The sequence below is a fragment of the Phytobacter sp. SCO41 genome (assembly GCF_003073275.1).
Lineage (GTDB): Bacteria > Pseudomonadota > Gammaproteobacteria > Enterobacterales > Enterobacteriaceae > Phytobacter > Phytobacter diazotrophicus.
The window spans coordinates 2645895-2761237 of sequence record NZ_CP027225.1 but is presented as its reverse complement, the minus strand read 5'-3'; the positions used below and the strand labels follow the sequence as shown (position 1 = coordinate 2761237).

Genomic DNA, 115343 nt, shown 5'->3' with positions numbered 1-115343 from the left:
CTATACCCCCGTGGCCGCAACGGTAAACTTCGGCCCGGCCTTTTCACAGATAATCCGCCAGGAGAAGAGCTGGCAGGACTCGGATGCCTGGCCGCTGCTTGCCGGTTTCAGAGGGAAGATACTGATTGTCGCCGCAGAGCGCGATGAAGTCATACCACAAGAAATCCCTGCGAAATTGCATAATGCCGCAATGGAGGCGCTATGGAAAACGCTCTTTATTGTCCCGAATGCCGGGCATAACAGCGTATGGAAAAATATTACCCAATCGGCGGCATTGAAGGAAAAAGCACATGCGTTTTTCCGTACCTGCTTAGCGCCTGTCGATAAAGCCTGAAACGTTACTGCGTGGCGCTTTTGCCAGGGCTGACAATCATCCAGACCGCAAGACAGACGATCAGTGCCCCGATGCCAAAACCCTCACTCAGGGTTTCCCCCAGTACGAGGTAGCCCCACAACACGGCAAAAGGGGGGATTAAAAAAGTGACAGTTAATGAGCGCAGCGGGCCAATATCGGCAATCAGCCGGAAATAGAGAATGTAGGCCACCGCGGTGCAAATGAGTCCAAGCGCGATAACGCTTGCCCAGACATTGCCCTGTAGCCAGCCAATGGCAGGGCCGCGACCGACTGACCAGGCAAAGAAGGGCAAGAGAAACAGCGTGGCGCCGAGCTGGCTGCCGAAGGCGACCATTTTCGGATCCAGCCCGCCGCGCTGGCTTATCCAGCGGCGCGTCAGAAAACCGGCCAGTCCGTAACAGGCTGTGGCGACAAGGCAGGCGATAACGCCTGTGACAACGCTGGCGGTCACGTCTGTTTTACCTGTCGTCGTGATGATCATAATGCCGACAATGCCTGAAACCACGCCTCCCCATTTACGTAGTGTCAGCGTCTCGCCAAAAAAGAAGCAGCCGATCAACGCCCCCATCAAGGGGGTGGTGGCATTGAGGATCGCAGAATAGCCCGCCGGTAAGCGCGTTGCCGCCAGGCAATACATCAGAAAAGGCAGGCCAGAATTCATCACCCCGAGCAGCAGTGCCACGCCAAATTTTTGCTCAAAACGAAAGGGGGATTTCATCATGACCAGGATGGCGGCAAGACCGATAACGCCCAACAATACGCGAAGAAAAGCGGTCGTGACGGCGCCGAATTCGGGTGCGGCAATGCGCATAAACAGGAAACTGGCCCCCCAAATGGCAGCCAGCAGGAAGAGTCTTGCGTAATCAGAAGGGCGCATGTGATACCTGTTTGTTTCATCAGAAGGTGGCAGAAAAACTAAAACGTTAGCCAGAGGCATGACAAGCAAGGATTTCTTCTATAATTAAGTTTTCCTAAATCATGGAATTGAGGCGACGATGAAATTGCCACCTTTACATGCGCTTATGTGCTTTGAATCTGCGGCAAGACACATGAGTGTTAAGCGGGCCGCCGAAGAGTTATGCGTTACCCCCAGTGCCGTGAGCCAACAAGTGTCCAAACTCGAAGAGATGCTGCATTCACGCTTGTTCATTCGAGGCGCGCGGGCGCTGGAATTGACAACAGAAGGGCGCATTTATTTACGCGCTATCCGTCCGGCCTTTGACCAGATATCCGAAGCGACGCAGCGTCTGCTGGACGAAGAGAAGCAAAATAGCATTACCGTCAGTTGTACCAGCGGCTTTGCTATTCAGTGGCTGCTGCCGCGCCTGCCAGCGTTTGAGAAGCAGAATCCAGGCGTTGAGGTGCAAATCAGTACCACGAATCGTCAGGTGGATTTGTTAACCGAAGGGATTGATTTTGCTATCAGACACGGTTCCGGGCACTATCCGGGCCTGGAGGCGGAGTGCCTGATTAACGATCGTCTTCTTCCGGTATGCAGTCCAGGGCTTATTCCCGATGGGCAAACACTTACCTCGCTGCTGGACCTGACCCAATTCACATTGCTGCATGATGAGCATCGCATGGACTGGGCCGTCTGGTTTAAGGCGGCCGGTATCGCGCATGCCATTGAGGAAAAAGGGCCGGTATTTGTTGATTCCAATGGCGTACTGGAAGCGGCGATTGCCGGGAAAGGCATTGCGCTTATTCGAAGCACCCTTATTCGTGATGAATTGAAAAAAGGGCTGTTGATCAATCCGTTGCGCGTCGCCATTGATTCGCTACTGGCCTATTATCTGGTCTATGACGAATCGGCGCTGCTCCAAAAAATGAGTCGCAAATTCCGCGACTGGATTGTCTCTACCGCCAGCGCGGAGAGCAATGAATATTCAGCCTGAAAGACCAGCAACCCGGTCTTCACCATCAGGCAGTAAACGTCGAATCTCTTAAGGGGAACAAGATGGCCGGACGCCATATTTCTATCGAGCAAAGTGATGCCTCCTGGCCCGAGCGCTATCAGAAAGAAGCGTTATTATTACAACGCGTGTTATCAGACATACCTGTCGCTATCCACCATATTGGCAGTACGGCTGTTCCCGGCCTTGCGGCAAAACCCATCATCGACATCCTGCTGGAAGTGACCTCGTTACATCTGCTGGATAAACATAACGACACCCTGCGCCAGGCGGGTTACACGCCGCGAGGTGAGTATGGTATTGCGGGCAGGCGCTATTTTGTAAAAGGCGAGAATCAACGAACCCATCATCTTCACGCCTTTGAGCCGGGCAGCCAGCACACGGTACGACATCTGGCATTTCGTGATTATTTGCGCCAGCATAGCGATATCGCTCAGGAATACGAAAGGGTAAAACGCGAGGCGGCAGAACACAGTGGAAACCTGTCTGAGCGCTACAGCCAGCTCAAAAATGATTTCATACAGCGCCATGAAGCGCTGGCGTTACGGGAAAAATCACACCGTCAGCCGGGCTGATTTCACGTTATCGATAACGCGCATTGCACTCTTTTTAAGCAGCAAAAGCACCATGCCCGTGCACACCAAATGTGCACACGCCGATCCCTGATAGCCGCCAGGGATCGCATCTGCGTAACACCTCTGTAAGATATCGCTTATTTTTCAAAACTCTATGAAATTTATCGTTGCCACTGACTCAGTTGGCATGTTTCATGCTCCTCTAATATCGTTCAAGTAACTTTACTGATGTTCAAATTACTTTCAGAGAGCACGCCATGACACTGACCCGTTTGACTTTACCTGCCTGTCTGACACTGGTATCCGCCAGCCTTTTTTGCGCCCAGGCGTTTAGCGCCGATCTGCTTGAAAGAATTAAAGAGGCCAAAGAGATCTCCGTTGCCACGGAAGCGCGATACGCCCCCTTTGAGTATGTCGATAACGGAAAGATCGTCGGCTACGACGTTGATCTGATGAACCATATTCTTGCGAAATCATTGCCGGGCGTGAAGGTGAAACAACTGGACCTGCCTTTCCAGGGCATCTTGCCAGGGCTGGATGCGAAGAAATTCGATTTCGTGGTCACTGCCGTTACCGTCAATAAACAGCGTATTGAACACTTCGGCTTTACCGCACCGGTAGCGGAATCCACCGTTGCTCTGCTCAAAAGGGCGGGAGACGACGCCATCAAAACCCCGGATGACCTGAGCGGCAAAGTCGTGGGTTCACAGGCCGGTTCCGGTCAGTTGCAGGTGCTGCAATCCTTCGACCAGGCGCTGCGCGCGAGCGGCAAACCAGGCATTAAAGAGATCAAACAGTATGTGGCGTTTGATGAAGCCTATGCTGACCTGGCGTCTCGCCGACTTGATGGCGTTGCCCAGTCGCTCTCAAACCTGGGGCCGTTAATCAAAACCCGTCCCGGCGTGTTTGCCACGCTCCCGGAGATGATCGGGCCACAAACCTTCTTTGGTTGGGTAGGGCGTAAAGATGCCGACAGCGCATCCCTGGTCAAGCTTATCAGCGACGGGATTATCGAAGCCAACCGCGATGGCACCATGAAGGAACTGCAACAGAAATGGTTCGGCTTCACGATGACCGTTCCGGCGACAGAAATGCCTGAACCGGCACTGTGAGCAGTCAACAATGACGGATTTTATAACGCGCTTTATCCACTGGCTTCCCATGCTGGCGCAAGGGGCGCTCACGACAGCGGCGCTGTGCCTGACGGCGATGGTCGCCGGTTTTCTGGTGGGTATTGGGGTATGGCAGATGTCGACAAGCCCGTTACGCATTTACCGTATGACGGCCCATGGATGGGTCAGTCTGTTCCGGGGAACCCCGGTGCTGGTGCAGTTGCTGCTCTGCTTTTATTTGCCGTCGCAGTTGGGTATCAACATTCCCGGCTTTGTGGCCGCCGCGCTGGCCTTAACGCTGAACACAGCCGCCTGGCAATCGCAAATTCTCAAAAGTGGTTTCGCCAGTATTCACCCCGGCCAACTGGAAGCCGCCGCCATTTGCGGGCTGAGTCCCCGACAGATTTTATGGCGTATTCAGGTGCCGCAGGTTATCCGGACAACGCTGCCTTCGCTGATTTCCGAACTGATTGATGTGATCAAAGCCTCGGCGGTGGTGTCGGTGATTGCGCTGACCGACCTGATGCGTGTGGGGCAGCAACTGGCGTCGTCCACCTACCAGCCTTTGCAGGTCTATCTGGCCGTCGCCCTGGTCTACTTACTGCTGACCAGCCTGCTGGCGCTGTTGGGCCGCCAGGCGGAATGCCACTGGCAGAGGGAACAACGATGACTGAACTCGCACAATACCTGCCTGCCTACGTTCAGGCGCTGGGGGTAACGCTGTGGCTAAGCCTGTGTGCCGCGTTCGGCGGCATGTTGTTGGGGTTTGCCATCAATGGGCTCTGTGGCAGACGCGGCCTGATGTTTCGCCTGTGGCGCGTTTACGTCTGGGCTATCCGTGGCACACCGTTTCTGGCGCAGCTTGCCGTCATTTACTTTGGCCTGCCGTCTGTTGGCATCATGCTGAGCGCGACGGAGGCCACGCTGCTGTCGCTGACGCTGTATAGCGCCGCCTATTTCAGTGAAATTTTTCGCACCGCGTGGAACAGCATCCCGCCGGGGCAGCGCGAGGCGGCACTCGCCAACACTATCTCTACGCGTCGCTGCTTCTGGCATATCCAGATGCCGCAGGCCGTTCGTTTTGCGCTACCCCTGTTGGGTAATCAGTTCATTCTGACCATTAAAGAGAGCGCCATCGCGTCAATTATTACCGTCCCGGAATTGACCATGACGACGAGTCAGATTGTGGCCAATACCTACAGCTATATCCTGCCTTACACCCTGCTGATCATCAGCTACTGGCTGCTGGCCCAGGGGGTCAGCCTGAGCGTAAGAACACTGAGTCATGTACTACGAACCGGAGAATAACGTGAGCAATACCTCTGCGCCGGTGCTCGAAATGCGCCATGTAGGCAAGTCATTCGCAAACCATGTAGTGCTGAATGACATCAATTTACGCGTCGATCACGGTGAGATAGTCACCCTGATTGGCCCGTCCGGTTCCGGGAAAACGACCGCGCTGCGTTGCATGAATTTTCTCGAAGCCTATGACAAAGGCGACGTGCTGATTAAAGGGCAGTTGCTCGGTTATTCCGGGACACAGCGTGGCCCCGCGCATGTCGACAGCGCCAGCCTGATTGCCGACGTGCGCAGGCCACTGTCGATGGTGTTCCAGCAGTTTAATCTCTGGCCGCATATGACGGTGCTGGAGAATGTCGCCGCACCGCTGGTGCTGGGCAAAAAGATGCCACGCCAGGCGGCAAAAGCGGCGGCAATGGCCGCGCTGGGACGCGTCGGGATGGCGCAAAAAGCCGATGACTGGCCGGTGAGGTTGTCCGGTGGTCAGCAACAGCGGGTAGGCATTGCCCGCGCACTGGCCCTGAACCCGGAACTCTTGCTGCTTGATGAGCCCACCTCGGCGCTCGACCCGGAACGTGTAGAAGAGGTGCTGGACGTTATCCGAAGCCTTGCCGGACAGGGCATGACCATGGTGATGGTCACCCATGAGATGGCGTTTGCCGCCCATATCTCGTCACGGCTGGTGTTCATGGCCGATGGTCACATTATTGAAAGCGGTACACCGCGCCAGATGTTCACACAGCCGAAAAGCGAGCGCCTGAAAAGCTTCCTCGCACCGCTGTTTCGCAGGCCGCTACAACCCGAAGAGCTGGAGAAATTACCATGATGGAAACGAGCTTACGGGTCGCCCGCCAGGTTGACGAGGCGTGGCTGAATCAGTTACTGGCGCAACTGGCTGAATTTGGCAAGTTAGCGAATGGCGGCGTGGATCGTCAGGCGCTGAGCGAGGTGGAACTGGATGCACGGGCGTGGATTATTGATCTCGCCTGCAAGCTCGGTTGCGAAGTCTACCGCGATGCCGCCGCCAATTTATTCTTCCGCCGTCCGGGACGATTAGCCGTTTCACCCGTCGTCACCGGTAGCCATATCGATACACAGCCATCCGGTGGCAACTACGACGGTTGCTACGGTGTGATAGCCGGGCTGGTGTGCCTGAAAGCGCTCAATGACGCGCAGGTTATCACCGGGCGTCCAATTGAAGTGGTTATCTGGACCAACGAAGAGGGCAGCCGCTTCGCGCCGGGAGCTATGGGATCCAGCGCCTTCGTCGACCCGGCGAGATTGTCCGATCATCTTGGCGTGATGGGCGTGGATGGCGTGTCGTTTCGCGACGCGCTGGCACAACATCAGACGCGCTTTGCGTCGATCCCGTTGCGTCCTGACCGCGAAATGGCCTGCTTCGTGGAGTTACATATCGAGCAAGGCCCGGTGCTGGAAAACCGGAATTTGCCGCTGGCTGTTGTTAAAGGCATTCAGGGCGTGCGCTGGTATCAGGTTACCTGCCATGGGGTATCGGCCCATGCCGGGACCACGCCGATGACACTGCGCCAGGATGCGATGACTCTGGCCCGCGAGCAGCTTGTTTACATTGAGCAGGCAATGGGCGATGCAACAGATGACGCGTTGCGTCTGACGTTTGGCCGCTGGCAGGTCACGCCGAATGCCATCAACACCATCCCGTCATGCGTGCGTTTTACCCTCGATTTTCGTCATCCATCGACGGAAAAACTGGCACAGCTCGATGCGCTGATGAGCTCGCTTTCGAGTGAACACGTCACCGTCGAGCCTTTATTGAACAAAGCGCCGGTCACCTTTGACGCCGGTATCAATCACACTCTGCAAGCGGCCGGAAATGCGCTGGATATCGCTCATATGGAGCTGCTGTCTGGTGCGTTTCACGACGCCATGTATCTGGCTGAACACTGTCCGACCAGTATGCTTTTTGTCCCTAGCCATCAAGGCATTAGCCATAACCCGGCTGAATATACCGATCCTCGCTCACTGACGGCAGGCGCCCGCACGCTGGCCTGCGCGCTGACTGAGCTATCCCAATCATTTGAAGGAGTTAAATCATGACTGCAACTGCACATTACCCAACCTGCTGCGAGAAAGACAATGGCGACGCGCTGGGGATCAACCCGACGGCAACCTCGCCGATTTCAGCCGATGGCGCGCCGGTATTCAATGAGCTTTATACCATTCCACCCCGCTGCGGACGCGCCGTTTTACTGAAAAAAGGGCAGGTGATTAAGATCATCAACACCCCTGGCAGCCAGGTGTGCGATACATGGTTTTTTAACAGCAGCGATCTCAGCGAATTTGCCTCTATGGAGCACACCCGTGCTTTTATCGACAAAATCATCCCGCAGCCGGGTGATGTGCTGGTGACTAACCAACGTCGCGCCATCGCGACGCTGCTGACCGATACCTCACCGGGTGTGCATGACACGCTGATTGCCGCCTGCGATCTCTACCGTTACACCAACATGGGCATTACGGAGTACCACGATAGCTGCGCCGATAATATGCGTATGGCGCTCAATGCGATTGGTCTGCGCGCCCGCGAAGTGCCACAACCGCTCAATTTATGGATGAACACGCCGGTAAATCCTGATTATTCTATTTCCTGGTTGCCCACCGTCAGTAAAGCAGGTGATTATGTAGAGATTCGTGCCGAGCTGGATTGCGTGGTCGTGATGTCCGCCTGTCCACAGGACATCGTGCCGATTAACGGCTGCTCACCGAAAGAAATTCAGTTCATCGTTGTGGGATGATTTTTCTTGCCAGGCCTGCGCGACGCAGGCCACAGGCAGACTTTAATGAAGCAGACAGATGAAAAAAAACGCTGACATCAAATCTACCGGAACCCCGCTGGGAATGCGGCTGCGCCACGCACGCCTGGTGCAGGAAATGACCCTCAAGCAGCTTGCGCAAAAGGTGGAATGCTCGGAAAGTCTGTTATCCAAACTGGAAAATGACGCAGCTTCGCCGTCACTGGCGATGCTGCACCGTCTGGCAAAGGCGCTGGAGACCAGCATTGCCGACCTGATGGCCGATGACTGGACTGCCGATCAGCCCGTTCTGAAACCTGCCCAGCGTAACCGTAAACGGTTTTTGCAACGCAGCAAAAAAGGGGGGATTGAGCTTGAGAACCTGACCTGGCATCACAAGGGCGGTTTGCTGCAGGGCAATATCCATATTATCGAGCCGGGTGTCGCCAGTGACGGTCTGATTGAGCACCACGGCGAAGAGATGGGGTATGTGCTGGAAGGTGAACTGGAACTGCGTCTGGGAGACGATGTCTGGACCCTGGAGCAGGGGGATTCGTTCTATTTCCCGAGCCAGATCCCGCATGGTTACCGCAATATCGGTACCGTGGTCGCCAGAGTGCTATGGGTCAACACGCCCGTGACGTTCTGATCGTAATAAGACGAAAAAACCACGCCGCAGCGTGGTTTCGTTTATGCGGATGTTATTACAACCCGCGCTGTGCCATCTTTTTCGCAAGGTCAACCAGGCGGTTAGAGAAGCCCCACTCGTTGTCATACCAGGCGAGGATTTTCACCAGATTACCGCCAATCACCAGTGTCGACAGCCCATCGATAATGGACGACCGCGGATCGCCCTGGTAATCGCTGGAGACCAGCGGTTCGTCACTGTACCCCAGAATGCCTTTCAGCGGACCGGCTTCGGCAGCGTTGCGGAAAGCCGCGTTCACTTCGTCTACCGTCACATCGCGTTTTAAGGTCACGGTCAGGTCAACGATCGACACCACCGGCACTGGCACACGTAAGGAATAACCGGTGAGGCGTCCGTCCAGTTCCGGGATAACTTTCCCCAGCGCTTTCGCCGCGCCGCTGGAATACGGCACGATGGAGAGTGCCGCCGCCCGCGCGCCACGCAGGTCTTTTTCTGGCTGGTCGTGCAAGGCCTGGCTGTTGGTGTAGGCGTGAGTGGTATTCATCAGGCCATGTTCGATACCAAAATTCTGATGTAGCACCTGCGCGGCCGGGGCCAGACCATTCGTCGTACAACTGCCGTTGCTCACAACAAAATGGCGCGTGGGATCGTATTGCTGGTCATTAACCCCCAGCACAATGGTCAGGTCATCGTTTTTACCCGGAGCGGAGATAATCACGCGTTTCGCGCCGCCGCTGCTGATGTGTACCGCCGCTTTTTCGCGATCGGTAAAGAAGCCGGTGGCTTCAATCACAATATCGACGCCAACGTCACGCCAGGGAATATTTGCCGGGTCGCGTTCGCTAAACACCCGTACGGCCTGACCATCGACAATTAACTGGCCTTCGCCTGCTTCGACGGGAACGGGAAGGGTGCCCAGTAGTGAATCGTGTTTTAACAGATGCGCCAGCGTTTTGCTGTCCGTCAGATCGTTAATCGCCACAATCTGAATTTCTTTATCGCCCAGCGCAGCACGCAGTACGTTACGACCAATCCTGCCAAAACCGTTAATGCCGACCTTAACCATGATGAACTCCTTCTTATCCGATGTCTGTCATCACTGTAGGTCGGCAGCAGTTTGGCGTAAACGACAAATAAGGATCACTTTACGCCATTTTGCGGCAGTGGAAGCGCTGACGATACTCGCCAGGGGTAAGGTGTAACTGGCGTTCGAAAATTCGCCGTAAATTGATACTGCTGCCAAAGCCGGTCTCAGCGGCAATCTTGTCCAGCGTTTCGTTGGTTTGTTCCAGCCGGTTACGCGCCGCGGCCAGGCGTGCTTCGGCAACGTAACGCGCCGGTGGAGCACCCGTTTCGCGCGTGAACACACGGGTAAAATTACGCGGGCTCATCGCCGCACGTTCCGCCAGCTTGTCCACCGACAAGTCTTCGTTCAGATGGGAAAGGATCCAGCTTTGCAGGTCACTGATGGGACCTACGCTACTGGCCTGCTGCAAATTGTAACGGCTGAACTGGAGCTGACCGCCAGGACGACGCAGATACATCACCATATTCTGGGCCACTTCCAGCGCGAGGCTAAACCCGTAGTCGTCTTCAACCAGCGCGAGCGTCAGGTCAAAGCCCGAACTGACGCCGCCGGAGGTCCAGACAGGGCCATCCTGCACATACAGGGGACCGGCTTCGAGGGTGATGTCAGGAAAGCGTGTTTGCATGGTTTCCAGCAGTCGCCAGTGGGTGGTTGCTCTTCGTCCACTGAGTAATCCGGCTTCGGCCAGCAACATCGCGCCACCGCAAATAGAGACCACCCGTCGCGCATGGGGGGCAGCAAGGCGTAGCCAGTCGACCACCGCGGTGCCTTCGTCTTCATCCTCGCCGCGTCCGGTAATCATGATGGTATCCCAGGGCTCACGCGGGTCGATTTCATGCAAACGGCTATCAGCGAGCAGATTTAACCCGGATTGACCATGGATGACCTGGTGAGGTTGGGTCGTAGCGAGAGAGAAGCGGTAGCGCGGCTGCGGGCTGTCTTGTGCGTGCAGACGATTAGCCTGCATCAGGATGTCGGCGATACCGGCGGCTTCAAACAACATGCCGCCATCAGGAACGATTATCAGGAAAGTCTTCATGTCCTGAAATGTACGCTTATTACAATTTAAGTCAACAGAAAGAGGGTGGGCAAGGGGGTAACGCCGCACACAGCGACTGACATCAATAAAAGGGGGAATAACCCCCTTATTGTTCCATTATATTAGCTTGGCATTTGCTGCCCATTGCGGAGGAAATGCATTTGAACACAACATGGGCTCGATATTAAGTACATTTACGGTGACCTTGTTGTGTATGACAAACGGGTCTTTTTCCAGATACGCGTAAATATCTTTTTCATTATCACCGTGAAACAGAATATACCCTCCGGTACCGCTTGTGAGAGGTCCGGCCAGGATGACACCTGCTTTACTGATACCCTCAACCAGCCACTTTTTATGCGCATCAATATGGGCACCCAGCTCCGATTCAGAGCATAAATAATACAGCGTTACGGCGTATAACATAGCGAGATCCTATTAGTGTGTAATGCTGTCAATAAGTTGGGGAATAGCGTTCAGCGCGCGCAATATTTCCTGCTGCTTAATATTTTCGCCTTTTGATGCCCCCTCGACCCGAATAAATTTCACCTGGGTGATGCCCAGAAAAGCAAAGAAATGGCGCAAATAATGTTCCTGAAAATCCATTTCTGACAGGGGCGTGTTGTGATAGAAACCGCCTCTCGCAGAAGCCACAACCACTGTCTTATCGGTCGCAAGCCCCACCGGGCCATTTGCCGTGTAGTGAAACGTCTTACCAGGTTGCGCGAGCCTGTCTAACCACGCTTTCAACTGGCTGGCGACCGTAAAATTGTACATCGGAGCACCAATGACAATCATATCGCTGGTCAGAAACTCGTTGACGATCTTTTCTGAAAGGGCATATTCAGTGGCCAGTTCAGGTGTGGTCGCTGCGCCAGATACTGCTCTGAATCCGGCAGCAATATCACCCGTTAAATGAGATATTTCGTCTTTAACCAGATCACGATAAATAATATTTTCACACTGTCCGTTTTCCGTTAGCGCTTTTACAACTTCATAAGATAACTGACGGGAAACAGAATTTTCCAATGTAATACTGGAATCGATATGTAGGATTTGCATGATAAATACACCTGTGTAATGTCACTGTTTAAGGTTGTGTGCTGCTTTATCAATAAGCGCCGCAACGTCCTTCGGGTGCGATACCATTGACATATGACTTGACGGGAGGTGGGTGATATTAGCGCCAGCTTCTCGCGCCAATAAGTTTTGTACGGCAGGGTTAAGCGCGTTGTCATTTTCCGTGACTAAATACCACGACGGCTTATTGCGCCAGGCGGCATGGTTCACTTTTTCATTGAAGGCTTTCGCTGCTATCGGTTGTTGTGCTGCGGCAAGTAAACGCGCCTGAGGCTCAGGCAGATCATTTGCCATAACGTTTTGGAACATCTCCGGGTTATCCAGCCAAATCAAGCCGTTGTTATCTGGCTGCATCCCACTCATGGGGGCATTCAGGCGCGTAAGGGTATCGGTAACAGATTCACCGCTGTCGGGCACCAGTGCCGACAGATAGACAAGCCCTTTCACGTTTTCAGCATTTCCGGCCTGGGTAATCACCGCGCCACCCCAGGAGTGGCCGACAAGCAGTACGTCGCCGTGTTGCCGTTGCAGGACGCGCTCCGTTGCCGCCACATCATCGTTAAGAGAAGTCAGCGGGTTTTGTACGGCGGTAACGTTATACCCTTTGGCCTGCAGGAGCGCAGTGACAGCGGACCAACTCGATCCATCGGTAAACGCGCCATGAACCAGAACGATGTTTTTGATAATTGACTCCTGTGCGCCAGCGCTTGTTGCAAAAATGAGGCAGAGCAGAAACGACGCGTGTCGCATGATTTTATTGATGAAAAAGGACATAGCAGGGTATCCCGATGCGTATAAATAACGTTTCCAGAGTGTAACGCCATGCCGAAAGCGATATTAAGTGTCATTAATGACAGGTATCATGCAAAATCGGACATTGTGTTTTTCAGGACTTGATGATGAAAATTGCCTTACTCGCGGTGCCGGGAAGTATGAAATCGGCCCTCTCGGGGTTGTCTGATATGTTCTGGCTCGCAAATCAGGTGGCTGAGCAAAACCCGGCGCTGTGCCATCGCGATACCGGTAATGAACCGGGTTTTAGCGCGCAGATCGTCACAGCGGATGGTCATCCCGTCATCGATGCGCAGGGCAGGCGGATTGAAAGTGAAGGATCCTTTGAGAGCGATAAATATTCGCTGATTATTGCCAGCGGCATGCGTCTTGATGAAGAAAAATATCCGCTTTCCAAAGCGGCAATCACCGATGCAGCGCGGTGGGTAAAAGCACAATATCAGCAAGGATGTGCCGTTGCCGGTGCCTGCGCGGGGGGCTTTATTCTGGCAGAAGCCGGGCTGTTAAACGGACGGATGTGCGCGACAACATGGTGGTTATATCACACGTTCCGGGAACGCTATCCGCTTACAAAACCCGTCTGGGGGAAAGCGCTGGTGGAAGACCGGAATATCCTCACCACCGGCGGGCCGCTTTCATGGGTGGATCTGGCGATACACGTTGTCAGGTTGTACGCGGGCGATGAGATGGCAAAACTGACTGCTGATATGGCCGTTGCTGATAGCCAGCCACTCTCACAACATCTCTATGCTCCGGCGGGATTTTTAAATTCGCGCCATCCGTTACTCATTAAAGCCGAACACCTGGTGCGTTTTCAGGAGCCATCGATAACGGTCGAGCAACTTGCCGCATCGCTTAATATGACCACCAGAACGCTCAATCGAAAAATGACAGAACTCACGCAGGAAAGTCCCAAAAGCTTTATTACTCGTGTACGCATGGAGACAGCGGCTATGCTGCTGGAAAATCGCGGCAAGACGGTTTCACAAGTCGCAACAGAGTGTGGATACAACGATGAAACGGCATTCCGACGCGCATTTAATGCCGTGATGGGCATGTCTCCGGGGATGTACAAAGAGTGGGTGAAAAACCGATCCAGAGACATGCGCGGAGAAATAACGCGTTAACGGCTCTCTTTTCCCCGCCCGGTCCGGCAAATAAAAAACAGGGCGATAGCGCTTACAAAGGGAAATACTGCCAGTTGCAACCAGGGGTAGATGGCATCGGCTGAGGGCGTTAACGCCCGGTCGAGCTGGCTGCCCAGCAGGAAATTACCCGCCAGCACCGCAATACCGCCAGCGGTTGCCAGTGCACCATAGTGTGCACCCAACATGGACGGCGCGGCAAATTGCGGGATCAAATCTTTTGCTGAGGGCACCAGTAACATCTGTCCCATCGTCAGTAGCGTAACAAAACAGGCGGCGGGCAGCAGGCGAAGCCAGGAGTCCGGGGGCGTCGATGCGGCGAACAGAGCGACACTCAGAAATGACGCGGACAATAGCAGAAAGCCGCAGGGCAATATCCGCACCGCGCCAACGCGCCGGGCAAAGCGGGCGAGGGGAAGCTGAAACAGAATGATCAGCCCCGAAGCCAACATAAACAACGGCCCTAAATCCTTCTCGCTGCCGCCGGCGCGGGCAATCTCCACCGGCAATGCCAGGTATAATTGGTTGTAGCTCAATAGCCATGAACTGTAGGCGATAATAAAGGCCACAAACCGCGGCTGGCGAAAGGTGGTCCACCACGGCGTAATATGCAGCGTCGTCTGGCGTGACGGATTGCGCGGCAGGCAAAAATGCAACACGCCAAGCGCAACGATAAATACCGCTGCCCCCGCCAGAGCGACCTGGCGAAATCCCAGACCGGCCAGCATGGAACCCAGAACAGGGCCGAGCACCGCGCCAAGTTCGCCGCAGACGGCAAAGAGCGCGAACCATTCCGCGCGATTGCGCTTGCCGTTCGCTTCACTGTCCGTACCCGCCTTTGCCAGCAAGGCTTCTATGGACGGAGAGAAAAGGGCGCCGCCAATGCCTGTCAGACAAGCGCCGAGAATAATCGGCGTGATACTGTCACCCAGTGCCAGCAGAAGATACCCCACCACGCGGATAACACAGCCGCAAAGTATGATGCTGCGGGCGCCGAAGCGGTCGGACAGGGCACCGCCAACGATAAACATGCCCTGTTGTGAAAAGGTTCTTAACCCGAGAATCAGGCCGATCATTCCACCGGAAAGCAGCATGTCATCGCGAAGAAAGATCGCCAGAAAGGGAACGACAGCGTAAAAACCGATATTGAATACAAACTGGCTGCCCAGTAAAACGGGCGGCCAGAGGTGTGTGGCGGGGCGAAGTAAATGCATCCAGATAGTCTTATTCAGATAAGGTAGTGAATATGCTTCTTGCCATGAAACGCCGATATTTCAATATGCGTTTTCACCCGAAAGACCTCCCAGAGTAACTCTTCGGTCAGAATCTCCTGCGGGGTGCCCGTGGCAATCACCTGGCCTTGTTGCATGACAATCAATGCGTCACAGAACATCGAGGCATGGTTAAGATCGTGAATAGCGACAATACTGGTCACCGGCAGCTCACTGATGAGTTGCATCAGTTGCATCTGGTGATGAATATCCAGGTGGTTGGTTGGCTCATCCAACAAGATTTCGCTCGGTACCTGTGCCAGTGCCCTGGCGATGTGCACGCGCTGGCGTTCACCGCCCGATAAACTCAGCCATCCCTGATCGCTTTTTCCGAGCATATCTACCCGTTCAAGCGCCGCATTTACCGTCTCATCATCGTGAGATGTCCAGCCAGAAAAAGCGGAATGGTGCGGAATGCGCCCCAGTTTTACCACGTCGCGAACCCGCATATTGGATTCGGTCATCCCGTGCTGTTCAACGAAGGCAATGCGACGGGCAAGCTGCTTTTTAGGCATCCGGGCGATGTCGTGACCATCGAGCGAAACCGTGCCTGCATGCGGGCGACGTAATCCGGCAAGTATACGCAGCAACGAGGATTTTCCGGAACCGTTGGGGCCAAGTAATCCCATCGTTTGTCCCTGGGAGACAGCCAGTGAGACATTATTGACGATGGTTTTCTTAGCTATCTTCCAGGTAATGTTTTCAGCAGTGATGCTCATCACTTGTTCCTTGAACGATAGATAATGACAGCAAAGAAAGGCACGCCAACCAGCGCGGTGACTACGCCGACCGGCAGGCTCTGCGGTGCGATCAGCATTCTGGAGGCGATATCAGCCAGCACCATCAGGATTGCGCCTGCCAGCGCACTGGCAATCAGTAACGTACGGTGAAGCGGGCCGAAGAAAAAGCGCATCATATGCGGAACGACCAGACCGACAAAACCGATCGATCCCGCCATGCTGACAATGGTGGCGGTCATCAGCGCTGTGGCAGTAAAGAGGATCAGGCGAGCCACGGGAACATTGATACCAAGTGATGCTGCGGCATCGTCGCCAAAGGTAAAGGCATCCAGTGCGCGAGAGTAAAAAAGGCATACCGCAAGACCAGCCAGCAGAACGACCAGTATCAGTTGAAACTCCGGCCAGCGAACGCCGCTAAAGCTGCCAAGGAGCCAGAACATCACGTCACGCGCCTGTTGTGCGCTGGCGGAAGTACTGATGGTATATGCCGTGATGGCGTTGAAGAGTTGGGATGCCGCGACGCCCGCCAGAATCGTACGCTCATTACCGCCACGTGCGCCGTTGGTGAGAAAGGCGACAAACGCAAAAGCGGCAAAGGCCCCGGCAAACGCACCTGCGGAAAGGGAAACTGCGCCAGTACCGATACCAAGCACCACAACCGAGACGGCACCCGTTGACGCGCCTGCCGATACGCCGAGTACATAGGGTTCCGCCAGGGCATTTTTCAGCAGACTTTGCAAAACGGCGCCACACATCGCCAGCCCCGCACCACAACAGGCTGCGACCAACGCACGGCTAAGACGGAAATCCCAGATCACACTTTCATGGATGCGGCTGAGTGGTATGTCGGTGAATCCGGCTTTGTTGGTCAGCGCATAAAAGACGCTGCTAAGCGGAATGGACAGTTCGCCGACGCTGACGCCTGTGGCAATCACCACAAAAAGAAGAATAAGCGCCAGCACTGTTGATGTGGTGAGTATCAGGCCCTGGCGGGCCTGTTGTACTGCGGAACTCATCAATTCAGTCCCATTTTTCTGAGCTGTTCGGCAACCTGTTCAGCACCATAGATAGTACGAATTGTCGGGTTCATCGCCTGGCCGTCCATCACGACGATGTGACCTTTTTTAACAGCATCGAGCTGGCTGACGGCCGGATCGCTTTTCAGGAATTTAATTTTTTCTTCGGCGTTATCCAGTGCCCAGCGGTTGCGGTCAAGACTGGAGACGACGATGACATCCGGGTTAGCGGCGATAATGCTTTCCCAGCCAACCGTTGGCCATTCGGTTTCAGAGGTAATGGCGTTGTGGCCGCCCAGCACATTCGCGATAAATCCTGACGCGCTATTCTTGCCGCCAACATAGGCGTCAGCAGACGGCGATGAGCTAGAGAACCAGAAGACAAACGAGAGGTCTTTCTTGTTCTTGCTGAACTCGGCACGCAGATCATTTTCACGTTTTTTGAAATCGGCAATCAGCGCCTTACCGCGATCTTCTACGTTGAAAATGGTCGCGAAATCCATAATTTCCTGGTAAAGGAAGCTCATATCCCATAGCTTCTGCCGGCTACCGTACATATCGCCAACGCCTTTCTTCGTGGCGCACATCCCCGGCGACATATAGCTATTGACGCCAACGGTGCTGAGATCTTCACGTTTAGCGACTTTGCTTTCCGGCCCCAGTAACAGAGGGATCTGGGCAGGAACGAAGTCCGGGTTTTGGGCGAGGATGGATTCGAGTGTCGGGATTTCAACGGTCAGGTTTTTGATTTTACTGTTTTTTTCTGCAAGAGATGGCAACACTTTTGTCGGCCAGAATGCGCTGGCAACCACTTTGTCCTCGAGGCCAAGTAACAGAAGGATCTCAACAGTGTTTTGGCCCAGCGCGACGACGCGCTCAGGGGCTTTGGTGAATGTTTCTTTATATCCGCAATTTTCGATGGTAACAGGGTAGGTAGTAGCAAACGCGGAACTGACCGAAGCGAAAACCAATCCTAAAGCACTGATGACCTTTTTCATGTAACGCTATCCTTCGTTAGCGGGTTTCCAGGGCAGGAAACGGGTAAAATCGTAAATGAGAATTAATAACAAGGCGCGGTTTTATACAATGCCAGGGAAAGGGTGTCAACGGTAATGGTAATCATTTGTTATTAAGGCATTTTTATGCGTTAAGAATTTGAATTAAAGCGCAAATGAATTGAAACGTAACGGTAAGACCGCAAGAGCAGAAATAGTGGTCGTGAGTGTCGGCCTGGCGCGAAACAGGATCGGCGAAACGTTAGCGAACAAACAGGAACATTGTGATGACACAAGATGTGCTGGCATTACTCATACAGAATGAGCAGAAACTTCATCATGCGAAAACGCGAAGTCAGAAAACGTTGCTGGAGAAATTACTGCACCGCGATTTTTTTGAAATTGGCCGTTCAGGTCAGCGGTACGACAGAGAACATGTCATCCGTGCGTTAGTCATGGAAACCGGTGATCAACAAATCCAGTCCGATGATTTTGCGTTATCTGTGGTGGATGACGCGTGCGTGTTATTGACGTACCGAAGTTTTACGGTTGATGAGCAAGGCCGCATCGGTCGACAGACATTGCGAACATCGTTGTGGGTGAAGCGCACAAGCGAAACAACGGACTGGCAGATGCGATTTCATCAGGGAACGCCAACAGATGAAAACAGTGACAGAGTCGGCTGTGAAGAATGATAAAGGTCAGCGCGGTGGCGCCGCCAAACACGCATTCAAAGGCGACAAATGACCAGAACAAGGATGACCAAACAAAGCCGGATTCTGCGGCATCTTACATTAGTGCGCATAATGTATATTATGTTAAATTACCTACTGTGGTAAATAAGTTCATAAGACACTCCCACTAACTAAGAATCAACAAAGGCCAGCCCATCTCTTAATGGGTAAAAACAGGCTGGCAAGAGTGTATAGTTTTGGAACACCTATTTAGCGCAGAACACTAGATACAAAATAATTATGTCTTGAAATATTAAAAGGCACCTTGAATCTCTTCGCGTAAATTTTTGATTTCATCCAGTTGTGCCCGCAGCGCATTAGCGCTATCGGATTTACCCTCAACCTGTGAGCGTATTTCATGCAGAGCCTCATCGATATTCGTGATAGGCAGATCAAAGCCCATTTCAAGCACCTTCTTGAGCTGAGTATCCATACTCTCACGCACGGCTTCGCTGTATTCTTTAAAGTTTTTGCGAATGTCCCGCTTAATTTGAACAATCTTTTTTGCATGCTCAGACTGTTGATAGTCATCATAAATCTGCATACCTACCCCAAAAATCGCCATGGCGGGACCCAGAAATTTTGCGCCCTTCCCTATTTTTTCCGCTATTTTTACCGCCTCCCAAGCTTTGAACTTGTAGCCAAAGAAGCCCCCAATTTCTTTAATAGCACTGTGCAGGCTGCTACCAGAAATGGATTTCAGCCCCGTTTTAGAGGCATCACCTATAGCGCTTTTTGCCAGGAAGGAAAACCCTTTCTCTGCAGACTTCACCATAGCCTGATTAATTGCACTATTAAGCTTGAAGGGATCGTCGTTTGAGACGCTGCCGACTTTCCCTTGTTCGGCTTCGGGGTTGAAATTCTTTGCAGTCAACAGTGCTTCATTGATCTTCGCGCTGGCAGGGGTATTCGCCAATTCGACTAACTCAGCCTCCAGATCTGACAGACACTCGTCTACAGTGTCCCGCAGCGCTTCCAAAGTCGAATTAATTAGTCGCTCACATTTGTAAATCGCGCTGTCCTGCATCTTTTCGAATGCTTCCTGTTCTCCACCTAAAGCATCGGCCAGTTGGTTGCCTTGCTCAACGATCTGACTATTCAGCGTGTCCAGATTCACTCCGACTTTTTTAATCAGATCACGCCTGTTAGCCATAAATACGCGCTTGTTTTGAGTGAGTAAGCTCACCAAGCCTTTTTGCAGCGGGTCAGAAATAGTCAGCTCATCTATTTTTGATTCCAGCCTGACTTGAAGCTGCTGGAGAGGCGTTGTCAGCCTGGCGTACAGACCACGTTGCGCCACAAAACTATCAATGGCTTTGGTGAGCCCTTCCGCGTTGGAAAGCTCCAACAGCTCTTGACGCTCTTGCTCATCGTCCTCATCCAACGCGTCGAAGAATGACTGCGCATCAGTAAAAACGATGGGAAAGTCCTCAGGAATTTTGGGCTCAAGCACCTGCGTGATACCCGAAATCTTAGTCTCTTTATCGGCCGAGTCGCTTTCAAACTTATTGATGACGATCATTATCTCCCCGGCGCGTCCTTGCTTAAAGCACAGGTCCCGGAAGGCCGCGCCAACGACATCATCAAACAGTTCATTGGTAATGACATAGACCAGAAGATCTGCTTTCGATATCGCCTCAAGCGCTTTGGCATCATGTTGTTCGCATTCACCCGCAAGTATCCCAGGCGTATCCCAGATGTTTAACGACTTATGCTGATATTGAGTAACCGCATCTGTAGTAACACCGGACCCAGTTTTGATATTCTCGATACCCGTCAGCATTTTAATGAGAGAGGACTTGCCAGCACTATACTGTCCGGCAAAAACAAGATTTAAAGGCGCTAAATTAATATCAAAATTTGCTTCCGATGCATTGACGTTACCGGCGCACCATAACTCATGAGAACGTTGGTAAAGGCTTTCCACCTTTTCTTTGAGCGTGTTGTAACCAATTTCGGTCATGACTCTTCCTTAAACAGTGATGAGGTCTATTTCACAGGAACAAAGCGCAGCCACCATTTTTATGCGGCGGTGGTCTTTCCCAATAATTTTACTTATATTTTTTTTCTGAACGAATACGGAAACATTATTATCTCCGGTCAGTTCGACCCTATCTACGAGCCCTTTATAAAGATGTGATATTTTTTTATCTAGGCTTGTGTTATACACTGCCAGTATCTTTTCTCTCATGGATTTACTCATAGCTATAAGAAGGTCAGTGTTTCGGAAATAATCTGAAATAAGAAAATAACATGCATAGCCAGGAATGCGCACCACCTTGATCGGCCTCGGCAGGACAAAATGTTGCTTAGTGATGATATGAGCCACTCTGTTCAGTAGCCTAAAGTTAATCTCGTGCTTCAAGGTACAGAGTTGACTGTCGGCAACATCCATTTCACTTATAAACTTACTCAGTGCTTGACAAAGAAGAGACATGTTATTTTCCGCCGGGATAATGCAGGCCCGATGGATATTCATTTCGAACCAATCGACTAGATTAGCCTTTATTTTTTTCTTACTTTTCTCTATATCCTCAAGCAAAACCTGACGCTGTTTAGACTTAGCCTCTTTAAGTTTTTTAGCACGACTATCTGAGAATAACGAGAATATGGTGAATACTAAACCAATACCAGCCGCCACCCAACCGACAGGATTCCAGGCATTAAAGAATGCAATAGCACTTATAGCCCCGGCTATCGCCGAACCCCAGCCATTTATTCGCCTGAAGTCGAACTCGCTGAAGTTCTTCCCATTGTGGATAACTTCAAAAGACAGAGTAATGTCAAGTCCCTCATTCATTTCACGATTGAAATCCTGAAGTTCCTCCATCACCTGCTCAGCCAAATCCTGCACCGATTTCTCAATATTTTTAACAATATTTAAACTTTTATAATGACGATCCCAGGCGCCTGCCGCATTGTCACTCTCAATATTGTCATCAACAAAATCAGCCACAGAGTCAATGAGAGGTTTAAAAGCCAGATCGACTTCCCTTGAGAGGAACCGTGGTGCATCGCGAAGCGTCTTCATCTTCCATTGGGAAATACGTGTGAGGCCGCTTTCATACTGTGGCAAAAGCATGGAAAGTTGATCCCTTTGTCTTAGAATCAGTAAACTCTGCTCCTCAATATGGTGAAGGCTTGAATCTAGAAACGTCTGGACTCTACGGATCGGGCCATTGCCTTCGACTTCTTCAATGAGCGCATTAAGAATGTGATCGATTCGACTCAGCTCATGCAATTGAGTACCTTCTTCACCAGTGATAGTCGTTGCCAGGAAGGCAGCTTGGGCATGAATGGGGATGATTCGAACCGCGCCGGGATTGATGCCTACACGGCCAGCGAGTTTTTTTAAGCGCTCAGTATGCCCATGAATATCTTCTTCTTTGAAAATATATTTTTCCGGATTATTCAGCGCCCGTCGCCTATTTCCCTCATTCTCCAGATCTTTTTTCATGTTCAACACGAAGATCAAGGGTTTGTTGAGCTTATGAACATGTTCGAGCTCAACAAAAGTTGATTCCTGAATACTGTCGCTATTCAGCATGAACAGCACGACGTCTGACTGCTCAAGGATCTCGTGGGCAACCTGCGTGTCCTCCAGGCCGTTATAGGCTCCGAAGCCAGGGGTGTCGACTATCCTTAAGTTGTTCCATTCGTACTCTTGAACGTCGCGTGTTGTTCTTTGTGCTCCTTTACCAATGGTCCGACCATCTCCTCGGGTAATCGCCTCGCGAACCGTACTTTTACCCGCCATTGTGCGACCAAAAAGCATGACGTTAAAGCAATCAAGACTTTTTAGCTGCTTTGCAAGATTGGCGTTTCGTTTCGAGAGTAGCTTTCCATAATCCCTCTCAAGGTTATGCAGCATGTCGGTAAGACCATCAACAACCATCTTATCTTTGGAAAGCGTTCGGCTACCATGTTCAATCACGCGTTGCAATTCTTTACTCAACCCATCGATAATGGCATCGCATTGTTCGAAGTGGCGCTGAACAGTCGTGTACTCTTCTTTGGCGATCCGTCTACAGGTCTCGAGCGACGTCAGGTAGTTATTTTGGCCCGTCATTACTTAACTCCGTTTTTTCCCTCGGGTTCGGCTTTAACTCCCCTGACCAAGGATTTAATTTTATTCAATATTCCAATAGAACAATCTAAATTACGTAAGGTGCTAGTGAGAAAAGATGAATTGACTTATATCTTAATAAGATTTACTTAAAACAATGTAGTATTTTTGATTATGGAATTTTTTGTGCAACATAGATTAAGTGAGTGAGGTGCAGGATAATTTAGCTGGCACAATAATGAGTAGAAATACCCTCCCGTCTAATAATATTTCGCTTTATTCTTTTCGTGTTGTTCGGTTGGCTTAGAAAATGTGTAAATTTAATTTTCGTTTTATTGCCCTATCTCCGTGCGCATAGACTATTAGTCTAAGTTGGATAGTGTATTTATATATTTAAATTTCCATTCTTTAGAAAATTCGCTATTATAAAGTGATCTTAAACTTGGCTGGAAAACCAGTCAGAAGTGGCAACGCTACCGCCCTCAGAAACAATTATCCCGAATAAATCTTAACGAATCTGAATATTACAGAACTTAAAGATTTTTTCAAGAAGGCAATCAGAAACCCCTAAAAATAATGCGTGTGGTTCTACGGCTAAGATGCCTGATGTTCCATGCACAGAACGAGCGTATGCTGTCAGAAAATGCTGCCAAGAGGCACATTTCCTGTTAGTTCATGAAGTTATCTTGAGGTGAGTTAATGTTTTTTTTGAAAACTTTCATTTAAAGCAATGAAATATGACGTATTTTTCTTATGAACTGAGTTTTCATACAACATAAGTTAAATAAGATCATTGTTGTGATTTAACTAAAGCGCACTCTGTTCTACTGCTACTACGTTAACCGCCTGCATTGCATGTACGAAACCTCAGCCTGTATGGCGAAGCTGACTCGATTTACACTCTCACCCTGGTCAACATTTATTTTGCCCAGTCTTCCAGAATCAGACCCGGCACCCGCTCAAACTCCCGCGTATTATTTGTTACCAGCACGACGCCAGCGGCAATAGCATGCCCGGCAATCGCGGTATCGTTCGGACCAATCGGCGTACCAGCCAACGCCAGCGCAAGCTTTATTTGCGTAGTGGCATCCACTGCCGCCCGGTCCCAGGCTAGCACGGCATCAAGGCGAGCACAGAACGCATCAACCAGCTTCGCATGATGCGGCGACGCCTTTTTACCGATCGCGCCGAAGCGCATTTCCGCATAGGTGATAGCCGATACTACGATTCGATTGTTGCACAACACTGCCTGCTCCAGACGCTTAATAACGCTTTCCGGATGCTCGCGCATAATGAATGAGCAAATATTAGTGTCGAGCATAAAGGTTTTCTTCATAGATCAAAGCGTCCCTCATCACTGACCACATCTTCACGTTCTGCCATAAAATCCGGGTCGGCTTTTTCTAATTGCGCGAAAGAACTCCACGTCGGTCGCACCGGGCGCAGGATGATGCAGTCCCCTTCCCTGATGATCTCCAGTTCGCTCACTCCTTCGAAATCCAGATCGCGAGGCAGACGGATGGCACGATTGTTGCCGTTTTTGAAGATGGATACGGTTCGCATGACGTCCTCCTGATTATATGGTTTTATGGCATGTGTACATATGCAAAGTATATGCAGATGCCTTACATATGTATACTTCATGCTCAACATAATTGAAATCGACCAGTTACACCTCAAAACAGGGTCTGCCGTACCAGACTGTGACGGCTAAGTCGTTTATTTACTGGATCCTCTTCTCTTTTTGTCATCCGGAACAAATTTACGTTATGTTGACGGAATGTTTCCTTCATCCGTCCTCATAATGTTTGATACGCACGATGAAATTTAACGCCTTCATGCGGCTTGGTCCCGCATTCTTCCTTTTACAAACCGCAACGACCCTCAGCCTGTTGGCTGGGCATGTATTCCGTCTGGCTCTGGCATGGTGGTGCTTAAAGGAGACCCATTCAGCGGTCGCCTTCTCATCATTGATCGCGTTTTCCGTTGCCGCCGAGATTTACCTGAAGCCTTTTCTCGCCTCATTCGGCGATCGGTTTCACCGCGTAAAGTTTATTAACGGCTGTCAGCTCGCGGTTTTCGTCATCATGATGCTGTTTTCTCTTGCCTGTTCGGCGGGACAATTCCACCTTGTTTTACTGACCGCAGGCCTCATCGCGATGAGCGCGGTGGCATCAGTCAGAGAGCCCACCATCATGGGTCTGATCCCCGATCTGGTCGATGACGGTCATGTTTCACGCGCCATATCCAGCCGCTCGGCCATCAATTCCGTGATTATGCTCACCGGGCCGGTGCTGGCCGCCTCGCTAATCGCGTTGTTTTCTATTGGCCTGGCGCTTTATGCCGCCGCGTTACTGCAAGGATTATCGTGCCTGGCCTGCGTTCTGCTTGCGAAACGGCCTGTGTGCGTGCATTCGCCACACGCAGGTGAAAGCTGGTTCAGAAAAACGAAAGGCGGATTTGTCGCTATCTACCGTGTCAAATCAGAGTTTCACATCGCCTTAATTTCCGCGCTCATCAATTTTACGATGTTCCCCTTCTTTTCTGTGACCATTCCGTTTTGGATAAGCACGGAGTTGCACCTGCCCGCCTCGTACCTTGGCGCATTTGAATTTTCCTTCGCCGTCGGATTACTGGCCGGCAGCCTCTACCTTAATGCGGCAATAACCCGAAATGTTGGACGTTTCTGGAATGTCGTTATCGGGTTTATTTTGTTGGGTGGAAGCGTCCCGGCTATTGTGCTGGTCCCGGATATCAACATCTCGATTGCGCTGGCCTTCTTCTGTGGCCTGGCGTTCAACTTAATTAATGTGAATCTCAGCACCCTGAGAGCGACCGCCACCCCCGGACATTATCGGACACGGATGGCGGCGATGTCGGCGTTTCTCTCGAGTCTGGTCAACCCCTTCGGCGTCCTGATAGCAGGCGGGTTTATTCACTGGCTGGGTGTGAGTGTGTTCACGCTCTTTTCAGGGCTTGCTGTGTTAATGATAGCCCCACTGCTTCTCTGTTCATGGCATCTTAAGAGGGCGCTGTCCCTTGAAGAGAGTGAGATGAAAGGCTATTACGAAAAAACCTACCCGAAGGCCTTCACCAAAGAGGGATAAGAAACACAGTCCTCAGTCCGTTTACGCGTCAGGCGCAACCGGACTGAGTCTGCATGTAAATGGACTTGCTGAACGTTAACCGCGCCCGACAAACGGCATTTTGGTCGCCATCACGGTGATAAACTGCACATTGGTATCCAGCGGAACGCTGGCCATGTAGACCACGCTGTTAGCGACCTGCGATACATCCATCATCGCTTCCACCGCCAGCTCACCATTGGCCTGCTTCACACCTTTAGACATCCGCTGCGATAGTTCCGTATACGCATTACCAATATCAATCTGCCCACAGGCGATATCGTACTTTCTGCCATCGAGCGAAATGCTCTTCGTCAGCCCGGTCACGCCATGCTTGGTTGCCGTATAGGCTGCCGAATCAGGCCGCGGTGCGTGCGCCGAAACAGACCCATTGTTAATGATGCGGCCCCCCTGCGGGGTTTGTTCCTTCATCAGGCGGAATGCGCCCTGAGCACAAAGGAACATTCCGGTCAGATTGACATTCACCACGGCGGACCACTTCTCGTAGCTCAGCTCTTCAAAGGGGATACCGGGAAAATTGGTTCCGGCATTATTAAACAACACATCAAGGCGCCCGAGCTTATCCTTGATCCGCGCAAACAGCGCATTGACCGATTCGGGGTCGGTTACATCAGTCGGTACGACCATGGTCTGGCCACCTTCACTGCTATCTTCCATCGCGGCAACTGTCTCCAGTAGCGGATCCAGACGACGGCCAGCGAGAACAACAAAATAGCCGGCACGGAACAGCGCCAGCGCCGTTGCCCTGCCAATCCCGGTGCCCGCGCCGGTGACCAGGGCAATCTTTCTTGAGGTGATCATCACTGCTTCCTTTATTTAATAGTTTGATAAACAAAATAATAGCAGTCCTGCTCAACGGGTCAGACTGTTCTCGGGACGCTGTCCGGAAAGCGCCTGGGCAAGACTCGCCAGCACCATTTCCCCCATCGCGGTACGCGTCTCCACCGTGGCACTGGCGCGATGCGCCTGCAACACAACGCTGTCCAGGCCAAAAAGCACCTCAGGAACATTCGGTTCATCAACGAAAACATCCAGCCCCGCACCGCTGATGCGTCCTTCGGTTAACGCCGCGACCAGATCAGGTTCATTGACCAGTTTTCCGCGAGCGATGTTCACGAGGAAGCCATCCTGTCCCAGCGCATCAAGGACGGCGGCATTAATAATGCCTTCCGCTTTGTCCGCAGAAGCGGAAAGGATTAGCGCGTCGCTCTGGCGGGCCAGTTCCTGAAGGTCAGCTATAAATGGGTAATCAAGGTCTTGCATGGCATGCAGGTCGGTATAGCTGATCGGGCATCCGAATGCCGATGCGCGGGCGGCAATGGCGCGCCCTACCCGGCCCATTCCGACGATGCCGACCCGCATGCCGCTGAAACGGCGGGAAAGCGGAATGGAACCCGGATGCGGATTTTTCGCCCACAGGCCGTTACGCACCACACGGTCGCCGGAACAGATACCGCGACAGGTCGCGATCAGCAGGCCAATGGCAAGGTCAGCCACATCTTCTGTCAGCGCGCCAAGCGTGGCAGTAACATGAATTCCACGTTTGCGGGCGTAGTCCAGATCGACCGCATCCACACCAACGCCATTAATAGCGACCACTTCAAGCGCGGGCAGTTTTTCCATAAGCGCATTGCTAATACCCGTATGACCACCGGAGACAACGCCACGAATGCTATTACCGTGTTCTTTAATAAAGGTCTCTTTATCGTCGATCTCAAAGTAACGGTAAACGGTATAGAGGGCGTTCAATCTCTCGCTAATCGCGGGAATCAAAATAGGGTTTAACTGTAAAATACTGGGTTTCATAACATCAGATCCATAGTTGCGCCAATCAATGGCTGGCGTGTTAGTCGTTATTGCCTGCGCACTGCCGAATTTATGGCAGGTCTCTTTCAAGTATTTCAATGGCGATATTTTGCGGTCCGCGAATAAAGCACCCGCGCACACCGGGACGAAGCGTTTTTGGTTCCTGAGTAAATACCACGCCGCGTTTTTTTAATTCGGCGGCTACGTCATCGAGGTTGTCGACCGTCAGGCCAAAATGGTCCAGCCCCTGGTATGGCGGCAGTGGCGCTGGCGCAACGCCATCGCCTTCAGTCACTGGCGCGATAAAGATATCGATTCCGGCAAGGCGAATATCCACTTTGCCTGGCTTACGGATGATTTCTGCATCCAGGCAACGTTCAAACCATGACGCGGTCAATTCCGGGTCCGGGCTGCGCAGTTGTAAATGGTCCCATTTAAACTTAATCACTTCTCTCTCCCTCGTAATAATTCCAGCCTGGCCCCATGACATTGTGAATCTTTAACGACGCAGGCTGGATAAATCAGTACACAATCGCTGTGGTATTTAACGTGTTATTCCGCTAATGGCGTTAATCCATTTCAATTCGGGATAATGGTCCGAGAAGGAATGAATAGGCGAATGCGCCAATCAAACACATAATCCCCATCATATTGAGCGCCCAAAAGAACTGGCCCGTCGCATGCAGAATATAACCAATCATGATCGGCGTGGTGACGCCAGCAATATTAGCGGCAAGGCTGGTGATGCTTCTGGTTAACCCAATATATTGCCGTGGTGCAATTTCCGACACGGCAGCCCAGGACGACGACCCTACCCCCTGCGCAAAGAAAGAGACGGTTAAAATAGCGATAATCAACTCATTCGAGGTGACGAAATTAACCAGTAAAATAGAAGACCCCAGCAGCGTACCGATGATCAACGGCGCCTTGCGCGCTGCTGACATAGAATAACCACGGCGAATGAAATAATCAGAGAAGAAACCCGCTAACAGAATCCCTGCGGTTGCGCCGAGAAATGGCAATGCCTGGAAAATTCCCACCTTAATCATCGTCATCTGACGCTCTTCGACGAGATAAGTCATAAACCAGGTGGTGAAAAATACCAGGATGGCATTATTGCAGAATTTACCCAGGCAAATCGCCAGAATTTGACGGTGTTTCAACAAGCGCAGCGCATTTTTCCAGTCAAAACGGTCACGTTCTTTTTTACCGACAAGGCCGCCGCCCTCACGAATATGCTTCAGTTCCGCCGCATTTGCCGAGCGATGATTGAGCGGATCGCGGTACCAGAAGTACCACAGAATACCGAAAAGCACGCCAGCACCACCGGTCAGATAAGAGGCTGAACGCCAGCCAAAACCATTCGCCATCCATAAAATCAGACCGGTGAATAAGGGGGTACCGATGTATTGCCCCATAACATATACGCTGGTCGCAAATCCCCTTTCGCTGGTCGGAAACCACATGGTGACCGCGCGTGCGTTAGAGGGAAAAGCCGGTGCTTCAAGGGCCCCAATCGCCAGTCGTGAACCGAACAGCATATTAAATCCGCTTGCCAGCCCTTGCGTCATGGTCGCCAGCGACCAGGTAATCAGCGAAAAAGCGTAAGCAATACGGGAGCCTAGCACGTCGGCAATAATACCACCGGGGATAAGCGCAAAGGCATATGTCAGGCCAAATGCCGCGAATATCTGTCCCATCTGAACTTTATCGAGAGTCAGATCTTTACTGATAAACGGGGCCAAAATACCAATACACGACCTGTCGACAAAATTAAGGATTGTCGCAAACAAAATAAGACCCAGCATGTAATATCGAATGCGTGTTGCCTTTCGCGGTGTTGCTATGTCGGCCTCTCTTGCTGCCTCGGCAAGCTCTGGTTGTTGCACATGGTTCATATTTTTGTCCTTCATGGATTTGTAGGTGTTCTTTTTATTTACCGCCCTGCAATTTCAGAGAGGTAATAATTATGGGTAAGTGTTCTTGCCGACGAAAATGTGCAGTAGTCGTTATAATTAATGCTTTATATTTACCGTCATTCATTTTGTCGTTTTTATCATTGAGTACTTATTTGACGGTAGAATAAGGTCTTGTCAGGATCAATCTTGATTAAATTAATCAATATAAATATCTGTCATCAGAACTCAGGAGTGTGACGAGTGAGCGATAGATTGCATCTCTTCGTTGACAACATCCTTATTCAGGTATCTCAAAATGTCATGCAATGAGAAAACGAAGCGGCAGAGTATTTATTTCCTCGCTTTATGTCACGTCATCACCAATATCTCACCATTTTGCGACCTGGCTATCAGTTGATTATGTTAATCAACATTGATTGAACAACGACTGAAATATAAAGTTTATTGATTCGGTTCAGTGGTGATCAGGCTCAATGATGGAACCCAAGACTAAAGTAGCGCCATGGCTTACGCTGGAGGAGGTTCAGGACTTTCTCGGCGTGCGTGCGCAAACCATCTATGCATACGTTAGCCGTGGATTAATTGCCTCCCATCCGGATCCACACAACATACGCCGCAGCCTGTACAGCGCCGAGAATATTCAGAAGCTGAAACAGAAGAAGCAGCAAGGCCGGAAACGGGAAACGCTCGCCGCAAATACCCTTTTTGGCACCGAACCCAGTATTCCGACAGCTATCTCGACGTTTGCCCGTGGTCGTCTGTTTTACCGGGGAAAAGATGTGATCAACTTTGCTAAAGAGGCGACGCTGGAAGAGACCGCCCGCCTGCTATGGGACGCAGAAAGCCTGGACGCGTTTTCCGTTCAGGCGCGTGATTACCCGCCCTATCCGCCGGATCGCACGCATGCGTTTGTCGCGCTGGCAACGGCAACCGCCACGGGCCATTCCACCCATGCGCGCACGCCACGCGTACTGCATGCAGAAGCGGCAAACCTGGTCGGCCATCTGGCCTCGACATTTGGTGCCGAAAATACCCCCTCTTTGCTGATTCATCAGCGTCTCGCAAAGGGCTGGGGAAAAGAAAAGGATGTGGCGGATCTCCTGCGCAAAGCGATGGTGCTGCTTGCCGATCATGAGCTGACCAGCTCCGCGTTCGCCACGCGTATTGCCGCCTCTAACGGCGCATCGTTACCCGCCTGTCTGCTGACCGGGCTTGCAACTTTTACCGGCCCGCTGCATGGCGATGCCACCCCGCGCGTGAAAGCGCTGTTAGATGAGGTCGAGCGTTCCAGTGCCGAACAGGTGGTTAACCGTTATCTCTCCTCGGCGCTGCCGATTCCGGGCTTCGGCCACCATCTGTATCCCGATGGCGACCCGCGCGCGGTTGCCCTGCTGGAAGAGTTCGAGCCGCCGGAAGAGATCGCCAAATTTATCGAAAAGGTCACGACCCTGACCGGGCTTTATCCCAACATTGATGCGGTGCTGGCCGCTCTGGTAACACGTTACCGGCTACAGGGCGATGCGGCCTTTGCGCTTTTCTCCATCGCCCGCAGCGTCGGGTTGCTGGCGCATGCGATGGAGCAAATCAACACCTGTAAGGTGATTCGCCCGCGCGGTCGCTACATCGGGCCAGATCTGAATGTGCCGGGGAACGGGCGCAACTGAGCAGGCATAAAAAAACCGACAGCATTTCTGCTGTCGGTTTTTACAGGCTCAGGGGCTAAATCAGGCGTTCAGCAGTTGCTGACCGCACGCTTTCACGCTTTCCAGCAGCACTTTAACGTCCTGCAGGTTGACGGTCGGGTTCAGCAACGTCAGTTTCAGGCAGGTGATGCCATCTGCTTCGGTTACCCCCACGTTCGCCGCGCCAGAAGCCAGCAGCGCATCGCCGATACGCTGGTTCAACAGGGCAACAAATGCCATATCACCCTGCGCCGGACGGAAGCGGAACAGCACGCTCGCCAGTTGCGGTTTCATGACCAGTTCCAGTTGCGGCTGTTCAAGAACCCAGGCGGCCACATCCTGCGCCAGCGTTACACCGTTATCGATGATTTCGGCATATTTCTTCTGACCCAGTGCTTCAAGGCCCATCCACAATTTCAGGGCGTCAAAACGACGGGTGGTCTGTAAAGACTTCGATACCAGGTTTGGAACACCGTGCTCTTCGTCAAAGTCGGAGTTCAGGTAAGCCGCCTGGTAACGCATCAGTTGATAGTGACGGGCATCTTTGAGCAAGAATGCGCCGCAACTGATGGTCTGGAAGAACTGTTTGTGGAAGTCCAGTGTCACGGAATCCACTAACTCAAGACCGTTCAGGTAATGACGATACTTCTCGGACAGCAGCAGTGCGCCGCCCCAGGCTGCATCGACGTGAACCCAGATCCCTTCTTTTGCCGCCAGTGCTGCGATATCGGCCAGCGGATCGATAGCGCCCGCATCGGTGGTGCCGGCGGTTGCGACAATCGCCATCACCTGCTCACCGTTGGCTTTCGCCTGCGCCAGTTTCTCAGACAGATCGCTCACGTCCATGCGTGAGAATTCGTCCGTTTTCACCAGCGTGACAGAACGGTAGCCCAGCCCCATCAGCGCCATATTCTTCTGCACAGAGAAGTGCGCATTTTCAGAACAGAACACTTTGAGCTTGCTGAGATCGCCCGTTAAGCCGTTCTGCTGAACGGAGTGCCCCTGACGCGCGAAGAATGCATCACGCGCCAGCATCAGGCCCATCAGGTTACTCTGCGTCCCGCCGCTGGTGAACACACCCGCGTCGCCCGCCCCGAAACCGACCTGCTCACGCAGCCATTCAATCAGCTTCACTTCCATGATGGTGGCAGACGGGCTTTGATCCCAGGAGTCCATACTCTGGTTGGTGGCGTTAATCAGCACTTCCGCCGCCTGGCTAATCACCAGACTCGGGCAGTGCAGATGCGCCACGCACTGCGGGTGGTGCACGGACAGACTGTCTTTGAGGAAGTACTCCACGGCGCGCTCAATAGCGGCCTGGTTACCCAGGCCCTGAGAGTTGAACTCTAACTTGATGCGCTCGCGGAGCTGCTCGACGGTCTTGCCCTGATACATCTCAGGTTGCTGTAACCATTGCACAACGGCTTTCGTGCTTTGCTCAATGGCGTCCTGATAGGCAGCAATGCTCTGCTCAGAACCTGACAGAATCGGATTAATATCAGACATGCGATCGACAACTCCGATTAAACAGGCTTAACGCCAGCGTTCAGCAACGCGGTTTCAAATTTATCCAGGAAGATTTCCAGTTCTGCATTGCTGATCAGCAGCGAAGGCAGCAGACGCAGTACACAACCGTTACGGCCACCGCGCTCCAGAATCAGACCCGCTTTGAAGCACTCTTTCTGCAGCAGCGCAGACAGTTCGCCATCAGCCGGGTAGCAACCCATGTGATCCTGCGCTTCGTTCGGTTTCACGATCTCGATACCGATCATCAGACCCAGACCGCGAATGTGACCGATAACCGGGTAACGTTGCTGCAGCTCGGCCAGTTTGCCTTTCAGCCACTCGCCCTGCACAGCGACTTTATCGGCAATGCGATCGTCTTTGAGGATTTTCAGTGTGGTCAGGCCGGTAGCCATTGCCAACTGGTTGCCACGGAACGTCCCGGTGTGGTGACCCGGAGCCCATGCGTCAAACTGTTTTTTGATACCCAGTACAGCCAGCGGCAGACCGCCACCCACAGCTTTGGACATGACAATAATGTCAGGCTCAATACCCGCGTGTTCAAAGGCGAACAATTTACCGGTACGGGCAAAACCAGCCTGCACTTCGTCGATAATCAGCATAATGCCGTGTTCCTGGGTCACTTTACGGATACGCTGCAGCCACTCAGCCGGGGCCGGGTTAACACCGCCCTCGCCTTGTACGGCTTCCAGGATCACAGCAGCAGGCTTACGCACACCGCTTTCGACGTCGTTAATCAGGTTATCGAAGTAGTAGGTCAGCGCTTTGACACCGGCTTCACCACCGATACCCAGCGGGCAGCGGTACTGGTTCGGATACGGCATAAACTGGACTTCTGGCATCATACCGTTGACGGCTTCTTTCGGTGACAGGTTACCCGTCACGGAGAGCGCGCCATGGGTCATGCCATGGTAACCACCGGAGAAGCTGATCACGCCAGAACGGCCAGTGACCTTTTTCGCCAGTTTCAGTGCGGCTTCAACGGCGTCAGCGCCGGAAGGACCGGTAAATTGCAGGCAGTACTCTTTACCCTGACCCGGCAACAGCGACAGAAGATAAGATGAAAACTCATCTTTCAACGGCGTGGTCAGGTCGAGCGTATGTAACGGTAAGCCACTGGTAATGACACTTTGGATGCTCTGAAGCACTTCAGGATGGTTATGACCAAGCGCCATCGTCCCGGCACCTGCGAGGCAGTCAAGATATTGATTGCCCTCCACATCAGTGATCCAAACGCCCTGTGCTTTGGCAATCGCTAAAGGCAATTTGCGCGGATAGCTGCGGACATTGGATTCAAACTCAGCTTGTCTTGCTAAAAAGGTTTCATTGCTTTGCGGTAATGAATTAGCACTCAAAGTATCAATACGGACTTTATCCGTCATCATATCACTCCTACAACCGCGGGTATGTTTAACGCCGGGTTGAATTAATGTTTAAGGGGGGTGTAAAAAACGCGGCTAATATATGTTTTTTTAGCAACGGACTCAATATTTTATTTTCCACACCCGTTTAAGCTTTTTTTATTTGAAATCAATGAGAAACAACGCAACTGGCTTTAATGCAGGCATCATAATTTGTAACTAATTCTGTTACTTAGTGAGTAATGCCTGTTTTATGTACAACATCATGATAACAACGCCGCCTTAACCTATATTATGGTTATTTATTCTAGGTTTTCTGTCATTTAAAGTTAATGATGATGGAAGCAGTTGAGTGCATTATTATTTTTTTTACTTCTTTGCCATAAAGCGTAAGGAAATTATCGATCCGGCGGGTTAAATCACTTACTATGCCCGCGATAAAAATCCCGCACGTCGCGATAGCGGGTAAAAGCGACGATTTCGTTTGTTAAAACTAACGAGAAAACGTGACGTTTTCTCGCAAGCTTACCCTGCGCGACAAAGAAGAAACGCGTATTGCAAAAGGAATTAATAATTTAAGTCATAAATAAGTAACACCCCGGTAACGCGTTACAGGCAAACATGTTATCGACAACGGGAGCAACATCCTGGGTTGTAACCAGAAATGTTCGCGGGCGGACATTTCGTAAGGCGTAAGCCGCTGACGTAACGGGTATCTCCCCTTCACGCAGCCCGCTTCCCTTATGCCGAGAATGAAAATTTTCATGCCATTCCTTATATGGCGCCCTGATATGAGATTGTTATGACTCGCATTTATCCACAAATCGTTGTTGCGAAATTTGGCGGCACCAGTGTTGCTGATTTTGACGCGATGAACCGTAGTGCCTCCATCGTCCTTGCCGATCAAGATGTTCGTCTGGTTGTATTGTCCGCCTCTGCTGGCGTCACCAATCTGTTAGTGGAGCTTTCCGCTGGCCTGGAGAGTGGTGAACGCACGGACAAAATCGAAACGCTACGCGCCATCCAGTACAACATAATTTCCCGCCTGAGCCAGCCAACCGCTATCAGTCAGGAAATCGATCATCTGCTCGAAAACATCAGCCGTCTTGCCGAAGAAGCTGCCAGCGTCAGTTCAACGGCGTTGAACGACGCGTTAGTCAGCCACGGCGAGCTGATGTCCAGCCTGCTGTTTGTTGAAGTGTTGCGCGAACGCGGCGTTGAAACACAGTGGTTCGATGCCCGCAAAGTGATTCGCACAAATGACTGTTTCGGCTGTGCAGAACCGGTGCCTGGGGCAATCGCAGAACTGGCGGAAAAACAGCTACGCCCGCGTCTTGAACAGGCGCTGGTGATCACTCAGGGCTTTATTGGCAGTGATGCGAAGGGGCATACGACAACGCTGGGTCGCGGCGGTAGCGATTACAGCGCGTCACTGTTTGGCGAGGCATTACACGCCGCACGTGTGGATATCTGGACCGATGTTGCCGGGATTTACACCACCGATCCCCGCATTGTTCCCCAGGCGCAGCGCATGGATAACGTCTCATTTTCTGAGGCCAGCGAAATGGCGGCCTATGGCGCCAAAGTGCTGCATCCGGCCACTATGCTGCCTGCGATGCGCAAAAATATACCGGTCTTTGTGGGCTCCAGTAAAAACCCGTCGGCGGGCGGCACGCTGGTGTGTTGCCATGCGGATAACCCACCCCGCTACCGGGCGCTGGCCGTGCGTCGTAAACAGACGCTGCTGAAATTGCACAGTCTGAATACCCAACCGGCCTGCGTTTTTTTAGCTGAGATGTTTGCGGTGCTGTCGCGACATAATACGGTGATTGATTTGGTCACCACCTCAGAAACCAGCATTGCGCTGATCCTCAACGCATCGGGCGCGACCTCCGGTGATGCAGATTCATTGACCACCTCGTTGTTGACCGAACTCTCGTCCCGCTGTCGCGTTGAGCTGGAAACCGGTCTGGACCTGGTGACGCTCATCGGTAACGACCTGACTCAGGCGTCAGGTGTCTGCAAAGATGTGTTCACTGAGCTGGAAAAACATCATGTGCGGATGATTTGCCACGGTGCGTCCGACCATACGCTCTGTTTCCTGCTGCCGGCCGCCTCCTCAGACAGCGCGGTAAAAGCGCTTCATCGCAGTTTATTTGAATAAGACTGCGCAACCCGAAGCGAGCGGATGCCCTGCTCGCTTCGGCTCAGCGACCTACGGTATTTAAGCCGGGCTGGTTTCTGGCGTTACCCCTTCAATGTGCTGCGGCTTAATTTTTGCCACCAGCGCCGAAACATTCACGTTGTCCGTTTTCTCGGGATCCAGATAGGTTTGTGCATAATCAAGCCAGACGCCCGATTGCAGGAAGAGGATAAACAGCTCCCGGTCCAGGTGATGTTCATTGACCATACTGACCATGATACCCAGCGCTTCAGAGAGCAATTTCCCCGGTTTGTACGGTCGGTCAATGGCCGTTAATGCTTCGAAAACATCGGCAATCGCCAGCATTTTGACCTGCATACTCATCTGCGAATCATTAAGTTGATATGGATAGCCTTTGCCGTCTACCCGTTCATGATGTCCACCCGCAATCGTCGGCACATTGGCCATTGTGCGTGGGAATGGCAGATTATCCAGCATGATAATGGTCTGCATAATGTGTTCGTTGATTTTGTAGCGCTCTTCCTCATTCAACGTGCCACGCCGGATACGCAAGTTATAAATTTCGCCATAGTTATACTGGTGCAGCGGTTTTTTCAGTTTGAAGTGATATCTGTCAGCCTCTTTACTGACATCGGTGCGGTAGACGATGTGCTCTTCTTTATCTGCGAGCATCGGCTCCTGTACGGGTAACGTCGCGGCGGGCTGACGTTGTTTACGCATCAACTCCTCTTGTGAAATGCCTACCGTATCGTCGAGTGTGCGCGTCCAGCGGTAGTTGGCAATCTTATTAATACGTGCCAGTGCATCATCAGAGAGAAACTCGCTACCAATATTACAGCGGGCAATAAAGTAGAAATCGTCGTCAAGCTGGCGCAGTGTCGCGTCCAGCGCCTGCGCATCAGTGCCCTTCCCGTGATGGCGCAAGAACTCAATTTCTTTTTCCCGTTTAAGCAGTTCAAAGCGCATGCGGATTTCATGGATCCGGTTGTAGATCTGCTCAAGCTTGGTGGCTTTATCCACGACAACTTCCGGGGTGGTGATCTTCCCGCAATCATGCAGCCAGCAGGCGGTATGTAATTCGTCCCACTCATTTGCGGAAAGCGTAAAGCTGGCGAAAGGCCCGTCTTGTGCTTCTACGGCGGCTTTTGCCAGCATTTTTGTGATAACCGGGACGCGCTGGCAATGACCACCGGTATAGGGGCTTTTCTCATCAATCGCCCCGGCGATCAGTTTAATGAAGGCATTGAGCAGTTTCTTCTGTTCTGCCAAAAGATGTTGCGCTTCGATCGCCACCGAAAGCATACCGACCAGCGAATTAATCAACTGAATTTTTGCATTTTCCTGTTTATCGCTCAGCACATCGGTATTAAAAAGCAGCAGGAAACCCATGGGGTGATTATCGTGGGTTTGCATCGGTACGGCGACGTAACGCACCGGGAGATGCGGTAAAAGAAATGCCAGCAGTGACGGGGGGATATTTTCACGGGTCAACATGCCGCTTACCGTCTGCCCCTGTAGTAATTGCCAGAACCTGGCGTAGTGTTCATGGTCAACGGCGAGCGGTTGAATGTCCGAGAAATCGATGTTTTCCTCACGCCAACGAAATGCGGCGGGCGTGAATACATTCGCATCCTGATTGGAAAGAAAAACCATTCCGCCGGTCATGTCAGCGATTTCCGTCGTTTCGGTCAGGAGTCCCTGCATCTGCTGGGTAAAATTATTCTTAACGGTCAGCATACTGCCCATCGAAATAAATTTGATCAGCGTCTGTTTCATTTTTGCCATCGCAGTATGCAAGTCATCTATCTCTTCGATGATCGAGCGGCGACCAGGACGCTCTTCGGCCTCAAAATTTAACTGGCTTATCTCCTCCGCATCTTCACGCAGTCTGAGTAACGGATGAGAGATTTTGCGCGAGAAATACCAGATAACCGGCAGGCTGAGGAGGAGTAACAGGAAAGCGATCAACGTAGAACGATCGCTGATTGCACTGGCATCGGCCGTCAAAAAAGCCGCCGGGGTGGCAATCACCAGTCGGTAGTCATTTCCCGAACTGTGAATGTTAACCACTGAGCCATACCAGTCTTCGTTTCCAACAGTGAAAATACGACTGTGCCTGGCATCTTCATGTGCCAGTAATGATTGTAATACCGGCAAATTATCCATTTTCATACCGCCGTTATTACCACCCTCACCTGTTGGCAGGCTGGCAATAATCTCACCGGACTCTGACAAGATGGCGGCCTGGCTGCCAGGCGGTAGCCCTTGTTGTTGCAAAAAGGCGGATAGTAAAGCGAGAGATACATCGAGACCAATCACCGCACGCTGATTATCAGCCCGCTGACTGTAGGTAAAACCGGTTTCGCCTGTGGCTTTAAAAATATAATTGGGTGAGGTAATCAGTCCTTTTTCGTCGTGGGCGAGCGTATACCATTTCCGGGTGCGGGGATCGTAATTATCATAGGGCACAGTGGCCGATGAAATAATGTTTTGCGCACTGTCTAAATAAAACGCTTTTTTCTCGGGAGGATTTGCCTCAAATCGGTAATTTTGTACCAGCCATTGGGCATTAACCGGGCTTTTAAATAACGCCCGATTTTGGTTCGTTAACCGACGAAGAATAAAAAAGTCTCCGTTGTCCCAGGCGCTGTAGACGGAGCTGGCGTAATCATTCTGTTGCAGGATCGTGATGAAGCTACTCAACTGCGCCATGCGCTGTGGTTCTGTCATGGCATCAGCGACAGGCATCTTCGCCAGCATATTGACCGAACTCGCCATTGTGCGTGTCAGCGAATTCAGTTCCGCCGCCATCGCTTTACCCGTTTGTTGGTAGCGTTGATGTGTGCTGACTTCCGCAAGCTTTGTCAGCCGGCTATGGTTGAAAAGAATGATAATGCTGCCAATTGAAACAATGAGTAGTGTAAAAAGAACGGTTATCTGGATGTGCAACGGATATCGGTTTTTTAGTTTTCTTATTCGCGTTTTCATTGGCGCTTTTCCTTGGGCTTTTCCAGGAAAGATACGAATACATTTCTAAGCATAACCGAAGCCGTTAAAAGCGACAGGCGGCCCAAAAAAAGACTATTTTTCTGCGTATTAAGGCAGAATTTGCCCGATCCTGTCATGCATTAAGCCCTGCAAGTTGTCGTTACCACTGGCAGAGCAACATTGGTCGGCCGCTCTGCGCGTGTGCGCAATACGCTTTAACGCATTGACTTACCCCGTAATAAGCCGAAAATGTGCCTCCAGGCGACAACCTGAAATACTGGAGTATCCCATTAACCGCTCACGTCGTTTGTTTCCATTAACGAAAATCAAAAAAGCCAGTGTGTTTATGGCAACGGCGCTGTTACTCGCCAGTTGTGCCTCTAAGCTACCCGTCTCGCTCGTTACCCCGCTTCCGCCGGTCGCTAAACATCCCATCGCGGATAAAACCTCGCAAAACAACGAGCCGGTGCGTGGGATCTGGCTGGCAACGGTTTCCCGTCTTGACTGGCCGCCGCTTGCCTCGGTGAATGGCGTAGGCAGTGCGCAAAGCCGTATTGATCAGCAGCAGCAAGCCATGCGGGTAAAACTGGATAAGCTCAAAAGCCTTGGCATCAATACCGTCTTTTTCCAGGTAAAACCGGATGGCACGGCGCTGTGGCCGTCAAAAATTCTGCCCTGGTCCGATACCCTCACGGGGAAAATAGGTCAGGATCCGGGCTACGATCCGCTGCAATTTATGCTCGATGAAGCACACAAGCGCGGTATGCGGGTACACGCCTGGTTTAACCCTTACCGTGTATCCACCAATATTAAACCCTCTACGGTGGCCGCGCTGAATTCAACCCTGCCGCTGCATCCCTCCAGCGTCTTTGTCCTGCATCGCGACTGGGTGCGTACGGCGGGTGACCGCTTTGTTCTGGATCCTGGTATTCCGGATGCGCGGGACTGGATAACCAGCATCGTGGCGGAGGTTGTCAGCCGTTATCCGGTCGATGGCGTGCAGTTCGATGACTACTTCTATACCGAGACGGCGGGTTCTGCGCTTAATGACGGCGAGACGTTCAGAAAATATGGTCAGGGATTTGCGTCGAAGGCCGACTGGCGACGGCATAATACGCAGCAGTTGATTGAACAGGTTTCGCGTACCATCAAACAGATTAACCCGGATGTTGAGTTTGGCGTCAGCCCTGCCGGGGTATGGCGTAACCGCTCTTTCGACCCGGCAGGTTCCGATACGCGAGGCGCCGCTGCCTATGATGAGTCTTTCGCTGATACCCGCCGCTGGGTACAGCAAGGATTACTGGACTACATCGCCCCGCAGTTGTACTGGCCGTTTGCCCGTGACGCGGCGCGTTATGATGTGCTGGCGAAATGGTGGGCGGACGTTGTAAAACCGACGAAAACCCGCCTGTATATTGGCGTTGCGCTGTATAAGGTGGGCGAACCGTCGAAGAATGAGCCAGACTGGACGGTCAATGGCGGCGTGCCGGAACTGAAAAAACAGCTCGATTTGAATGAGTCGACGCCGCAAATAAAAGGCACGATTCTGTTCCGCGAGGATTATCTGAACCAGCCGCAAACCCAGCAGGCGGTCAATTATCTGAAACGTCGCTGGGGTAATTAATCACATTCTGGCGGGTGCCATTACTGCACACCCGCCAGGATATTAATTGCCGATCCCTGCCGGATGATATCCCATATGAAAGCTGTCGCTGAAATGTATCACCTCCAGCCCGACTTTCCTGAATAAGATTTCCAGTGATTGCTTGGTGTGAATGGTGATATGTCCATTTCGTGGCGCAATATACCAGTGGTTCATTCCCTCACGGGTGGTTGAGTCATTGACCAGTGTGGAGAAAAATATCGCCCCTTCGTTTTCTTTCAAATAATCGCAGGCAGCCATAAGCGTCTCAACGGGCGTGGGCGTATGTTCAAACACCTCAAAACAAACAATCAGTTCAAATTTACCTGTCGGGAGATGGTTATTAAGGTGGAACGGATCCCAGCCAACAGCATCCACACCCTCTGCACATAACAATTGCGCAAGCTGCCCATCGCCACCGCCGTAATCCAGAACACGCCACTCTTTAATCGCTTCAAAATTGGACATAATTAATTCGAGATTACTTTTCGAGCGGGCACCTGTAAAATCTGGATCATGCAGCACATATTCATCGTTATAGATATGCGTTTTAAAATCATCAAATGTCCAGTCATCAAAAGCATGGGTATAAATTAATCCGCAGTTTTCGCAGCGATGGTAATAAATTGGCACGCCGGTGAGCGGAAGTACGGCATGATCAGGTAATGTGCTCAAACAAGAGGTGTTAAAATCAAGCACACCGTGCAATTGAGCGTTTCCGTCACATATCTTACATTTCGAACGTTGTTGCAGCCCTTTAATAATCATACACCCTCGCGATAACCAGCTCATTGCCTTCGGATTAGCGTTCAACGATACCAACCCTGACGACAACTCATGTAGAGAAAACCCCCCCTTTTCATAGCTAATTTGCACCATCAGCGAGCATATTTGTTTCTGTCGCTTCAAAACCCCGTATGTCGCGCCAGCGATGTCACATCACATCAGGTGCCTTAGCATTTTGATATTCTTATCGTTCGGTTCCTGATGCAGCTCAACGCAATATTTTTCGCCGTAGACTTCGAGTAATTTTTGTACCGTGCCGCGACTGTTTCTGCTATCCATCCACAGCTCTTCTCTTGCCTTATCGCCAATTTTAACCATCTCGTTGTGGCTTAGTGCAGGCGGGGTTGTGCCGAAAAACAGCATACTGTTCTTTTTATAATTATCCTGTGCATGTTCATTACCTAATTCATCAACGGCTAAACCACACTTTAATAATTTTTTAACTTTCGTTTCTTGGGTGTCACAACCTTGCAAAAGGAGAAGACTAAAAGCAATTATTACTGCTCTTGTGAGTTTCATTCCTGACCTTAACTAAAATAAAAAGCCGCGATTTCATGCAATTATATTAAAATCCGTATGAAAGATGTAGTCTGTCTTGAAATAACTGAGAGCACGCACCTGCAATTAAGGAAAATAAATGAGCACTGCAAGCACCTCCATCGCATTAGGCTATTCTGATGTCCCGCCGGGACATGTGGCATCGGTCGTCACCTGTCTCGAAATGCGTTCCAAACCGCAGCAGGAAACCTTACCCTTGCCCGAGGGCATCACCCTGGCGCCGCTGGTTAACGTGGATTTGATCGCCTACCGCGCGCTGTTTCGCAAGATTGGCGCTAAATGGCTGTGGTTTTCCCGTCTCTATATGGCCGATGACAAACTGACCGCTATCCTGAACGACCCGAACGTTGAAGCCTGGGTTATTCGCGATGGCGCAGAGGATATCGGTATGCTTGAGCTGGATTTTAGTGAACCCGGCCAGTGTGAACTGGTGTTTTTGGGGCTGGTAGAGGGCACAACCGGCAAAGGGCTGGGCCGTGCCATTATGAGCAGAGCGACAGAACGCGCCTTTGCGAAACCCATCGAACGTTTCTGGGTACACACCTGTACCTTTGACCACCCGTCGGCGCTCAATTTTTATATCCGCTCAGGCTTTGTCCCCTACGCTTTTCAGGTTGAAGTACAGGCCGACCCGCGCCTGACAGGCCATCTACCTGCCGACGCCGCACCGCACATTCCGCTGATCAGATGACGTTGTAAGCGGCGCGAAGCGTATTAAGCAGCGCCTGCGCCGCCGTGGAAAGCTGCGCATGGTCGAGGCGAAGAATCCCCACGCGCCGTTCGATCACCGGGTTTATCAAGGGTACGCACACCGCCCCCAGTTCGATCATCTGTTTTTCGCACAACGCAGGCACCGCGCTTGCGCCAAGACCACTAGCCACCATACGACCGACCGTCACCAGTTGATGACTTTCAAAAGCCACTTCCAGCTTATGCCCACTGCGGGCCAGTCTCTCTTCAAGCATGATGCGTACCGCTGAAGGCCGTTGTAGCGTAATAAAATCGAGCTTGAGCAGTTCACGCCAGCTAACCTGCTCCTTTTGTGCCAGCGGACAGTCGCGCGGCACCACGGCCAGAAAGCGATCCATGGCCAGCGGCGTAAAGTGCAGGCTGGACGCGGGCTCCGGTTCAAAGGCGATCCCCATCTCCACCCGCCCGTCGCTTATCATCTCGATAACCTGTTCGTTAATGACATCGTGCACCGTCACGTTAATGCCCGCATAGCGATCGCGAAACGCCTTAAGCACAGGGGGGAGCGCATTGGCAGCGAAAGATGGCATTGCGGCAACCGACACCTTGCCTCTCTGTAACGTAAAACGCTGACGCAGCGCCTCTTCGGCGTTATCGCAATCGGCTATAAGCTGGCGCGCCATCGGGAAAAGCGCCTCGCCTTCCGGCGTAAGGGTGACCCGCCGCGTGGTCCGCGTCAGCAATGCGCCCCCCAGAACCTCTTCCAGCCCGCGAATCGCCAGACTCAGGGCCGGTTGCGACATATTCAGCTTTTCGCTCGCATGGGCGAAGTTAAGAGTGTGAGCTACCGCTAAAAACGCGCGTAACTGTTTGATGGTCATTCTCATTTATCATTTCATTAACTTATTGAAAAGGATTAATTAACAAAAGATTAATAAGAAAAGCAAATCAATCCGTCACAAAATCAAAATTAACAAATCATTTTTCGCCCCGGATGATGCCGCAAAAGGACAACACAGGGGCAAGCGAATGGCTGGACTGGATAAACGCGTCGCAAGTTATCAAGAGGCGCTCGAGGGGCTTAGCAACAACATGACGGTACTGGCAGGCGGCTTTGGCCTGTGCGGTATTCCGGAAAATCTCATCGCCGAAATCCGCCGCCGCGATGTACACGGCCTGACGGTGGTTTCCAATAACTGCGGTGTCGATGGCTTCGGCCTTGGCGTCCTGCTGGAAAGCCGCCAGGTCCGTAAAGTCATCGCCTCTTACGTTGGCGAAAACGCCCTTTTTGAAGAGCTGGTGATCAAAGAGGAGCTTGAAGTGGAGCTGACGCCGCAGGGCAGCCTGGCCGAGAAGATCCGCGCCGGCGGTGCCGGTATTCCGGCCTTTTTCACCGCCACCGGTTATGGCACCCCTGTCGCTGAGGGCAAGGAGGTGCGTGAATTCGCCGGTCGCCCGTACATTCTGGAAGGGGCCATTACCGGTGATTTCGCCATCGTTAAAGGCTGGAAGGCCGACTGGTACGGCAATGTCATCTATCGCCACACGGCGCAAAATTTCAACCCGCTGATGGCCACCGCCGGAAAAATAACCGTAGTGGAGGTGGAAGAGATTGTGCCGCCAGGAGAACTCGACCCCGCCGCCATTCACACCCCCGGAATCTATGTGGATCGTCTGATTCAGGGCCGATTCGAAAAACGTATTGAACAGCGCACGCTGCGCGCATAAGGAGCCGATATGTTGACACGTGAACAGATGGCGCAGCGCGTGGCGCGCGAACTGCGTGATGGCTACTACGTCAATCTGGGTATTGGTATCCCAACACTGGTAGCGAACTTCGTCCCGCCTGGCGTTGATGTGATGCTGCAATCCGAAAACGGCTTGCTCGGTATGGGGGCGTTTCCCACCGAAGCTGAGTTAGATGCCGACATGATCAATGCCGGAAAGCAGACGGTGACCGCCAGACCCGGCGCGGCCATTTTCGACTCGGCGCAGTCCTTCGCCATGATCCGTGGCGGCCATGTGGATTTAACCGTTCTTGGCGCTTTTGAAGTGGATATCGACGGCAATATCGCCTCGTGGATGATCCCCGGCAAAATGGTGAAAGGTATGGGCGGCGCGATGGATCTGGTGGCGGGCGCGGAAAACATTATCGTGGTGATGACCCATGCCTCAAAAAGTGGTGAGTCCAAACTGTTGGATCACTGCACCCTTCCGCTGACCGGGGCGAACTGCATTCGCCGCGTTCTCACTGACCTGGCCTATCTGGAAATTGAAAATGGGGCGTTCGTGCTTAAAGAGCGCGCGCCGGGCGTCAGCGTGGACGAGATCGTCAGCAAAACTGCCGGGCGCCTCATCGTGCCTGATGTAGTCCCCGAGATGCGTTTTCAATGAGGAGCGAACAGATGCAGGACGTGGTAATTGTCGCAGCAACCCGCACACCCACCGGTAATTTTCATGGCGCGCTGGCCCCACTCCCGGCGGTTGAACTTGGCGTCGTCGTGGTGAAAGCGTTGCTGGAAAAAAGCGGAATTCGTCCCGATCAGGTAGACGAGGTCATTTTTGGCCAGGTGTTAAGTGCGGGCTGCGGGCAAAACCCGGCGCGGCAGACGGCGCTGCATGCAGGGATCCCGGTGACCACACCTGCGGTGACCATCAACCAGGTTTGCGGCTCCGGGCTCAAAGCGGTGTTGCAGGCGGTGCAGGCGATCCGCAGCGGCGATGCGCACATTGTGATCGCTGGCGGTCAGGAAAGTATGAGTAACGCGCCCTATCTGCTGGACGGCGCGCGCGCCGGGTTACGCCTTGGTCACAGCAATATGCTTGATAGCGTGATTCACGACGGTTTGTGGGATGCGTTCAACGACTATCACATGGGCATTACGGCGGAAAACCTCGCAGAAAAATACGCGATTGACCGTGCGCGTCAGGATGCCTTTGCCCTTACCTCACAGCAAAAAGCGGTCGCTGCCCGTGAGGCCGGGCGATTCAGCGCGGAAATCACACCCGTTAGCGTTCCGCGCGGCAAAAAAGAGCCGCTTGTGGTCAGCCAGGATGAGCCGCCGCGCCCGGAAACCTCGCTGGAATTATTAAACCGTCTGCGCCCGGCATTTCGTCCGGATGGCGGAACGGTGACGGCGGGCAACGCGTCATCACTCAACGACGGTGCCGCGGCAGTGCTGGTGATGAGTGCGGAGAAAGCCCGCGAGCTTAACCTTACCCCAATGGCCCACATTGCCGGCTATGCGGTGGCGGGTGTTGATCCGGCGGTAATGGGGCTTGGCCCGGTTCCGGCAACGCGTGCGGCCCTGAAACGCGCAGGCTGGGATATCAACGACCTTGATCTGATAGAAGCTAACGAAGCTTTTGCCGTCCAGGCGCTGGCCGTCGGCGACGAACTGGGCTGGAACAGCGAGCGCGTCAATGTGAATGGCGGCGCGATCGCCCTCGGTCATCCGATTGGCGCGTCGGGCTGTCGCATTCTGGTCACGCTCCTGCATGAAATGCAGCGCCGTGATGCACATAAAGGGCTGGCGACGCTTTGCGTCGGCGGCGGTCAGGGCGTCGCGCTGGCGGTGGCCCGATGAAGGAGAACAGCATGCAGCAGACCGTGGTCATCGGCGCAGGCCTGATGGGGATCGGCATTGCCACCCACTTCGCCCGCTTTCATCAGGACGTTCTGATCTACGATACCGACCCGGCTCGTCTGGCAGAAGTGGCAGGCGCCGCGAGCGCCATCCTCAGCGAACTGCGGGACGCCGGGCAATTCAGCGACGCAGACAAACCGGCGACGCTGGCGCGGCTTCACGTGACAACGTCACTTGACCATCTTGCGGGTGCCCGCCTGCTTATCGAGGCAATTCCTGAACGCCTGGAACTTAAACACGCGCTTTATGCCGAGCTGGAAAAACGCATTGCCTCCGATGCGATCATTGCCAGTAATACCAGCGGCCTGCCACCGGATGCGCTGGCGGCAAAACTGGCGCATCCCTCGCGTCTGCTGATCGCCCATTTCTGGAACCCGCCCCACTTTATTCCGCTGGTCGAAGTGGTTCCCGGCAGCCAGACCGACCCGCAGTACGTTGAGACGGTGTATCAGCTTTTACGCCGCCTTGAACTGGAGGCGGTAAAGCTTGACCGCGCCGCTCCCGGTTTTATCGGTAACCGCCTGCAGTTTGCCCTGCTGCGGGAAGCCTTACACATCGTCCATAGCGGCATTGCCAGCGCCGGGGTGGTGGATCAGGTGATGCGTGCGTCGCTTGGTCGGCGCTATGCCATGGTGGGCCCACTGGAAGCGGCGGATATGACCGGCCTTAACACCGTACTGGACATCTATAGCCACCTGCTACCAGAGCTTGCTCAGGGAGATGCGATGCTCGAACTGATCAAGGAAAAAACGCAACGCGGCGATACCGGCGAGCGTAGCGGAGACGGATTTTATCACTGGGATGAGGCGCGACGCGTACGCATCCAACAACGACGCGCCTGGCAACTGCGCCATGCCCTAAAGCCTTAATGACCGGTTCTGTCCCCTACAAAAACAAGATTCAGGAGTCATGATGAGCGTAATAATTGCCCTGGCTGCACTGGCCTTGCTGATGGTCGCGGCTTATCGCGGCTACAGCGTCATTTTGTTCGCCCCGATTGCCGCGTTAGGCGCCGTGCTTCTGACCGACCCCGGCGCGGTTGGCCCGGCCTTTACCGGTCTGTTTATGGAGAAGATGGTCGGGTTCGTTAAACTCTACTTCCCGGTCTTTTTACTCGGCGCGGTGTTTGGCAAGCTGATCGAGCTTTCGGGTTTTTCCCGTTCGATTGTCGCCGCAGCAATTCAGTTATTAGGCCGTCGCCACGCTATCCCGGTGATTGTGCTGGTGTGTGCGCTCCTGACCTATGGCGGGGTCTCCCTGTTTGTGGTGGCGTTTGCGGTTTATCCATTTGCGGCTGAACTGTTCCGCCAGAGCGGTATTCCGAAACGGCTTATCCCCGCCACCATCGCACTCGGCGCATTCAGCTTCACGATGGATGCCCTGCCCGGTACGCCGCAGATTCAGAACATCATCCCAACCAGTTTCTTCGGCACCAACGCATGGGCAGCCCCATGGCTTGGTTTGATCGGCTCGCTATTTATTATTGTGGTCGGCCTTTTTTATCTCGAACGTCAGCGGCGCAAAGCGCAGGCCAATAATGAAGGTTACGGCACCGACTTACAAAATGAGCCGGAAACGCCGGATAACATCAACCTGCCTAACCCGATTATCGCCATTGCGCCGTTGATTCTGGTCGGCGTTTTCAATTTGCTGTTTACCCGCTGGATCCCGGTCTGGTATGGCGCCACACATGAACTGACGCTCCCCGGTCTGGCGAAACCTATTGTCACCGAGGTGGGTAAAATTAACGCCATCTGGGCGGTGGAAGCGGCCCTGTGCGCAGGCATTTTAATGGTGGTGATCTGCGGCTTTCGCAATATTCGCGGACGGCTGGCAGAAGGCAGCAAAACGGCCGTGGGTGGCGCCATTCTGGCGGCAATGAACACCGCATCTGAATATGGATTTGGCGCAGTCATCGCCGCTCTGCCAGGCTTTCTGGTGTTGTCCAAAGGACTGGCGGCGATCCCCAATCCGCTGTTGAACGAAGCCATCAGCGTTACGGTGCTGGCCGGGATCACCGGCTCCGCGTCCGGGGGGATGAGTATCGCGCTGGCGGCCATGGCCGATACGTTCGTTGCCGCCGCTCATGCGGCCCACATTCCACTGGAGGTGTTGCACCGCGTGGCATCAATGGCCAGCGGCGGTATGGATACCCTTCCGCATAATGGCGCGGTTATCACCCTGCTCGCCATTACGGGTTTATCACACCGACAGGCGTATGGCGGCATTTTCGCCATCACCCTGATTAAAAGTCTGGCGGTCCTGTTTGTGATCGGCGTGTTCTACACGACCGGTATTGTTTAAGGAGAACAAGATGCATCTGAACGGTAAAGTCGCGCTGGTAACGGGCTCCACCAGCGGCATTGGTTTGGGGATCGCCTGCGCGCTGGCAGAAGCGGGCGCAGAGCTGATACTCAACGGTTTTGGCGAGGTAGATCGCGCCAAAGAGAAAGTCGCTCGCTATGGGGCAAGGCCCGGTTATCACGACGCGGATCTTAGCGACCCGGCGCAAATTGAAGCCATGATGCAGTATGCGGAAAGGGAGTATGGCGGCGTGGATATTCTGGTCAATAACGCCGGGATCCAGCATGTCGCTCCTGTCGAACAGTTCCCGGTCGAAAAGTGGAACGCTATCCTGGCGATCAATCTGTCGTCGGTCTTTCACACCAGCCGCCTGGCGCTACCTGGAATGAAAGAGCGCAACTGGGGGCGCATTATCAATATTGCTTCGGTGCATGGCCTGGTGGCCTCGAAAGAGAAATCCGCCTATGTTGCCGCCAAGCACGCGGTAGTCGGCCTGACGAAAGTGATCGCCCTGGAAAACGCCCAGACCAACATCACCTGTAATGCCCTGTGCCCCGGCTGGGTGTTGACACCACTCGTACAACAGCAGATTGACCAGCGCATTGCCTCCGGGATCGCCCCCGACGTGGCTCGCGACTCACTGCTTGGGGAAAAACAGCCCTCCGGTGAGTTTGTCACCCCGGAACAACTGGGCGCGCTGGCCCTCTTTTTATGCAGTGACGCCGCGTCACAGGTTCGCGGCGCGGCATGGAATATGGACGGCGGTTGGGTCGCTCAGTGATCGGAAAAGGCTCGTCCCCGCTGATGCGCGGGACGAATCTGTGACTAACGGTGTCGGTACCCTTCAATCCCCTGAAAAAGCAGCATCCCGGCAAGCATGGCCAGCACGAAAATTAGCCCCTGAGTGAAACCGGCCCCCAGCAGCACCAGCCCGGGGCCGGGGCAGATACCCGCCAGCCCCCAGCCAGTGCCAAATAACAGCGACCCACCCACCAGACGTTTATCAATGTGACTGGAGGTGGGTAGATGCATCTTATCGCCACAGAGTGGCCGTTTGCGTCTGGCCGCCGCGCGAAAGGTAAAGAAGGCAACGCTAATGGCCCCACCCATCACAAAGGCCAGCGAGGGATCCCACACGCGGGTGATATCCAGAAAACCAATGACTTTTGCCGGATTGGCCATACCGCCGACAATCAGCCCGATACCAAACAGCAGACCCGACAATAAGGCAAAAACTTTGTTCATCAGAGCACTCCTTTTACTTTTACGCTCAGCCACGCCAGAAACCGACCAGCCACACGGTAATAAACGCGGCGGCCATAAAGGTCAGCGTGGCGACCAGTGAACGCACCGACAGACGCGACAGGCCGCACACACCGTGGCCGCTGGTACAGCCGGAACCGTAACGTGTTCCCACCCCGACAAGAAGACCGGCCACGACCAGCATCGGCCAGGGCGCCGTGATGCTAACCGCTGGCAGCGGCGCCACCAGACGCCAGAGCACCGGGGAAAGCACCATGCCGAGCAGAAACGCTATTCGCCAGCCCTTGTCGTTATTTGCCCGCGACAGCACGCCGCCGAGGATGCCGCTGATCCCGGCGACCCGTCCGCAAAACAGAATCAGCATTGATGCCGCCGCACCAATCACCCCCCCACCGATGGCGCTTTCCAGCGGCGTGAAATGTGTCCAGTCAATCATCATTCCCCCTCCTCGTTTTCCGGTGTCGGGCAATAGAGTGTGTAAAGGGTGTTGAGCAATGTCAGCACATCCGGTGCCGCGACCCGGTAGAAGATCTGCTTTCCTTCGCGCCGGGTTTCTACCAGTTGCTGGCGACGCAGCACCCCCAGTTGTTGTGAGAGTGTCGGCTGCGTAATGCTCAGCGCCTGTTCTATCTCGCCCACGGACGCTTCGCCCTGGCTGAGATGGCACAGCAACAGCAGGCGGTCTTCATTGGCCATCGATTTCAGTACCCCTGCCGCTTTGGCGGCAGCGGCGTACATGTGTTGTTTATCGGGTGTCTTCACGGGTGACTTACCTTTATCTACAACCGCATACAATATACTTTTTAATATATTATTAAATTATATATTGTTCAATGGCATTTTGTGCCAGCAGAAACACCCTCACTGCTGCCTCAACAACCCATGAAATACACAATTCTCCCCATTGTCGGGCTTTGTTACAGATAAAGCAGCAGGGCTAAAATTGAATAAACCGAATTAAAAACAGAAAGATAAGAAAGAAATGTCTGTTATGAGACGGTGCCATTAATGTCGGCTTAAGGTTGTTTATTTATATCTGGTTCACCGTTATCTATGAGGGACATTCCGGTGAAAAATACATTTGCTCGCAGCCAGCGCATCATGCACTGGCTGGTGTTATTGATGATTGTTATCGCCTACGCGGCAATGGAGTTAAAAGGCTTTACCACTAAGGGCAGCGCGCCGCGCGCGTTGCTGGTTCTCACCCATTACACGGCGGGGGTAAGCGTGCTGATATTAATGGTGGTGCGTGTTGGTCTGAAACTCACCCATCATGATCCGGACATTATTCCGCAGCCGCCGCGCTGGCAGACCATCTCCGCCAAAGCCGTACACGGTTTGCTTTATCTGATGTTTTTAAGTTTGCCGCTGCTCGGTGTGCTTTCACTCTATGTCGGGCAGGTGGAGTGGTCATTTTTGGGCCTGCAAATGCCCATCGCCGCGGCGAAAAACCCGGAGCTTCAGCACAGCCTGAAATCGGTCCATGAATTGATCGCCAACGCCGGTTATTTCCTGGTGGGCCTGCATGCCGCCGCCGCGCTGTTCCATCACTATATTGTTCGCGATAATACCCTTGAGAGGATGCTGCCTTTTATGCACCCACGCGCTAACCGAAAATAGTATCGGCTAACAGGGCTCATCACTTTCTGTCGCAGAAGGGTGATGAACCCTGTTTCAGTCTGCCTTCACCACCACGACACCGGCCTTTTCAAGCGCGGCGATTAGCCCGGCATCGGCCTCTTCTTCCACCACCATCGTATTCACCATCGCTAACTCACCGATGACATAAGAAGAGGCCGCATTTATTTTTTCTGCGGATGCCAGCACGATGGTCTCTGCCGCACGGCGGGAGAATGCCCGTTTGACGCTGGCTTCTTCGTAATCGCCGGTGGTCAGCCCCGCCTCGGCATGTATTCCCGTTACCCCCATAAAAAACAGATCCGCATGGATGGCGGAAATCCCTTCGATAGCGGCAGTTCCGGTAGTGACAACCGAGTGTTTAAAGAGCTTTCCGCCAATCAGAATGACATCGATGCACGGATGTTCCACCAGCGCGAGGGCAATGCTCGGGCTATGGGTTACGACGGTGATGTGCAAATCCGGCGGCAAGAAGGTGATCAGCTCCGCCGTCGTCGTCCCGCCATCAATAATCACTACCTGGCCTGGCAGGATAAGTTCAGCCCCCTTCTGCGCCACCCGCTTTTTCGAATCCAGGCGCAGGGATTTGCGCTCGGCGAAGGTGGCTGTCGCTCCCGATGCGGGGAGCGCCCCGCCGTGGACGCGCTGTAATTCCCCCTCTGCCGCCAGTTCACGCAGGTCACGGCGAATGGTGTCTTCCGATACCGCAAATTGCGTGCTGAGTGCTTTCGACAGCACCTGTCCTTCACGGGCGAGTTGTTCGAGGATAAGACGCTTGCGTTGGCTGGTAAGCATAAGGCTATTCCTGTTTTTGCACGATTGATCTTGATCATGCACGAAATTGCTGTTTATGATGCCTACTCTACGTATGGAGGTGGTATTGTGCAATCAAAACGTGCAGAAGTACGCATTGAGGACAGCAAAATCCTGTCCGACGACTGGTATACGCTCACCAAATATACCTTTGACCTGCGCCGCCGCGACGGAGAGTGGCAACGACAAAATCGTGAAGTGTATGACCGCGGCAACGGCGCAACGATCCTGCTGTATAACCGCCAGAAACGGACGGTTATCCTGACCCGTCAGTTTCGTTTTCCGGTCTTTATCAACGGACATGACGGTTACCTGATTGAAGCCGCCGCTGGCCTGCTCGATAACATGGATCCGGAAAACCGCATTAAAGCAGAGGCCGAAGAAGAGACCGGCTATCGCGTGGCGAATGTACAAAAGGTCTTCGAAGCCTTTATGAGCCCCGGTTCTGTCACTGAAAAACTGTTCTTTTACACCGCGGAATACCAATCGGGCGACAAGATAAGCCAGGGCGGGGGTATTGAAGCCGAAGGCGAAGACATTGAAGTCATGGAAATGACACTGGATGACGCCCTTGCGGCCATTGACAGCGGCCTTATCTGCGACGGTAAGACCATCATGCTGCTCTATCATGTCGCGTTAAAAAAAATACTGTGAGGGCATCATGAACCGACAAATCATTCTTATCGCTGGCCCTTATCGCAGTGGGACACAGGGCAAGGCTGACTTAATCGCGCAGAACCTTGCCAGACTTGAAGAGGCCGCGCTGGCGGTCTGGCAACGCGGCCATATTCCGGTGATTGGTGAATGGCTGGCCTTGCCACTGGCAAAAGCCGCGGGTTCCACATCGCACGGTGATGAAATCTGCGAGGCGATGCTCTATCCGGTCGCGCATCGGTTGATAACCCGCTGTGACGCACTGTATCGCATTGCCGGAGAATCCCGCGGGGCGGATATGGATATCGAGGTCGCCAGACAACACGGCCTGACAATTTACCCGTCGCTGGAGAGCATTCCTGCCGTTTAATCGACAAAACTGCTATCCGCCTCAGCGCGGATAGCGGCTCATGCGCTTTTAGCGATTTACCGAACGTGCAATACGCGTATACGTATGTCTGACACCGCGAATGGCCACGCTATAGGCCAGAATATTTTCCGGCAGCGCCATCCCCATATAGCCCGTATCGCCAATATGATGCAGATCGGCCCCCGCCATTTTACTCATCAAGGCAATCTGGCGAATGGTGTTGATATCGGCCCCTTCCTGTGACGTTCCGATAGCCGTCATCGCCAGGACGCCTTTAGCATGTGCGCAGTCAATAAGCGCGGCGACCTTTTCCTGACTCATGCCTGGCACAGTACCGGGGGCCGGGATCAACACAATATCCGCGCCTTGCTCAGCAAACCAGCTTACATCGTCTTCGTTAATAATGGCGCTTCCACTTTCCCGTACCACACCGGCACCATGCATTTTACCGGTAATCAACACTGCACTGTCGCCAATCGTATCGCGTATTTCTTTAAGCGCCAGCCCAAGCGCCTTATTGCTCACGCCATTATTGGGGTTCCCGGTAAGTACAAGGATTTTAGCCCCCATCTCCACCAGCTTACGCGCATTATCCGCCGTCGCCGCGCGTCCCGGATTCATTTTCCAGATGTCATCATGATTGCGGGCAAAGTTGGGGTCGACCGCCTCCAGATTTACGCCAATGATTCGCCCGGTCAGATGCGCTAAACGATGTAACACCTCTTCCGGTTGGGTATCCGCAGGCATGCCCTGAATCTGTGGATGTTCGCTATCAAACATATTGATAAGCAGAATATCCGCCCCCTGTGACGCCGCAAGCTCTGCATTGGTCACGTTGTTAAGCAGCGGCTGCGTGATCGCGATCGTTTCACTGATCAACACGCGCCCTTCACTGGCACGAATCGCATACAGCAACGCCGCTTTGTCCATCTGTACCAGGTCAGAAGCACTGCAGTCCAGTAAACGTTTGGTTGTCATATCTCCACCTTTTGTTTGTGTACCATTTATGTACCACTTAATCACCTTAAATAAATCATGCGTTCAAAAACCAGTCTGAAATGTCTATTTCGCGATCAATTTCACGTTTTTATCGGCATTGATTACACGTAACCACGATGACAAGTGGCGCAATATGATTAAGGATTGGTACACTAAAGATTGATGCAGAAATTCATTCTGGAGATGCAATGCCCATTGTCTTTTCCCTCAATCCATCAGACGGCTTGCCGCTGTATATTCAATTGATCAATGTCATCAAAACAGCCATTGCAAAAGGAGAACTACAACCGGGTGATGGCATACCTTCGGAACGTGAGCTCGGGGAAACGCTGGCGATAGCACGGGGTACGGTACGAAAGGCATTCCAGCAGTTGTTTGATGAGGGGATCCTTATTCGCCAGCAAGGTGCAGGCACTTTTGTCGCCCCCCACCTGCGCCAGTCACTCCCCTTGTTGGAAAGCTTTAGCGAGATGGTCGATGCCAGCGGAGGTCAGGCACAAAGCGAGTTGGTTGGCTATCAGCGTCGGGTTGCTTCATCGCTGGAGCGTCAGATCCTGCAAGTAAGCCCAGGGCAGAACGAGGTGGTTGAGCTGACCCGAGTACGCAAAATCAATGGCATTGCCATCTCCGTGCAAACGGCGCTGTTACCTGCCCAGTTGCTGGAAAAAATAACCGATCTGCCTGAATCGCTTTATCGCTACCTGGAACAAAAAGGTATGCCGGTACTTCGCGCGAATCAGCGTTTTGCCGCCGTCGCGGCTGATGACAGGCTGGCACATTATCTTGGCGTTCAACAAAAAACCCCCCTTTTATTGATCACCCGTACAGGTTACAGCCATAACGATATTCCCGTGGAACATACCTGTACCTGGTGCCTTAGCGATTACCACGACTTCACCCTCGAACTCCGCAGGGCAAATTACAATGAAACCGCATGATTTTGCGCGATAAAAAATCGCCTTAACCGGTTAATTCCGGCACATGACGAACGCCCTGGCGTATCGCTTAAACAATGAGACACGCTCGCCCATCACCCGCCAGAATTGCTCCCATTCTGCACATTTCATGAGTGACACTGTCACATCACTTTTCCCATTATCGTCTATGATCACCTTCGTATGCATTGAGGTGTCGCGTTCTTAAGGCACTTTTTGGCCATTGATCGCTTTTGCATTAAACGAGGTAACTGAATGGAGTCAACATCATTTCATAAAAGCTGGGGTGCCGAATGGCTTGGCAACGGTACCGTCCAGTTTCGTCTCTGGGCATCCGGTCAACCCGGCATCACCCTACGGCTTGCAGGTCAAGACCTGGCCATGCGTCCGTGCGACGAGGGCTGGTTTGAACTTACCGTTGAAAACGTCGCGCCCGGCACGGAATATCAATATGTTCTTAACGATGGTATGACGATTCCCGACCCGGCCTCTCGCGCACAGAAAGCGGATGTCAATGGTCCGTCGCTGGTCATTGACCCCACGCAGTACCGCTGGCAGCACTCGCAGTGGCAGGGGCGTCCGTGGGAGGAAACCGTTGTATACGAACTACATATCGGCACATTTACCCCGGAAGGCACCCTCCAGGCAGCCATCAGGAAACTGCCTTATCTTGCCGAACTGGGAATTACCCAAATTGAAGTAATGCCCCTGTCGCAGTTTGGCGGCAACCGGGGATGGGGCTACGATGGCGTACTGCTCTACGCACCGCATTCCGCTTACGGCACGCCGGACGATTTCCGCGCTTTTGTCGACGCCGCCCACGGTCTTGGGCTTTCTGTGGTGCTTGATATTGTGCTCAACCATTTTGGCCCGGAAGGCAATTATCTCTCCTTGCTGTCACCCGACTTCTTCGATACCTCCCGTTCCACCCCCTGGGGGGCGGGGATTGCTTATGATGTGGATGCGGCCCGTCGCTATATCGCGGAAGCGCCGCTCTACTGGTTGACCGAGTTTCGCCTTGATGGATTGCGCTTCGATGCCATCGATCAGATTAAGGATAAATCCGAAAAACACATTCTCACTGAGATCGCGCAGCGCATTCGTCAACAGGTAACCGACCGTCCCGTTCATCTCACAACAGAAGACAGCCGTAACATCACCGACCTGCACCCGCGCGATGAAGACGGTTCCGTCCCGCTTTTTACCGGTGAATGGAACGACGACCTCCACAATGCCGTGCATGTGCTGGCAACGGGCGAAACCCACGCGTATTACCAGGATTTCGCAAACGCCCCTGAACAATGGGTTGCCAGGGCGCTCGCCGAAGGGTTTGCCTATCAGGGTGAAGTCTCCCCGCACAGCGGCGAACCGCGCGGTGTGGACAGCCGAAGCCAGCCCCCCACCGCCTTTGTCGACTTTATCCAGAACCACGATCAGGTGGGTAACCGCGCTTTAGGTGAACGACTGATTAGCCTCGCCGGGCCGGAACGCAGCCAGTGTCTGCTTGCTGCCCTGCTGCTCTCACCGCATATTCCGCTGATCTTTATGGGTGAAGAGTATGGCGAGACGCGGCCTTTCCTGTTCTTTACCGATTTCCATGGCGATCTCGCCCGCGCTGTATGCGAAGGCCGCGCAAACGAATTTTCCGGCCACTCCGGCTATGACGGTGTCGATGTCCCCGATCCCAATGACGAACGCACCTTCACGATGTCGAAACTCAACTGGCAGGCGCAGCAAAGCGCGGAAGGTAAAGCATGGTTGTCTTTAACCCGTGAACTGCTGTTGCTGCGTCAGCAGTACATTGTGCCGTTACTCGCCCACGCGACGGGCCATAACGGTACGGTCGTGGATACCGCGCCCGGCTATCTCGCCGTACGCTGGACGTTCCCTGGCGGCACGTTATCGATGGCGCTTAATCTCGGCGAACAGGCCCGGCCCGCTCCCGAGCTTCCTGGCAAAACGCTGTTTGCCCGCCCCGCTATGACAACCGAACTGCCTCCACACTCGATTGTGGTTCGCCTCGCGTCAGGAGATGCGCAATGACCATTCCAACGGCAACCTACCGTATTCAGTTTCGTAACGGCATGACCTTTGATCGCGCCGCGGCACTGGTGCCCTATCTTAAACGCCTCGGCATGAGCCACCTGTATGCCTCGCCGGTTTTTACCGCCACCACAGGGTCCACCCACGGTTATGACGTAACAGACGCCAATGAAATCGATCCGGCCATTGGCGGGCGCAAGGGGTTTGATCGCATGGTCAACGCGCTCAAAGAGGCCGGGCTGGGTCTGATCCTCGACATTGTGCCAAACCATATGGCGGCATCGCTGGAAAACCGCTGGTGGCGCGATGTTATCGAACACGGTCCACAAAGCCGTTACGCCCACCATTTTGATATCGACTGGACGCGCCCGCTGACATTGCCTTTCCTGGGCGATACCTTTGAAAATGTGCTGGCGCGTGATGAGATCCGCGTGCAGCCGGACCCGGAAACCGGACATCCCGCTTTTGCCTATTACGACAGTTTTTACCCATTGACGCCGGAAAGCTGGCAGGACGACCCCGCCGCGATATTGAACCTGACGGATAAATCAGCCATCAGCGCGTTGCATGAGCGGCAACCCTGGCGACTCACCTGCTGGCGTGACGCGCCCCATTCGCTCTCCTACCGTCGCTTTTTCGAGATAACCGGTCTGGTGGGGGTACGCGTTGAAGATAAAACCGTCTTTGATGACACCCACCGGCTGATCCTCGAACTGGTGCATAGCGGCGTTGTTGACGGGCTGCGGGTCGACCATATTGACGGGCTGGCAGACCCGAAAGGCTACCTTGACCATCTGCGCCAACAGGCCGGGCCGGACTGCTATATCACCGTGGAGAAGATCCTGGGTGAAGGCGAACAGCTACCCCAGGACTGGCCCATCTCCGGGACCACCGGTTATGAATTTATCGCCGCGTTATCCGACGCACTGGTCGATGGCGATAATATGGAGACCCTGAGCCAGACCTACGAAGAGGTGCTGGGCAGAACGGTTGATATGGCAAACGAGCTGCGGGCCGCGAAGCTGCTGATGTCGGGGCGCAATTTTGAAGGGGAATTCAACACCCTGCTCAGGCTCAGCCTGGAGATTGCCACGGCGGAAGGTGTCGCGCTCGATGAAACCGCCCTCAGTACGGCCCTGCGCGAATTGCTGGTCGCCTTCCCCGTCTACCGTACCTACGGCACTGACAGTGGACTGCCCCCGGCGGACCGTGCTCTGCTGCAAAAGGTGGCCGATTCGGTGAGAGCACTCGGTACCCTGCCGGATCCTGAGGCGCTGGATTTCCTGCAACAGATTCTTGTTGGCGAGGTGAAGGAGAGCACCGCTCATAATGTGCTCACCTTCCGCACCCGCTTTCAGCAACTGACCGGGCCGCTGATGGCGAAATCGGTGGAAGATACCCTCTTTTTCCGTCAGCACATGGCGCTGGCGCTCAATGAAGTGGGCTCTGAACCGCTACCGCGACCGTACGCGCTGGCCGCGTTCCATGAGGCAATGCAAACCCGCCGCGAGCGACAGCCGGATGCCCTGTCGACCACCTCCACCCATGACACCAAACGGGGTGAGGATACCCGCGCACGGCTCTATACCCTCACCGAAGCGCCCGAACACTGGGCGCAGTGCGTTGTTCGCTGGCGCGAAATGAACAAGTCCAAAGTGGTGCTGATAGATGACGGCGCCGCCCCACGCTCCGGCAGCAAATGGATGATCTATCAGGCCCTGGCCGGCGCCTGGCCCGTTACGTTACGCCCGGACGATCATAAAGGCCTCAAAGCCCTTGAAGCCCGCTTTCTCCCCTATGTGGAAAAAGCGCTGCGTGAGGAGAAACTGCGTACAAGCTGGGGTGACACCAATGACGCCTACGAACAGGCGGTGCTCGGCTATGTCACTCATCTGCTCTCGGCGGAAAACCAGTCGTTTCTGGTCGATTTCCACCGCTCCCTGCAACCTTTTATTCGCGCCGGACTGGTGAACAGCCTGACCCAGGCAATAATTAAGCTTACTGCGCCCGGTGTACCGGATATTTATCAGGGGAGCGAGGCGTTCAACTTTAGCCTTGTGGATCCCGATAATCGCCGCGAACCGGATTTCTTTGCGCTGGCCAGCGCGCTTGACGATGAGGAAAAGCCGCTCACTACCGACAAAGACGCCTGGTTTAGCGGCAGGACGAAACAGCAGGCCATCGCACTCCTTGCCCGTTTCCGCCAGCAAAAACCGCTGCTGTTTCGCACCGGTGACTATCTGCCGCTTTCAGCGTCAGGGTCGCAGGCGAAAAATGTTATCGCCTTTGCCCGTACCACTGGCAAGGAGGCGCTGGTTGTTATTGTCCCGCGCCTGGTCTTCGATTCGCTGGCCGCTCACCCCGACCGGCTCTACCCGCCAGGGTTGGAGACATCGGTCACGCTGCCGGATGCGCTTGCCGGACGGCGCTATCGGGATCTGTTTACCGGAAAAGAAGAAGACCTGAACGACGGCGTTAACCTGACGTCAGGTGATGGCAGTCTGCCCGTACGCGTTTTGTATAGTTCATTTTAACCTTTTGTATTTATGGCAAAATCTTAATTCGCGGGAGAAGGAAAAAATGTCAGACGGAAAGTCATTTACCATTACGGCAGGAAATTATCACCAGCTCGGTGCTAATTACGATGGTGAGGGCGTCAACTTCGCGCTCTTTTCCGCCCACGCGCAGCGCGTTGAGCTGTGTCTCTATGCTCCCGACGGCAAACAGGAGATTGCAAGGCTCGATCTGCCGGAGTACACCCATGAAATCTGGCACGGCTACGTTCCCGGACTGAAACCCGGCGCACTGTATGGGTTTCGCGTCCATGGGCCTTACGACCCGGAAAATGGTCACCGTTTTAACCCGCATAAACTGCTGGTTGACCCGTACGCCCGCGAACTGGTTGGCAATGTGGAGTGGAATGAATCGCACTTTGCCTACGACCTGTTACATGAAGATAAAGATCTGACGTTTGATACCCGCGACAGCGGCCCCTATATGCCCAAATGCCGGGTGATCGACCCGAATGAATTTGACTGGCAGGACCAACATCGCCCGGCCATTCCCTGGTCCAGTGCGGTTATCTATGAAACGCACGTGAAGGGCTTTACCCAGCTCAACTCCGCCTTGCCGCAGGAGCTGCGCGGCACCTTTGAAGGCATGGGCCACAAGGCGACGGTGGATTACATCAAAAATCTCGGCATTACCTCGGTTGAACTGCTGCCTATCCACTGGTTTCCGGATGATCAGCACCTTCTGGACAAGGGGCTGAAAAATTTCTGGGGCTATAACACCCTGGGCTTCTTTGCCCCGGCTTCGCGTTATTACGGTCCGAAAGGCATTCAGGGCGTGCGCGATATGGTCCGCGCCTTTCATGATGCCGGTATCGAAGTGATCCTCGATGTGGTCTATAACCACACGGCGGAAGGCAACGAACTGGGCCCGACGCTCTCGTTTAAGGGGATCGATAATTTCTCCTACTACCGTACCTTGCCTGAGCAGCATCGCTACTACATTAACGATACCGGTACGGGTAATACGGTGAACACCTCGCATCCACGGGTGCTACAAATGGTGATGGATTCGCTGCGTTACTGGGCAGAGTCGATGCATATCGACGGCTTTCGCTTTGACCTGGGGACCATTCTGGGACGTGAACCGGAAGGCTTCGACCAGCGCGGCGGCTTTTTTGACGCCATGATGCAGGACCCTTTGCTGTCACGACTGAAATTGATTGGCGAACCCTGGGATATCGGTCCGGGCGGCTATCAGGTAGGTGGGTTCCCGCCAGGCTGGGCCGAGTGGAATGATAAATATCGCGACACGGTGCGTGAATACTGGCATGGCGATAATGTCTCCAGCGATTTCGCCGCCCGCCTGCTGGGCTCCGGCGACCTGTACGACCTGCGCGGACGTCGCCCGTGGGCCAGCGTTAACTTTATTACCGCCCATGACGGCTTCACGCTTAACGATCTGGTGTCATACAACGACAAGCACAACGAAGCCAACGGCGAAGACAATAAAGACGGCCACAACGATAACCGCTCCTGCAACTATGGCGCGGAAGGTCCAACAGAGGATGAAGGCATTAACGCCGTGCGCGAGCGGCAGAAACGTAACTTCCTTGCCACACTGTTCTTCTCACACGGCACGCCCATGCTGCTTGCGGGCGACGAGTTTGGTCGCAGCCAGTTGGGGAACAATAACGGCTACTGTCAGGACAGTGAAATCTCATGGGTGCACTGGGATAACCTGCCGGAAACGGCCAGAACACTGCATGAGTTTACCCGCCACGTCATTAAACTTCGCGCCGACCAGCCGCTGCTGCGCCGTGAAAACTGGCGCGATGGCATGGTGATCGAGTGGTTTAACGCCGGGGGCGGTTTCCAGCAGCCGGAACAGTGGGATGAGGGTTCGACGCTCGGTGTCTATATCGGTCGCCCGGACCTGCAAACGGAAAAAGGTATCTGGCACGATGTTCTGATGCTCATTAACCCGTTTGAAGGCAATGTGCCGTTTCGTATTCCGCAGTTTGGCGAAGGTGGCTGGGTGCTGGAGATTTCCACCGCAGAAAACGCCAAACGTGGGCTGGTTATCACCAAAGAGATGGATTTTGAACTGGAGGGCCGCTCTATCGTCCTGTTCAGGCGTCCATAGCGATACGCACCTTCGTTTAGTGTAAAAACACGTGACACCGTCACGTTAAAAGCCGTTGTTCTGAGCAGGCCACGCGCCTGCTCACTTTTAGCCCGCCTGCTTCCTGCTGCCGTTTACGCCCTGCCTGCAACTCTATACACTTCCAGCTTCGCACGACCATACAAGCAAAAAACAGATGAACAAAACGCGTATTAACCTTCCCGCCGGTTATTTTGGCATGGTACTGGGCATTATCGGCCTGGGTTTCTCCTGGCGATTTGCCGCCACCATCTGGCCTGTCACCACCCTGCCTGCCGATGTGCTGGTCATTCTCGCTATTCTTATCTGGGCGCTGTTGATGTTTGCGTTCATCACCCGTCTGATACGCCATACAGGCACCCTGCGTGAGGAGATCGGCCATCCGCTGAAAAGCAGTTTTGTCAGCCTTGCGCCTGCCACCAGTATGCTGGTCGCCATTGGCCTGACCCCCTGGTGTTATACGCTTGCCCTGATCCTGTTTCTGGTTGCCGTTACCGCCCAGCTAACCTATTCCGCCTGGCAAACCGCCGGATTATGGCGCGGCACGCACCCGAAAGAGGCCACCACGCCGGGGCTGTACCTGCCTGGCGTGGCGAACAATTTTATCAGCGCCATGGCCTGTGGCGCGCTGGGCTTTACCGATGTCGGCCTGCTCTTTTTAGGCGCCGGTGTTTTCTCCTGGCTGAGTCTCGAACCGGCCATTCTGAGTCGCATGCGTAATCTGGAAGAGATGTCGCCTGCGGTTCGCACCTCGCTCGGCATTCAGATGGCCCCGGCGTTCGTTGCCTGTAGTGCCTGGCTGATGCTGAACGGCGGTCAGGCGGATGTCTTTGCCAAACTGCTCTTTGGTTATGGTCTGCTGCAAACGCTGTATATGATTCGCCTCATCCCCTGGTACAGCGCGCAGCCGTTTAATCCCTCTTTCTGGAGCTTCTCGTTCGGCGTGGCATCGCTGGCGACCACGACCCTGAAACTTGGGCACGGTTCTCCCGACGGCGCACTGCACTGGATCGCCTTCCCGCTGTTTTTCGCCTGTAATCTGGTGATTGGGCTACTGATGGTGAAAACCTTTATGCTGCTGGTACGCGGCAAATTGATCATCCGCGAACCACACCCATGAGTGATAACACCGCCCTTATCTATCGCACCTTTGGGGTGCCAGAATCAGTGCTGTCACTGCAAAGGGTAGAGGCAGAGGAACTGGCGGCTGACAGGGTGCGGGTCGCAATGGCGCTTTCCCCGGTCAATGCCTCCGATCTGATCCCCATCACCGGCGCATATCGCCACCGGATCACCCTGCCCGCCATTGCCGGTTATGAAGGTGTGGGCACCGTTATTCAGGCACCCCCGCAGGCCGCCCATCTGCTGGGAAAACGGGTGTTGCCGCTGCGCGGACAGGGCACCTGGCAATGTCTGGTTGACTGCCCGGCGGCCTTTACCGTGCCGGTACCGGACGATATCAGCGATACGCTGGCGGCCAGGGCGTACATCAACCCGCTTGCCGCGCTGTTAATGCTTAATCTCTACCCGCCAGCGGGAAAACATGTGCTCATTACCGCCGCCGGGTCGGATTGCGCCGCTCTGCTCGGCCAGTGGGCGCTCAAGCGTGGTGCGCTGAGCGTCACGGGCGTTCATCGCTCGCCCGTTCATCGGCAAAAGCTGGCTGAATGCAGCATTCGCCCGCTTGAGGAGACGCGCGCCGCGGAAATCGAGACCCTGGCGCAAACGACAGATATTGTGTATGACGCCACCGGCGGAAAACTTGCCGACTTACTGCTCTCATCCATGCGCAAAACGGCGCTGTTTGTCAGCTATGGCCTGCTTTCCGGCCAGCCTTATCGCGTTCTTCCCCACCATCCACCGACCCAGTGGTTCCATATTCGCAACGTTCTGGATGCTGTCTCAGCGGCGCAGTGGCAGGCGCTGTTTGCTGAACTCTGGCCGTTACTGCGCCAAAGCCAGCTCAATGACGCCAGCCTCTTTCCGCTGGCTCACTGGCAAGAGGCCATCGCGTTGTATAAAACGCCGGGCAGGACGCGCAAACCCCTGCTCGCTTTTTCCGCGAAGGCGTAGCGTGACGTAAGAGGCTACCGGGCGTTGAAATACTCAATAGTTTCTCTGACTTTGCGGGCAGCACTTTTCAGGGTGTCGATGTCAACCGAGCCAATAGCCATGCGCAGCGCGTGCGGTGTGTGAATGGAAGTACTGAACGGTTCTGCGGTGGTCAGTGAAATGTTCTCTTTAAGTAACGCGCTGACCACACGATCCGCGCGCACCTCTTCCTGTAACGGCAGCCAGACAAAATAAGAAGACGGATGGCTTACGCAGTGTAGCGGCGCCAGATACTCGCGCGCCACGGCCTGCCGGTAGCGGGCATCCTCCCTTTTTAACTGCTCCAGCCGCGCCACTGTGCCATCCAGCACCCAACCGCAGACAATCGCCGTCATCAGGGCGGGCGTATTCCATGTGGTTGCCCTTATGGCACGTTCAATACCCTGCTTTTTATCCGCGGGGGCGACCACCATCCCCACGCGCAGCCCGGAGGCCACATTTTTCGAAAAGCCCGCCAGATAAAGGGTTCTTTCAGGTGCGTAGTGGTGGATGGGCAGCGGCGGGTTATCCACCAGCCAGACATAGGTGGCATCTTCGATAATCAGCAGGTCGTGTTCGCAGGCGATAGCGGCTATTTCGCGGCGAAACGCATCATTTGCCACCCACCCCAGAGGATTATGCAGCGTGGGCATGGTGTAAATGGCTTTCACCCGACGCTTTTTGCACAGCTTACGCAATGCCTCAGGATCCATCGCCTCCCCGCAGGCCGGTACCGCCACCAGTTCCAGATGAAACTGTTCGGCCAGCACCTTAAAGCCGGGGTAGGTCAGCGCGTCAACCGCGACCACGTCACCGGGTTTGAGCAACCCCATCACCGCGACCGCCAGCCCGTGCTGCGTCCCGTTGACAATCATCAGATTCTCAGGGGCCGTCTTTACCCCGAATTGCGCCAGGTAATCAGCAAACACGCTACGTTCGCTGGTTTTTCCCCCGTGCGGCTGATAGCGCAGCAGCGATTCAATATCACCGCTGACCGAAAGCTGGCGCAGCGCGGTTCTCAGTAACTCCGCCTGTTCGGGCAGCGCCGGGTAGTTAAAGCTCAAATCAATCACATCGGAGGCGATCGCATGACGATCGATACCCTGCCCGCGCGGCAGCATAATCTCTCTGACGAACGTCCCGCGCCCCGTCTCACCGCTAACCAGCCCCATGGCCTCCAGTTCCGCATAGACACGGGTCGCCGTGACCAGCGAAATATGGTGCTGCGCCGACAAAACGCGGTGCGTCGGTAACCGTGTTCCGGCTACCAGTTCACCGGATTTGATGGCCCTGGCAAACTCGTCAACGAGGCTTTTGTAGCGTGCTTTCACGATTGTATCCATGACAATAATTTGATTGTCATGAATTCTCAGCCGTATGCTCAGTGCTGTCAAACAAGTTCAGATAACAATAACCACACATTGAGGTGCACTGTGCAAGAGAAGCAAGACAACCCGCCCCTGAGCGGCTGGATAAATGGCTTTGTCGGTATGATCATTTTTAGCGGTTCGCTTCCGGCCACCCGCGCCGCGGTGCTGGATTTCGATCCCCTGTTTCTCACCGTCGCCCGCGCCTCTATCGCCGGTCTGCTGGCCCTATTTCTGGTCATCACCCTGCGGGGAAAACGCCCGAACGGCGCCCAGGTTCTCTCTCTGATGGTGGTCGCACTTGGCGTGGTGGTTGGCTTTCCTCTGCTTACCGCCTTTGCCCTGCAACAGGTAACCTCAGCGCACTCCATCGTGTTTCTCGGTCTGCTGCCGCTCGCTACCGCCATTTTCGGCGTCCTGCGCGGCGGTGAAAGGCCACGTCCGGCCTTTTGGATTTTTTCAGGTCTGGGCAGTTTACTGGTGACCGGGTTTGCCTTAAGTCAGGACATTGCCGTTTCGGCGGTGGGCGATTTACTGATGCTGGCGGCGGTGGTTGTCTGCGGCCTGGGCTATGCTGAAGGTGCCCGCTTAACGCGAGTACTTGGCGGCTGGCAGGTGATCAGTTGGGCGCTCATCATTGCGCTGCCGTTAATGTTAACCGTTGCCGTGTTAACCCGCCCGGCCAGCTTTTCAGGGATCAGCGAACCCGCATGGTTTTCATTGGGTTATGTCTCATTGTTCAGCATGCTGATTGGTTTTGTGTTCTGGTATAAAGGGCTGGCGCAAGGGGGCATCGCGGCTGTCGGGCAGCTACAGCTCCTGCAACCCTTTTTTGCACTGGCGCTGGCAGCGACGTTTTTACAAGAGTCCGTCAGCGTCATGATGATCCTGGTCACTATGGGGGTCATTGTTTGCGTGGCAGGATCACGCAGGTTTGCACGTTAATCGGTTTATCTGAGCGCTTATGCCCTGGTATAAGTGCCTTTTCACGGCAGGAGGAGCAGTATGCTAAGAGGTCTGAGTGCCTTTCCACTCACCCCTATTACCAACAACAACGTGGATGAAGCCGCGTTTGTTCATCTGATTACTAACCTTGTCGCAGCGGGCGTGGACTCCATCGGCGCAGTGGGCTCGACAGGCAGCTATGCCTACCTCACACGCGATGAGCGTCGCCGCGTAGCAGAGCTGGCCGTCCAGCACGCCGAAGGGATTCCGGTGCTGGTGAGCATCGGCGCGATCCGCCTGGACGATGTGCTGGCGATTGCCGAAGACGCACAGCGCGCCGGGGTGAAGGCCGTTATGATGGCCCCGGTCTCCTATCAACGGCTTACTGCCGAAGAGGTTTATACACTCTACGAAACCGTCACCCGCCACCTTTCCGTGCCGCTGTGTCTCTACGATAACCCGGCGACCACCGGTTTTGCCTTTACGGATGACTTACTCGTTGAGATTGCCGCGCTTCCCGCCGTCTCTTCAATCAAGCTTTCTGCGGTCTCAACCGATCCCACGAAAGGCAAAGAACGCCTTGACGATTTACGCGCACGCATCCCTGCGTCCGTCACCATTGGGATCAGCGGCGACTGGCAGGCCGCAACCGGCTTTGCGGCCGGCTGCGATGTCTGGTATTCGGTGATTGGCGGGCTATTCCCACAGGTAAGCCTGGCCCTTACCCGCGCCGCGCGGGCGGGGAATCATCGGCTTGCAGGCGAACTGTCCGACCAGCTAGAACCGCTGTGGCAACTGTTTCGTATTCACCGCAGCCTGCGAGTGATGGCGGCGGCGGCGGAAATCATGGGCGTGGTCGGCCCTTCCTGTCTGCCTTTTCCTCTGCGCCCACTGGCAGGCGAAGACAAAGAGCACCTGCACGCGGTCCTCAAGTCCACCGGCCTGGTGTAGCGTTTTCTACGGGCAGGCCTGCGCGTCGGTCTGCCCGTTTATGATGTCAATGGAACGTCTTAAGCGCCGCTCGTACCTGTTCTTGTAATACTTTCACCACTGGCCCCCTGCCACTTTCCGGGCTGGTTGTCAGATAGGTTTTGATAGCCTGCGCCAGTAATTTCAGGTTCGCTTCGGATTTATCGTTATGGAAGGCTGCAAGCGCGTTATCGACACTTTGGATATTTTTACGGACGGTCTTACCAAATAATCCACTGGTGGTTGAATAGGATATAAAGTCAGCCGGGCTCATTACCCCGGCAAGACCCGCCATCACGATATTGTCTTGCTCAATTGCCGCCTCCAGCGTCTCACTGGCCATCTCAAGTGATTGTTCAAGAGCCTGTGTATCAGGAAAATGCAGTTTTTGGGCCTGATTTTTACTTTCCTGCACTTTGGCCAGTGGAAATGCCAGTCCATTCTCTTCAAGGATAGCGGGATTTATCTTTGCCAGTTTTTCCATTTTACCGATATTAATTTGAATATCTTTTGTTAATTGTTCTTCTTTATATACCAGGGCTTCATATTGCTCTTTTAATAATTCAAGGCCAAATTTTTCATTAAATTCCAACAGCCGTTGATTGACATCTGTACTGTTCATACCTTGGTGAATGGTATTGAAATAGATAACTTTCCGGCTCATTAACTTGATATATTTTTCTTTGATGGCTTCGCGCTTTTTGGCGGCAACAACACTCTCTTGCTTTAATGCTTTTAATAGCAGCTCCACCTCTTCTCTTTCACGATTGAGCATTGCTTTGCGGATATCGCCGCTACCGCCTATTGTGCGGTTGCTTTTTAATAAGGATTGCTCCTCTTCACCTTTGATTTCCCGATAGTCTGGCGAATTGAGTTTATTGTCTTCAATACCAAGATGTTCCGGCGTCTCGGGGACCATCTTATCGTTATTGTCGCCAATTTTACCTGTCAACTCGTAATTCCCCATCCGCCACTCGGCAGCCGTATATTCAAACAGGGTTTTGTTAATGAAATAAAGTGCTTTGGCTTTAATAACCACGCCGATAGAGGCAACGGCTTCCGGCTTAAAACTGTAGTCAATAATTAACGGTTTAATGGCATCAAATGTCCGTTTTTTGCGATTAAATTTCGCGGCTCCCTGCAGACCCGCGTTACTGTGTAACATGGCCTTCCCTTGAGCAAAGAAACCGGCACTCAGCGCGGCGATAACCTGTGAGCCGATATTCGCCCCCAGCTCGGCGCGCAGCAAAATAGCGCTGCTAAATTTCGCATGCTCGCCTACCGACCAGACCCCCTCCTGACCTTTGGCATTGAGCAGAATATCAATGTCCAGATTCGCATCTGCGCCCAGGGAGCCATAAACCTCAAGGCCAGGGAATACGGGGAATATCATGGAAACATGCAGCGGCAAACCGACCGCGAGTTCCTGTAGCGAAAGTGATTTTTTATAGCCAATCTCACCAAACATCTGTTCAAGATTTAGCCGGGCGCTAGCCCCAAATGCGGAAAACCGTATCTCATCCAGCTTCGGTTTGAATGATCTGATAGTTAAGCCTGTTTTATTCAGGTTAACCCCTTCCACTTTGAAAGCCACGGAGCCGAAGGGAAGAAAATCCATCAATCCACTATTAAAATCGGGAACAAAATCGGTCATTTCCTTGCCATTACTGTTCTCGCTGGCAGGTAGTAGCTTAAGTGTTGCGCTCTCCACGGAAAACCCGTCTTTATCGACCTGCCCATTCTGAATATCCAGACCAAATAGCGACGTTGTGACATCAGCCGATGCGAGCGATCCTTTAAAACCGTCAGCATCAAAACCAATTTCTAACTGTTTCGCTTTCCCTTTGACTTTTGCCCGCTCGAGCGTTGCATTACTGGAAAGCGTCATGGATTCACCGTTTTGCTTAATCAGTAGTTGCAATTGCTCCAGCGTAAACCCGTCGAATAAAGTGATCTTATCCGGTCCTTTCACAATAGCGGTGGCAAAGCTAATTCCATTTTCGTCAATGGTGACATTGCTAACGCTGCCTTCAACACCAATGGATTTAATAAGCAGTTTTGCTGATTTCATCGAAAAACGTTTCTGATCGTGGCTATAACCTAAATCAGTCGCGGCAAAGCTAAACGCGTCATAATTGGCCGTAATCTGCCCATCATAAATTTCGATATGCGTTATTTTCTCTTTGCTGTCATAACTTATTTTCGCGCTTCCCTGTGCATTAACCTCAGAGAAGAGCATTTTTAACGTCGCATCAACACTAGCAGACCAATGACCGGGCTCTGCTGTGGCTTCGCCTTTTATGTGTTCAAGTATGATCTTTTCACCCAGCAGACGAATATTTTGCCCCGTAATATCTCCGCTGCCTTTTACCAATCCTTCCTTGATCTGCAACTGCGCGATTGTTGCTTTGATATCCAGTTGGGTCAGTTTTTCGAGATTGAGCTGGGCATTCTCCAGCATAAAGCCATCGTTGTTACTCAACTGCGCCTTTTCTATTGTGACCAGGCCTGCGCTCTCTTTAAAATTTGTCATACTCCCCTGTTCAAACGTCCCATCGGCGGCCAGATTCAGTTTAAGATGCGCATCCGCTTCCCAGTCATAAATCTTAAGCCCGGCTTTTTGCGCCTCGAAAATCGCCCCCTGTGCTTTTTTATATTCCGCCGTAACGTTCGTTGCGGAAACGGTACCGTTACCAAGAGAAAATTCCTGCAACGAAAAGGCCAGTTCATCCAGACCCTCATTACTGACGCTCAGCGACGTCATATGCAATTGACGTACAACAAAAAAATCACCGCCAAATACAATTTTATTAACCAGTGAAATCGGTTCTCTGGCTTGTAAAATCGCGCCGCCTTCCCAGGGCAGAATTAATGTCAGCTTACCGTCCTCGCCATAGCTGCCCTGGTAATCAAACAGGCGATATCCCAGCGCGAAGGTGGCATGCAAACCGCCTTTTTGTTCGTCTTTATCCTCTTCTTTTTTCTGGGTGTTTTTCAGGCCAATCGAGCCCACTTTCAGCCAGATGATATGCAAATCGATACTGGCGAGATCTTTCTTGCGCTCCTCTGGGGTGGCGGCTTTTTTGTCTTCGTGGGTGGATTCTGTCTTTTCGCCGCCCCACCACGTGGAATAAATATGTTTCCCTAAGTTAAAAACGCTGGTGACCGGGTTTTTAACTGCCTGAATAATCATTTGCAGATAGTCCAGTACCGTACGCAACCGCCCCACGGCTCCGTCGCCATCGGCGGCGACCAGTAGCGTGTGGCTGTAATTCACTATCGTCTCGTTCGGTAAATAGGTCGCCACTTTCCCGGTGAGAAACAAAATCCCGGTTTTGACGGGCGCGGGAATGGCATCCCAGATATTGATAGCGATAGTCAACGCATTGGCGAACGTCGTCACTTTGCCCACAATTTGGGTAAAGGTTTCAAGACGGGTCAATAGATAGAGTGTTCCCGTATCGGCAAGCGTCAACAGACCATTAAGCCCAAGCGTTTTGAACTGTGAATTCAGAAGCGACCACGTAAAATCGGACACCACGCTGCGCTGCATCACGGCGTTCTCGCCCTGCCACGCATAACGCTGTATCGTGCCGGAGCCCGCAGGCGTCCGGTTGTCAGCGAGATGACGGACGCTGCCGGAAGCCTGTGCCTGTTTACCCAGTTGTGTTGCCTCGGCCTCCAGCCCTGGATCGTCATTTAGCGCCGCGCCCTTCATCTGGCGTGTCGCACTCACCCGTCCTTGCGCCTGCTGCACAACATGCCCCAGTTCATGGGGTAGATGGTGTTCCTGACCCGGCGCCAGGTGAACATCGCTCCCCTGCGCATAGGCGTGGGCGCCATACTGCTCGGGTTTGGCCGAGTTGTAATGCACCCGTACATGGTCCAGCGACATGCCGGATACCCCCTCCATGCCGGTTTTCAATTTGCCGGGGATGCCCGTTTTTGCCGATGAACGATTATCCTGTAACACGGGGCGCACCGGATGTTGCGCCGCCAGTTGGTGCGGCTTTCCCGAGGCGTCTGCGCGACGTTGCGTGTACTTTGCCATGGTTTAGGGCTCTTGCGGCGGCGAAAACGGCGATGCGCCAGAAGACGAAAAACGCATCGTTTTGTTCTCTTTGTGAAACTCCTGACGAATACCGCCGATCAATTCATCGCGGTACACCACACGCTGGTCATGGCTGATGGCCTGTAGCGCGCACTGGCGCAAGACGTTGATGATTTGCCCCCCGGAGAGTTCAAAATCATCGGCAATTTGCACCAAATCAATGTCGTCGCCTAATTCACACACATCCTCAAACGCCTGCTGCCAGAGCAGTAAACGTTCATCGGGGCCGGGTAAGGTAAACTCGACCATGTTTTGGAAGCGGCGGGTAAAGGCCTCATCCATATTGGCTTTAAGGTTGGTGGCCAGAATCACCGTGCCGGGGAAATCTTCGATGCGCTGCAACAGATAACCTGTTAGCTGGTTGGCATGGCGGTCGTTTGAGGATTGCGTGGCGGTACGCTTGCCGAACAGGGCGTCTGCCTCATCAAAAAAGAGGATCCAGTCTTTATAGCTCGCGGCGTCAAAGACACGAGAGAGGTTTTTCTCCGTTTCGCCAATGTACTTTGAGACCACCATCGCCAAATCCACCCGGTAGACCTCGCGTTCACTCACCTTTGCCAGCAATGCGGCAGTGAGCGTTTTCCCGGTCCCTGGTGGGCCATAGAAGAGCGCGCGATAGCCCGGTTTCACTTTCCGATCCAGTTGCCAGTCTTGCATCAGGGTATCGCCGTAGGTAAGCCAGGCGCGAATCTCGTCGACTTTCGCCATCACACGATCATCTAACACCAGCTCATTCCACTGTAGCGGCGTCTCCAGAGGGTGAGCGGGAAAGTCCATGCTCATCTCCGGGCGCGGATGCTGGCCGGTGATGAGAAATGCCAGCCACGGTTCATTCAGGCGATAGACCCCGGCCCACGCGGGTAACGCCGGGTCGGCAGGCATCAGTGTCGTGACCTGCTCGGCCATAAAACGGTGTCGGGGCGAGAGAATATGCATGGTCTCAAGCCGCCAGGCCGGGTCGTTTCCCGCTAACAAAAAGTTAAGCGTCTGCCCGGTAGGCACAAACCCGCTGAACGCTTTATCCGTCACCCCGCCAAATTCACTGAACCCGCGATCGGTATGCTGATTAAGCCCAAACAGCCGGTCCAGCGCGTCGGGGCGAATAGCGGGTGCCAGTGTCAGCGCCAGCGCCAGCCGCTCGAAAACATTCAGCTCCCAGTGCAGCACTAAATCAGCGTAGACGCTGCTGTGCCGTTCAAGCGCCGGAGGGGCTATTTCCAGCCAGTGGTTTTCATGCCCTGGCTGGCGCAGATAACAGCGAATGACCTGTTCAATGACTTGTGCTAGCCAGCCCGTTTCACGATAAAGCGCAGCAATATTGTGCTCCGGGGCAATCACGCGATGCCTGGTTGACGTCATGTTCTCTATACCTCGTTAATCTGTCGTCTGGCCCGTTGACGCCGCGTCACGGCCGGGGCGCGATCCGAAGACCGGCCCGGCAGATAAACGCGACCCCTGCCGAATCGTTACGCGGCAAAGGCTGCCGCTTTTGCCGCCCCCAGTCCGGCATTTAACGAATTGAGTGACGCCGTGGCGCGGGCCAGCTCGGATTTTGCAGACTCCAGTTGGGTATTTGCCATATTGCTGGCCGCCAGGGCCGACTGATAACGTTCAACGGCGCGCTGATAACCGCGTTGAATCAGGGTATAGAGCGCGTTGTCCTGCTGGCTGCGAATGACAATGTTGAGTTGGGCGATATAGAAATCCGCCTGGCGGGTCAGATTGTTCAGTGTTTCGCTGGAGTCGCGATACTCCTGACGCGCGGTATCCATCGCCAGCCGGGCCTGGATAGCCTCCTGTTGCAGGCTCAGTACACGCTCGGACAGTTCTTCGTTCCTGCTCTGCGCTGAGACACTCTCCGTGTCATTTGAGGTGACACTGTCACCTGACGCATTATCCGCAGACACAGCGCTGGCGGACGCCTCAAGGGTGACAGGCCTGTTGAGCTGCCCCAGTTGCGCTTCATATTTCTGGGTCTTCTCATTTTGCTGGGACATCAGGTTTTGGTTCTCCCGCTGTGCTTTACCCAGCGCTTTGAGCACCTTCTCAACACTTTTGATAACCGCATTCACCCGTTTCTGCGCGAGGCTCTCCTGAACATCCGCAGAGGTTCCCGTCAACAGGGTCAGCCACTGCTGCGCCTGTCTGGCTTCCAGTGCCGACACGCTGCCTGCCTGGTCCACCGAGGCTGCGCTGGCACAGCTGCTTTGTAGCGCCGTCAGGGTTAATGCGACGGCGTTATTGGCATCGCTTGTGGCCTGGTTTAATACGGCGACCAGCGCATCGGGAATCACGTTGTTCGCCGCCTTCTGGCGATTAACAAATCCCGAGAGTTTCTCCACCACGTCTGCGGAAAAGATCAACTGTTCGATCAGTTCCGCCATGTGGTTGCTCGTCTCCCTGACGTTTCTCAGGCTCTTGTCCGTCTGCTGGCTGACCAGAATGGAGTAACGCTGCAGCGTCTCGACGTTAGCCACCAGGGTTTTAGCCTGATTCAGGTTCGCCAGCGCCGCGTCTTTTTTACTGTCGGCATCGGTCAACAGTGCAGCGAAATTGGCCTGTTTCGCCGTCAGAGACGTCACCACAGTCGTCAGTTGATTAACCCGAAATTGCGCTTTATTCACCTGACTTGTCAGCGCGTCAATCTCGGCATTCTTCTGTTCGGCAATGCCATTTTTCATGCTTTTCATCCTCTGCGCTCCTTATGGGTTAACTTTCGGTGGGGTGTTCGTTGTTATCGCCACTGGCGCTGGGGGCCGCGGCGGCGGCTTTCGCGACAACGGGTGCATCCTCACGACTGCCCGCCAGCGGAATCAGCGTTTCCGCCTTCGCGCCGAACGCCAATGTGCTACTCCAGGCATTCGCGTTGATGTTGATGGCTGACGGCACCGCCAGCACCACCGGCAGATATTCGATACCGGGGACCAACAGCGCGCCAAAGTTGTCGGTCATGTCGTCCGGGATAACCGCTTTCATGCTGCGCTCGAGTCCTCCCGCAACCAGTTGCGTACTGCTGCAATGCGCCACACGGTAATTGGCGCCCGGCACCTGTTCGGCAATCGCTTTATTGAAGTAAAAACCGATCGCCGCATCGCCACTTTGTGCATCGGTGTCCTCACTCGTCATAAAGCCTCCGGTCAACGGCTGCCCAGAGTGCAATAACATGACGCGAAACTCCTGTTGGGTGATGTCTTCACTCAACGGCGGTAGCGTGAACAGCACCGATTTTTTGTCCGGGCTAAAGGCAATGCCTTTTGCCTGGCCAAGCGGGGCCTGCAGGGTGACGGGGAGCGAAACACTGGAGAGGATGTTATTGAAAGAATTGATATATTTCTGATAAGGCAGGCTCAGCACGACATATACGCCTGCCACGTAACTGACGCCTGCGGCCAATGAATCACCGTCAATATCCGCGACCGCTGACCCTGATGCGCTCACCGGCAGCACTACCTGCCAGCCGTCATCTGCGGTCACCGGATGGAAATATTTCGTCTGCTCGGTATTAAACAGCGCCTCTATCTGCTCGAGTTTCACGCTCCCGGCGTTTTCCGCTTTCGCGATAAAGACATAATGTTCAGGATTCGCGGCAGGGATAGTGATGTCGCTTGCCAGGTGGATCCCCGCGCCTTCCGGCCAGGTGGTAAAAGGTTGCTGATACGGATCCAGACTCACGGCAATACCGTCAAATGTGCCGGTGACGCTGGCGATGAGATTGAAGTTAAGCGCCCGATTGCAGTCCTCCACCGCGCTGTTAATGGCGCGCATTTCGCGCCCGGTATCCTCCAGTGCCCCTTCGGCCAGCTTCTCAGCATTGCTGGCCGTTGCGAGCGTGGTTTGCCCGGCAACGACCTGCTGGGAAAGTGCGCTAAACTGAGCGTTGGCCGCCCCCTGCACCGTTTTCAGTGCCGCACGGGCCAGCGCGGATTGATTCACCAGATCGGTGGCAATCACTTCGGAGCTTGCCGCGGCGGCGTCCATTGCCAGCCGGGTGATGTACTCCGCATGATTGGCGGTCGTGCGGATAAAGCTATTGGCTTCGAGCGTCTTTCGGTAGATATCCGTGCCGTAACAGGCGGCTGCGGCAATGTTTAACGCACTGCCCAGTTCCGCCGCCAGCGTCGAAATCGCCTTCGCCGCTGCCTGAATGCCCGCCGCCGTGGCGGCGCTATTGGTGACGGTGGTCGCGGTGGCCTGTTGCACCAGCTTTGCCGATGCGTCCAGATTGGTCGCCAGGTTATCGCACTCCACCCCCTGCTCGCTTATCAAACGGCTGGCCAGCAGTTGTTGTTTCACCTCCGTCAGACCCTCATAGGCGTTGAGCTGTGCGCCCTGTGCATAGTACAAACTGTATTGCGCGCTGCAGTTCTGCGATTGCAGTTGTTGCTGCTGCGCGTACAGGCCCGCAAGGGTATTTCCAGCGGCGCTCTGCACGTTTTCCCGGTACGAGTTCATCGTTTCACCTTCCCCTTCGTTCGTTGATTAACGTTCCACGGCTTACCCCGTCACAGCGCCGCTCAAATCGGCCAGGTGACATAAATCGGTTTGCCCATCCACGGCAATCGCACAATGGTGTATGACAACGACGAACGACGGATGAGAATGTCGTAAGCGCGTCGCTCTACCACCAGATCCCAGTGCTCACTTTTTTCTGTCAGGGTGCCGCCCCTGACCAGCCAGTTACCCTGAAATCCCGCCACGGATGTTGTGCCAATAGCGGGCCAGTACTGCGCCACCGCCTGAATCAGGCTGTGGACGATCTCTGTCTCGTTGCTGTTGATCTCGATACCGCCTTCCAGCGGCTGTGCGAGTGGCAGCCCACACAACACTTTGTTCAGCATCAGGTGATGCTCTTCGCTGTGGGATTGCCCGCAAATGAGGTATTGCAGGTAGTGCGTAGCCGCCCGCTGTGCGCTGGCGTTGACAAACTGGTCGTGATGAATGAGTTTCAGGCGCTCAAATAGCGGCTTGATATAGCTTTGCAGCAGCACAATGCCCGCGTTATTGATAACCATCGGACCTGGCCTGCGTTGCGGTGATGAAACGCCCGGCACATCCAATGTTTCGCGGGCGATCGCGGTCTGTTCTTCTACCGCTAATGGTAGCGTCCGGCTTGCATATTCAAGGTGATATCGCAGGCTATGGCTGGCGGGCAGACCGGGCGCGCTGAGCGCATCGCGCAACTGCGCCACTGTGCAATCCCCGTGGCGTAATAGCCGCCAGCAGAGCTGGTTAATAAGCCAGGATACGTTGACCTCCCCGGCGCGGGTCAACCACCCTTCCAGTAAACCGGCCAGCAACAACGCCTGACGGACAGCCTGGCTGATAAAGGGCAACGGCAGCGCGGGAAGAAGCAGACAGAGTTCGCGCAGCACACTGGCACTGACAGGCGCACGTTGACCGGCAGAAGTAAAAATCTCACACAACTGCACCAGCGAGAGGTGGTTTTGCAACCGGTAGCGCACCGCCGGCTGGTCAAAGTATGGTGCAACCGCCCGTCGAAACCCCTTCAGGTCATGCCGTATTAACCCATGCAACCATGCGTCGACAGACATTGACGCCGTCATCACCCGTGCGGGCAGCACGCCGGAAATCAACCAGCGCGTTAGCGCATCCTGGTATTCGTCTGGCTCGTCGGGTTGCTCCGCCCGTTCCCGTTCGGGAGAAGACGCGGCATCCGGCACCGCCAGCGTATCCGCCACCTGGCGGCGCGGCAGGTGAACTTGTGTTGCGCCACGCAGGCGCTCGTCCACTGCCGGACGTTGAACCTCTGACGGCGCCAGCGGATAGAGTGCAGCGTCTAATTTCCCCTCGCTCCGATCGGTCCGGGCGTTTTGCTGCCAGCGGCGGACCATCTCCGGGAGCGTGGTCGCCGTCTGGCGAGCGAGGAGCGTCCACACGCGCGACAGCCACTGTCTGGACGTCAGGGCGCCACCCGCATGCCCGAACAGCGCCTGAAATAGCGTGATGACGAGGATGTTATCCGCCACCGTTACACCGGAATGTGTCAACCGTCCCTGTCGGTTCCAGCGGCGCAGCGTATCCAGCAGTGCCAGCGCCGGAGCGCTTAAGTCTGGTGACAGCAACCGCATCAGCCGATGCAGCGTAGAGAGCGTGGCTTCACCCTGCACGGTCAAAATGGCCAGCAGACGACGGGCCAGAACCTGCTCATCAACGCTGCCGGTACGCGACTGGCGTATCACCGCCAGCAGCGCACCGGGCGGTGAAGGCATCAGCAGCAATGCGCGTAGCGTAATCAACGCTGTCCGGGGAGTCACATCCTGGCTGGGGTGTCCACCCATGGTAAAACGCCCGTAACGCAGATAATCACGTAGCGGTTGCCAGCGATGACTGCCCGCATGGTGTCGCTTACGCTGCTGCTGAACCAGCTCGTGCAAAATGACCAGCAGTTCAAAATGGCCAGGATGCGGTTGAGGCACGGCGGCCTGCATCAGCATCGTCAACAACAGAACATAGTCCATGCCGGTACGGGCGCTGATAGCCATCAGGGTTTCCTGCACGAACTGACGGCGGCTGAAATGGCTACCGGAATTGACCAGTAACCACGCCAGCAACACCTCCCAGATAAGCCGTCGCGGCTGATGGCGCTGGCGCAACAGCGCCTGGGTGCGCGTAATGTGCGTCATAATAAAGCGGTGATCGCGCGGCTCCAGCACGGCGACCAGTTGCGCCAGTTGCGGTGTACTTAACCGCTGTAACAGGTAATCACGCACCTGCGACGCGCGCCCTTCCTCACGCAGGATGCCCGCCGTTCGCGTCCGGTCTTTCGCAGCAAGTTGCGCCAGCAGTTCCGCCAGATGGACCACATCACCATTATGCCGCCAGTTATCCGCGCGATGGTGCAACAGCCGCTGGAACTGAAACCACAGGTCATCGTCATTCGGCTGCGTTATCGCAGGCGTGGGCTCGCGGGTCTCTTCATGTTGTAAATCGGCCAGCACCTGCAAAAAGAGCGGTGCGACACGCCCGCTTATCTGCAAGCGTTCAACCGCCTGGGCCAGGCCTGCCACAAGCTGGCGGAAATCCAGTTGATAGTGCTGCGCCATTTGCCAGAGTGTGGCGCGGACAAACTGGCGGGTATTGAATAAGCTTCCACGCTCAACCAGCAGATGGGTCAGGATCCAGTACCATAGCTGTCCGCTAAACCCGCTGTCCTGGCGTAGTACGATGCGTTGTTGTTGCTGGCAGGCAATGACCCTGTCGGCATAGTGGCAGATAAACCCCGCATGCCACGGCTCAAGCCGCCTGATGGTCTGACGAATCTGTTTGTCGCTCCATTGCCAGGCCATACGCCGCCGCGCAACCTCCCTCTGTCCCACGTCGCGGATAAGCCGGGTGAAGGGCTGCGCATCCTCTTGTAACAGTTGCGCCACCAGTGGCAGCAACGAGAGACGCTCACTGCGCCACCAGGGCGACGTGCCGTGCAGTAAAAACCAGCGCAACGCGTCCAAATCGGTCATCTCACCCGCCACCGTGTGACCCGGCAATACCGATGCCGGAAGAAAACGCACCTCCTGGCGGTGAAACGCCCGACTTAGCGCCTCCTCCAGCGCGGCTTCAAACCGCTGCGCTAACGTCTCGTCCAGGGTATCAAGATCGATGGACCCCAAATCGAGCTCAAGCGACGCAATGCGCCAGCGCTCGGTGGCCGGGCAGTGGCGGTCGAAAAAGCGCGTCAGGATCGCGGGCATCACCTGCTGGCTCCACTGGCTGATTGCGTTTTGCAACGCGACGCCGCTTGTGGGGTGATCGAAGCGCGTCTGCCATTCACAGCGGGCGATCATATGCTCAGGCACCGTCATCTGACCTCCCGTTGTCCCCGGTATGCAGGGCATTGAGAAGCGCCGCCGTCGCCTGTGGCGCAAAAGCTGGAGGGGATTGTGTCACGTCCGGTAGACGCAGGTTGTACCACTGACACCAGGCGTTGATAAGCATCGTCATTTGCCCAAGATTGCACTGCCGAACGTCCAGAGCGATATGCCCCGGCCAGTGCAACTGCCGCAGCATATCCAGGCTCTGCAAAAAGGCAGGATCACGGGTTAGCATCACATAATCCGGCAGCACCAACGTGGCGGATAGTCCACTCATCGGCGCCTCGTCATCCGGCGGCATTGCAGACGGGTGTGTTTGCAGTAAACCCTGTTCAACCAGCACCATGCCCTGGCGTACGCCCCCCAGCCAGGCCAGTTGATCAACATACTGCTGCAGGTCATTGACCGTCAGTGACGCTGTATCCGGCAGTTGCAATACGCACCGGCTGCCGATGGATACCGCTAAACCCGCAGTGTTTTTTTCCAGCGACACATCACCGGTGATCGGGTCATCTCGTTCGGGTTGCCGGAACGGTGACGCGCTGCCTGCCGACAACCACTCAACAAACAGCGGCTGTTGTAATAAGCGCCCCAGAGTGGCGGCCAGCAGACGCAAATGTGCAGGCAGGCCCAACAAAATGGCGCATTTCAGTTCGAATGTGCTGAAATCGGCAAAGGTCTGCTCCGGCAAATGGCTCTGACGCTCCAGCCTGGCCAGATCCCATTGTCCGTCACGTTGACACACCCCGTCTTCATTGAGCACCCGTTCGATAATGCGAACATTGCCGTCTTCGCGCACAATCGCCTCTTTCAGGCGCAGCCGCCACTGGAGTATCGCCTGCAGGGTAAGAGGGACGTCATCGTTGCCTCTGGCCGGGAGGGTGGTTCTGGCGCACGCGGCGGTGATGGCTTGCGGGCTATCGAAACTTTTCAGATATAAGGCATCAATTAACGGCACTATCGGCGGCGGACAGGCCATCTTCCACTGGCGATACGCCTCATGTGAAAGGTGATAGCGCCCCGGCGGTGTTACGGGCGTGGCGCGCCAGCTATCGCCCGCCTGCGCCCGACGGGAAGAGAGCGCCTGTAAATTCAGCAGCCAGGTGCTTTTCACCACGATCCGGGTTTTCAGCTTACCGCCAGACCACTGCAGAGCATCGATAATGGCGTTGTACACGTCAGCCGGTTCACCGTGGCGCGCCAGAAGGTGGCTGAGCATCTCATCACGGCGCTGCTCCGCGTTTTCGGTACTCTCCATCGCCTGTACCAGGCCATAGTGATACGCATTAAAGGGATCGCGCTGAAAACGTTGCCACGCCAGTTGTGTTTGCAGGCGGGCATCGGAGGGGTCATCCGGCGCGATATACTGAAAACGCTCGCCGCCCAGCAGCAGCGCCTGGACATCGGGCACGTTATACAACGGCTGGCAAAACAGGGTCTGAATCGCAGGCTGGTCGGGAATACCACGCAGCGGATCTGGCCGGGTCAGTAAGCTTCCGACATCCTCTGGCCCGGTGACGGGCGTTCGGGTGAAGCCAAACGAAAACAGATTGCCCAGATTAGCCAGTTGTGCGAACTGGTTGGCCATCACCTGGTCGAAAAGCATCAGGTAACCTTTGAGCTGCCGCGCCTGCGCTACCCGGTAGTCCGGCGTATCGGCCTGCAATGAGTTCGGCCCAATGGCATAAATATTCGGAAAGGTATTCTGAACCGAGTAATAGGCCGCGATGTTGCGATAACGCCCACCCGGCAACGGGGGCGCGACATCAATTTTCGCATCAATGCTGCTGTTCTGGTGCCGGGCCTGCAGTTGGGCCAGCGCGTTCAGTGCCGCATGCTGCGCCGACGCCCCCGCAGTGGCCCCCTCTGTTTGCGCGGATGACGGCGTAAAACGCAGTCGTGCGACACAGCCTTCCTGTAGCGAAATGCTGTCGGCATCGTCGTTTTCCGTATCGCTAAACCGGCACCCCGCCACTCCCTGCACACCCTCAACGCCGCTGAGACAGACCACAATATCCATCAGGCGGATAACGCTGCGTTTTTGCGCCGCAACAGTGCCATCCGGGATCCAGCCGTTATGCATTGCCGGCCCGTTGAAAATAGCGCAGGCATCCAGCCCCTGCGCCCGCAGCTCCCCATAGCCGCAGCGCGGGGCCAATGGCGCCACATAGCCCGCCAGCGCCTGGTTGATTTGCGCATATACCTGCTGCGCATCGGCATCCGGCGCCATAAACAACGTGGCGGTAACATTAATGACCTGTGCTTTCAGTAGCGTCGGTGCCAGGAACCCTTCACCGAGATTACGCTGGCCGTTAAGCAACCTGTCGATACGCGCCAGCAGGCGCTTTACGGCGTCGTCTTGCGCCGGGAGCGCTTTGTCTGCGACATCTACCGCCACCTGATACCAGCCGGTCGACGCCTGCCCACGCAGCAGCGGCGTCAGGTAGACGTTATCGACCTCCGGCACGTTATCCAGCACCAGCCTCTGGTAATCCTCAACGGTTATGGGGCCAGTGGTCAGAATCTCTTCGGCAGCAAAGAATTGCTGCGCCCAGGCAATACGTTGATCGGGACCGGTGAGCACATCTTCAATGGGGAAGCTGTTCACATAGCCCAGTTCGGTCAGGGCATAGCAAAGCTGCTCAAGGATCGTCACACCCGGATCGCTGTCGTTGTAATTACTCCACGTCTGACCCGCCATCGCTTTGAGGTAGCGAATGCCTTCCTGTTTGAGAAAGGTGATGTTTTGATCCGCAGGCAGCGGGCCGGACTGAATGCTATTTTGCGTCACCTGCTGCGCCAGCGGGATAGCCGGTATCATCTCGCTCATCACCAGGCCTCCGATAAGGTATTTTGCGGCATCGACAACGTTGCGCTGGCGACGCGCGCGGGCCCGTCGTTATTCGCGCGGATAAACGTCAGTTGATGCGTCAAGGCCGACACCAGAACCCGGCGCGCGTCGGACGGGACCAGCAGGCCGTCTGTGGCTGGTTTTTCCTCGCCGTTGTCGGCATCTGACTTGCACAGTTGCAGGCGCTGTACGGCGGTCACCCCGTCGAAGCTGGCTAAAAAGCTCAATACCGCGGCATGGCTGACCCCAAGCGACATGGCGTATTGCACCTGCGCCGCGTCTATCCACGGTGAAAGAAACAGCGTGATCCCCTGGTTCAGGGCATGCAGCAAATCGTTGGCATTGACCCATGCACCAATCACCAGGGTGGCTATCACCTGTACGGGTTCGTACTGCAAATTACAGACCGACACCTGCGCCATCGCCGATAAGCGTCGGGAGAGGTATTGCTGGATCAGTTGCAAACCATCCGGCGACACAGCCGGGCGGAGCGCACCGATAGCGCCAGCGTTGTCATACCGTGGGATCACACCGACGCACAGATCGCCAGGCCGGGTCGTTGGCAACATCCGGGTATAAAACGCGTTGGGATACACCTCACGCGTCAGGGTCAGGCTATCCCACTGGCTGCTCAGCCGATCTTTTGTCCTGAGCCGCTGGCTAACGCGTTGGCGAAACATAACAGGGTCTTCCGCCGGGCTGCCGCCGATAGAATCAAACGGCTGAATGACCCCGGCAATGGCGGGCTGAGTGATAAGCGGCGCGACAATACTGCCTGCCGGTAATTTTGGTTGCTCGCCAGGTGACAACGTCACGTTAAGCTGGCGTTGTACCCGCGCCGCCAGCGTATTGCAGTACACCACTTGCACCCGCTGCGCGACATTTTGCGTCATCAGCAGCCAGCCACACGGCTGCCCTGGCGTCACGGTCGCGCTTAACACCGCAGAGTCCAGCGCCATATCCTGTGGCAGGTCAAGCACCATAATGCCGGAACGGCGTAGCCCCCCCGTCTCATCACTCACTACGCTGAGAGGTTGCCAGCCGTGAATACTCCAGTAAAAGAGTTGGATCTCAGCCGTCGCACCATCCGGGTCGGCCTCCTGCGTCAGTTCAATAAACAGACTCAGACGGCACGGAACCACCACCTGTGCGAGAGAGAAAAAGAGTGAACCTGCAGCCTGATTAACGCCCTGGAAAAGCGCCAGCCCGGCAGTGTTAGCCGCATCTGGCTGTAATGCCATCGTCGCCAGCGAGATCTGTGCAGCCTCTTCCCCGGCAGCCTTACGAAAATAGCAGTAGTCCGTTAAGGTCCCCTGATGAATAAGCGTGAATGCGTTGTTTGCAGCCAGCGGCCGGGTGAAATCGAGATATTGGCTCGCCTGATAATTGACCAGCGCCCGATTGGCTTTTGGCACCCAGGGCAGGTTTGGCATCGGCGTGGTGTCGCTTTTGCCAAACAGCGACATCAGCGCTTTGGCATTCTCCAGGCTGATATCCGCCACCAGTTGCGGGTAGAGGTTAAAACCAAACCCCGGCCCTGGCGCAATCAGGGTCATCCGCATACCCGGCCCGGTCGATGCGCTCTCCATATTCCAGGCCAGGGCCGTCGGGAAGCGGAATGTCCAGGTGCTGGAAGGCGCATTGAGGCAGGTTTTACCCGTCTCCTGTTGGGCAAACAGTCCGCCCGGAAGCTGCGGTTCTGGCGGAGAAAACGTGTGTGGCGTGCTGTGTAGCCGCTGCCAGATCCGTTGCCACCATGAACGGCGCGCAGCCGATTCTGGCGGGGGCGGCGCGTCATCAGAAGGCGGCACAATCGTTAGCATCGCCGGTAATATCTGCCAGCCCATGGCGCTGTTCGCCTGCCAGGTCACGCGAAACGCGCTGTTACTCCAGGTTTTCGCCTCTTCGTCGTCTTCATCCGCCCAGTGGTTCCAGGTGGCGTAATAGCGGGCAAAGTCCGGCGGCTGGTTATCCCAGAACAGTTGCAGACTCAGCGTGGTGAGGGGCTTGCCGAACAACTCCGGCGCGTTGAGGTAGCAGTGATGCCCCACCTCCGGGATAGGGCCAAACACAGGCATGACTTTGTCAGCCACCAGCGGCCCGTTGTCGTTACTGAGGCTTAACGCCTCGCTCTGTGTCACGTTGACCGCTATGGTCAGGCTGAGCAGCCGCGGCGGCTGGCGCAAATCGACCTTCGCAGGCATGGTAATCCGGCACCAGGGAGCGGTCATATCAAAGGGCGCGGGGGGCACGGCAGTAAAGGCCGAAACCGGTGGAAAGGCGCTGTTCAGGTTCACTGTCAGCATCAGTTGTTGCGGTTTATCGCCCCGCTGCCACACGCCACAGGCTGTGGCATCCAGCCACTGTTGTGCGCCGCTTAAGGCAATTGCCGCACCCTGCCAGACGTTGGGATCGACCGTCTGCGCGAAGGTAAAGGTCAGCGACACTTCGCGTGCACCGCCCGCCAGCCATAACATCGGGCTGGCAAAAGCAAACCCCTGGGTTTGTGTCTGTGGCGCGCGGTTCCCAAACCAGTCGCTGGCAAGGACCGTATTATCAGCGCCCCGACGGACCTGATTCGACGGAGCCAGCGTGTTCACATACTGCTGCCAGTCGCCATTGTCATCCTCTGCGTAGCGGCAACTGATTACCGGTCCGGGGCGGGCGGTGTTGATCTCTATCGGCTGTTGACTTGCAAAGATAATCGGCTGTTTTTGCGGGTCCTGGCCTGCCAGAAATGGCGTACCGGCAGGCAGTATCACCGGGGATATCCCCTCAACCGGCGTCAGATAGATCACCGTATGATCCGGTTGCGCCATGCGTTGTTGCTGGTGCAAAAGCTGCTGATAGTAAAAGTCGAGATGACGGCCGCTAAAGGTGTTCAGGCCCGTCCGGGAAAATTCCAGCAGACGGTTAAAGGCAATGATCAACGCCGTATCGGGGAAACCGTTCTGCTCTTCGCTTAATGCATCGAAAGCCTTGTTGGCATGGGTTATCACCTGAACGAAGAACGAAAAGACCTGCTGATAGAGTCTTTCAAGCGTACTCATGACCTCTTGCGGCGAACGTGGATAGGAAAACTGCGCGCCGCGAAATTGCCACGCATCGCCAAACGCACTGAGATCCAGGCCCGGCAAGGTGCAATCAGGCCAGGCTTGCGCCAGCCAAATCTGCATATCCACCCGCCGCCACAGGCACGGCGAGAGGGTCGCGTTGACCTCCTCGCTAACGAATTTCTGCAACGGAAAGGTCACGGCGCTCTGCGGCAAATAGTGATGCCAGGTATTGATCTGCCCGAACATGCTGTCCAGAAGAGAAAACAGGTGCGCAACCGCCTGTTTATCTTCGGTATTCGGGGTGGCGGCGGCAGGCAGCGCCTGAAACTGTTTTAGCCGTTCCTGCAATTGGTTAAAACGAAAATGCAGGGGTTGATACGGCGTTTTACCGATCACTGCCAGCAGAATCGCGGGCTCTTTTAACACCAGCGCGCGCCAGTTTCCCGCCGCCTGGTTGTGCTCATCGTAAAAGACAATCAGATCCGCGATAGCGGCGACAAATGCCAGACGATCGCGCATATCACGGCCATCAATGGCAATGCTCTCGGGATCCAGTCGCCGGTTGATGTCGCCCGCCAGGGCATCGATGTCAACGTTGATGCGCACCCTGCTGCTCCACGGTCAGATTAGTCCCTTCCAGCAGAGAGAACGGGAAGACATGGTTATGCCGCGAGTTGGTTTGCCTTATCAGATAACCAATATGGATCACCACCATGGCAGGCTCTGGCGTAAAAGAGACATCAATGGATTCAACGGTGATGCGCGGCTCGTCATTAAGCAGCGTGAGGCGCACGGACTGGATGATTTCGTCTTTAAGGGTCGCATCCGGCTGACGGAACAAAAAACTGCGTAACTCACTGCCGAAATAGGGCAGCAGGCAGCGTTCGCCGCGCGCGGTACGCAGCACCAAATCAATCGACTGATTGATATTATCCTGCGCGCTGTTCATCGACACTTGCCGGATGGCCCCTGAAAATGCGGGGGGAAATTGCCAGCCGCGACCAAGAAAATCACTCTCACTCATCCCCTAGCCTCCGATAATGACCGTAAATTCACCCATCACAATTGAGCCCCCGTGCGCGGTCTGATCCCCGACTCTGGCCGCCGGTAAACCGCCAATGAAAACCGTTGCAGACCCTTTTATAATGGTGTCCGGCGGCCCGACGCAGACCAGCATGTCGCCGAGTCGGGCGGCAGGAAGTTTGCCAATCAGCACTGTCGGACACCCCACCTGAATAATGGGGCCGCCCACATGGGGAATCGGCGGAAGCCCTGGCGTCACCATCGGACACTGATGAAAATCGGTCAGTCTTGCGGCTGGCGGCATCGTTGCCCCTCCTCTTAATTGATCATCACAATTGCACCCTTGAGGGTCAGTTCCGCACCGCCCTGCACCTGCGCGCTGGCATTGCCCTTCGCACTCAGGGCAATGTCGGCTTTGGCATTCACATTCATGCCGGAAATCGCGACGTCCCCGGATGACGCCTGGAGACTGACCCCCATTTTCCCGGTGATATTGACCTTCTGATCGGCCTGAATGGTGATAGATGCGGGACTTTTGAGTTCAATACCGGACGACGACATCGTGATGGCATTGTTGTGTTGATCGGTGATAGTGATTTGCTGCTTTTTATCGTCCAGCACGATGACATTTTTTGCTTTGGTGGTGATGGTCATAATGCTGTCCTTATCGTCAAAGACGATACGCATTTCACTGTGCGTGACGATGGCCTTCTTGCTGTTATCCGCATCGGGTTTCAGATCGCTAAAAGGGGCTCGCTTACCGCTGTAAACGCTACCGAGGATCACCGGAAAACAGGGGTCAAGATTGAGGAAGCCGACGATCACTTCATCTCCCACTTCCGGTAGGAAAAAAGCGCCCACGCCGCTGCTGGAATAAAAGTTGGCCATCCTCGCCCAGACGCCGTGCCCTTCGGTATCAAAGAGCGGCAGCGTGACCAGAATCCGGTACGCATTGTCCGGGTCCTGATCGATTTTCTGCACCGTGGCGTTAAATAACCCCTCCACGCCGGGCAGCACCCCGGCTGCCGCAGGCGCCATCACCTCATGTTGCTGAACAAACCACAGGGAAGAGAGACCCAGCGAGGCTCTGGTAAACCAGTTACCATCGGCGAATTCATGCTCAACGCCAGAGACAAAATAGTCGCCATCAAAACGATCGCCGACGCCTGCCAGCGTCAGCCAGACGCCCGGCAACACCGCCGCGTTACCCGCCACACGCACCTCACCGGTGATTTTTGCCAGTTCGCTTTTCTGCATTTGCGCCTGTGACCATTGGGTCAGCGCGCCATTGTTGAGCGTGGCGGTAGACTGGAGAGTAAAGGTGGGTAGCCCCACTACTGCCGAAAGTTTCTTGCTGCTGATGTTACCCGGTCCACTGAGCGTATTTTTGGCCGTGGCGGAGATACACTTCTGGGTAGCGTAGTCCCAGGCGCTGGCTTTTACCTCGCTGAGTTGGGTGACGGCGTCCATATCCGCGCTGAATTGATAAAGATTCTCGCCGTAGGTCACCGTCAGTACCGACGTGGTGTTTTGAGTGGGCGAAAACACGGACACTTTGCCGTTCAGCGTGCTGACCACCAGGCCATTGATATCTGCGCGGCTGAGCATAAAATCCCAGTCGCTGCAGTAATATTGCACCAGTTCCGCCAGGGTCAGCGACGTGCTGGCGACGTCGCTACTAAGCCCGGACTGACTGATCAGCGCGCTTATCACACCGCTGTCGGTTTGGTTCTGATAAACCGTGCTGCGGCGGCCAACGCTCATTTTGATGGCTTTATCGCGGCACTCTATCGACAAAATGGGGCCAATATTGCCCTCCACCTGTACCGACTGGCGCGTAACGATGCCGGAAAAAACGCTTTTATTCTCTGCGTCGTAGCCCAGCGAGATAACGATTTCCGCACCGGGCACAAAAGTTGACGAGGCGCTAACAGTAAAGTTTTCCGCATCGGCGGAGCCATCGAGAATCTCAAGCGTGGCGCGGCCAATACGGTTAATCCGCTGATCAACCTGAATACGCAAAATCTGATAATCGCCGGGGATAGCACGGCCATTAGCCGTAATGGTATAGCTTGCCAGGCCGCCAGACGGAGGGTTACCGCTCATGCGTCACCTCCCTGGGTTAACGGGGGAACCTGTAGCGTGGTGCCCGACGTCAGATGGCGAAATTTATCGAGCTGGTTAAAGGCCGCCAGTTGAACATAGAACGTCGGGTCGCGATAAATCGCCTGGCTTATCTGCGGCAGGCTGTCGCCATCCACGATGGTGATGCGATGGGTCAAATCCGGTGATTTACGATCCTCTTCTTTGGCCGCCGTTGACGGGTCAAGGTACGAGGTAAATTGCAACGCGACTTTGGCGCGTAGCGCGGTGCCATCGGGGCGAAAAAAGGTATAGGTGGTATCAAAGGTCTGCAACACTCCCTTAAACGAGAGGCCTTGTCCCCAGTAGAGGATCACATAGTTTGGGCGGTGAATATTGCCGTTATAGTCGTAGACGGTCTTTTTGAGCTGGTTTATCTCCTGCGTCAGATCGGTACGGGTGCTGTCAACCACGCCGGTACAGTCAATCACCAGATCAAAACTCAGTTGTTCCCCCGGCGTCGCCCGATATTTAGACGACAGTTTGCCGCTGCCGGGAGCCTGTTCTTCGTTGTAACTGACGCTGCGATTAATGCGCATTTGCTCGGGATTGAGGATCACGACATATTCGCCGCCCCTGACCTTGCTGGTGAATTTTTCATCACTGTAGGCCACCATCCGCATTTTCTTTATTCCACCCATTGGCCCTTCCTGAATCAGTAACGTTTCGATGGGATGTGCCGGAAGACCGTATGACTTAACGCTCCAGCGGATTTTTTCTGTCGCTCTTTTTGAGTTGGCGCAGACAAGCCTGAATCACCTGCTGCCTGAGCGTCTGTAGCTGTTGTGGGTCTAACTGCGTCTGCGTTGGTTCGGGTTGACTCTGAATCGCGGTTTTGATGACCAGTTCACGTATCTCAACGGGCATAGCGACCTCTTGCGACGTTAGTAAGTATCAAAGTTGGGCATGTCGAAGTACTGATAAGCAAATTCCAGTGTTTCGATGAAAATCTCACTCTCCTGCGAACGTAAGTTGCTGGCTGACCATTTCACCGGCCAGGCGGCAATAAAATTCCAGTCCATGCTGATGTGACCATTTTCATCAAGGAGCCAGACCTTGATATCGCGGGTTTTGATAGGGGCGGACAGCCCATTATCCAGCGTATCTTTCACCCAGCCGATCAGCGCGGACTCCGCATTGACCACCCCGCGTCGCAGCACCAGGTTCTGAAACGATGTCTGGGCAGGAAGGCGGTACTTGAACCGATTTTCCCCGCCGCACACCACCTCTTCGATACCCAACTCCTTGCTCAGGCCGCTTACCTCCTGGAAGGCGGCATCACTGCCGCCCATCCCGGTGATTGAGACGCTGAAATAAAAGCTGGTTTGCAGGTTATGATCCATTGGTCACAACAAGCTGTTCGTGAGCGATTTCCAGCGTATCCACGGCCACTTCATTGGCATCGGATTTCAAATCTGTGCCGGTGATTTTGGTCGGCCACGCATTGTTCAGTTGCCACTGCATGGTGACCGCGCCATTTTCATCAAGCAGCTTAATGAGTACCGTTCTGCGTTTAACGGTGTTCATCTTGATTTCATCCATCCACGCCCAGAAGTTGTTGTCGTTGACGAACACGCCACGCTTCATTGTGATGTTGCCGTACTTCGCAATTCCGGGCATTTTGATGGTCGAGAACAGCGTGCTATTGCTGTGCCGGTACTCAATCACCTGCACCTCTTTGTCCATCCCCGAAACTTCCTGAAACGCTACCCCTTTGAGTTCCGAGCCCAGATCAACCTCAAACCGGAACTTGGGCATAGGCCATGTAGTGCCTTCTTTGCTGCCGTCATCTGCCATGAGCATGCTCCTTAACAGTCGCTAATCAGTAAATTGACTCATTGATGTGTGAACAGGCCTTACCGCATCACTCAGCCTGATTTCGCCATTTCCTGCTCAAAGGTGATGACGAGGAATTCAGCCGGACGCACGATGGCGACCTTCACGGTGACATTAAGAAAACCGTTCAGGATATCGTCGCCCGTCATGGTGGAACCCAGGCCGCAAAAGACCTGAAACGCATCATTTGCCGTGGCCCCCTGTAACCCACCTTCTTTCCAGATATCGGTCAGGAAACTGGAGATTTCGCTGCGCACCGCCGCCCAGGTATTCGCCGTGTTCGGTTCGAACACATACGCGCGCGCCGCCAGTTTCACGGACTGTTCGAGGAAGGTCATGGTGCGGCGAACCGAGATGTAGCGCCAGTCCTGGCTGTTGCCATCCAGGGTTCTCGCCCCCCAAATCAGGATGCCCTGCCCATTGAAAAAACGGATAGCATTGATGGACTTACCCGATACCGCGTCAACATTGAGATCCGCCTGTTGGGCATCGGTTAAGCGGATGGGTAACCGCGCCGCGCCGACAATGCTGGTATTGGCGGGGGCATTCCAGACGCCGTTCAGGTTGTCATTCACGGTATATACCCCGGCCATCGCGCCGCTTGGCGGCAGCAGGTTAGAGCAGGTCAGAACGTTATTGATGATTTGCGAATAGGTTTTTGAGGCGTTGAGCAGCGCGGCATTGAGTTGCGAATTGCTCATCGGGTTAGTTTGCGGCGGTGTTTCAATCATTGCGAGGATCTTCGCGACCACCGGGTCCTGCGCCGACGGCGGGTTAATCACCGCCCCCAACTGTTTAATGTCGCCACCAAACAGGTTCGTGAAATTGATATCACTGCCCTGCATGATGGTCGTACCGATAAAGGGATAATAAGCAACGCCGTAATTTAGCCCGTTTGAGCCGGTACTATTGCGAAACGCCTCAATATCATTGGTGTACATGATCGGGTCAGGCGTATCGCCGCCGATAATATCGAACAGGCAGACTGCGGTCTGCAACTCCGCCGCCTGCAGCAACATACTCTGCATCAGGGTGCCGTTATCCGCCGGGGAAAGCAGCGTGGCTTCCGGGCAGATGTACATGGTGGGTTCCTGTTCGTTTTCCAGCAGCGCCAGACCACCTTGCAGATCGGCGAGTTTCACGTTCGGGTTAACGATTTGCGCCCCTACATCGCCGGGTTTACCGCTGGACTCCCCATAGCTGCCGACCGAAACAATGTAAGCATCGCCGCCGCCGTTGAGATAGAACAGGCGAATGCTGTTATAGAGGTAATAGATGGTATTCGGGTCAGGCACTATCGAATAATAGGTGCCGTTCAATAACAGATACTCCCCCTTTTCCGGCTGCGTTTTTTGCGCCACCAGATAGTACTCAGGGTTGTACTGCGACGCGGGATCCGCCGGTGGCTGCGGATTCGCATTCATGTAGATGGCCTGAAATTCGGCAAAAGAGGTGATCTTCTGTGCCTTGTTGTAGTAGGACTTGCCCTGATACTGCGCGTTGGGTGTATAGCCGATAAAGGCCGGAACCGCGGTGGCGACAGGGACCACCGAGTTCGGAAAGGCATTCAACTCGTTGATATACACACCCGGAGTTTTGATATTGGATGCTAGCATGTCGTGGTTTTCCTTTGGTTCACTGAGTGAAATTCCTGTACTGCGAGTCGTTAGCCTGAAAAGGCATTAGCCCAAAAACATCAGAATCCGACCCCTGTTCGCCTGCGGGTGATGCGTGTTGCGCCCCTTTCATCAGACATACACATACATAACCGACACGGGCTGCTGATCCGCGGAATACGCGGTAAATAAACGATCTGCCGCAGGCGTTGGCAGCACAGACATCACCGTCTGCTGTCGGGTACGCCCGCTCTGCGTCTGGGTTCGCGGGATATCCATCAACGCAAAGCGCTGTGGTGGCGCCTGTTGCAGGGTAATGGTTGAGGTGCTGCGGGTTACCCAGCCATTTTGTCCATCGACATCCCCACTGCTAACGCTGGCAGGGTTGAACGTAACCTGCCCTGATGCGTCCACTATCTCTGGGTTTTGCAAGCGCCGCTGTCCGCGCGGGATCAAGCGATATTCCCAGACGGTGGCGCGCGCCTGGAGCGTCACCGTAAAAGCCTGCCGGGGGAGCAAATCCGCCGGATAGAGACAGATTTCACCTGTCGCAATAGCGGGCGCGCTTTGCGCTTGCGCAGCGCCCATGATCATGGCGCCCGGCCTCTGCCCATCAGCAGTAATACGCTCACTACTGAATCCCAGCCCCCCTTTCCACTCCCCGGGGAGTGCCGTGACCGCCAGCAGCCAGGCATTGGGCTGCACCAGCCAGAAACGCAATGGGTTGCGTGCATCCTGGGACACGCAATACTGCAAAAATGCTGTTCTGCCCGTCGGGGCATAGCCATAAATGCGCCATATATTGCCTGCTGCCACCAGGCTCAACCCCAGACGACGCATGAGTGCATGGGTGTTTTGATCCGGCACGAGTGTGGCGTCACGCCAGACGCTGTCTGGATAAAACTGATGCTGTAAGGTAATTTCCGCTATCACAAACATCAGCGTCTGGCCTGAGCCTGGCTGCCGACCTGTTCGAGAATGGGCGATTCCCCGCTTACCTGATTCGTCTGAATCGCGATATGACGAATTTTGTAGATAATCGAAGGTTGATACCGCGCCCCCAGCGCACTCCAGAGGTTGTGGGTGTTTTCGTAAGGTGAATTTTCAATTTCAAACTGCAACTGCTCAATACCGGCCGGGATATCAGGAAAATTCTGCCGCTTGATGATGGGATTCGCCTGAAAAAACGCGATAACCGCAGAGAGAAAGCGCAACGATTCGCTATAGTCATCAAAGCTGGCGGTAAGCAAGACATCCAGATTAAATCTCACCGTCGGCATCATCTGCCTGACGATATTATTTTTCGTATCGGGTGTGGTACGAGTACCATAAAAGGGCTTGCTGGTTTCATGCTCCAGATTGATAAGCGTCAGCACTAATTTATTTTGATTTTTTAAAGGCAAGCCGCCGCTCGAATCGACCAGATTATTTAAAACAACCATATTTCCTGCAATATCGAATTGGTTGCGTAATTGCTGTTCAAGAATGTCTTTAAGATAACTCAATGCTTCATCAATCATGTCACGTCCTTAATGAGGGAGTTGCAAGTCGCCACACACCAAAGCGCTAATCTGAGACTGTATAATGTTTGTGGACAAACATTACATTCGAGCAACACAAACCCCATAAAAAATAAAGACAACAGGATCCAGTACCTTTAATTTTTAAAGACAAGAGTGGTGCGCTGTCAAAAAAGAGACAGAGAAAATTATTTTATCGCTAACCGTGATGTGCTGTATGCATATTCAATGGGAAATACCTCCCATACAATAAGAAATGCGCTCTTATCGTTTTTTATTTATAGTGAAAAGCTAAAGCAAGTGGCATATCGGCATGGTTCACATGCAACGATGTTTTTTCAGTATAAGCGGGAAATCAGAAAATTCTATAAAATTATTAAAAAAACACCATCATTTTAAAATTTGCTGATTTTCAAAGAGATAGTGTTTTAAGACATCCCCTTCCACTTCACGCATCGGGCATCACGTCAGCAACGAAAATACAGGCGTAGCGCGCCATACAGGGCAGAAAATATGTCAAAAATGATGTTATGAAAAGCGCCGGTAAAATTTACAAAAAACGGGCATTAAGAATTTAAGATAAGTGATTTTAACTCGCCATTTCTTTTTTGCTTACGAAGTGTTTAGTCGTAGTAAAACCATTCTGAAACTATAAGATTAATAACATTGCCGGGCATTATCTTTTCATTACATGTCAGACCAGACATTACTCTGATACGGTACAAATGCTCAGAACAACTGTTAAGAATATATTTAGCTTTACAGGCAGCAGCGAGGCTAGAAATAGCGAAGGATATGCGCGCTAATCACACGCAGAGAGAAAGCGACAGGTGTCATTCTGAGTGTAAAGGATGTTCTATCACGCAAAATAATATGCTTCCGTTGTCTTTTTCTTTGTAATATAGTGCCGTATCTTTACATGAAAACCCAGGCTAATTGCCCGCAGCTTGTCACCTGGAGATTATTTGCAGTGTTATTATTTACAACGTCATGCATTACAGCCAGAACGCAGGCATGACGTTGCTGATATTATACCTTCACCACCGCTTTATTTTTATCCAGTAAAAAAGGTCGCAAATACCCTACCGTGTTGGATAACAAAATAACCTCCTCAGGCAGGTCTATTTTCAGTACATCAGTGACATAGTTGCGACGCGCCTGCATACGCGCCCACACCTGCGGGTAATCCTGCGCCAGTTCATCGCGCAGCGCCTCATCGGCCAGGCCAACGGTATCTTCAATGCTACAGCCGCCATAACCCGGCACCGAGGGAATAATATCGATTTGCAGCAGCATGCCGCTTTCCAGGCGGGCTGTTGAACCGGGGTAAATCGGCGAACTTAACCACTCTTCATCGGCAACCAGGTGGCCAGGATTGAGATGCCAGTGCCAGCGATCTTTAGGTAACACCGACTCCACCAGGCGGTAGACTTCTGCGCCCGTCACGCCTGGGCGGATAAACTCAAGCCACTGGACCACGGTGTGATAATAGGGAATGGCCACACGGGTCAGATAATCTGCAACCGGCTCCGCCAGCTCATTTTCACTGGCGACAACCCAGGCTGCACGGCTGGTTAACCCGCCTTTATAACCGACGGTCAGAGAAAATTTATCGCCGCGAGCGATAATCTTGTCCGTTGGGTAGAGACAGGCATTGGTAAATCGGTCGCCGGTGGCGGCAATCATCACCACATTGTTGGGCTGTCCCCAACCGGCCAGAAGGTGCCCTATCTCTTTTTCACGCCGCCCTGGCTCAACGGCATTGAGCGCCGTCAGCACCTGCGTGGAGGCGAGGTTTGCGCCGTACTCATAAAACGCAATTTCGCAGGCGCTGTTCAGCCGCCGTACGCCCCGCTCCGGGGAGATAAACAGCCCGGTGGCATTGCGCACATTGTCCCGCCCGCCTGCCGCGCTGAACACCGCGTCGAGAATAAATGCCGGAACATCAAACAGCGCTGAATCACCGGTGAATAATTTCCAGCCCACGACACCCACCCAGGCCGCAGCCGTGATGCCGCACGAGGCGAGCAACCCGGCCAACGGCGCATCCCCGTCCATCGGCTGGTTGGGTAATGAGAACAGCGGCGTGTGCAGGCATTTGCCGCCGTTACGCGCAAAGGGCACCAGTTTGAGGTTTTCATTGCCCATGATGTAGCTCAGCTCGCCATCGGCATTAACGACCAGCAATGCTTCCTCGAAACGGGGAATAAACCCGGCAAGATACTCAAAATTGGCGCCGTGCTCTTTGTCGGCATAGATAACCAGATGGGTAAAACCACTGGCCTGCATCGCCAGCAGGACATTACACAAGCGCTGTTTCATGGTGTCGTCAGAAAGGACGGGGTAAGCAATATCCGGGTAGGTTTGCGGCGCGGGTATCGTCTGTACGTGATAGCGCGGAACCGTTGTCATGGCGTCATTCCTTATGCGGCGGGAAAAGATCCTGATTGCTCTACGCCGTTGTGTTGACCAGAGCATTCTGACCATCAATACGTTGTGACAACATATCATGGAACAGACGGGTCGCCATGGATAACGTCCGTTGACGGGGTAAACAGAGATCGACCTTCACTTTTCCCATCAGGGGATCGGCCAGCGGTACCGCCACAAACATTGCCTGCGCGTCCGGCTCCTGATGATGTAGCTGGGGCAAAATAAGTAGCGTCCTGCCCTGCAGCGCCAGGGTCTTTTGCACCTCCATCGAACTGGTAATAAAGCGCATATCGAAGTGGACGGCTTCGCGCCGGGCGGCGGATTCCAGTAACTGGCGCACCGCATAGTTGGCGGGAGGAATGGCAATCGGATGGGCGGCAATCTCTTTGAGGGTCAAACGCGGCTTCGTCGCCAGCGGATGGTGGGCGGCCATCAGAACCTTGTGTTCCAGATGACAGCAATGCGTCACCTGAATCTCCGCGCTGACCGGGGTATAAAAGGCCAGCGCCACATCCGCATGTCCGCGAATAAGCTGTTCGGCAATGTACGGGGCGCTGCCGGTGTCAATCTCGAACGACACCTCCGGGTTGTGCTGACCAAATGCCTCAATGACGGGCGCGATAAACAGCGCAACCAGGCTCTCGGCGGCACAGATTTTTACCGTACCGGACACCACGCTCCGCCTTGAGGTGATGCGCGCCTTCACCGACTCCAGCTCACGCAATGTGGCGTCCACCGCCTGCGCCAGAAGCTCCCCTTCACGGGTCAGTTTAATCCCCCTGGGGCCTCGTTCAATCAATGCCGCGCCATAATAGTGTTCCAGAATATCGATTTGTCGCGTCACTGCCCCTGGCGCAACAAACAATTTATCGGCAGCCTCCCGAAAAGAAGCAGACTTTGCGACCTGACTAAAATATTTCAGCGCCCTTAATTGCATTGTCTCTCCCGTTGGATGAATCCATTGAAGCGACCTTATTACGCTGGCGAAATATTGGCAAACATCGACATAATTAGCGCCACATTGCACTTTTAGTAAGCACGGAGCGCCATTTTTGTGCATTCACTGAGCTATTCAAATCGTCATTACGCCACAATGGCCTGAATATGCGGCATGACCGCTTATTTATCGCTGCCCCATTCGGTAATCGGGTTTACGAACCAGGCACATTTTAAGTGCACTCGACGAAGTGAATATTTACCGCAGGGAAATCTCATCTCAAGCGAAAAACAAATTATATAATAAAAACAGATAATTAAATTTAATCATATTATTTTCTTATTCGCTTAGCCTGCCGTGAGTGCATACATTTTTTAAACACTGCCTTCGCCTAATTGTGATAGTGAGCGGATCTGCGCCCTGTTATATGTCTGCTATGTCTTTTCACGTTTCACTTCGCCTGAACACATTGAGGAAGGCCATACGATGACAAACGAAATAAGTCATAGCGCGATAAAACCCAAAGCATCACGCAAAGAAGTGGTGGCTGTTGTGCTTGGCGCTGCGGTTGAATTTTTCGATTTCAGTGCTTATGCCACCTTTGCCGTGATGATCGGCAATATTTTCTTCCCCTCTGATAACCCCTTCACCAGTCTTTTATTGTCGGTTTCTGTGTTTGGTATCGGCTTTATTGTCCGCCCGCTGGGCGCCATATTTATTGGCAGTTATGCCGACCGTGTAGGACGTAAACCGGCGATGCTGCTCACCATGGTTTTTATGACCATCGGCACCGGCGGGCTGGTCTTTCTGCCCGGTTATGAAACGATTGGCATGGCGGCCCCTATCCTGCTGGTGATTGTCCGCATGCTGCAAGGGCTGGCCTGGGGTGGCGAAGCTGGCCCCGCGACAACCTTTATTATGGAGGCGGCGCCAGAAGGCAAACGGGCCTTCTACACCAGTTGGCAAATTGTCGCCCAGGGGCTGGCAGGTATCAGCGCCGGGGTAATTGGTTATACGCTGACTGTCATCCTGACGCTGGAGCAACTGTCGGCCTGGGGCTGGCGCGTGCCTTTTGCTTTTGGACTGATCATCCTGCCCATTGCCATCTACCTGCGCCGTAACCTTAACGAGACCTTCACTACTGAGAACAGCGCCGCCAGCAAGTCCACCGGCAGTCTGCTCGGTGACGTGATGCGTAACTACCGTGGCCTGATTCTGGTGGGTATTTTTATTCTTTCAGGCAGTACCATCACGCAATATTTCCTCAATTACATGACCACCTATGCCCTGAAAGAGCTGGCTTTTGCGCCAGGTACGGCCATGGCGTCGACCATTCTTATCGGCGTGTGCGTGGTGGTGTTTTCCCTGGTGGGTGGCTGGATGGCGGACCGCTTCGGGCGCAAGATGACCATTATCGCGCCGCGCCTGATTCTGCTGCTCTTGCTGCTACCGGGCCTTGAGATGATCAATGCCTGGCGCAGTGAAGGCGTTTTCTTTGCCATCATCACCCTCTTTGCCGCTCTGCAATGTATCAGCGGCGCCGGCGTGCTGGTGGTGCTGTGCGAAAACTTCCCGCGCTATATCCGCTCAACCGGTTTTTCCATCGCCTTTGCCTTTGGCATCACCCTGTTTGGCGGGACGGCGCAAATTGTCTTCTCGTGGCTGATTAAATGGACCGGCGACCCGGTTTCCCCAGGCTACTACCTCATCGCCGCCAATATCCTCTGTCTGGTGGCGACACTGATGCTCAAAGAACGTGCCCCTCATAAGGCCACCCGCCGCCTCAAAGCGCCGCAGGGCAAGATCCAGTTTGCGAAGGAGAAATCACAATGAACACCGTACTGAGCTGGGATGAGTGGGCCGCCTGCGACGCCACCGCGCTGGCAGAACTGGTCGAGCGCGGCGACGTCAGCGCCCGTGAACTGGCGCTACAGGCACAGGCCGCGACGCTGCGGGTTAACCCGCAAATCAATGCTGTCGTGGAACTGTTTGATGATGCCATCAACCAACCGGAAACCGACGGCACCTGTCTGGAGGGCGCGTTTAAAGGGGTTCCCTTCCTGATGAAAGACTTAGGGCCGGGGGTAAAGGGGCGTTTGCAGGAGCAAGGTTCCGCGTTTATGCGTGGCAATCGTCCGGATGAAGACGCCTTTTTGACCACGCAAATTCGCCATGCCGGGCTTAATATTATTGGCCGCAGCGCCACGCCGGAGTTTGGCGTCTGCGGATCGGCGGAAAACCCGGCGATTTACGTAACGCGCAGCCCGTGGAACCCGCAATACACCACCTTTGGCTCCTCTGCCGGAGCATGCGCGTCGGTGGCCGCCGGGGTTATTCCCCTCGCCCATGCCACCGATGGCGGTGGCTCCATTCGCATACCGGCGGGGGCCAATGGGCTTGTTGGCCTGAAAAGTAGTCGGGGCGTCTTTTCAATTGGCCCGGCACTGTCGGATATCACCGGGTATGTCTCAACGCAAGGCTGTGTCAGTCGTAGCGTGCGCGACACTGCCCGCTTTGTCGATAGCTGCCGGGGTGGCGCACCGGGCGAGTTTATGCCTTACTGGCAGCCCCCGCAGCCCTATAGCGAGATGATCACCCGCGATCCCGCGCCGCTGCGTATTGCCGTGTCCCACGAATGGGGAAATTACCGCGCAACGCCGCATTTTGTCGAAGAACTGGAGAAAACGACGCGCCTGCTTGAGGAACTGGGGCATCAGGTGGAATGGGTGACGCCAGATATCCCCTTCGAAGAGGCCTTTGCCGCACAGACCGCCTGCTATATCAGCAATTTTGCGCAGTTTATTCAGCGGCTGCTGGAGAAAAACGATCTTAGCGCCCCGCCGGAGGATAAAATCGAGCCGATGAATATCCGCATCTGGCAAAAAGGGATTGGTATGTCCTACAGCGAGCGCTGGAAAATGCAGGACGCGTTTAACCAGATCTCCCGCAAGCTGGGGGCATTTTTCCAGACATGGGATCTGATCCTGACACCGACATTTTCCAAACCGACGCCGCTGCTCGGTGAGAAAAAGTACCTGACGCTCAGCGATAATCCGGACGTGATGGACTGGTTCTATTCCCTGTGGGATATCTTCTCCTACACCCCGCTTGCCAGTTTAACCGGCACGCCCGGTATTTCGTTGCCGCTGGCCTGGCAACAATCCGGCTTGCCGCTCGGCATGCATTTCCAGACGCGCCAGGGTAACGACGGGCTGCTGCTGCAACTGGCGGCCCAGCTTGAGCGCGCCTCCGGCGGGCGATTTATCAGCAACACCACGCCGCAGGTGCATGTCACGCGTTAATCTCTTGCAGGCAAAGAAAAGGCCGGAGCGCATCACTGCCACTCCGGCCTTTTTTGTTTCTGCCCGGCAAACACCGGGCCTCTTCTCTTACTCTCCGGCCAGCCGCTTGTACTGGGCGTAGCGGTCTTTGGCATCCTGCTCGGTCTGGGCAAACAGACTGTCGGCCACCTCCGGCGAAGTGCGGCCCAACGAAGCGTAGCGAACTTCCCCCATCAGGAAGTCACGGAAACTCTCTTCCGGCTCTTCCGAATCGAGAATAAACGGTTTTTTCCCTTTCGCCAGCAGTTGTGGGTTATAGCGCCAGAGGTGCCAGTATCCGGCCTCTACCGCGCGCTTCGCCTCGCTGATACTGCGCCCCATCCCCGCTTTCAGACCGTGGTTAATACAGGCCGCGTAGGCAATCACCAGCGACGGTCCCGGCCAGGCTTCGGCTTCGGCAATGGCGCGTAGCGTCTGGGCTTTATCGGCCCCCATCGCCACCTGAGCGACATACACATTGCCATAGCTGACGGCCATCATCCCCAGATCTTTTTTGCGCGTCCGTTTGCCTTCGGCGGCGAACTTGGCGATGGCAGCCACCGGTGTGGATTTCGATGACTGGCCGCCGGTATTGGAATAGACCTCGGTATCAAACACCAGAATATTCACATCCTCACCGGAGGCCAGCACATGGTCGAGGCCGCCAAAGCCAATGTCATAGGCCCAGCCGTCCCCACCAAAAATCCACTGCGAGCGCTTGGTGAAGTAGTCCTGATTTTGATACAGGCGATTAAGCAGGTCATCGTCGCCCTTTTCAGCCGCCAGCAGCGCGCTCAGTTTTTCCGCCCGCGCGCGGGTACCTTCACCGAGATCTTTGTTCTCCAGCCAGTCGCGCAGCGCCTGCTGCAAATCCGGATGCAGCGGTTTTTCCAGCACGCTGGCCGCATCACTGGCCAGTTGTTCACGGATGGCGCGGCCTCCCAACATCATCCCCAGACCAAACTCGGCGTTATCTTCAAACAACGAATTCGCCCAGGCCGGCCCCTGGCCTTTGTGGTTTGTGGTCCACGGGATGGACGGTGCGCTGGCCCCCCAGATAGACGAACAGCCCGTGGCGTTGGCAATCATCATCCGGTCGCCGAAAAGCTGAGTAATCAGGCGCGCGTACGGGGTTTCGCCGCACCCTGCGCAGGCGCCGGAGAACTCCAGTAACGGGGTTTCGAACTGACAGCCTTTGACCGTGGCTTTGCTGAACGGGTTCTCTTTGGGCGTCAAGGCCAGCGCGTGATCCCACACCGGGATCATCGGGCGCTGGCTGTCGAGGGGTTGCATCGCCAGGGCTTTGCCTTTCGACGGGCAAATATCCACGCAGTTGCCGCAACCAGAGCAGTCGAGCGGCGAGATAGCCAGATGATACTCATAGTGTTTGGCCCCCTGCGCGGGCTTGCTCAGTAACGCAGCAGGGGCCACTTCGCGCTCTTCACTGCTCAACAGCGCCGGGCGAATGGCCGCGTGCGGGCAGATAAAGGCGCACTGGTTACACTGGGTACAGCCTTCAGGCTGCCAGACCGGCACCTGCATGGCGATACCGCGCTTCTCCCAGGCGGCGGTGCCGGGCGGGAATGTCCCGTCTTCCATACCCAGAAAAGCGCTGACGGGCAGTCTGTCGCCGTTCTGGCGGTTCATCGGCTCAAGGATATTGCGAATAAAGTCCGGCATCAGTTTGCCGTCCTCTTTCTCCTCCTCTTCTGCATACGCCCAGTGGTCGGGAACGATAATCTCCTGCAGCGCATCCATCCCCAGATCGATCGCGGCATTGTTCATATCCACCACGTTCTGCCCTTTGCTGCCATAGGATTTTGCCACCGCTTTCTTAAGGTGCGCCGAGGCGGTTTTGGCATCAATAATGTCGGTCAGTTTAAAAAAGGCCGCCTGCATCAGCATATTAAAACGCCCGCCGAGGCCGAGTTTACGTGCGATGTCAACCGCGTTCAGGGTGTAAAACCGCACCCCCTGGCGGGCAATAATGCGCTTCATTTTATTGGGCAGATGGCGCTCCACCTCTTCGCCAAACCAGGTGCAGTTGAGCAGGAAAATCCCGCCCGGATTGATGCCATCAAGAAGATCATATTTATCGACATAAGATTGCTGTGAACAGGCAATAAAATCGGCGTTATGAATCAGATACGGCGAAGTGATCGGGCGCTTACCAAAGCGCAGATGCGACAGGGTTATCCCACCGGATTTTTTCGAATCGTAGGCAAAATAGGCCTGCGCGAACATCGGCGTGTTATCACCGATAATTTTGATGGCGTTCTTATTGGCGCTGACCGTGCCATCGGAACCCAGCCCCCAGAATTTACAGGCGGTGATACCTTCACGGGAGACGTGAATGTCATAAACCGGTACCGGCAGCGAGGTGTGGGTAACATCGTCAAAAATCCCCACCGTAAAACCATCCATCGGCAGCGGTTTTTTCAGGTTTTCGAACACAGAAACAATGTGGCCTGGCAGAACATCTTTACCGCCCAGCGCATAGCGGCCACCAACAATCAGCGGTGGATTTTCGTGATGATAAAAGGCATTTTTGACATCCAGACACAGCGGTTCCGCCTGGGCGCCCGGCTCTTTGGTGCGGTCGAGCACGGCAATGCGCTTCACGCTGGCGGGGATCTTCGCCATAAAATGGGCCAGCGAGAAAGGCCGGAACAGATGCACGGAAACCAGGCCGACTTTTTCACCGCTGTCGATCATCGCATCCACCACCTCCTGGATGGTGTCGCACACTGACCCCATCGCAATAATGATTTGCTCAGCATCCGGCGAACCGTAGTAATCGAACAGGTGGTATTCGCGCCCGGTGATACGGTAAATCTCCGCCATATACCCTTCGACAATCTCCGGCAGCGCCTGATAAAAGCGGTTGGAGGCCTCGCGTTCCTGAAAGTAGATGTCCGGGTTCTGCGCCGTGCCGCGAATGACCGGGTGATCCGGGTTTAAGGCATTACGGCGAAACTGATTGAGCGCCTCCTGATCCAATAACGGCGCCAGCTCTTCATGTTCCAGCACCTCAATTTTCTGGATTTCATGCGAGGTACGAAAGCCGTCAAAGAAGTTGATAAAGGGCACGCGGCCTTTAATCGCGGCGAGGTGCGCCACCGCCGACAGATCCATCACCTGCTGGACATTGTTTTCCGCCAGCATCGCGCACCCCGTCTGGCGCACGGCCATGACATCCTGGTGATCGCCAAAGATATTCAGCGAGTTGGTCGCCAGCGCCCTGGCGCTGACATGAAACACCCCCGGCAACAGCTCGCCCGCAATCTTATACAGATTGGGGATCATCAACAGCAATCCCTGTGACGCGGTATAGGTTGTGGTCAGCGCTCCCGCCTGCAATGCGCCGTGTACGGCCCCTGCCGCACCGGCTTCTGACTGCATCTCCATCAGACGCACCGGTTGACCAAACAGGTTTTTCTTACCCTGTGCCGTCCATTCGTCGACGTTTTCCGCCATCGGTGTTGAGGGGGTGATGGGATAAATCGCCGCAACATCAGTAAAGGCATAGGAGATCCAGGCCGCCGCAGCGTTGCCATCCATCGTTTTCATCTTTCCGGACATTTCTCGTTCCTCGAATGTGAGAGGCAAAGTCGCCGCCCGCTGACGGCAAACCGTAGTACCCCTGCATTGCACAGCCTGTGCCATATCGGGAAAACGTAATATCTGCGTTCAAATTCAAGGTATTAACTAAAAGTCCTGACTTGTGAGTCTTCCAACATTGCGCGGAATAAGACAGGCAGTCCGACATCCTGTTGAACAGCTAACAAAGTGTCAGCGCCGCCACAGCAGCGGCGGGTGCGGCGGCGAATTGTCCTGTTTCCAACAATTGGTCTGCATATTGTTCAGTGTTTGTTTTGCCACCCACAGAGGCGATAAATATAAAAATCAATAAATACAAATAATTATAAGTTATGGCACGGCTGGTATGTTCCCTGCACTGGTTAATGGGCAAACACACAAACAGGAGAACACACCATGACCATGCGTCAATGCGCCATTTATGGCAAAGGTGGGATCGGCAAATCCACCACCACGCAAAACCTTGTCGCCGCTCTCGCGGAAATGGGTAAAAAAGTGATGATCGTCGGCTGCGACCCGAAAGCGGACTCCACCCGTCTGATCCTGCATGCGAAAGCGCAGAACACCATCATGGAGATGGCCGCCGAAGTGGGTTCAGTGGAAGACCTTGAACTGGAAGATGTGCTGCAAATCGGTTACGGCGGCGTGCGTTGTGCAGAATCCGGCGGCCCGGAGCCAGGCGTGGGTTGTGCAGGCCGCGGCGTTATTACCGCCATTAACTTCCTTGAAGAAGAAGGCGCCTATGTCAGCGACCTCGACTTTGTCTTCTATGACGTCCTCGGTGACGTGGTCTGCGGCGGGTTCGCCATGCCGATTCGTGAAAACAAAGCGCAAGAGATCTATATCGTCTGCTCCGGAGAAATGATGGCGATGTATGCCGCAAATAACATCTCCAAAGGCATCGTGAAATACGCTAAATCCGGCAAGGTACGCCTGGGCGGGCTGATTTGTAACTCCCGTCAGACCGACCGCGAAGATGAACTGATCATCGCGCTGGCAGAAAAACTGGGCACCCAGATGATTCACTTTGTGCCACGCGACAACATCGTCCAGCGCGCGGAAATTCGCCGTATGACGGTTATCGAATATGACCCGAAATGCAACCAGGCCGACGAATACCGCGCGCTGGCGAACAAGATCGTCAACAACACCCTGATGGTCGTCCCGACCCCTTGCACCATGGATGAACTGGAAGAGCTGCTGATGGAATTCGGCATTATGGATGTGGAAGACGCCAGCATCATCGGTAAAACCGCCGCCGAAGAAAACGCGGCCTGAGCCGCCTTGTAACAGGAACACAGTTATGAGCAATGCAACAGGCGAACGTAATCTGGAAATTATCCAGGAAGTGCTGGAGATCTTTCCCGAAAAAACGCGCAAAGAACGCAGAAAGCACATGATGGTGACCGACCCGGAGATGGAAAGCGTCGGGAAATGCATCATCTCTAACCGCAAATCGCAGCCGGGTGTGATGACTGTCCGCGGCTGCTCCTACGCCGGATCGAAAGGCGTGGTTTTTGGGCCGATTAAAGATATGGCCCACATCTCCCACGGCCCGATCGGCTGTGGGCAGTACTCCCGTGCCGGGCGGCGCAACTACTACACCGGGGTCAGCGGCGTTGATTCCTTCGGGACGCTGAACTTTACCTCTGATTTTCAGGAGCGCGATATCGTCTTCGGCGGCGATAAAAAGCTCACCAAACTGATTGAGGAGATGGAGGAACTGTTCCCGCTGACCAAAGGCATCTCCATTCAGTCGGAGTGCCCGGTTGGCTTAATCGGTGACGATATCGAAGCGGTGGCGAATGTCAGTAAAAAAGCGCTCAACAAGCCGGTGATCCCGGTGCGTTGCGAAGGCTTTCGCGGCGTGTCGCAGTCGCTCGGTCACCATATCGCCAACGACGTGATCCGCGACTGGGTGCTGGATAACCGCGAAGGGAAGCCCTTCGAATCTACCCCCTATGACGTGGCCATCATCGGCGATTACAACATCGGGGGGGATGCCTGGGCGTCGCGCATTCTGCTTGAAGAGATGGGGTTACGCGTGGTGGCGCAGTGGTCCGGCGACGGCACGCTGGTAGAGATGGAAAACACCCCGTTCGTGAAGCTGAACCTGGTGCACTGCTACCGCTCTATGAACTACATCTCTCGCCATATGGAAGAGAAACACGGTATCCCGTGGATGGAGTACAACTTCTTCGGCCCGACCAAAATCGCCGAATCGCTGCGTAAGATCGCCGATCAATTTGACGACACCATTCGCGCCAATGCGGAAGCGGTGATCGCCAAATATCAGGCGCAGAACGATGCGATTATCGCCAAATACCGCCCGCGTCTCGAAGGCCGCAAGGTGCTGCTCTATATGGGTGGCCTGCGTCCTCGCCACGTGATTGGCGCGTATGAGGATTTGGGCATGGAGATTGTCGCCGCCGGGTATGAATTTGCCCATAACGACGATTACGACCGCACCCTGCCGGACCTCAAAGAGGGCACGCTGTTGTTCGACGATGCCAGCAGTTATGAACTGGAAGCCTTCGTGAAGGCGATTAAGCCGGACCTCATTGGCTCAGGCATCAAGGAAAAATACATTTTCCAGAAAATGGGGGTACCGTTTCGCCAGATGCACTCCTGGGATTACTCCGGCCCGTATCACGGCTATGACGGCTTTGCCATCTTTGCCCGCGATATGGACATGACGCTCAACAATCCCGCCTGGGGCGAGTTGACCGCACCCTGGCTGAAATCAGCCTGAATACTATCCTGACATCCCGTTTGTTCACCGATTTGTGGCGCGGGAGGAGAACATCATGAGCCAAACTGCTGAGAAAATTGTCACCTGTCATCCGCTGTTTGAACAGGACGAATACCAGACACTGTTTCGCAATAAGCGCGGTCTGGAAGAGGCGCACGACCCGCAGCGCGTGCAAGAGGTTTTTGAATGGACCACCACGGCGGAGTACGAAGCGCTGAACTTTAAGCGTGAAGCGTTAACCGTCGATCCGGCAAAGGCCTGCCAGCCTTTAGGATCGGTACTCTGCTCGCTGGGTTTTGCCAATACGCTGCCTTATGTGCACGGTTCCCAGGGCTGTGTGGCCTATTTCCGCACCTATTTTAACCGTCATTTCAAAGAGCCGATCGCTTGCGTTTCCGACTCTATGACAGAGGATGCGGCGGTCTTCGGCGGCAACAACAACCTTAACACCGGGTTGCAAAATGCCAGCGCCCTGTACAAACCGGAAATTGTCGCCGTCTCCACTACCTGTATGGCGGAGGTCATCGGCGATGACCTGCAGGCCTTTATCGCCAACGCCAAAAAGGACGGGTTTATCGATGCCGCCATTCCGGTGCCCTACGCCCATACGCCAAGTTTTATCGGTAGCCACATCACCGGCTGGGACAACATGTTTGAAGGTTTCGCCCGGGCATTTACCGCCGATCACGTGGCGCAACCGGGCAAACTGGCGAAGCTAAACCTGGTGACCGGTTTTGAAACCTATCTTGGCAATTACCGCGTGCTCAAACGCATGATGGCCCAGATGGGGGTGCCCTGTAGCCTGCTGTCTGACCCGTCTGAGGTGTTAGATACGCCAGCCGACGGCCACTATCGCATGTATGCGGGCGGCACAACGCAACAAGAGATGCGCGACGCCCCCGATGCTATCGACACCCTGCTGCTGCAACCCTGGCATCTGGTGAAGAGCAAAAAAGTGGTGCAGGAGTCCTGGGGCCAGCCCGCCACAGAAGTGTCCATCCCAATGGGACTGACCGGGACCGACGAATTGCTGATGGCGGTTAGTCAGTTAACCGGCAAACCGGTGGCCGATGAACTGACGCTGGAGCGTGGGCGCCTGGTGGACATGATTCTCGATTCACACACCTGGCTGCACGGTAAGAAATTCGGTCTCTACGGCGATCCGGATTTTGTGATGGGGCTTACGCGTTTCCTGCTGGAACTGGGCTGCGAACCGACGGTTATCCTCTGTCATAACGGTAGCAAGCGCTGGCAGAAAGCGATGAAGAAAATGCTTGAGGCATCGCCCTACGGTCAGGAGAGCGAAGTGTTCATCAACTGCGATCTGTGGCATTTCCGCTCGCTGATGTTTACCCGCAAACCGGACTTTATGATCGGCAACTCGTACGCCAAATTCATCCAGCGTGACACGCTGGCGAAAGGCGAACAGTTTGAAGTTCCGCTGATCCGTCTTGGCTTCCCGTTGTTCGACCGCCACCACCTGCATCGCCAGACCACATGGGGTTATGAAGGGGCGATGAATATCGTCACCACCCTGGTCAACGCCGTGCTGGAAAAAGTCGACCGCGATACCATCAAACTGGGCAAAACGGACTACAGCTTCGACCTTGTCCGCTAACCATAATGCGCCCCGCCTTGTGCGGGGCAGCAAGGGGGAAACGATGCCAATAGTGATATTTCGTGAGCGCGGGCCGGATCTGTGGTGTTACATCGCCAAACAGGATCTTGAGGCAAAAGTCATCGCGATTGAACATGACACCCCGGATAACTGGGGTGGCGCTATTTCTCTGGAGGGGGGACGCCAGTATATCGTCAGCCTGCAACCTGGACGCCCCACCTTCCCCATCAGCCTGCGCGCCACGCGCGGCGCACTTTTGTGAAGGAGGTCAGATGAACGATAACGATGTCCTTTTCTGGCGCATGCTGGCGCTATTTCAGTGTCTGCCGGAACTGCAACCCGCGCAGATCCTGGCCTGGCTGACAGGAGAACGCGACGACGCCTTAACCCCGGCGTACCTCGATAAGCTCAATACCCGCGAACTGGAAGCGACCTTCCCGTCTGAAACGGCGATGATGTCGCCCGCACGCTGGAGCCGCGTTAACGCGTGCCTGCACGGTACGCTGCCCGCGCACCTGCAGGTAAAAAGCACCGCTCGTCAGGGGCAATTACGGGTAGCCTTTTGTTCACAGGATGGATTGCTGATCAATGGTCATTTTGGTCAGGGGCGGCTGTTTTTTATCTACGCCTTCGATGAACAGGGCGGATGGCTGCACGCGTTACGCCGTCTTCCCTCGGCTCCGCAAACCCAGGAGCCGAATGAAGTTCGCGCGCAGCTCCTGAGTGATTGCCACCTGCTGTTTTGTGAAGCCATTGGCGGCCCTGCGGCGGCCCGGCTGATTCGTCACAATATCCACCCGATGAAAGTGTCGCCAGGGATGTCCATTGCCGCCCAGTGCGATGCCATTACCGCACTGCTGAGCGGACGTCTGCCACCGTGGCTGGCAAAACGTCTTGAGAAAGCCAACCCGCTGGAAGAGCGGGTATTTTAACCGGCGATCCCCTGCGTCTGACCTGCGGATGCAGGGGGCCTTTCCCCGTTGTCCTCAATACGCCAATTGTCTGCTTTGTCGTAAACCTGACAGAGTATTCCCTTTAAAAATCAATAACTCATTCCTGGCTTGCGAATTGCAACATTGGGCACAGCCCACCAAGTCAATGAGGTCACTATGAAGGGAAATGACATTCTCGCGCTGCTGGATGAACCCGCCTGCGAACACAATCACAAACAGAAATCCGGCTGTAGCGCCCCTAAACCCGGTGCCACGGCGGGCGGTTGCGCGTTCGACGGCGCGCAAATCACCCTGCTGCCGCTGTCGGATGTGGCGCACCTGGTCCACGGACCGATTGGCTGCACGGGAAGCTCCTGGGATAACCGGGGCAGTATGAGCTCCGGCCCCAGTCTCAACCGGCTCGGCTTTACTACCGACCTGAACGAACAGGATGTCATTATGGGGCGCGGCGAACGGCGGCTTTTCCACGCGGTGCGCCACATCGTCAACCGTTATCACCCTGCCGCCGTGTTTATCTATAACACCTGCGTTCCGGCGATGGAGGGTGATGATATTGACGCCGTCTGTCAGGCGGCGGAAACCGCCACCGGCGTGCCAGTGATTGCCGTTGATGCCGCCGGGTTCTATGGCAGCAAAAACCTTGGCAACCGTCTCGCGGGTGAAGTGATGGTTAACAAGGTCATTGGACGGCGCGCGCCTGCCCCCTGGCCGGACGATACCACCTTCGCGCCGGAACACCGCCACGATATCGGCCTGATTGGCGAATTTAATATCGCCGGGGAGTTCTGGCACGTTCAGCCGCTGCTCGATGAGCTGGGTATTCGCGTGCTGGGCAGCCTTTCCGGAGATGGCCGTTTTAGTGAAATCCAGACCCTGCACCACGCACAGGTCAATATGCTGGTCTGCTCAAGAGCGCTGATCAATGTTGCCCGCACCCTGGAACAGCGCTATGGCACCCCCTGGTTTGAGGGCAGTTTTTACGGCGTGCGCGCCACCTCCGATGCCCTGCGTCAACTGGCATCCCTGCTTGGCGACAGCGATCTGATTGCCCGCACCGAAGCCGTTATTGCCCGCGAAGAAGCCACGGCAAATCAGGCGCTGGCCCCGTGGCGCGAACGGCTACAGGGTCGCAAAGTGCTGCTCTATACCGGTGGGGTGAAATCCTGGTCGGTGGTCTCCGCATTGCAGGATTTAGGGATGACCGTCGTGGCGACGGGCACCCGCAAATCTACCGAAGAAGATAAGCAGCGTATTCGCGAATTAATGGGCGATGACGCGCTAATGCTGGAAGAAGGCAATGCCCGCACCCTGCTGGATGTGGTGTACCGCTACCAGGCGGATTTGATGATCGCCGGGGGGCGTAACATGTATACCGCGTACAAAGCGCGGCTGCCGTTTCTGGATATCAACCAGGAGCGCGAACACGCTTTTGCGGGTTATCGCGGCATCGTCACCCTCGCCCAACAGCTTTGCCAGACTATTGAAAGCCCCGTCTGGCCGCAAACACACGCCCGCGCGCCGTGGCAATAAGGAGTGAAAGATGGCAGATATCATCCGTAATCAGAAACCGCTGGCGGTAAGCCCGGTAAAAAGCGGCCAGCCGTTAGGCGCCATTCTGGCGAGCCTCGGCTTTGAGCACAGTATTCCACTGGTGCACGGTGCGCAGGGATGCAGCGCGTTCGCCAAAGTGTTTTTTATCCAACATTTTCATGACCCTATTCCGTTGCAATCCACGGCGATGGACCCCACCTCAACGGTCATGGGGGCGGACGGCAATATCCTTACCGCGCTCAATACGCTGTGCCAGCGCAACACCCCGAAAGCCATCGTTCTGTTGAGTACCGGCCTGTCTGAGGCGCAGGGCAGCGATATCAGCCGCGTGGTACGTCAGTTCCGTGAGGATTTTCCCCGCCACAAAAATATCGCCCTCCTGACGGTCAACACGCCGGATTTTTACGGCACGCTGGAGAACGGCTTTAGTGCGGTGGTGGAAAGTGTCATCGAACAGTGGGTACCGGAAAAGCCTCAGCACGGCCTGCGTAACCGGCGGGTCAACTTGTTGTTAAGTCACCTGCTGACGCCCGGTGATGTTGAATTACTGCGCAGCTACGTGGAGGCTTTTGGCCTGCAACCGGTGATCGTGCCGGATCTTTCGCAGTCGCTGGATGGTCACCTGGCAAGCGGCGATTTTTCGCCGGTCACCCAGGGGGGGACGCCCCTGCGTGTTATCGAACAGATGGGACAGAGCCTGTGCACGTTTGCTATTGGCGTGTCGCTGTCCCGTGCGGCATCGCTGCTGGCACAGCGTAGCCGTGGCGAGGTGATCGTGCTTCCCCATCTGATGACCATGGAACATTGCGACCGTTTTATTCATCAACTGAAGATCATTTCCGGGCGCGAGGTTCCCGCCTGGATTGAGCGCCAGCGCGGACAATTGCAGGATGCGATGATCGATTGTCATATGTGGTTGCAGGATACCCGGCTCGCGCTGGCCGCCGAGGGCGATCTGCTGGCGGGCTGGTGTGATTTCGCCCGTAGCCAGGGCATGCTCCCCGGCCCCGTTGTGGCGCCGGTCAGCCAGCCGGGCCTGCAACAGCTTCCCGTGGAGAAAGTGGTCATTGGCGATCTGGAAGACATGCAGGATTTACTCTGCGTTATGCCTGCTGACCTGCTGGTCGCCAACTCCCATGCCGCAGACCTGGCCGAACAATTCTCCATCCCGCTTATCCGCGCCGGGTTTCCTATCTTCGACAGGCTTGGCGAATTTCGTCGCGTGCGTCAGGGATACCCCGGCATTCGCGACACACTGTTTGAGCTGGCGAACCTGATGCGCGAACGTCATCACCACCTGCCCGTCTACCGCTCCCCCCTGCGCCAGCAATTTGCCCAGGACGCTGACGGAGGTCGCTATGCAACATGTTAATCGCCAGTTCAGCACTATCTGTTCCGGTGAATGGTCGATGAAAGTCGCCTTCGCCAGTTCCGATTATCATCACGTGGATCAGCACTTTGGTGCTACGCCACGCCTGGTGGTGTATGGCGTCAAAGAAGATGATGTCACCTTGCTGCGGGTCGTGGATTTTACCGTACTGGCTGGCCATCAAACCGAGAAGATAACCAGCCGCATCAGCGCGCTGGAAGATTGCGTCACCCTTTACTGTGTGGCGATTGGCGAAACGGTATTTCGGCAACTGCTGCAAATAGGCGTGCGCGCCGTTCGCGTGCCCGAAGACACGCCGATTATCGGCCTGCTACAGGAAATTCAGCACTACTGGTATGACAAAGAACAGCGCAAAAGCACGCGGCTTCGCGATCCCAATCGCTTTTCGCAACTGCTGCTGGAAAGTCAGTGGCAGGACGACGATGAACGCTAAAGATTGTGTCGTTTCTGCGACAAACCTCACATAAACCACGACATTGCGCGTGGGCTTATGTGAGGAGGAATTATTAACCCACTGAAAAACATCAATTTTACGCTCTGGTACTGCTTTTGCTTAATCTTTATACCCGCTGTTGATTAACGCGGTGAATTGCGCCCTGCGCTGTCCGTCATAATCCTGGGAGCTGAGAGCATGTGGAACTATTCCGAGAAAGTGAAAGATCATTTTTTTAATCCCCGTAATGCCCGGGTGGTGGCAGAGGCCAATGCGATTGGCGATGTGGGTTCGATAAGCTGTGGCGACGCCCTGCGCCTGATGCTGCGGGTCGATCCGCAAAGCGAAACCATTCTGGAGGCCGGTTTTCAGACCTTTGGCTGCGGTAGCGCCATCGCCTCTTCGTCGGCATTAACGGAACTGATCATTGGCCGCACGCTGCAAGAAGCGGAACAAGTGACCAACCAGCAAATCGCCGACTATCTCGACGGGCTGCCGCCGCAAAAAATGCACTGCTCAGTGATGGGCCAGGAAGCGCTGCGTGCGGCAATCGCCAACTACCGGGGCGAAACCCTCGATGACGATCATGAGGAAGGCAAACTTATCTGCAAATGCTTTGGCGTAGACGAAGGCCAGATTCGCCGCGCGGTATTGACCAACGGGCTGACCACCCTTGAAGAGGTGATCAACTACACCAAAGCGGGCGGCGGCTGCACATCCTGCCACGAAAGTATCGAACTGGCGCTGGCAGATATCCTGGCCGAGCAGCAGGCGGCTCCGGCTGTCGCTGTGGAGGCGACAAAAGATCCGCACTGGCAAGAGGTGATCGACGCCATTACCGAACTGCGCCCGCACATCCAGGCCGACGGCGGGGATATGTCGCTGATTAATGTCGCGAATCACAAAGTGACCGTCAGCCTTTCCGGTAGCTGTAGCGGCTGCATGATGACCGATATGACGCTGGCCTGGCTACAGCAGAAATTAATGGAACGTACCGGCTGTTTTATGGAAGTCGTGGCGGCGTAAGCCACACCTCACTATCCGTTATGGGGGAATAAAGATGAAACAGGTTTATCTGGATAATAACGCCACCACCCGTATCGACCCGATGGTGCTGGAGGCGATGATGCCGTTTTTGACCGAACACTACGGCAACCCTTCTTCGATTCATGACTTTGGTCTGCCCTCGCGCGGGGCGCTGGAGCGTGCGCATCAACAGGTCGCCGCCCTGCTTGGCGCCGATCACGCCAGTGAAATCATTTTTACCTCCTGCGCCACGGAAGCGACCTCGACGGCGCTGCATGCCTGCATTGAACTGCTGCCGGAACGCCGTGAAATCATCACCACCACGGTGGAACACCCGGCGACACTGGCGGTCTGCGAACATCTGGAGCGCCAGGGTTATCTGATCCACCGTATTGCGGTCAATGCCGAGGGTGCGCTCGATATGGCGCAGTACCGCCAGGCGCTCAGCCACCGGGTGGCGGTGGTCAGCGTGATGTGGGCCAACAACGAAACCGGGGTGATTTTCCCGGTGGCAGAGATGGCGGAGCTGGCCCATGAATACGGCGCGCTGTTCCACTGTGACGCGGTTCAGGCGGTAGGGAAAATTCCGCTGGCGGTCGGTAAAACCGCTATCGACATGCTCTCCTGTTCCGCGCATAAACTGCACGGCCCGAAAGGCGTCGGCTGCCTCTATTTGCGTCGCGGCACGCGCTTTCGTCCGCTGCTGCGTGGCGGCCATCAGGAGCGTGGACGGCGCGCCGGTACGGAAAATATTGCCGGGATTGTCGGCATGGGCAGTGCGTGTGAACTGGCACAGGTTCATCTGCCCGGTATGGGCGAAATTGCCCGGCTCCGCGACTATTTGCAGGACGAACTGGTCAATAGCGTGCCGTCGGTGATGGTCATGGGCGGCAAACAGCCACGGGTGCCGGGGACCGCGAATCTGGCGTTCGAGTTTATTGAAGGCGAAGCCATTTTGTTACTGCTCAACCAGGCGGGGATCGCCGCGTCCAGCGGCAGTGCCTGCACGTCAGGCTCTCTTGAACCGTCGCATGTGATGCGCGCAATGAACATTCCCTATACCGCCGCTCATGGCAGCATTCGCTTCTCCCTGTCGCGCTACACGCGGGAAAAAGAGATTGATTACGTCATCGCCACGTTGCCGCCGATTATCGCCCGGCTGCGGATGCTCTCCCCTTACTGGCAGGACGGTAAACCGCTCCCGGCGACGTCCTCATTTGCGCCGGTTTACGGTTAAACGGAGGCGGCTATGGCCAGTGTGCTGATTAACGACACAACGCTGCGCGACGGCGAACAAAGTCCTGGGGTGGCATTTCGCGCCAGTGAGAAAGTGGCCATCGCCGAGGCGCTGTTTGCCGCAGGCGTTACGGCGCTTGAGGTGGGAACACCGGCAATGGGTGACGAAGAGCGTACCCGTATCCAGCTTGTCCGTCGCCATTTACCGGATGCGACACTGATGTCCTGGTGTCGCATGAACGCCGGGGACATCCGCCAGAGCGCCGATCTGGGCATGGACTGGGTGGATATTTCGATTCCGGCATCCGACAAATTGCGTCAGTACAAATTACGTGAACCGCTGGCGGTGCTGCTTGACCGGCTGGAGAGTTTTATCGGTATGGCGCGCACGCTGGGGCTGGCGGTCTGCGTCGGCTGTGAAGATGCGTCGCGCGCGGATGACGACACGCTACGCCAGATAGCAAGTGTCGCACAGCGGGCAGGCGTGCTGCGT

The 115343-nt window shown here is 54.5% G+C and carries 97 protein-coding genes (2 of these 97 cut by a window edge); 47 read left to right on the top strand and 50 right to left on the bottom strand.

Features of this window, described 5'->3' with window-relative positions; genetic code table 11:
• Positions 1–334 carry the 3' end of an alpha/beta fold hydrolase gene (locus C5523_RS13445; protein ID WP_108701314.1) on the top strand. The gene continues 374 nt to the left of window position 1, outside the view, so 334 of the gene's 708 nt are visible here — the last part of the coding sequence; its start codon lies beyond the left edge, outside the window; the stop codon is at positions 332–334.
• Positions 335–338: 4 nt separating this feature from the next.
• On the opposite strand, the gene C5523_RS13440 is transcribed toward C5523_RS13445, so the two are convergent.
• Positions 339–1232 carry a DMT family transporter gene (locus C5523_RS13440; RefSeq protein WP_039079033.1) on the bottom strand — a complete coding sequence of 298 codons (894 nt, stop codon included), beginning with the start codon at positions 1230–1232 and terminating at the stop codon, positions 339–341.
• Between the two features lie 118 nt (positions 1233–1350).
• On the opposite strand from C5523_RS13440, the gene gcvA reads away from it, so the two are divergent.
• From gcvA to C5523_RS13395, 9 genes are all read left to right on the top strand, one after another.
• The gene (gene gcvA / locus C5523_RS13435) at positions 1351–2250 is read left to right on the top strand and encodes a transcriptional regulator GcvA (protein WP_039079032.1); all 900 of its coding nucleotides are present in this window, start codon (positions 1351–1353) and stop codon (positions 2248–2250) included.
• 62 nt (positions 2251–2312) lie between these two features.
• Positions 2313–2843 (top strand): GrpB family protein, encoded by a 531-nt coding sequence (locus C5523_RS13430; protein WP_108701313.1) that lies wholly within the window; start codon positions 2313–2315, stop codon positions 2841–2843.
• 257 nt (positions 2844–3100) lie between these two features.
• Entirely contained in the window at positions 3101–3955 is an 855-nt protein-coding gene (locus C5523_RS13425; RefSeq protein WP_039079030.1) for a transporter substrate-binding domain-containing protein, read from the top strand.
• A gap of 10 nt (positions 3956–3965) precedes the next feature.
• Positions 3966–4625 carry an amino acid ABC transporter permease gene (locus tag C5523_RS13420; protein ID WP_108701312.1) on the top strand — a complete coding sequence of 220 codons (660 nt, stop codon included), beginning with the start codon at positions 3966–3968 and terminating at the stop codon, positions 4623–4625.
• On the top strand, positions 4622–5263 hold the full coding sequence (locus tag C5523_RS13415; RefSeq protein WP_039079028.1) for an amino acid ABC transporter permease: 642 nt from the start codon (positions 4622–4624) through the stop codon (positions 5261–5263). The genes C5523_RS13420 and C5523_RS13415 overlap by 4 nt, the downstream gene beginning before the upstream one ends.
• 31 nt (positions 5264–5294) lie before the next feature.
• Positions 5295–6080, top strand: coding sequence for an amino acid ABC transporter ATP-binding protein (locus C5523_RS13410; RefSeq protein WP_304596242.1), 786 nt, complete (start codon positions 5295–5297; stop codon positions 6078–6080).
• A complete protein-coding gene (locus C5523_RS13405; protein WP_108701310.1) occupies positions 6077–7330 on the top strand; it encodes a M20 family metallo-hydrolase in 1254 nt (417 codons plus the stop codon). Before C5523_RS13410 ends, C5523_RS13405 begins: the two co-directional genes overlap by 4 nt.
• Complete coding sequence (locus tag C5523_RS13400) at positions 7327–8028, top strand: DUF1989 domain-containing protein (RefSeq protein ID WP_108701309.1); 702 nt, start codon at positions 7327–7329, stop codon at positions 8026–8028. Before C5523_RS13405 ends, C5523_RS13400 begins: the two co-directional genes overlap by 4 nt.
• A gap of 58 nt (positions 8029–8086) precedes the next feature.
• On the top strand, positions 8087–8674 hold the full coding sequence (locus C5523_RS13395) for a cupin domain-containing protein (RefSeq protein ID WP_039079025.1): 588 nt from the start codon (positions 8087–8089) through the stop codon (positions 8672–8674).
• Between the two features lie 55 nt (positions 8675–8729).
• Here the strand turns inward: C5523_RS13395 and gap are convergent, their stop codons facing one another.
• From gap to C5523_RS13370, 5 genes are all read right to left on the bottom strand, one after another.
• Positions 8730–9740 (bottom strand): type I glyceraldehyde-3-phosphate dehydrogenase, encoded by a 1011-nt coding sequence (gene gap, locus C5523_RS13390; RefSeq protein WP_108701308.1) that lies wholly within the window; start codon positions 9738–9740, stop codon positions 8730–8732.
• A gap of 79 nt (positions 9741–9819) precedes the next feature.
• A complete protein-coding gene (locus tag C5523_RS13385) occupies positions 9820–10800 on the bottom strand; it encodes a GlxA family transcriptional regulator (protein ID WP_108701307.1) in 981 nt (326 codons plus the stop codon).
• 117 nt (positions 10801–10917) lie between these two features.
• Positions 10918–11226 (bottom strand): YciI family protein, encoded by a 309-nt coding sequence (locus tag C5523_RS13380; protein WP_039079022.1) that lies wholly within the window; start codon positions 11224–11226, stop codon positions 10918–10920.
• Between the two features lie 12 nt (positions 11227–11238).
• Positions 11239–11862: an FMN-dependent NADH-azoreductase gene (locus tag C5523_RS13375; protein WP_108701306.1), complete on the bottom strand. Its 624-nt coding sequence runs from the start codon at positions 11860–11862 to the stop codon at positions 11239–11241.
• A 21-nt stretch (positions 11863–11883) separates the two neighbouring features.
• Entirely contained in the window at positions 11884–12654 is a 771-nt protein-coding gene (locus C5523_RS13370; protein WP_108701305.1) for an alpha/beta hydrolase, read from the bottom strand.
• Positions 12655–12776: 122 nt separating this feature from the next.
• Between C5523_RS13370 and C5523_RS13365 the strand changes: the two genes are divergently transcribed.
• The gene (locus C5523_RS13365) at positions 12777–13799 is read left to right on the top strand and encodes a GlxA family transcriptional regulator (RefSeq protein ID WP_369944901.1); all 1023 of its coding nucleotides are present in this window, start codon (positions 12777–12779) and stop codon (positions 13797–13799) included.
• Here C5523_RS13365 and C5523_RS13360 read toward each other — a convergent pair.
• The 4 genes from C5523_RS13360 to C5523_RS13345 are packed head-to-tail and all read right to left on the bottom strand — an operon-like array spanning position 13796 to position 17842.
• On the bottom strand, positions 13796–15031 hold the full coding sequence (locus C5523_RS13360) for an MDR family MFS transporter (protein ID WP_369944900.1): 1236 nt from the start codon (positions 15029–15031) through the stop codon (positions 13796–13798). The two genes, C5523_RS13365 and C5523_RS13360, sit on opposite strands and share 4 nt — an antisense overlap.
• Before the next feature lie 14 nt (positions 15032–15045).
• On the bottom strand, positions 15046–15807 hold the full coding sequence (locus C5523_RS13355; protein ID WP_108701302.1) for an ABC transporter ATP-binding protein: 762 nt from the start codon (positions 15805–15807) through the stop codon (positions 15046–15048).
• Positions 15807–16844 (bottom strand): iron ABC transporter permease, encoded by a 1038-nt coding sequence (locus C5523_RS13350; protein WP_108701301.1) that lies wholly within the window; start codon positions 16842–16844, stop codon positions 15807–15809. Before C5523_RS13350 ends, C5523_RS13355 begins: the two co-directional genes overlap by 1 nt.
• Positions 16844–17842, bottom strand: a complete 999-nt coding sequence (locus tag C5523_RS13345) for an ABC transporter substrate-binding protein (RefSeq protein ID WP_039079015.1) — start codon at positions 17840–17842, stop codon at positions 16844–16846. Before C5523_RS13345 ends, C5523_RS13350 begins: the two co-directional genes overlap by 1 nt.
• 284 nt (positions 17843–18126) lie before the next feature.
• Between C5523_RS13345 and C5523_RS13340 the strand changes: the two genes are divergently transcribed.
• A complete protein-coding gene (locus tag C5523_RS13340) occupies positions 18127–18534 on the top strand; it encodes a DUF4440 domain-containing protein (protein WP_108701300.1) in 408 nt (135 codons plus the stop codon).
• A gap of 292 nt (positions 18535–18826) precedes the next feature.
• Here C5523_RS13340 and C5523_RS13335 read toward each other — a convergent pair whose 3' ends face one another.
• The 4 genes from C5523_RS13335 to vapB form a co-directional block, all read right to left on the bottom strand.
• Positions 18827–20536 carry a GTPase domain-containing protein gene (locus tag C5523_RS13335; protein ID WP_108701299.1) on the bottom strand — a complete coding sequence of 570 codons (1710 nt, stop codon included), beginning with the start codon at positions 20534–20536 and terminating at the stop codon, positions 18827–18829.
• Between the two features lie 9 nt (positions 20537–20545).
• On the bottom strand, positions 20546–22642 hold the full coding sequence (locus tag C5523_RS13330) for a GTPase (RefSeq protein WP_108701298.1): 2097 nt from the start codon (positions 22640–22642) through the stop codon (positions 20546–20548).
• 916 nt (positions 22643–23558) lie between these two features.
• Positions 23559–23975: a PIN domain-containing protein gene (locus C5523_RS13325; protein ID WP_108701297.1), complete on the bottom strand. Its 417-nt coding sequence runs from the start codon at positions 23973–23975 to the stop codon at positions 23559–23561.
• Positions 23972–24202, bottom strand: a complete 231-nt coding sequence (vapB, locus tag C5523_RS13320) for a type II toxin-antitoxin system VapB family antitoxin (protein WP_071194209.1) — start codon at positions 24200–24202, stop codon at positions 23972–23974. Before vapB ends, C5523_RS13325 begins: the two co-directional genes overlap by 4 nt.
• 257 nt (positions 24203–24459) lie before the next feature.
• Here vapB and C5523_RS13315 point away from each other — a divergent pair, with 257 nt between their 5' ends.
• The gene (locus C5523_RS13315) at positions 24460–25746 is read left to right on the top strand and encodes an MFS transporter (protein ID WP_108701296.1); all 1287 of its coding nucleotides are present in this window, start codon (positions 24460–24462) and stop codon (positions 25744–25746) included.
• A 75-nt stretch (positions 25747–25821) separates the two neighbouring features.
• Here the strand turns inward: C5523_RS13315 and C5523_RS13310 are convergent, their stop codons facing one another.
• The 4 genes from C5523_RS13310 to C5523_RS13295 form a co-directional block, all read right to left on the bottom strand.
• Complete coding sequence (locus tag C5523_RS13310) at positions 25822–26586, bottom strand: SDR family oxidoreductase (RefSeq protein ID WP_039079009.1); 765 nt, start codon at positions 26584–26586, stop codon at positions 25822–25824.
• Between the two features lie 51 nt (positions 26587–26637).
• Positions 26638–27591: a 2-hydroxyacid dehydrogenase gene (locus C5523_RS13305; RefSeq protein WP_108701295.1), complete on the bottom strand. Its 954-nt coding sequence runs from the start codon at positions 27589–27591 to the stop codon at positions 26638–26640.
• Positions 27592–27661: 70 nt separating this feature from the next.
• On the bottom strand, positions 27662–28039 hold the full coding sequence (locus C5523_RS13300; protein ID WP_108701294.1) for a VOC family protein: 378 nt from the start codon (positions 28037–28039) through the stop codon (positions 27662–27664).
• Positions 28040–28160: 121 nt separating this feature from the next.
• Positions 28161–29489 carry an MFS transporter gene (locus C5523_RS13295; protein ID WP_108701293.1) on the bottom strand — a complete coding sequence of 443 codons (1329 nt, stop codon included), beginning with the start codon at positions 29487–29489 and terminating at the stop codon, positions 28161–28163.
• Positions 29490–29983: 494 nt separating this feature from the next.
• Here C5523_RS13295 and C5523_RS13290 point away from each other — a divergent pair, with 494 nt between their 5' ends.
• Positions 29984–31174 carry a citrate synthase family protein gene (locus tag C5523_RS13290; RefSeq protein ID WP_223878788.1) on the top strand — a complete coding sequence of 397 codons (1191 nt, stop codon included), beginning with the start codon at positions 29984–29986 and terminating at the stop codon, positions 31172–31174.
• 60 nt (positions 31175–31234) lie between these two features.
• Here the strand turns inward: C5523_RS13290 and C5523_RS13285 are convergent, their stop codons facing one another.
• Positions 31235–32698, bottom strand: coding sequence for an aspartate aminotransferase family protein (locus tag C5523_RS13285; protein WP_108701291.1), 1464 nt, complete (start codon positions 32696–32698; stop codon positions 31235–31237).
• A gap of 17 nt (positions 32699–32715) precedes the next feature.
• On the bottom strand, positions 32716–34101 hold the full coding sequence (locus C5523_RS13280) for a diaminobutyrate--2-oxoglutarate transaminase (protein WP_039079003.1): 1386 nt from the start codon (positions 34099–34101) through the stop codon (positions 32716–32718).
• 778 nt (positions 34102–34879) lie between these two features.
• Between C5523_RS13280 and lysC the strand changes: the two genes are divergently transcribed.
• Positions 34880–36241 (top strand): lysine-sensitive aspartokinase 3, encoded by a 1362-nt coding sequence (gene lysC, locus C5523_RS13275; RefSeq protein ID WP_039079002.1) that lies wholly within the window; start codon positions 34880–34882, stop codon positions 36239–36241.
• Positions 36242–36301: 60 nt separating this feature from the next.
• On the opposite strand, the gene C5523_RS13270 is transcribed toward lysC, so the two are convergent.
• Complete coding sequence (locus tag C5523_RS13270; RefSeq protein ID WP_108701290.1) at positions 36302–39229, bottom strand: HD domain-containing phosphohydrolase; 2928 nt, start codon at positions 39227–39229, stop codon at positions 36302–36304.
• 346 nt (positions 39230–39575) lie between these two features.
• Here C5523_RS13270 and C5523_RS13265 point away from each other — a divergent pair, with 346 nt between their 5' ends.
• A complete protein-coding gene (locus tag C5523_RS13265) occupies positions 39576–40853 on the top strand; it encodes a glycoside hydrolase family 10 protein (RefSeq protein WP_172960894.1) in 1278 nt (425 codons plus the stop codon).
• A gap of 42 nt (positions 40854–40895) precedes the next feature.
• Here C5523_RS13265 and C5523_RS13260 read toward each other — a convergent pair whose 3' ends face one another.
• Both C5523_RS13260 and C5523_RS13255 read right to left on the bottom strand, forming a co-directional pair.
• Entirely contained in the window at positions 40896–41639 is a 744-nt protein-coding gene (locus C5523_RS13260) for a class I SAM-dependent methyltransferase (RefSeq protein WP_172960893.1), read from the bottom strand.
• 171 nt (positions 41640–41810) lie between these two features.
• Entirely contained in the window at positions 41811–42176 is a 366-nt protein-coding gene (locus tag C5523_RS13255) for a hypothetical protein (protein WP_039078999.1), read from the bottom strand.
• A 118-nt stretch (positions 42177–42294) separates the two neighbouring features.
• Between C5523_RS13255 and C5523_RS13250 the strand changes: the two genes are divergently transcribed.
• Positions 42295–42906: a GNAT family N-acetyltransferase gene (locus tag C5523_RS13250; RefSeq protein WP_108701288.1), complete on the top strand. Its 612-nt coding sequence runs from the start codon at positions 42295–42297 to the stop codon at positions 42904–42906.
• Here C5523_RS13250 and C5523_RS13245 read toward each other — a convergent pair.
• Positions 42899–43792, bottom strand: a complete 894-nt coding sequence (locus tag C5523_RS13245; protein ID WP_039078997.1) for a LysR family transcriptional regulator — start codon at positions 43790–43792, stop codon at positions 42899–42901. The genes C5523_RS13250 and C5523_RS13245 overlap by 8 nt on opposite strands.
• A 142-nt stretch (positions 43793–43934) precedes the next feature.
• On the opposite strand from C5523_RS13245, the gene C5523_RS13240 reads away from it, so the two are divergent.
• The 6 genes from C5523_RS13240 to C5523_RS13215 are packed head-to-tail and all read left to right on the top strand — an operon-like array spanning position 43935 to position 49637.
• Entirely contained in the window at positions 43935–44633 is a 699-nt protein-coding gene (locus tag C5523_RS13240; protein WP_108701287.1) for a CoA transferase subunit A, read from the top strand.
• A 9-nt stretch (positions 44634–44642) separates the two neighbouring features.
• Positions 44643–45299, top strand: a complete 657-nt coding sequence (locus C5523_RS13235) for a CoA transferase subunit B (RefSeq protein ID WP_107222723.1) — start codon at positions 44643–44645, stop codon at positions 45297–45299.
• A gap of 11 nt (positions 45300–45310) precedes the next feature.
• The gene (locus C5523_RS13230) at positions 45311–46492 is read left to right on the top strand and encodes an acetyl-CoA C-acetyltransferase (RefSeq protein ID WP_108701286.1); all 1182 of its coding nucleotides are present in this window, start codon (positions 45311–45313) and stop codon (positions 46490–46492) included.
• Between the two features lie 11 nt (positions 46493–46503).
• Positions 46504–47421 (top strand): 3-hydroxyacyl-CoA dehydrogenase family protein, encoded by a 918-nt coding sequence (locus tag C5523_RS13225; RefSeq protein WP_108701285.1) that lies wholly within the window; start codon positions 46504–46506, stop codon positions 47419–47421.
• A 40-nt stretch (positions 47422–47461) separates the two neighbouring features.
• On the top strand, positions 47462–48856 hold the full coding sequence (locus tag C5523_RS13220; RefSeq protein ID WP_223878787.1) for a GntP family permease: 1395 nt from the start codon (positions 47462–47464) through the stop codon (positions 48854–48856).
• Between the two features lie 10 nt (positions 48857–48866).
• Positions 48867–49637 carry a 3-hydroxybutyrate dehydrogenase gene (locus tag C5523_RS13215; RefSeq protein WP_107222726.1) on the top strand — a complete coding sequence of 257 codons (771 nt, stop codon included), beginning with the start codon at positions 48867–48869 and terminating at the stop codon, positions 49635–49637.
• A 44-nt stretch (positions 49638–49681) separates the two neighbouring features.
• Here the strand turns inward: C5523_RS13215 and C5523_RS13210 are convergent, their stop codons facing one another.
• Genes C5523_RS13210 through C5523_RS13200 form a run of 3 tightly spaced genes read right to left on the bottom strand, consistent with a single transcriptional unit; the run spans position 49682 to position 50857 of the window.
• Positions 49682–50101: a YeeE/YedE family protein gene (locus C5523_RS13210; RefSeq protein WP_108701283.1), complete on the bottom strand. Its 420-nt coding sequence runs from the start codon at positions 50099–50101 to the stop codon at positions 49682–49684.
• A 25-nt stretch (positions 50102–50126) separates the two neighbouring features.
• Positions 50127–50558 (bottom strand): YeeE/YedE family protein, encoded by a 432-nt coding sequence (locus C5523_RS13205; protein WP_108701282.1) that lies wholly within the window; start codon positions 50556–50558, stop codon positions 50127–50129.
• Positions 50555–50857: a metalloregulator ArsR/SmtB family transcription factor gene (locus tag C5523_RS13200; protein ID WP_108701281.1), complete on the bottom strand. Its 303-nt coding sequence runs from the start codon at positions 50855–50857 to the stop codon at positions 50555–50557. The genes C5523_RS13205 and C5523_RS13200 overlap by 4 nt, the downstream gene beginning before the upstream one ends.
• A 330-nt stretch (positions 50858–51187) precedes the next feature.
• On the opposite strand from C5523_RS13200, the gene C5523_RS13195 reads away from it, so the two are divergent.
• Positions 51188–51739, top strand: a complete 552-nt coding sequence (locus tag C5523_RS13195; protein ID WP_039078987.1) for a cytochrome b — start codon at positions 51188–51190, stop codon at positions 51737–51739.
• Positions 51740–51793: 54 nt separating this feature from the next.
• Here C5523_RS13195 and C5523_RS13190 read toward each other — a convergent pair whose 3' ends face one another.
• Positions 51794–52552 (bottom strand): DeoR/GlpR family DNA-binding transcription regulator, encoded by a 759-nt coding sequence (locus tag C5523_RS13190; RefSeq protein WP_039078986.1) that lies wholly within the window; start codon positions 52550–52552, stop codon positions 51794–51796.
• A gap of 87 nt (positions 52553–52639) precedes the next feature.
• Here C5523_RS13190 and C5523_RS13185 point away from each other — a divergent pair, with 87 nt between their 5' ends.
• Positions 52640–53224, top strand: a complete 585-nt coding sequence (locus C5523_RS13185; protein ID WP_172960892.1) for an NUDIX domain-containing protein — start codon at positions 52640–52642, stop codon at positions 53222–53224.
• Between the two features lie 7 nt (positions 53225–53231).
• Positions 53232–53594 (top strand): NUDIX hydrolase, encoded by a 363-nt coding sequence (locus C5523_RS13180; protein ID WP_079497400.1) that lies wholly within the window; start codon positions 53232–53234, stop codon positions 53592–53594.
• A gap of 48 nt (positions 53595–53642) precedes the next feature.
• Here C5523_RS13180 and C5523_RS13175 read toward each other — a convergent pair whose 3' ends face one another.
• Positions 53643–54572 (bottom strand): PEP phosphonomutase, encoded by a 930-nt coding sequence (locus C5523_RS13175; protein WP_079497399.1) that lies wholly within the window; start codon positions 54570–54572, stop codon positions 53643–53645.
• Between the two features lie 209 nt (positions 54573–54781).
• Here C5523_RS13175 and C5523_RS13170 point away from each other — a divergent pair, with 209 nt between their 5' ends.
• From C5523_RS13170 to C5523_RS13145, 6 genes are all read left to right on the top strand, one after another.
• The gene (locus tag C5523_RS13170) at positions 54782–55531 is read left to right on the top strand and encodes a GntR family transcriptional regulator (protein ID WP_039078983.1); all 750 of its coding nucleotides are present in this window, start codon (positions 54782–54784) and stop codon (positions 55529–55531) included.
• A gap of 252 nt (positions 55532–55783) precedes the next feature.
• Positions 55784–57571, top strand: a complete 1788-nt coding sequence (gene treZ, locus C5523_RS13165) for a malto-oligosyltrehalose trehalohydrolase (protein ID WP_108701279.1) — start codon at positions 55784–55786, stop codon at positions 57569–57571.
• Positions 57568–60105 (top strand): malto-oligosyltrehalose synthase, encoded by a 2538-nt coding sequence (gene treY / locus C5523_RS13160; protein WP_108701278.1) that lies wholly within the window; start codon positions 57568–57570, stop codon positions 60103–60105. The genes treZ and treY overlap by 4 nt, the downstream gene beginning before the upstream one ends.
• Before the next feature lie 46 nt (positions 60106–60151).
• Positions 60152–62227, top strand: coding sequence for a glycogen debranching protein GlgX (gene glgX / locus C5523_RS13155; protein WP_079497396.1), 2076 nt, complete (start codon positions 60152–60154; stop codon positions 62225–62227).
• Between the two features lie 175 nt (positions 62228–62402).
• Complete coding sequence (gene tehA / locus C5523_RS13150) at positions 62403–63365, top strand: dicarboxylate transporter/tellurite-resistance protein TehA (RefSeq protein ID WP_107222731.1); 963 nt, start codon at positions 62403–62405, stop codon at positions 63363–63365.
• Positions 63362–64318, top strand: a complete 957-nt coding sequence (locus C5523_RS13145; RefSeq protein ID WP_108701277.1) for a zinc-dependent alcohol dehydrogenase family protein — start codon at positions 63362–63364, stop codon at positions 64316–64318. The genes tehA and C5523_RS13145 overlap by 4 nt, the downstream gene beginning before the upstream one ends.
• Before the next feature lie 14 nt (positions 64319–64332).
• On the opposite strand, the gene C5523_RS13140 is transcribed toward C5523_RS13145, so the two are convergent.
• Positions 64333–65667, bottom strand: a complete 1335-nt coding sequence (locus tag C5523_RS13140; RefSeq protein ID WP_108701276.1) for a PLP-dependent aminotransferase family protein — start codon at positions 65665–65667, stop codon at positions 64333–64335.
• Between the two features lie 159 nt (positions 65668–65826).
• Here C5523_RS13140 and C5523_RS13135 point away from each other — a divergent pair, with 159 nt between their 5' ends.
• Complete coding sequence (locus C5523_RS13135; RefSeq protein ID WP_071194319.1) at positions 65827–66648, top strand: DMT family transporter; 822 nt, start codon at positions 65827–65829, stop codon at positions 66646–66648.
• Positions 66649–66708: 60 nt separating this feature from the next.
• Positions 66709–67599 (top strand): dihydrodipicolinate synthase family protein, encoded by an 891-nt coding sequence (locus C5523_RS13130; RefSeq protein WP_108701274.1) that lies wholly within the window; start codon positions 66709–66711, stop codon positions 67597–67599.
• Between the two features lie 46 nt (positions 67600–67645).
• Here C5523_RS13130 and C5523_RS13125 read toward each other — a convergent pair whose 3' ends face one another.
• From C5523_RS13125 to C5523_RS13040, 19 genes are all read right to left on the bottom strand, one after another.
• A complete protein-coding gene (locus C5523_RS13125) occupies positions 67646–71668 on the bottom strand; it encodes a DUF4157 domain-containing protein (protein WP_108701273.1) in 4023 nt (1340 codons plus the stop codon).
• Positions 71669–71671: 3 nt separating this feature from the next.
• A complete protein-coding gene (locus C5523_RS13120) occupies positions 71672–73087 on the bottom strand; it encodes an ATP-binding protein (RefSeq protein ID WP_079497390.1) in 1416 nt (471 codons plus the stop codon).
• Positions 73088–73194: 107 nt separating this feature from the next.
• Entirely contained in the window at positions 73195–74418 is a 1224-nt protein-coding gene (locus C5523_RS13115; RefSeq protein WP_108701272.1) for a hypothetical protein, read from the bottom strand.
• Between the two features lie 19 nt (positions 74419–74437).
• The gene (locus C5523_RS13110) at positions 74438–76180 is read right to left on the bottom strand and encodes a hypothetical protein (RefSeq protein ID WP_108701271.1); all 1743 of its coding nucleotides are present in this window, start codon (positions 76178–76180) and stop codon (positions 74438–74440) included.
• Positions 76181–76242: 62 nt separating this feature from the next.
• Entirely contained in the window at positions 76243–79548 is a 3306-nt protein-coding gene (locus tag C5523_RS13105; RefSeq protein ID WP_108701270.1) for a contractile injection system tape measure protein, read from the bottom strand.
• Positions 79535–82387 (bottom strand): hypothetical protein, encoded by a 2853-nt coding sequence (locus C5523_RS13100; RefSeq protein ID WP_108701269.1) that lies wholly within the window; start codon positions 82385–82387, stop codon positions 79535–79537. Before C5523_RS13100 ends, C5523_RS13105 begins: the two co-directional genes overlap by 14 nt.
• The gene (locus C5523_RS13095) at positions 82387–86070 is read right to left on the bottom strand and encodes a hypothetical protein (RefSeq protein WP_108701268.1); all 3684 of its coding nucleotides are present in this window, start codon (positions 86068–86070) and stop codon (positions 82387–82389) included. Before C5523_RS13095 ends, C5523_RS13100 begins: the two co-directional genes overlap by 1 nt.
• On the bottom strand, positions 86054–86488 hold the full coding sequence (locus C5523_RS13090; RefSeq protein WP_079497384.1) for a GPW/gp25 family protein: 435 nt from the start codon (positions 86486–86488) through the stop codon (positions 86054–86056). Before C5523_RS13090 ends, C5523_RS13095 begins: the two co-directional genes overlap by 17 nt.
• A 3-nt stretch (positions 86489–86491) precedes the next feature.
• Positions 86492–86791, bottom strand: a complete 300-nt coding sequence (locus C5523_RS13085; protein ID WP_079497383.1) for a PAAR domain-containing protein — start codon at positions 86789–86791, stop codon at positions 86492–86494.
• Positions 86792–86805: 14 nt separating this feature from the next.
• Positions 86806–88593 (bottom strand): type VI secretion system tip protein VgrG, encoded by a 1788-nt coding sequence (gene vgrG / locus C5523_RS13080; RefSeq protein ID WP_108701267.1) that lies wholly within the window; start codon positions 88591–88593, stop codon positions 86806–86808.
• Positions 88590–89270 carry a hypothetical protein gene (locus tag C5523_RS13075; RefSeq protein ID WP_172600653.1) on the bottom strand — a complete coding sequence of 227 codons (681 nt, stop codon included), beginning with the start codon at positions 89268–89270 and terminating at the stop codon, positions 88590–88592. The genes vgrG and C5523_RS13075 overlap by 4 nt, the downstream gene beginning before the upstream one ends.
• A 55-nt stretch (positions 89271–89325) precedes the next feature.
• Entirely contained in the window at positions 89326–89496 is a 171-nt protein-coding gene (locus tag C5523_RS27420; protein ID WP_169039394.1) for a DUF5908 family protein, read from the bottom strand.
• 17 nt (positions 89497–89513) lie between these two features.
• The gene (locus tag C5523_RS13070) at positions 89514–89972 is read right to left on the bottom strand and encodes a phage tail protein (RefSeq protein WP_079497381.1); all 459 of its coding nucleotides are present in this window, start codon (positions 89970–89972) and stop codon (positions 89514–89516) included.
• On the bottom strand, positions 89962–90426 hold the full coding sequence (locus C5523_RS13065) for a phage tail protein (protein ID WP_079497380.1): 465 nt from the start codon (positions 90424–90426) through the stop codon (positions 89962–89964). The genes C5523_RS13070 and C5523_RS13065 overlap by 11 nt, the downstream gene beginning before the upstream one ends.
• Positions 90427–90497: 71 nt before the next feature.
• Positions 90498–92081 (bottom strand): phage tail sheath C-terminal domain-containing protein, encoded by a 1584-nt coding sequence (locus C5523_RS13060; protein WP_079497379.1) that lies wholly within the window; start codon positions 92079–92081, stop codon positions 90498–90500.
• 132 nt (positions 92082–92213) lie between these two features.
• Positions 92214–93020 (bottom strand): hypothetical protein, encoded by an 807-nt coding sequence (locus C5523_RS13055; protein WP_108701266.1) that lies wholly within the window; start codon positions 93018–93020, stop codon positions 92214–92216.
• Positions 93020–93601 carry a DUF4255 domain-containing protein gene (locus C5523_RS13050; RefSeq protein WP_108701265.1) on the bottom strand — a complete coding sequence of 194 codons (582 nt, stop codon included), beginning with the start codon at positions 93599–93601 and terminating at the stop codon, positions 93020–93022. Before C5523_RS13050 ends, C5523_RS13055 begins: the two co-directional genes overlap by 1 nt.
• Positions 93602–94630: 1029 nt before the next feature.
• On the bottom strand, positions 94631–96013 hold the full coding sequence (locus tag C5523_RS13045) for a Xaa-Pro peptidase family protein (protein ID WP_108701264.1): 1383 nt from the start codon (positions 96011–96013) through the stop codon (positions 94631–94633).
• A gap of 40 nt (positions 96014–96053) precedes the next feature.
• Positions 96054–96971, bottom strand: coding sequence for a LysR family transcriptional regulator (locus tag C5523_RS13040; protein WP_039078973.1), 918 nt, complete (start codon positions 96969–96971; stop codon positions 96054–96056).
• Positions 96972–97457: 486 nt separating this feature from the next.
• On the opposite strand from C5523_RS13040, the gene C5523_RS13035 reads away from it, so the two are divergent.
• Both C5523_RS13035 and C5523_RS13030 read left to right on the top strand, forming a co-directional pair.
• Positions 97458–98804, top strand: a complete 1347-nt coding sequence (locus tag C5523_RS13035; protein ID WP_369944898.1) for an MFS transporter — start codon at positions 97458–97460, stop codon at positions 98802–98804.
• Positions 98801–100273, top strand: a complete 1473-nt coding sequence (locus C5523_RS13030; protein ID WP_108701262.1) for an amidase — start codon at positions 98801–98803, stop codon at positions 100271–100273. Before C5523_RS13035 ends, C5523_RS13030 begins: the two co-directional genes overlap by 4 nt.
• 87 nt (positions 100274–100360) lie before the next feature.
• On the opposite strand, the gene nifJ is transcribed toward C5523_RS13030, so the two are convergent.
• Complete coding sequence (gene nifJ / locus C5523_RS13025; protein ID WP_108701261.1) at positions 100361–103873, bottom strand: pyruvate:ferredoxin (flavodoxin) oxidoreductase; 3513 nt, start codon at positions 103871–103873, stop codon at positions 100361–100363.
• 414 nt (positions 103874–104287) lie between these two features.
• Here nifJ and nifH point away from each other — a divergent pair, with 414 nt between their 5' ends.
• From nifH to nifV, 11 genes are all read left to right on the top strand, one after another.
• Positions 104288–105169 carry a nitrogenase iron protein gene (nifH, locus tag C5523_RS13020; protein ID WP_039078970.1) on the top strand — a complete coding sequence of 294 codons (882 nt, stop codon included), beginning with the start codon at positions 104288–104290 and terminating at the stop codon, positions 105167–105169.
• Between the two features lie 25 nt (positions 105170–105194).
• Positions 105195–106643, top strand: a complete 1449-nt coding sequence (gene nifD / locus C5523_RS13015; RefSeq protein ID WP_108701260.1) for a nitrogenase molybdenum-iron protein alpha chain — start codon at positions 105195–105197, stop codon at positions 106641–106643.
• 55 nt (positions 106644–106698) lie between these two features.
• Positions 106699–108261 (top strand): nitrogenase molybdenum-iron protein subunit beta, encoded by a 1563-nt coding sequence (gene nifK / locus C5523_RS13010; protein WP_108701259.1) that lies wholly within the window; start codon positions 106699–106701, stop codon positions 108259–108261.
• 43 nt (positions 108262–108304) lie between these two features.
• Positions 108305–108523: a putative nitrogen fixation protein NifT gene (gene nifT, locus C5523_RS13005; RefSeq protein WP_039078967.1), complete on the top strand. Its 219-nt coding sequence runs from the start codon at positions 108305–108307 to the stop codon at positions 108521–108523.
• A gap of 10 nt (positions 108524–108533) precedes the next feature.
• Positions 108534–109193: a NifB/NifX family molybdenum-iron cluster-binding protein gene (locus tag C5523_RS13000; RefSeq protein ID WP_071194242.1), complete on the top strand. Its 660-nt coding sequence runs from the start codon at positions 108534–108536 to the stop codon at positions 109191–109193.
• A gap of 177 nt (positions 109194–109370) precedes the next feature.
• Complete coding sequence (gene nifE / locus C5523_RS12995; protein WP_108701258.1) at positions 109371–110744, top strand: nitrogenase iron-molybdenum cofactor biosynthesis protein NifE; 1374 nt, start codon at positions 109371–109373, stop codon at positions 110742–110744.
• 10 nt (positions 110745–110754) lie between these two features.
• Positions 110755–112137: a nitrogenase iron-molybdenum cofactor biosynthesis protein NifN gene (gene nifN / locus C5523_RS12990; RefSeq protein WP_108701257.1), complete on the top strand. Its 1383-nt coding sequence runs from the start codon at positions 110755–110757 to the stop codon at positions 112135–112137.
• Positions 112124–112588, top strand: a complete 465-nt coding sequence (locus C5523_RS12985) for a NifB/NifX family molybdenum-iron cluster-binding protein (RefSeq protein ID WP_108701256.1) — start codon at positions 112124–112126, stop codon at positions 112586–112588. Before nifN ends, C5523_RS12985 begins: the two co-directional genes overlap by 14 nt.
• Positions 112589–112786: 198 nt before the next feature.
• Positions 112787–113614 (top strand): Fe-S cluster assembly protein NifU, encoded by an 828-nt coding sequence (nifU, locus tag C5523_RS12980; protein ID WP_039078962.1) that lies wholly within the window; start codon positions 112787–112789, stop codon positions 113612–113614.
• A gap of 34 nt (positions 113615–113648) precedes the next feature.
• A complete protein-coding gene (gene nifS, locus C5523_RS12975; protein WP_108701255.1) occupies positions 113649–114851 on the top strand; it encodes a cysteine desulfurase NifS in 1203 nt (400 codons plus the stop codon).
• 12 nt (positions 114852–114863) lie between these two features.
• A protein-coding gene (gene nifV, locus C5523_RS12970) for a homocitrate synthase (protein WP_108701254.1) crosses the window boundary here: on the top strand, positions 114864–115343 show its 5' portion. Its footprint extends 663 nt past the window's final position; the window shows 480 of its 1143 coding nt (coding positions 1–480); the start codon lies at positions 114864–114866; its stop codon lies off the right edge, out of view.

Coding starts and splice junctions, on each gene's coding strand:
- C5523_RS13440 (WP_039079033.1), bottom strand. CDS start 1,232: ATGCGCCCTTCTGATTACGCAAGACTCTTCCTGCTGGCTGCCATTTGG.
- gcvA (WP_039079032.1), top strand. CDS start 1,351: ATGAAATTGCCACCTTTACATGCGCTTATGTGCTTTGAATCTGCGGCA.
- C5523_RS13430 (WP_108701313.1), top strand. CDS start 2,313: ATGGCCGGACGCCATATTTCTATCGAGCAAAGTGATGCCTCCTGGCCC.
- C5523_RS13425 (WP_039079030.1), top strand. CDS start 3,101: ATGACACTGACCCGTTTGACTTTACCTGCCTGTCTGACACTGGTATCC.
- C5523_RS13420 (WP_108701312.1), top strand. CDS start 3,966: ATGACGGATTTTATAACGCGCTTTATCCACTGGCTTCCCATGCTGGCG.
- C5523_RS13415 (WP_039079028.1), top strand. CDS start 4,622: ATGACTGAACTCGCACAATACCTGCCTGCCTACGTTCAGGCGCTGGGG.
- C5523_RS13410 (WP_304596242.1), top strand. CDS start 5,295: ATGCGCCATGTAGGCAAGTCATTCGCAAACCATGTAGTGCTGAATGAC.
- C5523_RS13405 (WP_108701310.1), top strand. CDS start 6,077: ATGATGGAAACGAGCTTACGGGTCGCCCGCCAGGTTGACGAGGCGTGG.
- C5523_RS13400 (WP_108701309.1), top strand. CDS start 7,327: ATGACTGCAACTGCACATTACCCAACCTGCTGCGAGAAAGACAATGGC.
- C5523_RS13395 (WP_039079025.1), top strand. CDS start 8,087: ATGAAAAAAAACGCTGACATCAAATCTACCGGAACCCCGCTGGGAATG.
- gap (WP_108701308.1), bottom strand. CDS start 9,740: ATGGTTAAGGTCGGCATTAACGGTTTTGGCAGGATTGGTCGTAACGTA.
- C5523_RS13385 (WP_108701307.1), bottom strand. CDS start 10,800: ATGAAGACTTTCCTGATAATCGTTCCTGATGGCGGCATGTTGTTTGAA.
- C5523_RS13380 (WP_039079022.1), bottom strand. CDS start 11,226: ATGTTATACGCCGTAACGCTGTATTATTTATGCTCTGAATCGGAGCTG.
- C5523_RS13375 (WP_108701306.1), bottom strand. CDS start 11,862: ATGCAAATCCTACATATCGATTCCAGTATTACATTGGAAAATTCTGTT.
- C5523_RS13370 (WP_108701305.1), bottom strand. CDS start 12,654: ATGTCCTTTTTCATCAATAAAATCATGCGACACGCGTCGTTTCTGCTC.
- C5523_RS13365 (WP_369944901.1), top strand. CDS start 12,777: ATGATGAAAATTGCCTTACTCGCGGTGCCGGGAAGTATGAAATCGGCC.
- C5523_RS13360 (WP_369944900.1), bottom strand. CDS start 15,031: ATGCATTTACTTCGCCCCGCCACACACCTCTGGCCGCCCGTTTTACTG.
- C5523_RS13355 (WP_108701302.1), bottom strand. CDS start 15,807: ATGAGCATCACTGCTGAAAACATTACCTGGAAGATAGCTAAGAAAACC.
- C5523_RS13350 (WP_108701301.1), bottom strand. CDS start 16,844: ATGAGTTCCGCAGTACAACAGGCCCGCCAGGGCCTGATACTCACCACA.
- C5523_RS13345 (WP_039079015.1), bottom strand. CDS start 17,842: ATGAAAAAGGTCATCAGTGCTTTAGGATTGGTTTTCGCTTCGGTCAGT.
- C5523_RS13340 (WP_108701300.1), top strand. CDS start 18,127: ATGACACAAGATGTGCTGGCATTACTCATACAGAATGAGCAGAAACTT.
- C5523_RS13335 (WP_108701299.1), bottom strand. CDS start 20,536: ATGACCGAAATTGGTTACAACACGCTCAAAGAAAAGGTGGAAAGCCTT.
- C5523_RS13330 (WP_108701298.1), bottom strand. CDS start 22,642: ATGACGGGCCAAAATAACTACCTGACGTCGCTCGAGACCTGTAGACGG.
- C5523_RS13325 (WP_108701297.1), bottom strand. CDS start 23,975: ATGAAGAAAACCTTTATGCTCGACACTAATATTTGCTCATTCATTATG.
- vapB (WP_071194209.1), bottom strand. CDS start 24,202: ATGCGAACCGTATCCATCTTCAAAAACGGCAACAATCGTGCCATCCGT.
- C5523_RS13315 (WP_108701296.1), top strand. CDS start 24,460: ATGAAATTTAACGCCTTCATGCGGCTTGGTCCCGCATTCTTCCTTTTA.
- C5523_RS13310 (WP_039079009.1), bottom strand. CDS start 26,586: ATGATCACCTCAAGAAAGATTGCCCTGGTCACCGGCGCGGGCACCGGG.
- C5523_RS13305 (WP_108701295.1), bottom strand. CDS start 27,591: ATGAAACCCAGTATTTTACAGTTAAACCCTATTTTGATTCCCGCGATT.
- C5523_RS13295 (WP_108701293.1), bottom strand. CDS start 29,489: ATGAACCATGTGCAACAACCAGAGCTTGCCGAGGCAGCAAGAGAGGCC.
- C5523_RS13290 (WP_223878788.1), top strand. CDS start 29,984: ATGATGGAACCCAAGACTAAAGTAGCGCCATGGCTTACGCTGGAGGAG.
- C5523_RS13285 (WP_108701291.1), bottom strand. CDS start 32,698: ATGTCTGATATTAATCCGATTCTGTCAGGTTCTGAGCAGAGCATTGCT.
- C5523_RS13280 (WP_039079003.1), bottom strand. CDS start 34,101: ATGATGACGGATAAAGTCCGTATTGATACTTTGAGTGCTAATTCATTA.
- lysC (WP_039079002.1), top strand. CDS start 34,880: ATGACTCGCATTTATCCACAAATCGTTGTTGCGAAATTTGGCGGCACC.
- C5523_RS13270 (WP_108701290.1), bottom strand. CDS start 39,229: ATGAAAACGCGAATAAGAAAACTAAAAAACCGATATCCGTTGCACATC.
- C5523_RS13265 (WP_172960894.1), top strand. CDS start 39,576: ATGGCAACGGCGCTGTTACTCGCCAGTTGTGCCTCTAAGCTACCCGTC.
- C5523_RS13260 (WP_172960893.1), bottom strand. CDS start 41,639: ATGATTATTAAAGGGCTGCAACAACGTTCGAAATGTAAGATATGTGAC.
- C5523_RS13255 (WP_039078999.1), bottom strand. CDS start 42,176: ATGAAACTCACAAGAGCAGTAATAATTGCTTTTAGTCTTCTCCTTTTG.
- C5523_RS13250 (WP_108701288.1), top strand. CDS start 42,295: ATGAGCACTGCAAGCACCTCCATCGCATTAGGCTATTCTGATGTCCCG.
- C5523_RS13245 (WP_039078997.1), bottom strand. CDS start 43,792: ATGAGAATGACCATCAAACAGTTACGCGCGTTTTTAGCGGTAGCTCAC.
- C5523_RS13240 (WP_108701287.1), top strand. CDS start 43,935: ATGGCTGGACTGGATAAACGCGTCGCAAGTTATCAAGAGGCGCTCGAG.
- C5523_RS13235 (WP_107222723.1), top strand. CDS start 44,643: ATGTTGACACGTGAACAGATGGCGCAGCGCGTGGCGCGCGAACTGCGT.
- C5523_RS13230 (WP_108701286.1), top strand. CDS start 45,311: ATGCAGGACGTGGTAATTGTCGCAGCAACCCGCACACCCACCGGTAAT.
- C5523_RS13225 (WP_108701285.1), top strand. CDS start 46,504: ATGCAGCAGACCGTGGTCATCGGCGCAGGCCTGATGGGGATCGGCATT.
- C5523_RS13220 (WP_223878787.1), top strand. CDS start 47,462: ATGATGAGCGTAATAATTGCCCTGGCTGCACTGGCCTTGCTGATGGTC.
- C5523_RS13215 (WP_107222726.1), top strand. CDS start 48,867: ATGCATCTGAACGGTAAAGTCGCGCTGGTAACGGGCTCCACCAGCGGC.
- C5523_RS13210 (WP_108701283.1), bottom strand. CDS start 50,101: ATGAACAAAGTTTTTGCCTTATTGTCGGGTCTGCTGTTTGGTATCGGG.
- C5523_RS13205 (WP_108701282.1), bottom strand. CDS start 50,558: ATGATGATTGACTGGACACATTTCACGCCGCTGGAAAGCGCCATCGGT.
- C5523_RS13200 (WP_108701281.1), bottom strand. CDS start 50,857: ATGTACGCCGCTGCCGCCAAAGCGGCAGGGGTACTGAAATCGATGGCC.
- C5523_RS13190 (WP_039078986.1), bottom strand. CDS start 52,552: ATGCTTACCAGCCAACGCAAGCGTCTTATCCTCGAACAACTCGCCCGT.
- C5523_RS13180 (WP_079497400.1), top strand. CDS start 53,232: ATGAACCGACAAATCATTCTTATCGCTGGCCCTTATCGCAGTGGGACA.
- C5523_RS13175 (WP_079497399.1), bottom strand. CDS start 54,572: ATGACAACCAAACGTTTACTGGACTGCAGTGCTTCTGACCTGGTACAG.
- C5523_RS13170 (WP_039078983.1), top strand. CDS start 54,782: ATGCCCATTGTCTTTTCCCTCAATCCATCAGACGGCTTGCCGCTGTAT.
- treZ (WP_108701279.1), top strand. CDS start 55,784: ATGGAGTCAACATCATTTCATAAAAGCTGGGGTGCCGAATGGCTTGGC.
- treY (WP_108701278.1), top strand. CDS start 57,568: ATGACCATTCCAACGGCAACCTACCGTATTCAGTTTCGTAACGGCATG.
- glgX (WP_079497396.1), top strand. CDS start 60,152: ATGTCAGACGGAAAGTCATTTACCATTACGGCAGGAAATTATCACCAG.
- tehA (WP_107222731.1), top strand. CDS start 62,403: ATGAACAAAACGCGTATTAACCTTCCCGCCGGTTATTTTGGCATGGTA.
- C5523_RS13145 (WP_108701277.1), top strand. CDS start 63,362: ATGAGTGATAACACCGCCCTTATCTATCGCACCTTTGGGGTGCCAGAA.
- C5523_RS13135 (WP_071194319.1), top strand. CDS start 65,827: ATGATCATTTTTAGCGGTTCGCTTCCGGCCACCCGCGCCGCGGTGCTG.
- C5523_RS13130 (WP_108701274.1), top strand. CDS start 66,709: ATGCTAAGAGGTCTGAGTGCCTTTCCACTCACCCCTATTACCAACAAC.
- C5523_RS13125 (WP_108701273.1), bottom strand. CDS start 71,668: ATGGCAAAGTACACGCAACGTCGCGCAGACGCCTCGGGAAAGCCGCAC.
- C5523_RS13120 (WP_079497390.1), bottom strand. CDS start 73,087: ATGACGTCAACCAGGCATCGCGTGATTGCCCCGGAGCACAATATTGCT.
- C5523_RS13115 (WP_108701272.1), bottom strand. CDS start 74,418: ATGAAAAGCATGAAAAATGGCATTGCCGAACAGAAGAATGCCGAGATT.
- C5523_RS13110 (WP_108701271.1), bottom strand. CDS start 76,180: ATGAACTCGTACCGGGAAAACGTGCAGAGCGCCGCTGGAAATACCCTT.
- C5523_RS13105 (WP_108701270.1), bottom strand. CDS start 79,548: ATGACGGTGCCTGAGCATATGATCGCCCGCTGTGAATGGCAGACGCGC.
- C5523_RS13100 (WP_108701269.1), bottom strand. CDS start 82,387: ATGAGCGAGATGATACCGGCTATCCCGCTGGCGCAGCAGGTGACGCAA.
- C5523_RS13090 (WP_079497384.1), bottom strand. CDS start 86,488: ATGAGTGAGAGTGATTTTCTTGGTCGCGGCTGGCAATTTCCCCCCGCA.
- C5523_RS13085 (WP_079497383.1), bottom strand. CDS start 86,791: ATGCCGCCAGCCGCAAGACTGACCGATTTTCATCAGTGTCCGATGGTG.
- vgrG (WP_108701267.1), bottom strand. CDS start 88,593: ATGAGCGGTAACCCTCCGTCTGGCGGCCTGGCAAGCTATACCATTACG.
- C5523_RS13075 (WP_172600653.1), bottom strand. CDS start 89,270: ATGGGTGGAATAAAGAAAATGCGGATGGTGGCCTACAGTGATGAAAAA.
- C5523_RS27420 (WP_169039394.1), bottom strand. CDS start 89,496: ATGCCCGTTGAGATACGTGAACTGGTCATCAAAACCGCGATTCAGAGT.
- C5523_RS13070 (WP_079497381.1), bottom strand. CDS start 89,972: ATGGATCATAACCTGCAAACCAGCTTTTATTTCAGCGTCTCAATCACC.
- C5523_RS13065 (WP_079497380.1), bottom strand. CDS start 90,426: ATGGCAGATGACGGCAGCAAAGAAGGCACTACATGGCCTATGCCCAAG.
- C5523_RS13060 (WP_079497379.1), bottom strand. CDS start 92,081: ATGCTAGCATCCAATATCAAAACTCCGGGTGTGTATATCAACGAGTTG.
- C5523_RS13055 (WP_108701266.1), bottom strand. CDS start 93,020: ATGTTTGTGATAGCGGAAATTACCTTACAGCATCAGTTTTATCCAGAC.
- C5523_RS13050 (WP_108701265.1), bottom strand. CDS start 93,601: ATGATTGATGAAGCATTGAGTTATCTTAAAGACATTCTTGAACAGCAA.
- C5523_RS13045 (WP_108701264.1), bottom strand. CDS start 96,013: ATGACAACGGTTCCGCGCTATCACGTACAGACGATACCCGCGCCGCAA.
- C5523_RS13040 (WP_039078973.1), bottom strand. CDS start 96,971: ATGCAATTAAGGGCGCTGAAATATTTTAGTCAGGTCGCAAAGTCTGCT.
- C5523_RS13035 (WP_369944898.1), top strand. CDS start 97,458: ATGACAAACGAAATAAGTCATAGCGCGATAAAACCCAAAGCATCACGC.
- C5523_RS13030 (WP_108701262.1), top strand. CDS start 98,801: ATGAACACCGTACTGAGCTGGGATGAGTGGGCCGCCTGCGACGCCACC.
- nifJ (WP_108701261.1), bottom strand. CDS start 103,873: ATGTCCGGAAAGATGAAAACGATGGATGGCAACGCTGCGGCGGCCTGG.
- nifH (WP_039078970.1), top strand. CDS start 104,288: ATGACCATGCGTCAATGCGCCATTTATGGCAAAGGTGGGATCGGCAAA.
- nifD (WP_108701260.1), top strand. CDS start 105,195: ATGAGCAATGCAACAGGCGAACGTAATCTGGAAATTATCCAGGAAGTG.
- nifK (WP_108701259.1), top strand. CDS start 106,699: ATGAGCCAAACTGCTGAGAAAATTGTCACCTGTCATCCGCTGTTTGAA.
- nifT (WP_039078967.1), top strand. CDS start 108,305: ATGCCAATAGTGATATTTCGTGAGCGCGGGCCGGATCTGTGGTGTTAC.
- C5523_RS13000 (WP_071194242.1), top strand. CDS start 108,534: ATGAACGATAACGATGTCCTTTTCTGGCGCATGCTGGCGCTATTTCAG.
- nifE (WP_108701258.1), top strand. CDS start 109,371: ATGAAGGGAAATGACATTCTCGCGCTGCTGGATGAACCCGCCTGCGAA.
- nifN (WP_108701257.1), top strand. CDS start 110,755: ATGGCAGATATCATCCGTAATCAGAAACCGCTGGCGGTAAGCCCGGTA.
- C5523_RS12985 (WP_108701256.1), top strand. CDS start 112,124: ATGCAACATGTTAATCGCCAGTTCAGCACTATCTGTTCCGGTGAATGG.
- nifU (WP_039078962.1), top strand. CDS start 112,787: ATGTGGAACTATTCCGAGAAAGTGAAAGATCATTTTTTTAATCCCCGT.
- nifS (WP_108701255.1), top strand. CDS start 113,649: ATGAAACAGGTTTATCTGGATAATAACGCCACCACCCGTATCGACCCG.